We start from the raw sequence: 112,964 nt of genomic DNA, 5'->3' as shown, positions 1-112,964 counted from the left end.
CCGAGGTGCCGCGCAGCATGCGCGGGATCCACTGCTCGTAGATGCGCTGACCGGTCGGGTAGACGAAGGTGTTGGGCTGCCCGAGGACGTAGTACAGGTACTCGTCGTTGTAGTTGAGGACCTTGCGGCCGGCCCTCAGGTACTCCACGGGCTGCCGGGCGCCGTTCTCCTTGCCGGTCCAGTAGGCGACCTGCAGGTCGTCGGCGGGCTGCACGGAGGCACCCCGCAGGAAGCCGTCGTTCCACGCCCGCATGGTGCGCTCGTGGGCGCGGACGGTGTCGGCGCGGTCGTTCAGCCAGCCGGTGGTGAGGTCGGCGACGGTGCCCGAGGCCCCGTACGCCTCCCGGGCCGCGGCCGCCAGCTGCGGGTAGGAGGCCTCGGGGTCCGCGACGGTCAGCGCCTGGTACTCGTCGCCGCCGAGGTTCCAGTAGGAGCCGGGGAACAGGTCGGCGTACTCGTCGAGCAGGTCGTCGACGATCTTCGCCGAGGCGTCCTCGGAGATGTCGATGGCGCCCCTGGTGGCGACGCCCTGCGCGTTGCGCAGCTGCAGCTCGGGGTGGGCGGCGAGGACGGCGCCGAGGTGTCCGGGCGAGTCGATCTCCGGTACGACCTGGATGTGCCGGGCGGCGGCGAGCGCGACGATCTCCTTCACCTGGGCCTTGGTCAGGTGGTCCCGGGAGACGATCTCCGGGTGGGTGTCGGACTCGATCCGGAAGCCCTGGTCGTCGGAGAAGTGCAGACCGAGCTCGTTGAACTTCAGGTCGCCGAGTTCTCGTATCCGGTCCTCTATCCAGCCGGCGGTGAACGGCTTGCGCGCGATGTCCAGCATGAACCCGCGCTGCGGCTTGGCCGGCTGGTCCCGCACCACCCCCTCCGGGGCCGTACCGCCGCCGTGCACCTCCTGCTTGAGGGTCCGGGTGCCGTAGAAGACGCCGGCGTCCCCGGGCCCGCTGATCCGCACCGACCCGCCGCGCACGGTCATGGTGTACGACTCCGGGTCCCCGCTGCCGCCGAGGTCGAGCCGCAGGTCGCCCGGCCGGACATCCTCGTCCGCGCCCTTCTGCCCGGCGTACGACAGCCCCAGCTCGCCCGCGGTCAGCCGCCCCTCGTCGGCCAGCGCCGCGTCGCTCACCACGACCCGGCCGCCCCGGTGCGGGCGCCAGCCGGGGCCGCGGGCGGCGGTGTGGGAGCGGACGGCGGGGATGGTGCGGGGGGCCTGGGAGAGGGGGTAGCTGCGGGTCGGTGTGGGGGTGGCCGCCCCGGAGCGCGCCCCGGACGAGGCCGACCGGTCGCTTCCCGAGGGCTGCCGGGACGCTCCGGCGGTACTCCCGCCGTCGCCGCCCGAGGAGGCCCATACGCCGATGCCCGTGCCGAGCGCGACGGTCCCCGCGAAGGCAGCGGCGGCGACCACCGCCCGCCTCCGCGTGCCCTGCCGTGCCGACGGCCTGCGCCTGTGCTGGCTCACGGCTACAACTTACGACGCACCCGCCGCACAGCCGTCATCGACGCAATCTGAAACTCTCCCGTTCGGGTGAAATTCAGGCAACCAACGGACACACCGTGGACGTCCTCGATAACGTCGACGACACATCTCTCACAGCATCCCCTGCCACACCACATGTGACGCGAGGACCCACGCTGCCCGCCCACCGCCTGCCCCATCTCCCCACCCCGCTGGACGCCTTCAACGCCGCATCCGACGACGAGGCCGGCGCGCTGCTCCTGCACTGCCTGCACAGCCTGCGCTGGTCCCGTCGCATCTCCGACCACCGCCCCTACCCCGACGTGGAGTCCCTCCTGGCGGCGGCCGACGAAGCGGCGTACGACCTCTCCCCGGGCGACCTGTCGGAGGCACTGGCGGGCGAGTGCCTCCCGGAGCTGCCCGAGGACACGTACTCGGCCGCCCACACGGCCCTGACGGCGGCCCAAGCGGCCTACGAGGCCAAGTTCGGCCACGTCTTCGTCATCCACCTCGGCGACACGCCACCCGCCGAATCCCTGGATCGCGTCCTGGAGGGCATCCGGTCACGTTTGACAAACGATCCGGAGGAGGAGCGGGTGGTGACGGCGGAGGAGCTCCGGCGCCTTGCCGGGCAACGGCTCGCCGAGACACTCAGGGGCGCGGGGAACTGCGCGACCAGCCACAACGGCGCCGCACCCGGCAGATAACCGCACAGACCGCCCCGGGCCCCGTCGGCGCTCACCCATCCGCGTGCCACTTTGATCACACCGGTAGGCCCGGCGTAAGCCCAGCCGCAGCGCCTCGCTACGATGCTGGGGGCCGGTGGACCGTACCCGGCCGGGCCCGACCGACACCCACAAGCCGGCGCGGCCCCGATACCCCGCTCCCGGAGGGACTTCCGTGCCGGCTGGAACGCTGTACCGCGGCCGGGAAGGAATGTGGTCCTGGGTGGCTCACCGAGTCACCGGCGTCCTCATTTTCTTCTTCCTGTTCGTTCACGTGCTGGACACCGCTCTCGTCCGCGTCTCCCCCGAGGACTACGACAAGGTCGTAGCCACGTACAAGACGCCGATCGTCGCACTGCTGGAGTACGGCCTGGTGGCCGCCATCCTCTTCCACGCCCTCAACGGCCTGCGCGTGATCGCCGTCGACTTCTGGTCGAAGGGCCCGCGCTACCAGAAGCAGATGCTCTGGACGGTCGTCGGTGTCTGGGTCGTCCTGATGGCCGGGGCCATTTACCCCGTTCTCGGCCACGCCGCTCGTGTCCTGTTCGGGAGCTGACGCAGATGTCGACCACTGAAACCCCCGCCGGCGTCGGTCCCGTCGAGGGCGCGCCCCTCTTCAACGTGGACAACCCGGCCCCCCTCATCGAGGCCCCGCGCAAGCGCACCAAGAAGACCCCGCGCTCCACCCGCGGCAACTTCGAGATGGCCGCCTGGCTGTTCATGCGCCTGTCCGGCGTCGTGCTGGTCGTCCTGGTCCTCGGCCACCTGCTGATCCAGCTGGTGCTCGACGGCGGCGTGTCGAAGATCGGCTTCGCCTTCGTGGCCGGCCGCTGGGCGAGCCCCTTCTGGCAGGTCTGGGACCTGCTGATGCTGTGGCTCGCCATGCTGCACGGCGCGAACGGCCTGCGCACGATCATCAACGACTACGCGGAGCGCGCGAACACCCGGCTGTGGCTCAAGGGCCTGCTCTACACGGCCACGGTGTTCACCATCCTGCTGGGCTCGCTGGTGATCTTCACCTTCGACCCGAACATCCGCTAGGCACGGGGCTGCGAGAATCATGAAGATCCACAAGTACGACACCGTCATCGTCGGCGCCGGCGGCGCGGGCATGCGCGCGGCCATCGAGTCCACGAAGCGCAGCCGCACCGCGGTCCTGACCAAGCTCTACCCCACCCGCTCCCACACGGGCGCCGCGCAGGGCGGCATGGCCGCCGCGCTCGCCAACGTGGAGGAGGACAACTGGGAGTGGCACACCTTCGACACCGTCAAGGGCGGTGACTACCTGGTCGACCAGGACGCCGCCGAGATCCTGGCGAAGGAGGCCATCGACGCCGTCCTCGACCTGGAGAAGATGGGCCTGCCGTTCAACCGGACGCCCAACGGGACGATCGACCAGCGCCGCTTCGGCGGCCACAGCCGCAACCACGGCGAGGCGCCGGTCCGCCGGTCCTGCTACGCGGCCGACCGCACCGGCCACATGATCCTCCAGACGCTGTACCAGAACTGCGTGAAGGAGGGCGTGGAGTTCTTCAACGAGTTCTACGTCCTGGACCAGCTGATCACCGAGGTCGACGGCGTCAAGAGGTCGTCCGGCGTGGTGGCGTACGAGCTGGCCACCGGTGAGATCCACATCTTCCAGGCGAAGGCGGTCATCTACGCCTCCGGCGGCACCGGCAAGTTCTTCCGGGTGACGTCCAACGCGCACACGCTCACCGGTGACGGCCAGGCGGCCGTCTACCGCCGCGGCCTGCCGCTGGAGGACATGGAGTTCTTCCAGTTCCACCCGACCGGCATCTGGCGCATGGGCATCCTGCTGACGGAGGGCGCCCGCGGTGAGGGCGGCATCCTCCGCAACAAGGACGGCGAGCGCTTCATGGAGAAGTACGCGCCGGTCATGAAGGACCTCGCGTCCCGTGACGTCGTCTCGCGCTCCATCTACACGGAGATCCGCGAGGGCCGCGGCTGCGGTCCCGAGGGCGACCACGTCTACCTCGACCTCACCCACCTGCCGCCGGAGCAGCTGGACGCGAAGCTCCCGGACATCACCGAGTTCGCGCGCACCTACCTGGGCATCGAGCCGTACACGGACCCGATCCCGATCCAGCCCACCGCGCACTACGCCATGGGCGGCATCCCGACCAACGTCGAGGGTGAGGTCCTCTCGGACAACACCACCGTCGTCCCGGGCCTGTACGCGGCCGGCGAGGTCGCCTGTGTCTCCGTGCACGGCGCCAACCGCCTCGGCACCAACTCGCTCCTGGACATCAACGTGTTCGGCCGCCGGGCGGGCATCGCGGCCGCCGAGTACGCGCACGGCCACGAGTACGTGGAGCTCCCGGAGGACCCGGCCGGGTTCGTCGTCTCCCAGATCGAGCGGCTGCGCTCCTCGACGGGCAACGAGCGGGTCGCCACGCTCCGCAGGGAGCTGCAGGACACCATGGACGCCAACGTCATGGTGTTCCGCACCGAGCAGACGATCAAGACGGCGGTCGAGAAGATCGCGGAGCTGCGCGAGCGCTACAAGAACGTCTCGATCCAGGACAAGGGCAAGCGGTTCAACACGGACCTGCTCGAGGCCATCGAGCTCGGCAACCTGCTCGACCTCGCCGAGGTCATGGCGGTCTCCGCGCTGGCCCGCAAGGAGTCCCGCGGCGGTCACTACCGCGAGGACTACCCCAACCGCGACGACGTCAACTTCATGCGCCACACCATGGCGTACCGCGAGGTGGGCGACGACGGCGCCGAGTCCATCCGTCTCGATTACAAGCCGGTCGTCCAGACCCGCTACCAGCCGATGGAGCGTAAGTACTGATGGCAACCCCCGTTCTGGACAAGGCGGACGAGGCCGGCCGGCCCGAGCCCGGTTTCGCCGACTCCCCCTACATCACGGTCACCTTCCGGGTCCGCCGCTTCAACCCGGAGGTCTCCGCGGACGCGGTCTGGGAAGACTTCCAGCTGGAGATCGACCCGAAGGAGCGCGTCCTCGACGGCCTCCACAAGATCAAGTGGGACATCGACGGCACGCTGACCTTCCGCCGTTCCTGCGCGCACGGCATCTGCGGTTCGGACGCGATGCGGATCAACGGCAAGAACCGTCTTGCCTGCAAGACCCTCATCAAGGACATCAACCCCGAGAAGCCGATCACGGTCGAGCCCATCAAGGGCCTGACGGTCCTCAAGGACCTGGTCGTCGACATGGAGCCGTTCTTCCAGGCGTACCGGGACGTCATGCCCTTCCTCATCACGAAGGACACGAACGAGCCCACGCGCGAGCGTCTGCAGTCCGCCGAGGACCGCGAGCGCTTCGACGACACCACGAAGTGCATCCTCTGCGCCGCCTGCACGTCCTCGTGCCCGGTCTTCTGGAACGACGGCCAGTACTTCGGGCCGGCCGCCATCGTCAACGCGCACCGCTTCATCTTCGACTCGCGTGACGAGGCGGGCGAGCAGCGCCTGGAGATCCTCAACGACCGCGACGGCGTCTGGCGCTGCCGCACGACCTTCAACTGCACGGACGCCTGCCCGCGCGGCATCGAGGTCACCAAGGCGATCCAGGAGGTCAAGCGAGCGCTGATCACGCGCCGCTTCTGATCCCGGCTGGGCCACGGCACCGAAGGCCCCGCTCCCGCGAAGGGAGCGGGGCCTTCGGCGTACCCGGCCTCACCCCACGGCAGGTCTGCGCCACTCCCGGGCGCCCGCCGCGCGCATCAGGGACAGCGCCTCGTCCGGATCGCCGGAGACCAGGGGGTGGACGAGTTCGACGTAACGGACCTGACCGGCGAGGGACCTGCGGAGCCGGCGGAGGCTGCGGGCGTCGAAGGAGACCCGGCCGCGGCGGTCCACGACGCCCGCGGAGACGGCCAGCCCCTCGATGCCGACCTTGCACTCGGTCAGCGCGGTCCTGCGGCACACGTGAATCTCGACGTCGCCCTGCCACAGGCCGAGGACCGCCTTGTAGGTCACTCCCGAGCCGGCGTAGGTCACGACGGCGAGATGCCGGTCGCCTTCCCCGCCGCCCGGCCCGGCCAGGCCCAGCCGCTGCGCGACGTCGGCGAAAGCGGCCCGCGCCTCGCCGTGGAAGGCCTCTGCTCCCGGAGCCATCCCCGCCCCCTCGCTCGCCCGGCACCGACGACGGCTCAGCGTAGCGACGTGACGGCCCCCTCTCGGCCCATTGAGTGACCCGACGGTCAGCCCGCCCGGCAACCGTCATCTTCGCTCCTAATCTGATCGCATGTCAGATGACGAGTCGTACGAACTGCTCGGGTTCGACAACGTGGTGATGCCGGTCGGGAATCTCGCGGCCGCCGTCTCCTTCTACGAGCGGGCCGGGTTCACGGTGGGATTCCGGTTCGACGAGGGCGGGATCGCCCTGTTGAAGGTCGGGGGCGAGACGCCCGGGATCCTGCTGCGGGCCGAGGAGGGCCTCGGATACCGGCCGGCGGTGTGGGCGTCGCCGCGCGTGTGGCTGGAGGTGCCGGACGCACGGGGCGCGGCCCGGCGCCTCAAGGAGGCCGGGATCGCCGTGCTCGACGAGCCGTTCTCCGTGGCCACCGGCTGGACCGTCGAGGTCGCCGACCCCTGGGGGAACATCATCGGCCTCACGGACTACAGCAAGCGGCCGGAGCTGGCGCGGCGAGGGTGAAGCGGGTCACCCGGCAACCGAGTTGAACGTGTTCAAAACTAGGTCTACAGTCATCCCTGTCAGCGTTTTGAACGCGTTCAAGAAGGGGTGGGGCATGGACCGCACGGTCATCGCCTACGTCATCTACCTGCTCGTCAGCATCGGTCTGACCATCTGGGTGGCCCGCACGCTCAGCCGCAACGGGCGGATCTTCCTCTCCGACGTCCTGCACGGCAACGAGCAGCTCGCCGACGCCGTCAACCACCTCCTGGTCGTCGGCTTCTACCTCGTGAACCTCGGCTTCGTCGCGCTCTACCTGCACACCAGCGACACGATCGACGACACCCGGGGCATCTTCGAGGCACTGTCGTCCAAGCTCGGTGTGGTGCTGCTGGTGCTCGGCGTGATGCACCTCGGCAACGTGTACGTGCTCAACCGGATCAGGCGCCGCGGGGTCATGGAGAAGGAGCAGCTCCCGCCGGTCCCGCCGCAGGGCTGGACCGCACCGGCGGCGGGGGCGTGACCGCCGTGACCGGCACCGACGACCGGGGCGCCGTGCGCGCCCCGGTCCGCGGGCTCACCGTCCTCTACGACGCCGAGTGCACCCTCTGCACCCACCTGCGCGACTGGCTCGTGCGGCAGCCGCAGCTGGTGCCGCTGGAGCTGGTCCCGGCGGGCTCGGCCGAGGCCCGCACCCGCTTCCCGGACCTCGACCACGCGGCCACCTTCGACGAGGTCACGGTCGTCGGCGACGCGGGGCAGGTCTACCGGGACACCGCCGCCTGGATCGTCGTGCTCTGGGCACTGCGGGAGCAGCGGCCGCTCGCCCACCGGCTCAGCACGCCGGCCGGGGCCCGGCTGGCGCGGGGCGCGGTGCTCGCCGCCGCCAGGTGGCGGGGCGCGCAGTGGGGCGGGAAGGTCTACCGGCGCGCGGACGGGTGGACGTACGACCCGGGGCTCGGGTGGATCCACGACCCCGCGGGCTGTGACGGCGACGCCTGCGCCACTCGTTAGGCTCTGTCCGTGTCCGCGAAGAACGACGGTCCCGTCGAGGCCGCTGCCCAGAGCAAGTCCGAGCAGACCCGCGCGCTGATCCTGGAGACGGCGATGCGGCTGTTCCGGGAGCGGGGCTACGAGAAGACCACGATGCGGGCCATCGCCACGGAGGCCGGGGTCTCCGTCGGCAACGCGTACTACTACTTCGCCGGCAAGGAACACCTGATCCAGGGCTTCTACGACCAGCTCGCCGCCGAGCACCGGGTGGCGGTCCGCGAGGTCCTGGACAAGGAGACCGACCTGGAGAAGCGGCTCGCCGGCGTGCTCAAGGTGTGGCTGGACATCGCCAGGCCGTACCACGAGTTCGCGGTCCACTTCTTCAAGAACGCCGCCGACCCCGACAGCCCGCTCAGCCCCTTCTCCCCGGAGAGCGAGCACGCGCGCGTGGAGGCCATCGGCGTGCACCGCGAGGTGCTGGCCGGGGCGAAGGCGAAGGTCGCCCCGGAACTGCGGGACGTGCTGCCCGAGTTGATGTGGCTCTCCCAGATGGGCCTGGTCCTGTACTGGATCTTCGACCGGACCGAGGACAGCGAGCGCAGCTACCGGCTGGCCGAGCGGGGCGCCCGGCTGACCGCGCGAGGCGTGTCCCTCGCGCGGTTCCGGGTGCTGCGACCGCTGGTCCTGGAGGTCCACGAGCTGTTCACGGACTTCCTGCCCGGGATGACGCGGGTGCTGCCGGATCCCGGAGGCAGAAGCAGGGGCGGCGCGGCTAGTTGACCGCGTCCACCTCGTCCCCGGTCAGCTCCACGTCGTACACCACCGGCCCCTCCGCCACCGTCACGTGCCGGGCCTTCGAGCCGTACGACGCCGACGTGACCGCCAGCAGATAGGCCCCCGGCGCCGGGACCGACACGATGTAGGAGCCGTCCGCCAGGGAGGTCACGCGGTCCAGTTGGCGGCCACCCTTGGACATCACGGTGACCGAGGCCGCCTCCACCGGGTCGCCGCCCGGTGTGCGGACGAAGCCGTGGATCGCCGTGCCCGGGCCGGTGGGCTCGGCCGGATCCACAGCCGCCGCGGGCTCCTGGGGTTCCACCGCCAGGTGCGGGAGCCGCTTGTCGAGCCAGGCCGGCAGCCACCAGTTGGAGCGGCCCAGCAGGTGCATCGCCGCCGGGACCAGGGCCGTACGCAGGATGAAGGCGTCCAGGGCGACCGCGGCCGCCAGGCCGACGCCCGCCATCGCGGCGCCCGAGTCGCCGCTGAGGACGAAGGCGAGGAAGACGCAGACCATGATCAGGGCCGCGGAGTTGATGACACGGCTGGTCTCCGCGAGGCCGACCCGGACCGCCCGCGCGTTGTCCTTGGTGTGCACCCACTCCTCGTGCATCCGGCTCACCAGGAACACCTGGTAGTCCATGGAGAGGCCGAAGAGCAGGGAGAGCATGATGACCGGGAGGAACGCGTTGATCGGGCCCTCCTTGCCGAGGCCCAGCAGGTCCAGACCCCAGCCCCACTGGAAGACCGCCACCAGGACGCCGAAGGAGGCCGCCGCCGCGATCAGGTTCATCACGGCGGCCGTCAGCGGGACCACCAGGGAGCGGAAGGCGACCAGGAGCAGCAGGAAGCCCAGGGTGATGATGGTCCCGATGAAGAGGGGCAGCCGGTCGCCGGTGACGGAGGCGAAGTCCTTCGACACCGCCGTCACGCCGCCCACGTGCGCCTGTGCGCCCGCCTTCGGGATCACCTGGTCGCGCAGGGTGTCGATGAGGTCGTCGGTCTCCTTGGACTGCGGGGAGGTGGTCGGGACCACCTGGATGACCGTGACGCCCTGCGACGGGGGCAGTTCGGCCACCTGGGCGACGCCCGGGGTCGACTGCAGGCCCTGGACCAGCTTCGCGGTGTCGCCGCCGACGCTGACCACCTGGAGGGGGCCGTTGAAGCCGGGGCCGAAGCCCTCGGCGAGCAGGTCGTAGGCCTTCCTGGTGGTCGTGGACGCGTCGTCGTTGCCCTGGTCGGTGGCGCCGAGCCGGAGCGAGAGGACCGGGATGGCCAGGACCGCCATGACGACCACGGCGAGCACGGCGATGCGGCGCGGGCGCTTCTCGACGTTCGCCGACCAGCGGGCCGCGAGCCCGCTCGCCTTCTCCGGTTCCGGGCCCTCGGCGGCGAGCCGGCGGCGCTGGCGACGGCTGAGGACGCGCGGGCCGAGGAAGCCGAGCAGGGCGGGCAGCAGGGTGGTGGCCGCGAGGACGCTGAGCACGACCGTGAGGGACGTGCCGATGACCACGCCGTCCAGGAAGTGCAGCCGGGTGACCAGCATGCCGGCCAGCGCGATGCAGACCGTGCCGCCCGCGAACAGCACCGCCCGGCCCGAGGTGTTGAGGGCGGTGACCGCCGACTCCTCGGGGTCCATGCCGCGCAGGATGCCGCGCCGGTGCCGGGTGACGATGAACAGGGCGTAGTCGATGCCGACGCCGAGGCCGATCAGGGAGGCCAGCAGCGGCGCGATGTCGGGGATGTCGGTGGTGTGGCTGAGCAGCTGGGTGGAGAACAGGCCCATGCCGACGCCGAAGACGGCGATCGCGATGGGCAGGGTCATCGCGAAGAACGAGCCGAAGGCGAGGAACAGCACGACGGCCGCCGCGATGATGCCGACCATCTCCGACAGGCCCTGCGGCGGCTCCTGGACGCGCTGGATGGCCTGGCCGCCCAACTCGACCTGGAGGCCGGACCGTTCGGCGGCCTGCGCGGTGTCGAGGACCTTCTGCACCTGCTCCTTGGGGATTTCGTTCGCCCGCTTGGTGAAGGTCAGCTGGGCGTAGGCGATCGTGCCGTCCTTGCTGATCTGCGCCGACCCGCGGGCGCCCGCGTAGGGGCTGGTGACCGCGCCCACGCCGGGCAGCTTGGCGATCTTGTCGAGGGCCGGCTGGACGCGGTCCTTGACCGCCTGGTCCGTCACCGAGCCGCTGTCGGCCTTCCACACCACGGTGTCCGTGTCACCGGAGGTGTTCGGGAAGGCCTTCTGCATCAGGTCGTACGCGGTCTTGGAGTCCGTGTCGGGGAGGGAGAACACGTTCGCGTAGTTCGTGCCCGCCGTCGAGGCCGAGAAGCCCACGCCGACGAGTGCCCCCACCCACAGCAACAGGACCACCAGCCGGTGCCGATAGCACCACCGTGCCAATGCCGTCACGCTCAACAGCTCCTTGTCGTCGATCACTTCGGTCGGTTGGTCCCCCAGGTCCTGGGGAACAGGATCGGCAGCGGGGAGCGCGCCGGGACACGGGGCGCGCATGACTCTCAAGGAACTCCAAAGCTGCGCGCCCCCGGCCGTCGGCGGCGGCGCCGATACTGGGGGCATGACGGCTCCAGGCAGCACCGTGCTGATCGTGGAGGACGAGCCGAGCATCGCGGACGTCCTCGCCATCGCCCTGCGCTACCACCGGTTCGAGGTGATGACGGCCGGTACGGTCCGGGACGCCCTCGCGCTCGCCGAGCGCACCCGGCCGGACGCGGCCCTGCTCGACGTGATGCTGCCGGACGGCGACGGACGGGCCCTCGCCCGCGAACTGCGCGCCCGGCAGCCCGACCTGGCACTGGTGTTCCTCACCGCCCGGGACGCGCCCGCCGAGATAGTCGGGGCGCTCGGCTACGGCGACGACTACATCACCAAGCCGTTCAACATCGACGAGGTCGTCGCCAGGATCGGCGCCGTGCTGCGCCGCACCCGCCCGGCGGACGTCATCCAGCAGCGCCCGCCGCTGCGCTACGGCGACCTGGAGCTGGACGAGACGACGTACTCGGTGCACCGCGCGGGCCGCACGGTCGAGCTGACCCCGACCGAGTACGCGCTGCTGCGCTTCCTGGTGCGCAACGGCGGCCGGATCGTGCCGAAGGAGCAACTGCTCAGGCACGTCTGGCAGTACGAGCACATACCCTCCGAGTCGACCGTCGTCGAGACCTACATCAGCTACCTGCGGCGCAAGCTCGACGCGCTGGGAGCACCGGTGATCACCACCCGGCGGGGCGTCGGGTACGGCCTGACATGAGCCTGGGCAAGCGCCGGCACCGGCACGGACTGCACTCGCTGCGCGGCAAGCTCACCCTGGCCAACGTCGGGCTGCTCGCCGTCGGCATCGTGGTGGCGGCCGTCGCGAGCATCATGGGCATGCGGCTGTACCTGATCGACCAGGTGGACTCCGAGCTGCTCAAGATGCGTACGTCACTGGGGAGTTCGGGGCTGACCCTGCGGCAGGTCGACTCGCTGGGCGCGCTCGGCGTGATCCGCGACCGGATCGCCCCGGCCGAGTCCGACCCGACCCCGGACTCGATCTTCACGGTCATCGACGCCAGGGGTGACGCGACCTCCCTCTTCGCCATGAAGCCGACCGAGGCCCAGCGCTCCCTCGCCGCCGCCGTGCCCGACCCGCAGGCCCTCGCCGCCGCGCCCGACCCGCGCGACGTCGACGTGCACGGCGCCTCCTACCGGGTGACGGCGACCCGGCTCGCCGACGGCTCCTGCATCCTGCTGGCCACCTCGACCGAGCTGCTGCACAAGGGCATCGCCAAGGCACTCAAGCTCGACTTCGCGGTCGGCACGCTGCTGCTCGCGCTGCTGTGCTGCCTGACCATGTACAGCGTGCGGAGACGGCTGCTGCCGCTGGAGGACATGGTGGAGACGTCGTCGGCGATCGCCGAGGGCGACCTGACCCGGCGGGTGCCCTCCAGCCAGCATCCGACGGAGGAGGTCGAGCAGCTGCGGCTGGCCCTCAACGCCATGCTCCACCAGGTGGAGACGGCGTACCGGACCCGCGAGCGCAGCGCGGCCCAGCTGCGCCGGTTCGTCGCCGACGCCTCGCACGAGCTGCGCACACCGCTCGCCGCCATCCGCGGCTATCTCCAGCTGTACGACAAGGGGATGCTGCGCGAGCCCGGGGAGCGGCGGCGGGCCTGGGACCGGATGCACGGCGAAGTCGACCGCATGGGCCGCCTCGTGGACGAGCTGCTGCTGCTCGCCCGGCTCGACCAGCGGCCCGAGATCCGGTTCCGGAACGTCGACGTGAGCCGGCTGGTGCGGGACGCGGCGGAGGACCTGCGGGCGCAGCAGCCGGGGCGGCCGGTGGCCGTGGCGGCCGACGGGGCGGTGCTGGTGCGGGCGGACGAGTCGGGGCTGCGGCAGGTGCTGGGGAACCTGATGGCCAACGTGCGGGTCCACACGCCGGCGGAGGCGGCCGTGCGGCTGGGGGTGGAGCGGGCGGACGGGGTGGTCCGGGTGTGCGTGGCCGACGAGGGGCCGGGGCTCGGGGAGGAGGACGCGGGGCGGATCTTCGACCGGTTCTTCCGGGTGGGGAGTGCGGAGGGGAGCGGGCTGGGAATGGCGATCGTGCAGGGAGTGGTGGAGGCCCATGGGGGTGAGGTGCGGGTGCGGACCTCTCCGGGGGAGGGGCTGACGGTGACGGTGACGTTGCGTTGCGGCTGAGTTTCGGCTGCGGGTGAGGGGGGCTGGCCGCGCAGTTCCCCGCGCCCCTGAAAGAAAGGGGACGCGTCCCTTCTTCTAGGGGCGCGGGGAACTGCGCGAGCAACCACGACCGCGCCGCAGCCGCACATGACTGCTACGGGTCGACCGAGATCAGCGCCCACACGGTCCTGCCGTGGGCTCCCCTGCTCCACACCCCCCACGCCGCCGCGATCGTCTCGATCAGGCGCAGGCCCCGGCCCGCCTCGTCGTCCTCCCGGACGATCCGCAGGCGGGGCTCCGCACGCCCCTCGTCGGAGACCTCCAGCAGGCAGGAGCCGTCGGCCAGGGCGGTGACCGCCACCTCGAACTCCCGCTCCAGGAGGGGGCCGTGGCGGACGACGTCGGTGGCCAGTTCCGAGACGAGGAGCAGGGCGTCGTCGACCGCCGGGGTGTCCGGGGCGTGGCCCCACGCGGCCAGGTGGTCCCGGACCCGGTGCCGGGCCATGCCGACGGACGCCGGGTGCCGGGGGAGCCGGAAGGCGTTGCGTCTCAGCACGCCCGTCAGATCCAGTTCAGGCTCCACAGGCGGAACACGCCCGTGCTGTCCGTGAGGTACTGGGCCCCGCCCACGTCCTCGCTGCTGAGGACGTAGTCGGTGCGCTGCCACAGCGGGATCAGCGGGACGTCGTTCGCCACGTCCGTCTGGACGTTCCGGAAGTCCTGGTCGGCACGGCTGCGGTCGGCGTACCGCTGGCTGTCCTGGAGGAGGCCGTCGACGGCCTTGTTGCTGTAGCCGGTGCTCATCACGGAGTCGCTGCCGACCAGGGAGGCGCCGAAGGTGTCCGGGTCGGGATAGTCGGCGACCCAGCCGACCGCCCAGGCGTCCATCTTCCCCTCGGCCCACGACTTCTGGAAGTCGGTCCACTCGTAACCCTTGACGTCGACCTTGAACAGGCCGCCCGCCTCCAGCTGCTTCTTCAGCGCGGCGGCCTCCTCGGCTCCCGCGCCGTGGCCGATGCCGTAGCCGAAGGTGAACTCGACGGGCGTGCTGACGCCGGCCTCCGCCAGGAGCGCCTTCGCCTTGGCGACGCTCTGGGTCGGGTAGGTGTCGAAGAAGGACGTGGTGTGCCCGGTGAGGCCGCTCGGGATCAGCGAGTACAGCGGCTGCACCGTGCCGTAGTACACCGTCGAGGCCAGCTGCTCGCGGTCGATCAGCCAGGCGAGGGCCCGGCGGACCAGCACGTCGTGCAGGGGTGACTTCTTGCGCGTGTTCAGGTACAGGTTGCGGGTCTCGGAGCTGTCCGACTCCAGGACGCGCTGGTCGGGGTCGCTCGGCGAGAGCTTGGAGACCATGCTGGGCGGCAGCGTCCGGGTCGCCACGTCGACCTGCTTGGCCTTGTAGGCGCCGGCGAGCTTGGCCGAGTCGGCGTAGTAGTGCAGCTCGACGGGGCGGCCGGTGCCGCTCAGCACGCCCTTGTAGTTGCCGTTGGGCCGCAGGGTCGCCTGCTTGTCCTTCGTGTACGACGTCAGGGTGTACGGGCCGGTGCCGTCCACCGAGTTGTCGGTGCGCAGCTTGTCCGCCGGGTACGTGTCCTTGTCGACGATCGCGCCGGCGCCGGTGGCCAGCTTGAACGGGAACGTCGCGTCCGCGGACGACAGGTGGAAGGTGACGGTCTTGCCGGAGGCGGTCACCGAGCGGAGCGTCGAGAGCAGGGAGGCCGGGCCGACATCGGAGTTGATCTTCTTGACCCGGTCGAAGGAGTACTTCACGTCCTCGGCGGTCATCGTCCGGCCGCTCGGGAAGGTGATCCCGTCGCGCACCACGCAGCGGTACGTCTGGAGGCCGGAGTCCGTGAAGTCACAGCTCTGCGCCGCGTCCGGGACCGGCTGGACACCGCCGGGCTCGAAGGTGAGCAGCGTCTGGAAGACGTTGTTGAACAACGCCCAGGAACCGGCGTCGTAGGCGCCGGCCGGGTCGAGCGAGGTGACGGCGTCGGTCGTGCCGACGGTGATCGTCTTGTTCTTGTTCTCCTGCGACGGCAGCAGCTGCCAGCCGCCGATCCCCACGACCGCCAGAACGACGAGTGTCACGAGAATCCGCATGCGAACAGATCGCATGGTTGGTGCCCTCCCCAGGACCAGCACGGGTCCGTTCCAGGCCCTGCCCAGGCCCTCCACAGGTGTCACTCCCCTAAGTGACGCGGCTCACCTAATCACAGGAGTTTCGTGTGGGGGAAGAGCGATCTGACTAGATGAGGAAGAACTTACCGATGGCTTGTTTCCGCCGGATTTCACAGCTCTTCCACAGTGTGTGCGAGGCGGTCCCGGTCAGGCCTGCCGCGACGCGAGTTCGATGACCGTGATGTCGGAGGGGGCGCCCACCCGGGTGGGGGGACCCCAGGCGCCGGCGCCCCGGGAGACGTACAACTGGGTGTCGCCGTAACGGTCCAGGCCGGCGACGGTCGGGTTGGCCGCCGCGGCGACGAGGTTGCCGGGCCAGAGCTGGCCGCCGTGGGTGTGGCCGGAGAGCTGGAGGTCGACGTGATGACGGACGGCCTCGTGGATCTGGACGGGCTGGTGGGCGAGGAGCACACAGGCGCGGGCCGGGTCCCGGCCGGCCAGGGCACGGTCGAAGTCGGGGCCCTGGCCGGTGCTTTCGCCGGCGATGTCGTTCACCCCGGCGAGGTCGAAGTGGGCGAGTTCCGTACGGGCGTTCTCCAGGGGGCGCAGTCCGAGGGTGCGGACCTCCTCGACCCACTGCCGGGCGCCGGAGAAGTACTCGTGGTTGCCGGTGACGAAGTAGCTGCCGTGGCGTGCGGAGAGCTGGGCCAGGGGGGCGGCGGCGGGGCCGAGGTCCTGCACGCTGCCGTCGACGAGGTCGCCGACGACCGCGATCAGGTCGGGCCGGGTGGCGTTGACCGTGTCGACGACGCGCTGCGCGAAGCCGCGGCCGAGGACGGGGCCGAGGTGGATGTCGCTCACGACGGCGATGCGGTAGCCGTGGGCGGCGCGGGGGAGTTTGGCGAGGGGGACGGTGACGCGTTTCACGCGGGGGCCGCGGAGGACGCCGTAGGTTCCGTAGCCGACGGTGGCGGTGGCGGCGGTGGCTGCGGCGGCGCCGACCACTCGGGAGACGAAGAGGCGACGGGTGGGGGTGGGGGTGGTGAGGACGGGACTTTCGGTGCGGGTGAGTTGTTTCAGGGGTGGTTCAGTGGGTGGGGACAGCGGCGCGTCGTGGGGGCCGGGCGCGCAGTTCCCCGCGCCCCTGAAGGGGCGCTCAACGTCCCGGCGCTTCAGGAGACGGCTCAGCAGCGGTCTCAGCGCCTCCCCCGCCACCACCGCCAGCAGCAGGTACAGGGACAGGGCCATCCACAGGAAGCCGGGCCAGGCCAGCACCCGCTGGAGGACGAACGGCGCGTGGCCGACCTCCGCGAACAGGGCCGCGAACATCACCGCCGGGCCGACGGTGAAGAGGGCCGTGCCCAGCCGGCGCGGCCACCCCCACCCGGTCGTCGTGTCGCGTACCAGGCGGCGCCAGAGGTACCAGTACAGGGCCGTCACCACGGCCAGGGCGAGGAGCCCGAAGACGATGATCACCCTGCCGTGCCTCTTCCCTGGCCTGTTTTCTATGACGTACGGCGCAGTGCGCGCACTCCGCGCAACCCGATGACCCCGATGACCGTCCCCAATACGAAGGACACGACGGCCAGCGTCAGGTGGATCCAGAAGTACGCCGTGGGATGCCCGTCGTCGAAGGCGAGACCGCTGCCGTCCTTGACGAGGTTCTTGACGAAAGTGATCCAGATGAACCAGCTCCACACCCCGAAGGCGAGCAGGAACCAGGAGACCGGACGACTGAGCTTCATGGGTTCAGTATCTCCGGCCGCTGTCCGGTTCCGGTTCCGGGGTGGAGTCGGTGACGGGACTTCGCCCTCCGTGGCAGGTACGTTCTCGTCCGTGCCCGCTCCGAAGCCGAAGGCCAGCCGCGTGCTGCTGGTCGCCTCCGCCGCCCTGCTGTCCCTGTCGTCCACCGCGCCGGTCGCGCTCGCCGCGCCGACCCCGTCAACGACTACGACTCCGTCGGCGACTCCCCCGGCGGGCATGTCGACGGTGGGCGGCACCCGGCTCGGGCAGCCCGGTACCCAGGTGAACCTGGCCGCCGGGGTGTCGGTGCTGCCGAAGGACATCACGGGGCGGTCCTGGATCGTCTCCGACGCCGAGTCGGGCGAGGTGCTGGCCGCGCACAACGCGCACTGGCGGCTGCCCCCGGCGAGCACCCTGAAGATGCTGTTCGCGGACACCGTGCTGCCCCGGTTCCCGAAGTCGACCCCGCACAAGGTGGTGCCGGCCGACCTGGCGGGGATCGGTGCCGGTTCCAGCATGGTCGGGATAAAGGAGGGCCAGACCTACACGGTCCACGACCTCTGGCTGGGGGTGTTCCTGCGCTCCGGCAACGACGCCGTGCACGTGCTGTCCGCGATGAACGGCGGTGTCGAGCAGACCGTCCGGGACATGCAGGACCACGCGGACGAGCTGCAGGCGCTGGACACCCACGTGGTGAGTCCGGACGGGTACGACCAGCCGGGGCAGGTGTCGTCGGCGTACGACCTGTCGCTGTTCGCGCGTTCCGGGCTGCAGAAGAAGGACTTCCGGGAGTACTGCTCGACCGTGCGGGCCAGTTTCCCGGGCGACACGACGAAGAACGCGAAGGGCCAGTCGGTCCGCGGGTCCTTCGAGATCCAGAACACCAACCGGCTGCTGAGCGGTGACACCGACGTCCCGGTGTACCAGGGCATCGCGGGGGTGAAGAACGGCAACACCACCAACGCGGGCGCCACCTTCACCGGGGTCGCCGAGCGGAACGGCCGGGTGCTCCTGGTCACCGTGATGAACCCGGAGAAGAAGGAGCACAACGAGGTCTACAAGGAGACCGCCAAGCTGTTCGACTGGGGCTTCCAGGCGGCCGGCAAGGTGACTCCGGTGGGTGAGCTGGTACCGCCCAAGGGGGCCGTGACCTCCAGCGCCTCGCCGGGGGCGACCGCGGTCGGCAAGGACGGCGGCGCGAGCGCGAAGCCGGTGGCCGCCGCCTCCGCCAACGGCTCCGGCGGGGTCGGGGTGGCGCTGGGGATCGCGGGCGGCGCGGTGGTGCTGCTGGCGGGCGCCGCGTTCCTGGTCAACCGCCGTTGGCCGCTGCCGGATCTGGTGCGCCGGCGGACTCGTCCCTGAACTCGGCGGTGGTCTCCTCCGCCGTCCAGGCGGCGCAGTACAGGACTATCTTGGCCGTGAAGTTGATCCACAGCAGCAGGGCCACCGGGACGCCGAACGCGCCGTACATGCTCTTCCCGGCGATGCCCTGGATGTAGCCGCTGAGCAGCAGCTTGAGGAGTTCGAAGCCGACCGCGCCGATCAGGGCCGCGACCAGCAGGCGGCGGCGCGGTGGTTCGACGCCGGGCAGCAGGGTGAGGACGTAGAGCAGGAGCAGGAAGTCGGCCGTCACGGCGACGAGGAACGCGGCGATGCGCAGGAGCAGGCTGCCCCAGCTGTGTTCGGCGATGCCGAACTGCCGGCCCGTCCAGCCGACCGCCGCCGAGGCGATGGTGGAGACGGCGAGCGTGACGAGCACGGCGCCGCCGAAGCCGATCAGGATGACGCCGTCCTTGGCCTTGGCGAGGATCGGGTTCTCGTCCTTGTCGGGCAGCTGCCACACCGCGCGCAGGCAGTCCCGCATCTGGCCGACCCAGTTGATGCCGGTGAACAGCAGGACGGCGCCGGCGATGAGACCGACCGTGCCGGCGTTCTGGACGAGGGAGTTGATGTCCAGCTGGTCGGAGATGCCGGGCACCTGTGCGGCGATCTTCTTCTGCAGGTCCTGCTGCTGCGAGGCGCTCAGCGTGGCGGCGCCGATCGCGGCGCCCACGGTCAGCAGCGGGAAGAGCGAGACGAAGCTGATGAAGGTCATGGCGGCGGCCAGCCTGGACCACTTCACCCGGTCGAGCCGCTCGTACGACCGCCACGCGTGCGTCGTCATCAGCCAGCCCACGAGGGGGCCGACGACGGGGAGTTTTCTCAGCCAGTCCATGATCCGACTCTGCCCCCTCCGCGGAACACCAATGTGCGGGTACCCCAGAAGCGCAGGATCGTAGCCAGCGCCATGCCGACGACCGCGCCGGAGACGGTGTCGGCGCGCTGCGAGGTGAGGCCGAGTCCGTAGTGGCTGACGGCGAGGCAGAGCAACTGGACCAGGGCGCCCGCGAGGTTGACGGCGACGAAGACGGCGTAGGCGCGCGCCCCGGTCGCGCGGGCGTGCCGGTAGGTGCCGCGGGCGTTGCCGAGGTAGGCGACCGTGCAGCCCGCCACGAAGGACAGGGACTTGGCGGTGAGCGGGTCGAGGGCGGCCGGGCCGCGCAGCCAGCTGAAGAGGCCGAGGTCGGCGGCGTAGGCGAGCAGGCCGACGGTCGCGAAGCCGATCAGCTCGCGCGCGGGCGCGGTCACCAGTGGGCCACCGCGAGGCCGTACATGGCCAGCCAGGCCAGGCCGATCAGGGCGAGGGCGCGGTCGCGCAGGACGACGTCCTCGGGTTCGCCCGCGGTGCCGCGGTCGGCGAAGACGGCGTACCGCAGGATCGCCAGGATGAAGGCGACCATGGACAGCTGGCGCCAGGGCAGCAGGCCGGCGGCAGGCCCGTCGTGGCCTTCGAGGGCCCACAGGCAGTAGGCGAGGACGGCGACTCCGGCGGCCAGTTGCCAGACGAAGCGGAGGTATCCGGTGGTGTACTCGGTGAGCAGGGCACGCGTGGCGCCCGCTTTTCCGGCCATCTGCACGGCCTCGGAGTAGCGCTTGGCCGCCACCATGAAGAGCGCGCCGAAGCCGGTGGTGATCAGGAACCAGCGGGACAGCGGGATGCCGAGGGCGACCCCGCCGATCATCGCCCGCATCAGGAAGCCGGTGGTGACGACGGCGAGGTCGACGACCAGGACGTGCTTCAGGGCGACGCAGTACGCCAGTTGCATGCCCAGGTAGGCGGTCAGCAGGACGGGGACCAGGGGTGGGGTGAGCCGGGCCGCGAGCAGGGGTGCGAGGACGGCCAGGAGGCCGCCGGCGGTGTAGGCGACGGGCACCGGGACCTGGCCCGCGGCGACCGGGCGGCGGCACTTGACGGGGTGGGCGCGGTCGGCCTCGGCGTCCCGGGCGTCGTTGATCAGGTAGACGGCCGCGGCGCAGGCCGTGAAGAGGGCGAAGGTCAGGGCGAGGCGGCCGAGCGCGGGCACCGAGAAGAGGCGTCCGGCGGCGGCCGGGGCGGCGATGACGAGGGTGTTCTTGACCCACTGCTTGGGGCGGGTGGTCCGCAGCAGGCCCGTGAGGAGACCGCCGGGGGTGACGCGCGCGTGTGCTGGTACGTGGGCTCGGGCGGGGTGGGCGCGCTGTCCGTGGAGAGTCGTTTCAGCGGCCCCCTCCGCCCGGCCCTCCGCCGGTGCCGTTCCGGCGGTCTCCTGCGCGGCGGCGTGCGCGGTCTCAGCCACGGCCGCCTCCGCTCATCCAGCGTGCCCCAGCCCGGGCCGTGAGTGCCCCGAGGGCCGCGCCCGCCGCCACGTCGGTCGGGAAGTGCACGCCGACGACCAGCCGGGACAGGCACATGGCGGCCGCGAGCGGCGCGAGGGCGGGCACCCCGAGCGCGCCGAAGGCGACGGCGGCGGCCGCCGCGGAGGTGGCGTGCGAGCTGGGGAACGAGTGCCGGCCCGCGGTGCGCATCCGGGGCCGGACGTGCGCGGGGCGGGCCCTGCGTACGACCCGTTTGACGCCCATGCTGCCGAGGTGCGCGACCGCGACGAGCGCCGTGCCGCGCAGCCAGGCGCCGCGCCGCGCGCCGTCCACGGCGGCGCCGGCGAGGCCCGCCGCGAGCCAGAGCGCGCCGTGCTCACCGGCGAGGGAGAGACCGCGCGCGGCCGACGCGACGCGTGGATCGGCGCCGCAGGCGTGCAGTGCGGAGAGGATCCGGTGGTCCATGTCGTCCATTGGACTCACTGTTCACCCTCACCCCGCCAAAGCTACGACCATATTGAGCGACATTGGGATAATCACCCGTTTCGGGGAGTCAGGCGATCTCCCGTGGCCAATAGCGCTAATTGCCCATAACGGGCGTTACGGTCGCCGTATGCCTGGAGAGACCGTCCCCGTCACCGGCTGGGGCCGCACCGCCCCCACCGCCGCCCGCCTGATCCGTCCCCGGACCTACCAGGAGGCGGCGGACGCGATCCGGAACTGCGGGGCGCGCGGCGGTATCGCGCGGGGCCTCGGGCGGGCCTACGGCGACGCGGCGCAGAACGCCGGCGGTGCCGTGCTCGACATGACGGGCCTGGACCGCGTCCACGCCATCGACGCCGACGGCGGCACCGTGCTGTGCGACGCCGGGGTCTCGTTGCACCGCCTGATGGAGGTGCTGCTGCCGCTCGGCTGGTTCGTCCCGGTGACCCCGGGGACCCGCCAGGTGACGGTGGGCGGCGCGATCGGCGCCGACATCCACGGCAAGAACCACCATGTCTCGGGATCGTTCTCCCGTCACGTGCTGTCCTTCGAACTCCTCACCGCCGACGGCCAGGTCCGCACGGTGAGCCGCGGCACCCCGCTGTTCGACGCGACGGCCGGCGGCATGGGTCTGACCGGAGTGATCCTCACGGCGACCGTCCGCCTCCTCCCCGTCGAGACGTCGTACATGTCCGTCGACACCGAACGCGCCACCGACCTCGACGACCTGATGGCCCGCCTGACCGGGACCGACCACCGCTACCGCTACTCGGTCGCCTGGATCGACCTGCTCGCGCGCGGGGCGGCGACCGGGCGCGCGGTGCTCACCCGGGGCGATCACGCGCCCAGGGAGGCGCTCGCCGGGAACCGCCGCGCCGGGCGCGCCCCGTTGGCCTTCCACCCCCGCGAGCTGCCGCCCGCCCCGGCCTTCCTCCCCGACGGCCTCCTCGGCCGCACCACCGTCGGCGTCTTCAACGAGCTCTGGTACCGCAAGGCGCCCCGCGCCCGGGCCGGCCAGCTCCAGCGCATCTCCGCGTTCTTCCACCCCCTGGACGGCGTCCCGCACTGGAACCGCGTCTACGGCCGGGCCGGCTTCGTCCAGTACCAGTTCGCCGTCGGACACGGCCAGGAGGCCGCCCTGCACCGGATCGTGACCCGGATCTCCGAGCGCCGCTGCCCGTCCTTCCTGGCCGTCCTCAAACGCTTCGGCGAGGCCGACCCCGGCTGGCTCTCCTTCCCCGTGCCCGGCTGGACCCTCGCCCTCGACATCCCCGCCGGGCTGCCCGGTCTCGGCACCTTCCTCGACGAACTCGACGAGGAGGTCGCGGGCGCCGGCGGCCGCGTCTACCTCGCCAAGGACGCCCGGCTCCGTCCCGACCTGCTCGCCGCGATGTACCCGCGGCTCACCGACTTCCGCGCCCTGCGCGCGGAGCTGGACCCACGCGGAGTCTTCGTCTCCGACCTGTCCCGCCGTCTCGGACTCTAGTCCTCCTCCAGCCCAAGGAGTTGCCGTGAAGGACGCCTTCGGAATGCCCCAGTCCCTGCTCGTCCTCGGCGGTACGTCGGAGATCGCGCTGGCCACCGCGCGCCGGCTGATCGCCCGCCGCACCCGCACGGTCTGGCTGGCCGGCCGCCCCTCCCCCGGCCTCGAACAGGCCGCCGAGCAACTGCGCGCCCTCGGCCCCGACGTCCACACCGTCCCCTTCGACGCGCTCGACCCCGAGTCCCACGAGACGGCTCTCGGCAAGGTCTTCGCCAACGGCGACATCGACCTGGTCCTGCTCGCCTTCGGCATCCTCGGCGACCAGGCCACCGACGAGCGCGAACCGGTGAACGCCGTACGCGTCGCCCAGACCAACTACACGGGCGCCGTCTCGGCGGGCCTGGTCGCCGCACGGGCCCTGCAGACCCAGGGCCACGGCTCCCTGGTCGTCCTCTCCTCCGTCGCCGGCGAACGCGCCCGCCGCGCCAACTTCATCTACGGCTCCAGCAAGGCGGGCCTGGACGCCTTCACGCAGGGACTGGGCGACGCGCTGCACGGGACGGGCGTGCACGTGATGGTCGTACGGCCGGGATTCGTCCGCACGAGGATGACGCGCGGCCTGGCGGAAGCCCCGCTCGCCACCACCCCGGAGGCGGTGGCGACGGCGATCGAACTGGGCCTGCGCAGGCGCTCGGAGGTGGTGTGGGTACCGGGCGCGCTGCGCGTGGTGATGTCGGCACTGCGGCACATGCCACGGTCGGTCTTCCGCAGGTTGCCCATCTGATCCGGCCCGCTGGCTACCGACTGGCGATGGATCCCCGCTCCGTGTGCCCCACCTGAGGCGGCACGACAGCGCCCCCGAACACGTAGTCACGCAGCTTCCGCCACACCCCGTCCGCGCCCTGCTCGTACAGCGCGAACCCGGCACAGGGCCACTCGGCCTCGAAGTCCGCGAGCTCGGCGAACGCCCGGTCCATGGCCGCCTCGTCGATCCCGTGCGCAACCGTCACATGCGGGTGGTACGGGAACTGCAGCTCCCGGTCGAGCGGCCCGGACGCGTCCCGGATCCGCTGCTGCAGCCAGGCGCAGTCGTCTGCGCCCTGGACCACCCGGACGTACACCACGGGCGACAGCGGCCTGAACGTACCGGTCCCGCACAGCCGCATCGGGAACGGCCGGCCCATGGCGGCGACCTCGCCGAGATACGCCTCCACGGTCGGCAACTCGGCGGAGCCGATCTCCGTCGGCGGCAGCAGGGTCACGTGCGTGGGGATGCCGTGGGCCGCGGCGTCGCCGAAGCCCGCGCGCCGCTCCTGGAGCAGGCTGCCGTGAGGCTCCGGGACCGCGATCGACACGCCGATCGTTACGGTCCCCACGTCATCTCCCGTCGGTCGTGATGGGCGGACGCATGTCGGGTTCGTACCCGGGCGTCCGGCTATCGACTGTACGGCCACGGCCGCCTCCCGGGCAGCCGTGGCCGAAGTGATGTGCAGCGCTTCGCCCCGCTCAGTGCTTGGCGGGCAGGAAGCCGACCCTGTCGTAGGCCTGGGCCAGGGTCTCGGCCGCGACGGCCCGCGCCTTCTCGGCACCCTTGGCGAGGATCGAGTCGAGGGTCTCCGCGTCGTCCAGGTACTGCTGGGTGCGCTCCCGGAACGGGGTGACGAAGTCGACCATGATCTCGGCGAGGTCCGTCTTGAGCGCGCCGTACATCTTGCCCTCGTACTCCCGCTCCAGCTCGGCGATCGACTTGCCGGTGAGGGTGGAGTGGATGGTCAGGAGGTTGGAGACGCCCGGCTTGTTCTGCGCGTCGTAGCGGATCACGGTCTCCGTGTCGGTGACCGCGCTCTTGACCTTCTTCGCGGTCGCCTTCGGGTCGTCGAGCAGGTTGATGAGGCCCTTCGGCGTGGACGCCGACTTGCTCATCTTGATCGTCGGGTCCTGGAGGTCGTAGATCTTCGCCGTCTCCTTGAGGATGTACGGCTTCGGGATGGTGAAGGTCGCGCCGAACCGGCCGTTGAAGCGCTCGGCGAGGTCGCGGGTGAGCTCGACGTGCTGGCGCTGGTCCTCGCCGACCGGCACCTCGTTGGCCTGGTAGAGCAGGATGTCCGCGACCTGGAGGATGGGGTACGTGAACAGGCCGACGCTCGCGCGGTCGGCGCCCTGCTTGGCGGCCTTGTCCTTGAACTGGGTCATCCGGCCGGCCTCGCCGAAGCCGGTGAGGCAGTTCATGACCCAGGCGAGCTGGGCGTGCTCCGGGACGTGGCTCTGCACGAAGAGGGTGCAGCGGTCCGGGTCCAGGCCGGCCGCGAGCAGCTGGGCGGCGGCGAGCCGGGTGTTGGCGCGCAGGTCGGCGGGGTCCTGCGGGACCGTGATCGCGTGCAGGTCGACGACCATGTAGAAGGCGTCGTGGGTCTCCTGGAGGGCTACCCACTGGCGGACGGCGCCGAGGTAGTTGCCCAGGTGGAACGAGCCGGCGGTGGGCTGGATGCCGGAGAGCACGCGGGGTCGATCAGAGGCCATGCTCACCATTCTCTCAGAGGGCGAGGGTGGGAACGGCCCCTCGGGTGGGGGGTGGTTTCGGGGCGCGGGGGACTGCGGGTCGGTGGGGGCCGTTCGCGCAGTCCCCCGCGCCCCTTTCAGGGGCGCTGCCCCTGACCGGCGCTGATCAGCCCAGGTCGATCTCCGGGTACAGCGGGAAGCCGGCGACCAGGTCCGTCGCGCGCTGGGCGATCTCCGTGGAGACCTTCTCGTCGAGGACGTGGGAGGCCTTGCTCGGCACGCCGGACTTCGTCGTGCCCGGCTCGGTCGTGGTCAGGACGCGGTCGATCAGGCCCGCGACCTCGTCCATCTCCGCCGTGCCGAGGCCGCGGGTGGTGAGGGCCGGGGTGCCGATGCGGATGCCGGAGGTGTACCAGGCGCCGTTCGGGTCGGCGGGGATCGCGTTGCGGTTGGTGACGATGCCGGAGTCGAGGAGGGCGGACTCGGCCTGGCGGCCGGTGAGGCCGTACGACGTCTCGACGTCGATCAGGTTGAGGTGGTTGTCGGTGCCGCCGGTGACCAGGGTGGCGCCCCGGCGCATCAGGCCCTCGGCCAGCGCGCGCGAGTTGTCGACGATGCGCTGGGCGTAGTCCCGGAAGGCGGGCTGCCGCGCCTCGGCGAGGGCGACGGCCTTGGCGGCCATGACGTGCGGGAGCGGGCCGCCGAGGACCATCGGGCAGCCGCGGTCGACCTGGTCCTTGAGGGAGTCGTCGCACAGGACCATGCCGCCGCGCGGGCCGCGCAGCGACTTGTGGGTGGTGGTGGTGACGATCTGGGCGTGCGGGACCGGGTCGAAGTCACCGGTCAGGACCTTGCCGGCGACCAGACCGGCGAAGTGGGCCATGTCGACCATCAGCGTGGCGCCGACCTCGTCGGCGATCTCCCGCATGATCCGGAAGTTCACCAGGCGGGGGTACGCCGAGTAGCCGGCGACGATGATCAGCGGCTTGAAGTCGCGGGCCTGGGCGCGCAGCGCGTCGTAGTCGATCAGGCCGGTGGCCGGGTCGGTGCCGTAGGAGCGCTGGTCGAACATCTTTCCTGAGATGTTCGGGCGGAAGCCGTGCGTGAGGTGGCCGCCGGCGTCCAGGGACATGCCGAGCATCCGCTGGTTGCCGAAGGCCTGGCGCAGCTCGGCCCAGTCCGCCTCGGAGAGGTCGTTGACCTGGCGGGCGCCGGTCTTCTGGAGGAAGGGGACCTCGACGCGGTCGGCGAGGACGGCCCAGAAGGCGACCAGGTTGGCGTCGATGCCGGAGTGCGGCTGGACGTAGGCGTGCCGGGCGCCGAACAGCTCGCGGGCGTGCTCGGCGGCGAGCGCCTCGACGGTGTCGACGTTGCGGCAGCCGGCGTAGAAGCGGCGGCCGACCGTGCCCTCGGCGTACTTGTCGCTGAACCAGTTGCCCATCGCGAGCAGGGTCGCCGGGGAGGCGTAGTTCTCGGAGGCGATCAGCTTGAGCATCTCGCGCTGGTCGGCGACCTCCTGGCCGATGGCGTCGGCGACCCGCGGCTCGACGGCACGGATCACGTCGAGGGCGGCGCGGTAGGCGGTGGACTCGGTGGACAGGGGCGCGGACTTGTCTGACATTCGGGACCTCCGGACATGGCGTTCGGCATTCACGGTTCGGCCCAGGCGCACGGCACTCGGTCACGACGCAGGCCGCTCCCCGATGGTCGGTCCCATCCCAGCGCGCCAGTCACGGCCCGTGGATCACATTACCGGGCACGCCGGGCCCGGGGGCCGTGGCGTCCACCAGTCGGGCAGGGGCAGGAGGTAGGAAAGGGGGCAATCCCGCCGCGTCCCCTGGAGTCGCCGTGACCACTACGGAAGCCCTCGTCGCCGCCGCCGACGCGCACAGCGCGCACACCTACGACCCGCTTCCGGTGGTGATCGCGACGGCCGACGGCGCCTGGATGACGGACGTCGAGGGGCGCCGGTACCTGGACTTCCTGGCCGGCTACTCGGCGCTGAACTTCGGGCACGGCCACCCCCGCCTGGTCGCGGCGGCGAAGGCGCAGCTGGAGCGGGTGACGCTGACGTCGCGGGCGTTCCACCACGACCGGTTCGCAGCGTTCTGCACGGAGCTGGCCGAGCTGTGCGGGATGGAGATGGTGCTGCCGATGAACACCGGCGTGGAGGCCGTGGAGACGGCGGTGAAGACCGCCCGGAAGTGGGGGTACCGGGTCAAGGGCGTGCCGGCGGAGATGGCGAAGGTCGTGGTGGCGGGCGGGAACTTCCACGGCCGTACGACGACCGTGATCAGCTTCTCCACGGATCCGGAGGCACGGGCGGACTACGGGCCGTACACCCCGGGCTTCGAGATCGTGCCGTACGGCGACCTGACCGCGATGCGGGCGGCGGTGACCGAGAACACGGTCGCGGTGCTGCTGGAGCCGATCCAGGGCGAGTCGGGAGTGATCGTGCCGCCGGAGGGCTACCTGGCCGGGGTGCGGGAACTGACCCGCGAGCGGGACGTGCTGTTCGTCGCGGACGAGATCCAGTCCGGGCTGGGCCGGACCGGGCGGACGTTCGCGTGCGAGCACGAGGGGGTCGTACCGGACGTGTACGTCCTCGGGAAGGCGCTGGGCGGCGGGGTGCTGCCGGTGTCCGCGGTGGTGGCGAACGCCGAGGTGCTCGGGGTGTTCCGGCCCGGCGAGCACGGGTCCACCTTCGGCGGCAACCCGCTGGCCTGCGCGGTGGCTCTGGAGGTGATCGCGATGCTGCGGACCGGGGAGTTCCAGGAGCGGGCGGCCGAACTGGGGGACCTGCTGCACCGGCGGCTGGCGGAGATGACCGGGAGCGGACGGGTGACGGCGGTACGGGGGCGGGGGCTGTGGGCGGGGGTGGACGTGGATCCGGAGGCGGGCTCGGGGCGGGCGGTGGCGGAGCGGCTGATGGAGCGGGGGGTGCTGGTGAAGGAGACGCACGGGGTGACGGTGCGGGTGGCTCCGCCGCTGGTCGTGGCGGAGGAGGATCTGGAGTGGGGGATTGAGCAGTTGTGGGCGGTGCTGAGTGCGTAAGGGGGTGCCGCCGGAGGTCTGACGGCGGGTGCCGCGCCGTCGTGGCTTGTCGCGCAGTTCCTCCCCCGGCCGAAGGCCGGGGGAGCCCCCAGCGCCCCCTAGGCAGGCAGAATCACGTGCGGCAGGAAGCGGGCGTAGTCATCCGTCACCAGGCCCTGTGACTCGCGGATGCCCAGGCCCGCCGCCTCCTCCCCCACCACCCAGGCGCCCAGCAGCACGTGGTTGCCGTCGAAGTCGGGGAGCGGGGCCAGTTCCTGGTAGCAGCAGGGCTCGTCGCGGACGACGGGCTTCGCGCCCGGCGCGTGAACGCGCACGCCCGCGCCCTCGCGGCCCAGCAGCGGCTTGCTGACGTATCCGCGGGTGGCCGCCAGCTCCCTCGGTCCGTCGAGGTAGGCCGGGAGCAGGTTCGGGTGGCCCGGATACAGCTCCCAGAGGATCGCCAGCAGGGCCTTGTTGCTGAGCAGCATCTTCCAGGCGGGCTCGATCCACATCGTGGTGCCGGTGCCGCCGCCGTTGTCGAGGGTGTCGAGGACGTGGGCGGCGAAGGCGTCGGTGGTGAGCCACTCCCACGGATAGAGCTTGAAGCAGCTGCGGATGAACCGGAGCCGGTTGTCGACGAAGCGGCCGGAGAGGGTGTCCCAGCCGATCTCCTCCATGGGGATCCAGTCGGTGACGAGGCCCGCCTGGTCCGCCGTCTCCTTGAGGTACGCGACCGTCATCAGGTCCTCGCCGAGTTCGTCGGCGGACGAGTGGGCGAAGTGCAGCGGGGCGCCGGACGGGAGGAGGGGGGCCTGTTTCCGCCAGCCGGCGACCAGGCGTTCGTGGAGGCTGTTCCACTGGTCGGCGCCCGGGAAGCGGTCCTCCATCCAGAACCACTGCGCCGACGCGGCCTCCACCAGGGAGGTGGGCGTGTCGGCGTTGTACTCCAGGAGCTTCGCCGGACCGGTGCCGTCGTAGCGCAGGTCGAAGCGGCCGTAGAGGGAGGGGAGTTCGGCGCGGCGGTGCCAGGACTCGGTGACGGCCGCCGCGACGCGCGGGTCGGTGATGCCCAGGTCGGCGAAACGGTTCTCCTTGACCATGCGGTCCGCCGCCGCCAGGCACATGGCGTGCAGTTCCTCGACGGTCTCCTCCAGCGCCTCCACCTCGTCGAGGGTGAAGGCGTAGTAGGCGCTCTCGTCCCAGTACGGGCGCAGGGTGCCGTCGGGGTGGCGGGTGAGGGGGTAGATCAGACCCTGCTCCTCGACGGTCCGCTGCCAGCCGGGGCGGGGTTCGGTCGTACGGCGTTCCACGTGCGGTCAGCCGCCGGAGCTGCCGTGCTCGCCGCCGAAGCCGCCCCGCTTGACGCCGCGGCCGCCGCCGGAGGAGCCGCCCGAACCGCTGCGCGGCTTGGTGAAGGAGCCGCCGCTGACCCAGCCGCCCTGCTTCTTGCCGCCGTAGTAGTAGCCCGCGTCGACGGCGGACTTGGCCGAGGTGCAGTTCTTGTCGGAGACCACCTGGTAGCCCTTGGCCGCGGTGTAGCTGTCGCGGTCGACGCAGCGCTTGTCGGGATCGGCGGAGCAGGAGGTCAGGGCGGCGGCCAGCAGGCCCATGCCACCGAGGACGACCGTGCCCGAGCGCAGTTGCCGGCGCGCGTCCGCCATGTTCGTTCTCCCCCGTGCGATGCGATGTCCGGCGAAAGCTTAGACGAGCGGTTTCGAGCCACCACCGGACGGCTCTGAATTGTCATGCACAGGTAAGAAAAACATGTGAAGTCGCCGGGTCCCCGTCGGCGCGCCACGTCCTGCCGGTACCGTCCTGCTGCCCGTAGGTGAACGATCAACTTCGAATTCTACGCGCGCAGAACGACTCGTGACGCACCACCCGCACCGCCATCCCTCTCGCACCCCCCACCGATGGAGGAATGACAGATGCCCGGCTTCGCCGTACCGCGCCGCACACTCACCACGGCTCTGACCGTGCTCGGCCTGCTCACCGCCGGTGCCGCCGTCCAGGCCACCGGCGCCGCGACCCCAGCGCACGCGGCCACCACCTACAAGGTCCTGTTCGACGACGGCCACGCCGAGGAGGCCGGCAACGCGGACTGGATCATCTCCACCAGCAAGCCCGACCCGCTCGCCCAGGACTCCTCCCCGTCCTCGGACAAGGACTGGACCGGCGCGCTGTCGTCGTGGGGCATCGCCCTGCAGAAGACCGGCGACTACAGCCTGAAGACCGCGACGAGCGCCCTCACGTACGGGGGTTCGTCGACGACCGACCTGTCGAAGTTCGACGCGCTGGTGCTCCCCGAGCCCAACACCAAGTTCACCACCGCCGAGAAGACGGCGATCATGAACTTCGTGAAGGCCGGCGGCGGGCTGTTCATGATCTCCGACCACACCGGGGCCGACCGCAACAACGACGGCTACGACGCGGTCGAGATCCTCAACGACCTGATGACCAACAACAGCGTCGACTCGACCGACCCGTTCGGCTTCTCGATCGACTCGCTCAACATCAGCTCCGGCTACCCGAAGGCCGTCAGCGACAGCAGCAACGCGGTGCTGAACGGCTCCTTCGGCACGGTCACCAAGAGCCTGATCGCCAACGGGACGACGGCCACGCTCAAGCCCTCCGACAACTCCGCCGTCAAGGGCCTGGTGTACCGCAGCGGCTACTCGGGCAACACCGGTGCCTTCTTCGCCACCAGCACCTTCGGCAGCGGGCGGGTCGCGTTCTGGGGCGACAGCTCCCCGATCGACGACGGCACCGGCCAGTCCGGCAACACGCTGTACGACGGCTGGAACGACAGCGGCGCCACCAACGCGGCCCTCGCCCTCAACGCCACCGCCTGGCTGGCCGGCGCGAGCTGACGTCCGGAACGACGCCCGAGGAGCGGGTCCGGAATCGCCCCGGGCCCGCTCGTTCTTACCTTTCCTCCCGATCACCGCAGGCCCCCTCCCCTACAGTCCCTCTGTGCTCTTCGGAATGGTGTGTGCCCTGGCGGCCGCGATCTGCTTCGGTACGGCGACGGTCCTGCAGGCGATGGCCGCGCGGGCGGCCGGTGACGGCGCCGGCGGGGAGGCCGCGCTGCTGCTGCGGGCGGTGCGGCAGTGGCGGTACGTCGTCGGGCTGGGGCTCGACGGGCTCGGCTTCGTGTTCCAGATCCTGGCGCTGCGGGCGCTCCCCATCTACGCGGTGAGCGCGGCCCTGGCCTCGTCGCTCGCGGTGACCGCGGTGGTCGCGGCGCGGCTGCTGCGGGTGCGGCTGAGTGGGATGGAGTGGGCCGCGGTGGGGGTGGTGTGCGCGGGGCTCGCGATGCTGGGGCTGGCGTCGGGTCCGGAGGGCGACCGGGCCGGTTCCACGGCCTTGAAGTGGGTGATGCTCGGGACCGCGGTGGGGGTGCTGCTGCTCGGCCTGGCCGGCGGGCGGCTGACCGGGCGGGGGCGGGCGCTGGTCCTCGGCCTCGGGGCGGGGTTCGGGTTCGGCGTGGTGGAGGTGTCGGTGCGGCTGATCGACACGCTGCGGCCGGCCGGGTTGTTCACCAACCCCGCGACCTATGCGCTGCTGGTCGGGGGCGGCGGCGCCTTCATGCTGCTGACCTCGGCGCTGCAGCGCGGGTCGGTGACCACCGCGACGGCCGGCATGGTCATCGGGGAGACGATCGGCCCGGCGGCGGTCGGGGTGGTGTGGCTCGGGGACCGCACCCGGGAGGGGCTGACCTGGCTCGCGGTGCTCGGCTTCGCGGTGGCCGTGGCGGGGGCGCTGGCCCTGGCCCGGTTCGGGGAGGCGCCGGTCACGGCCGAGGAGGGGTGAGGCCGCCGTCCCCGGCCTTCCGCCCGCGCACGCCCGCCGTCAGTCCGGCACGGCGTCACGGGTGCGCTGGTAGTGGCGGCGCGCCTTCATCCGGTTGCCGCACACGGCCATCGAACACCAGCGGGCCTTGTTGGTCCTGCTGCGGTCGATGAGGAACAGCCGGCACTCCGGGTTGGCGCACGGCCGCAGCCGGGCCGGCAGCGTCTGCTGCACGCCGCTCCACGCCATGACCGCCTCCGCGGCCATCCGCCGTTCCGCGGGGGCGTCCAGCTGCCACGACACGCCCGTCGGCGAGAGGTGCGGGCGGGAGGTGACGCCGTCCAGGAGCGGGGCCAGTGAGGTGGCGGGCAGGTTGCCGCGCACCACCTCCTGGAGGGCGTCGCGAGCCGCCACGAGGCCGCGGAGCTCGGCCGCGGTCCCGCTGCCGCCGTGCGCCCGCTGCCAGGACCGCGCCGCCTCCGGGTCCGCCAGCAGGTCCTGGGCGACCCCGTTGACGACCGGCGTGCTGTTGAGGAGCTCCAGCAGCAGCGCCTCCTGCGGTTCCCGGTCGGCCACCGCCATCCCTCCTAACCGAATCGATGCACCAGACAGGTTACACGGACGACCGGAACGGGCGGATCGGCGGAAGCGGCTCGACCAAAGGACACCGGCGTCAACGGAGCCCCTTCAGGGGCGCGAGGAACTGCGCGACCGGCGCCCACCCACCCGCAGCCGAAATGTCGTTCTGCCGGGCCGGGAATCACGCTTCCACCTGGGGTTCGGGGGTATTCAGGCGGAGCCGGTCACAGCCGGGCCGGACAGTACCGTGCACAGGATGTCCAGGGCGCCCGACCAGGCGTGGTCGGGCGGGGTGCCGTAGCCGAGGACGAGGGCGTCGGGGGGTGCGACGGCCGCGTCGGGGTGGCGGTGGCGCGGGGTGAGGCTCTCGACGGCGAGGCCTCGGTCCGCGGCGGCCAGGATCACCCGGTCCCGAGTGCCGGGCGGCAGCCGCAGCACGGCGTGCAGGCCCGCCGCGATGCCGGTGACCCGGATCGCCGGGGCGCGCTCGGCGAGGGCCCTGACCAGGGCGTCGCGGCGGCGCCGGTAGCGGGAGCGGGCCGCGCGGACGTGCCGGTCGTAGGCGCCGGAGGTGATGAACTCGGCCAGGGTCAGCTGCTCCGGTGCACTGCAGGTGTCGACGCCGCCCTTGACCGCCGTCACCTCCCCGGCCACCGACGGGGGCAGCACCATCCAGGCCAGCCGCAGCCCGGGCGCCAGGGACTTGCTGGCGGTGCCCAGGTAGACCACCTCGTCGGGGGCGAGGCCCTGGAGGGCGCCGACGGGCCTGCGGTCGTAGCGGAACTCGCCGTCGTAGTCGTCCTCCAGGACCAGGCCGCCGGTGCGCCGCGCCCAGTCCACGACGGCCGCCCGCCGGTCGTGGTGCAGCGGCACGCCCATCGGGAACTGGTGGGAGGGGGTCAGCAGCACCGCGGCCGGGCCCTTGGCCAGCTCCGTGGTGTCCGTGCCGAGTCCGTCGAAGGGCAGCGGGACCTGGCGGAGTCCGGCCGCGGTGAGCAGCTGCCAGTGCTCGTCGAGGCCGTACGACTCCACGGCGACCGTGTCCGCCCCGCGGGCCCGCAGCATGCCGCCGAGCAGGCTCAGGCCGTGCGAGAACCCGGCGCAGATCACGATCCGTTCGGGGTCGGCGCGCACGCCCCGGGCACGGGCGAGGTAGGCGGCGAGCGCGGTGCGCAGTTCGGGGCGGCCGCGTGGGTCGCCGTAGCCGAAGGCCTCGTTGGGGGCGGCCGTGAGGGCGCGGCGGGCGGCCTTCAGCCACTCGGCGCGCGGGAAGGCGGAGACGTCGGGAAAGCCGGCGCGCAGGTCGTAGGCGGGCCGGTGGGCGGCCGTTCCCACGGGGGGCTCCGCCTGCCGGACCGGCGTCACGCCCGTCGCGACCCGGGTGCCGGAGCCCTGCCGGGCGGTGAGCCAGCCCTCGGCGACCAGGTCGGCGTAGGCGTCGGCGACGGTGTTGCGGGCGATGGCCAGGTCGGCGGCGAGGGTGCGGGAGGAGGGCAACCGGGTGCCGGGGAGCAGCCGGCCGCTGCGCACGGCCTCGCGCAGCGCGTCGGTCAGGCCCCGGCGCAGGCCCGGACCGGCGGCCGGCTCCAGGTGGAGGTCGATGCCCAGGGCGGCCCGCGTGGGCCGGGCGGCCGAAGCGGGCCGGGGCGGAGAAGTGGCCCATGTGTTCTCCATGGAAATGGACCATACCCCTGGGCTGCCTGGCACCTAGCGTCGTCACCATGAGCAATCAGGAGAACGCCGAGTACGCCCCCGAGCACACCCCCCGCCTCGCCTGGGCACAGCACGCGCCCGAGGTCTACAAGGCGATGGTCCGTCTGGACGGGGCGGCCCGTAAGGGTCTGGACGCCAGGCTGTTCGAGCTGGTGAAGATCCGCGCCTCGCAGCTCAACCACTGTGCGTACTGCCTCGACATGCACACCAAGGACGCGCTCGCGGCGGGCGAGAGCATCGCGCGCATCGTTCAGCTCAGCGCGTGGGAGGAGTCGAAGCACTTCTACACCGAGCAGGAGCTCGCCGCGATCGAGCTGACCGAGGCCGTCACGGTGCTGACCGACCGTTTCGTGCCCGACGAGGTCTACGAGCGGGCCGCCAAGCACTTCGACGAGGTGCAGCTGACGCAGCTGATCGCCTCGATCATCGTGATCAACTCCTGGAACCGGTTCGCCGTGACGACCCGCATGGTCCCCGGGCACTACACGCCGGGACAGCACGGGTGAGCAAGGCCGAGGGCCTCCGGCCGCTGCACCACGGGCGCCCGGCCGGTGACCCCCTGGTCCTGGCCGGCCCGTGGGACGCGGCGAGCGCCCGGGCCCTGGCGGCGGCCGGGTTCCCGGCGCCGGCGACGCCGAGTGCCGGGGTGGCGGCGAGTCTGGGGTACGCGGACGGCGGCTCCCCCCGCGGCGGAGATGTTCGCCCGCGTGGACGGCGACGGCCCCTCGCCCGCCGAACTCGGCGAACTCGGGGCCATCCGCGTCACGTTCGGACCGGGCCTGCTGCGGCCGGCCCTGCGGTCACTGGACGCGCTGCCGCGCTGAGCGCTCCGCGAAGTGCCGGCTGTCGACTGCGGCGCCGTCGTGACCGGTCGCGGCCACGCGGCGGCAGCCGCGGACTCCGCCGGACCGCTCAGACGTACGACGAACTGCCCGTCCCGGGGCGGAAGCGTCGGTAGAGCACCGCGCCGGCCGCCAGGGAGGCCAGGCTCACGGCGGCCGGTGCCCAGGGGCTGGCCGCGCCGGTGTGGGCGAGGGTGTCGGTCGTCCGCTGCTGCACGACGGTGGTCCGCCTCGGGTGCGTCTTGGCAGGGTGCTGCGGCTCGTGGTGCACCCGCGGCGTCGACGGGGTGGACGGTGCCGGCGCGTCGGGCTCGTCCGAGCCGTAGCCCGACTCGTTGCCGAAGACGGGGTTGAGGAGGCCCACCAGGTTCGCGCTGTTGCCGCTGATGTTCACGGGCACGTGGACCGGGATCTGGACGAGGTCGCCGGAGAGAACCCCCGGCGAGTCGTGGGCGGTTCCGTCGGCCTTGGTGTGGCCCGACGTGCTGGAGCCGGCCTTGCCCGGTGCCTTGTGCCCCTCGGTGGAGCACTTGTTGCCCATCGCGGGGTTGAGCAGCCCGACCACGTCCACGGTGTTCCCGCAGATGTTCACCGGGATGTCCACCGGCAACTGGATGGCGTTGCCGGACGCCACCCCGGGCGAGTTGCTCGCGGTGCCGTCCGCGGCGGAGTCGGCGTGCGCCGTCCCCGCTACTGCCATCGCGCCAGAGGCGACGGCCATGGCGATCACACTGTTCCGGGTAACCCTTTTCATGGGGTACCTGCCCTTCCAGACGCGTCGCGGGCGGTCACCCGGACTCGGCGAAATGTTGGGGGGATCACTGAAGAGAGAAGAAAAGTGAAAAGAGAGGTGGTCTGCCAGGTCAGAGCGCCTGGTTGTTGCAGCCCATGTCCGAGCCGAGGTGGCTCTGCTGCGCGCCCGGGTTACCCTCGCCGTTCAGCAGGTTGCCCGCCAGGCCGGTGAGGGCGCTGATGTTGCCGAGCACCTCGATGTTCATGTCGTGGGAGCGGCACTCGGTGCCCTGGGTGACGTCGATGTCGTGGCCGGGCTCACCGTGTGCGAAGGCGGTGCCGCCGCCGAGCGAGCAGACGCTGCCGAGGACGGCGGCGCCCACGAGGACCGCCTGGTGGAGCTTGCGCATGGGTTCTCCGTTGGTCGAGCGGACGGGGATCCGCTACGGGTCGATGAAAGGTGCGGAAGGTGGCGGGAGGGCGTCAGCCGAGGCGGGGAAGCCCCAGTTGGCCGACGGGGGGCGCCGCGACCTGGCCGAGTCCGACCGGTGCGAGCCCGGGCACGCCCGGCGCTCCGAGCACGGGGTTGATGAGCGGATTGACCTGCGGGTTCACCTGGGGGTTCACCTGCGGGGTGACGCGCGTCGGGCCCTCCGGGGCGTAGCCCTGGGGAACGGCCAGCTGCGGGGCGACCTGCGGCATGACCTGGGGCATGACCTGCGGTACGACCTGCGGCGGGGCGGCCTGCGGCTGGGGCTGGGCGTACTGCGGCGCCGGCGCGTACTGCTGCTGCGGGTAGGCGGGGGCGGCCTGCGGCTGGGCGTACTGCTGGGGCGGCGGGGCCTGCTGGTACTGCGGCGCCGGGGCGTACTGCTGCTGCGGGTAGGCGGGCGCGGCGGTGGCCTGGGCCGAGCCCTGCGACGAGGCCGAGGCGGCGGCGTAACCGGTCTGCTGCTGAGGGTACTGCTGGGGCGGCGGGGCCTGCTGGTACTGCGGGGGCGGCGCCTGCTGCTGGTACTGCGGCGGCGCGGCCTGCTGCTGCGGGTAGGCGGGCACGGTGGCCTGGGCCGAGCCCTGGGTCTGGCCGGCCGCGTAGGGGGCCTGCGGCGGAGCGGGTGCCGGGGGTGGGGCCTGGGGATACGGCTGGTCCGGAGCCGGGGCCGGAGCCGGACCGCCGTATCCGACGGGAGCGTCGGCATAACTGACGCCGGCGCCGATGGCGGACAGTCCGCCGGCCGCCGCCAGAACGAGCGCGGCCTTGTGAAGCTTGCGCATGAAACCCTCGGCCCTTCGATACCTGGAGATGAGAAAGTCCATTGCGTTCGGTGCGGTCGCGCGTGCGGACGGTGCGGTAATGACACTGCACTTTCAGCAGCGGTGCTCCCGAGCAGCACGCGAACTTCGCATCGGAGCCGGCGGCGATTCGCCTCGTTCTCTTCAGGTCCTCGACCGCTGCCCTCTCCCCACCGGAACGAGGAATGCCGGGCCAGAGTCACGGCAATTCGGCATCGCGTCACCCAATTGCCGTCACCAATACGGGCGTTGCCGCTCATATGCCTTTTGGCAAACGGGTGACGCGACATCACGCCCGTATCCGGGTGCGCATCCACGTCGTTCCCCACGGGGTGAGGGCGAAGGGGCATCCCAGCCGTCCGGTGCGGCGATGAAGCGATAACCGCGCTGCCTCATCAGTCATTTCATCAGTTTTCGTGCACAGATCAAATGAAGAGCCGAGGATTCCATGCGCAAGTTTCGGCAAGTCGCGCTCATCGTCGCAGCGGCCGGCGGTCTGACCGCTGTCGGCGCCGGCCCCAGCTCCGCCGCCCCCGTCACCTACGGGACCGGCCCGACTCCCCTGTCGCAGCCGGACGCACAGGCCGCCGCGGCCACCTCCGCCGCGGCGACCGCGCAGACGTACGGCACGCCGGCCCCGCAACAGGCCCCGCAGCGCGGCACCGAGGTCGCCCCGCAGCTCAACCCCCAGCTGAACCCGCAGATCAGCCCCCAGATCTCGCCGCAGGCCCCGCAACAGGTGCAGGGCGGAGCGGTGGAGCAGAACAACCTGTTCCGTCCGTACCAGGAGTGCAGCCCGCAGTCCCTGCTCGACGCGAACGTTCCCGTCGCCCTGCTCGCCGCCTCCCAGACCCGGGGCGTCGACTGCACCCAGGCCAACAGCCAGTCGAACGCCCTTGCCCGCGCCCAGTACCAGGGCTGACGGCCGTTCGACTCTTCGGGTGTTTCTGTCGCGTATCGCGGAGAACAGCGCGTCGTTGCCAGATTTGCCGTATTAGGTACTAATCTCCCGTAATTGTAAAAAGTCGATCTTCCACAGATCGCAACCCCCCACTCCACGGAGATGACATGCGCAAGCTTCGCAACGCTGCCGTCCTGGTCGCCGCTCTCAGCAGCATCGGCCTCGTCAGTGGCACGGCTTACGCCGGCGGCGAGGGCCACGGGCACGGCGACAAGTTCAACATCACCCAGAGCTCGCACTGCAAGTCGCACGACCTGAACCTCGACGTCCTCGGCGAGGTCGGTCTGCTCAACGGCCTGCTGGGCAGCGCCCTGAACGGTGAGGGCAACCCGGGCGCCCAGGCCACCAACCTCGGTTCGACGATGGGCTGCAACAACAGCGCCTTCTGAGGTCGGTAACAGCAGCAGTGAATGGTCCCGGCGCCCGGCGCCGGGACCATTCGTGTGTGTCGACGGGTCGGCAAAGCAGCGAAATACAGCGGCATTCGGCGCGTCGCGCGGTTATCTCGGGTATTTCGTATCAGCCTTTATGACACAGATCGCGATGTCTCGCAGATCGCATCCACCACACCTCGTTCATCGGAGATGACATGCACAAGCTCCGCACCGCCGCCGTTCTCGTCACCGCATTCGGGAGCTTCGGGCTCCTCGGCGCCGGCGCCGCTCACGCCGACCAGGGCTGGGGCAAGAAGGGCGACGAATTCAACATCCAGCAGAGCAGCAGCTGTAAGTCGCACGACCTGAACCTCGACATCCTCGGCGAGGTCGGCATCCTCAACGGCCTGGGCGGCAACCTGCTGAACGGCGAGGGCAACTCGGGTGCGCAGCAGTCGTCCCTGGGTTCGAGCATGGGCTGCAGCAACAGCGCGTTCGGCAAGTAGGACACAACAACAGTCCCCGGTTTCCCGGCCGCCGGCCGGGAAACCGGGGACTTTCGTTTTCCGCGGCCCTCAGAACTCGACGTGCGGCCGCTTGAAGCCCTTGGGCAACTCGGCCTTGTTGGAGCAGTCCACGACCTCCCCGACGCCGTGCGATCCCTCACCCACCAGCTGGTCGTCCGGGAACACCACGCGCGGACGGTCCGAGGTCGAGCAGTCCTGTGCCTGCTTGACGACATGCGTGCCGTTCTTGTCGATACGCGTCTCGTCCTTGTGAACGCAGACGGTGCCGCCCTGGGCGGTGGTCCTGCAGTCGCCCGGGGCCGGGTCCGCGTACGCGTGCCCGGCGCCGACACAGAGCGCGGCGAGACTTCCGACGAGCCCCGAGACGGCGGCGATCTTCCGTGCAGTGAACATGAGTTGTCTTCCTCTGCGATGGGCGACGCAAAGCAGCCCGGACGCATACCTCGACGGAGTCGGGGTGCGTCCGGGCTGCTTTCGCCATGGTTGTCACTCAGCACACCGGCGAGCGGACCCAAGCGGTGCCGACGCGGGATACCGAGTTCGTGCGGGGTGCGTTTTTACTCGCCACCCTGGTTCTGGTCGTAACCGCCCTGCTCGGGGCCGGAGTTCCCCTGCTCCTGCGGCTGCGCCTCGGGCTGAGCCTCGGGCTGCCCCTGCGGCTCGGCCTGCGGAGTGGCGTAGTAACCGCCACCGACGGCCAGGGCGTTGGCCGTCGAGTTGGCCACGGCGGTGATCTGCGGGGGCGCGTCCTCGCCACCGGCGGCGGAGCTGACCCCGGCACCGAGGAAGGAGAGCCCCGCAACCGTCGCCGCTACGAGTGCGACGCGCTGAAACTTACGCATGATTGACCCTTTCTGGTCCAGGCGGTAGCGCCCGGCTCGACTACTTAATGTGAGCATATACACACACTCCGTAGCTAACCGAGGATCCACACCCGCCGAGTTGCGCTTCAGCCCCGTCTGTCGTACAAGCGCTACCGGCCGCCGACCGGAAGGATCCGGCCCATGACACCGAACGGGCCGGCGGGCGAGTCCGGCTCGTCACCCTTCTCCACGGGCGCCACCCCGACGGTTCCGGGGGAACAGGTCACCTCGGGCCCGAGCCGCTCCGTCCCCTGCCCCAGGACCGCGGGCAACTGCACGGGCTGCACCGGCTTGCAGGTCTCCTGGTGCGGAATGGTCGCGCCCTCGGGAACCTCGCCCTTGATCCGCTGGGTGCAGGTGAGGTTGCCCATGAGATCGTCGATGCACTTGCCAGGACCCGCCGCGGCATACGCCGGGGCGAGGCCTGCACAGGCCACGGCGAGGCCGCCGAGGAGCCCCGAGACGGCCGCGATCTTCTTCCCGCTGATCTTCCCGCTGAACATGTGATGCGCTTCCTGTCGTGAGGACACCCGCCGAACTCAGCCGCCGAAAGCCTGGTTGTACTGGCCACAGGTGGTGTCGAGGGTGTCGGCGAGGCCGAGCACGCCGATCGGGACGTCGTTCTCGGACACCGTCTGCGGGCTGCACTCCTGGTAGGGGCGGTAGTGGTTGGACACCTGCGGCCCACTGTCGTAGGACTCGGCCACGGCGGGGGCGGCGGCGACGGCGGACAGGCCGCCGGCGGCCGCCACTGCTGCGATCACGACCTGCTGAAGCTTGCGCATGGAACCCTCGGTCCTTTGCTCGTACAGCTGCTCATACAGCGATGTGGTTGCCTAGCGTGATTGCATGAACACTAGCAGTAGTGGGACAAGGGGTTCCACAAGGGACATCCGCCCCCAGGGTGACATAGCACCACATAATCACCTTATGGGTGGGGGGAGTTGAGTCAGGAGAGCGCCAGCTCCGCGGGCCGCGGGCGATCGGTCGCGGGCACGGAGAGGATCAGGTCCCGCAGCCGCTCGAGGTACCGCCGCACGTTCTTGTAGGCGATGTCGGTGTCCGGGTAGCGGCAGGCGAACCACAGCCCTTCGTGCAGCCGGTTGACCCAGGCGCACACCTGGTCGCCGTACGAGACCCGGAGCAGCCCGTACGCCTTCTGCTCGGCCCAGTCGGCCGCGCCGGGGATGAGCCGGGCGTCCACGTACGAGATGATCGAGTACATGTCGGGCGAGGTCGGCCTGAAGTCCGCGCCTAGCAGCCGCAGTACGCGGGCGAGCGGGATCCGGGCCAGCGTCCGGTTGGCCCGCAGTTCGGCGCGAACCGTGTCGAGCGCGGTCTCCAGGTCCCGAGCCGCGGGCACCTCGATGGGTGCGCCGCCGACGTACCAGCCCACCGAGTCCGACCACGCGGACTTCAGCCGGGTGTGGAAGGGCACGACGGTGCGGTACACCGGCTGGCCGCCGAGTTCGTGGACGATCAGGCTGGTGGCGGCCAGGATGCCCACCAGGCTGCCGCCGTAGGGACGGCAGTACGCCTCGAACGCGGCCGCGGCGTCCGCGTCGACGAGCGGCTCGCACACCAGCTTCTGGGTGGGCAGCACCCCGCCGGGCTCGAGACCGAGGTCGACGGGGAACTCCGGGAGCCGGCCGCCGCACCGGGCGATGAACTCCCGCCAGCGCGCGACGATCGCGTGGGCGTCGTCGATGCCGTCCGCGTTCGCCCGCTCCTGCTCGCAGAAGTCGACGTAACTCCCCACGGACGGACCGGTGACGGGACTTCCCGCGAGGGCGGCCGCGTACAGCCCGTTGATCTCCTCGGGGAGCCGGTGGATCGAGTAGGCGTCGACGTTGGTGTGGTCGAAGGCCATGTACACGCTGGTGGAGTCCTCGCGTACGACCGCCGTGTAGATGAGGTTCGGCCAGCCGAGCGCGTCCGCCGCGGCGTCGAACCGATCCTGCAGGTACCGGGTGAGCGCTCCCGCGTCGGTGAACTCGCCGACCACCTCGCGGTGCAGGGACACGTCGCTCTCGGCGAGCGTGAACCGCTGCATGTCGTCGCCGGCCCACCGGAAGCCGCTGCGCAGCGTCTCGTGCCGCAGCGTCCAGCCGCGCAACGCCCCTTCCAGCGCGTCGAGATCGACTTCGCCCGGCAGGTCGAACGCCGCGCCGAGCCAGGTCGGCACGAACAGCCCGTCCTCGCGCACCGACCGGGCTGTTCTGATGTGCGACTCCTGGATGTACGCCGGCGGCCGCGGATCCGGCGGCAGTGCCGCCGCGGCCGCGATCGTCACCGGGCTGAATCTCCACTCGACGAGCCGTCCGGGCCGGATCTCACAGCGCTGGATGTCAGAAATTCGCACGGTGGCTCTCCTTCGCAGAAGACACCAGCTTCATCATCAACGGCAAGCCGTACGCGCGCGATGATCGCTGTGTCGCCGTGATTTCAGCGGGACGTGTGACGTATCGAACGGACAAGCGCACCACCTCACTCGTACCTGTAGATCCCACGCACGTCCTCCAGTTCGGCCGGAGTGACGTTCCAGGGCGGCAGTTGCTGGTGCCGGGCCACGACCCGGCCGTGCTGGGGGTCACCCGCGCCCGGGGGCTCGGCGGGAAGGTAGGTGTGGCCGGGGTGCCGTTGCTGCCAGCGGGTCCACAGCAGGTCGACGAAGGAGTGATGCAGCCAGAAGACCGGGTCGTTGACGGACGCGGCGCTGACCATCACCCCGCCGACCCAGTGGTGGACCCGGTTGTGGTTCCGCCAGGAGACGCTGCCCCGGCCGCTCCCCCAGCCCTCCAGCTTGTTGCGGTAGCCGCGGGTGACGGCCGAGTTCCAGGGCCAGCTGTCGTAGACCGGGTCGGCCAGCGCGGACTCGACGTCGCGGCCGGTCGGCAGTTGGATCGGGGCACGGGCGTGGCCGAGGTCGCGGGTGAGGTACTGCACGTCGGTCACGTTCTCGGTGATCTTCCAGTGGCCCGCCCGGTAGGCGAACGGGCCCGTCATCACCTGCCGGTCCGAGCGCCGCCCGTTGCCGCCGAGCAGATCGTCGGCCCATGGCAGGGAGTCCGGCGCCCGGTCCCGCGTCCAGTCCCAGTACGGCACCGTCACCGACGCGTCCACCCTGCGCAGCGCCCGCTCCAGTTCGAGCAGCAGCTTGCGGTGCCAGGGCAGGAAGGAGGGCGCCATGTGGGCGGTGCGCAAACGGTGTTCCCGGTCGGCGGAGTTGTGCGCGATGTGGATCCGCACGAACTCGTCGTACTCACCCCGGCGTTTGACCTCCAGCAGCGCGCCCACGAGACGGCGCCGCTCGGCTCGGGTCAGCCTGTTGACGTTCTTGCGCGTGTAGACCACGTACGCCTCCCTCGGGCATCGGCCGGAGGGGTAACCGCCGGACATACCTTCGGGTCACCGGTCTACGGCCGGACCGGTGACGCGGCGGCACGCCCGGCGGGCGGCTCAGGACAGCCAGCGCTTCCACACCTCGGGGTGGCCGTCCACCCACTTCTTCGCGGCCTCCTCGGGGCTCAGCTTCTGGTCGGCGATCAGCAGGGAGACCTGGTCCTGGTCCTCGGTCGTCCACCTGAACTTCTTCAGGAAGGCCGCCGCCCTGCCCCCCCTGTGCGCGAAGCCGGTGTTGAGGTACTTCTGCAGCGGGGTGTGCGGATACGCGCAGGCGACCTTGGCCGCGTCGGCGTCGCAGCCCTCCTTGTACGCCGGCAACCGCACCTCGGTCATCGGTACCTTCTTGAACAGCCACTGCGGCGCGTACCAGTAGGTGAGGAAGGGCCCCTTCTCCTTGGCGAACTGCTTGATCTGGGTGATCTGAGCGGCCTCGGACCCGGCGAAGACGACCTGGTAGTCCAGCTTCAGGTTGCTCACCAGCGCCTTGTCGTTGGTGACGTACGACGGTGAGCCGTCCAGGAGCTGGCCCTTGCCGCCGCTCTCCGCTGTGCGGAAGAGCGAGGCGTACTTGTTCAGGTTCTTCCAGTCCGTGATGTCCGGGTGCTGCTTGACGAGATAGGTCGGCACGAACCACCCGATGTGCCCGGTGACCCCGAGCTCCCCGCCCCGGCTGATGGTCTTCTTGTCGTCGACGTACCGCTTCTCCTGGTCCGGGTGCCCCCAGTCCTCCAGGATCGCGTCGACGCGGCCCTGGCTGAGCGCGTCCCAGGCCGGGACCTCGTCGACCTGCACGGTGTCGACGCGGTAGCCGAGCTTGTGCTCGAGGAGGTACTGGGCGACGGCCACATTCGACTGCGCGCCGACCCAGGACTGCACGGACAGGGTCACGGTCTTCGAGCCCTGCGCGCCCGCGAACGGCGAGGCCTGCTTGGTCATGTCGGCGGCACCGCACCCGGTGGCGAGCACGAGGACGGAGGCGGCGGCGACGAGTGTCGTACGGCGCATGGTCACGCTCCCTTCCCCGTACGGCGTTCCGTGGGCTGGGTGACCCGGTCGAGCATCAGCCCCAGGCAGACGATGGCGGCACCGGCGACCAGCCCGGTCGCCAGGTCGCCCTGGGCGAGGCCGAAGGCGACGTCGTACCCGAGGGCGCCACCGCCCACCAGGCCGCCGATGATGACGACGGCGAGGACGAGTACCACGCCCTGGTTGACGGCGAGCAGCAACGCGGGCCGCGCGAGCGGGAGTTGGACCTGCAGCAGCTGCTGGCGCCCGGTCGCGCCGAGCGACCGCGCGGACTCCAGGGCGGCCGGGTCCACCTGGCGCAGCCCCTGCGCGGTGATCCGTACGACGGCCGGCAGCGCGTAGACGACGGCGGCGGCGACGGCGGGCGCGCGGCCGACGCCGAACAGTGCGACGACCGGGATGAGGTACACGAACTGCGGCATGGTCTGGAAGACGTCCAGGACGGGCCGCAGGGCCCGCTCCACGCGGTCGCTGCGGGCGGCGGCGATGCCGGTGGCGAAGCCGAGGACCAGGGTCACGGCGACGGCCGCGAGGACCTGGGACAGGGTGTCCAGCGACGGCTCCCACACCCCCAGCACGCCGATCGCGGCCATCGCGAGGACGGCGGTCAGCGCGGTGCGCCAGGTGCCGATCAGCCAGGCCAGCGCGGCGACCACGAACAGCACCGCCCACCAGGGCAGCCACTGCAGCCCCGAGCGCACGGGGTCGAGGACCCAGGTGGTGAAGTGCCCCGCCCAGTCGGCGGTGCCGCCCACGACCGGGACGCCCGAGTACAGGTGGGCGGTCATCCAGTCGACGGCACGGTTCACCGGTTCGGCGAAGTTCAGGGTCCAGGCGGTGGGCCAGTCGAGGCGGCCGAGGAGCCGGGCGGCGAGCGCGACGGCGACGGTGGCGCCGAGGCCGTACAGGAGGCCGGCGGACGGCTTCCGGGTGTCGCCGCGCTCGCCCGCCGCCGCGGTGATGCGGTCCAGTACGACCGCGAGCAGCACGATCGGAATGCCGGCGGCGAGGGCCGCGCCGACGTCGACCGACGCGAGGGCCTGGTAGACGCGGTCCCCGAGACCGCCGGCGCCGATGACGGAGGCGATGACCGCCATCGACAGCGCCATCATGATCGTCTGGTTGAGGCCGAGGAGGAGTTCCTTGCGGGCCAGCGGGATGCGGGCGGTCAGCAGCCGCTGTGTGCGGGTGGCGCCGAGCGAGTCGACGGCTTCCAGTACCTCGGGGTCGGCGCCGCGCAGGCCGAGGGCGGTGAGCCGGGCCATGGGCGGGGCGGCGTAGACGACGGTGGCGAGGACGGCCGCGGGGACGCCGATGCCGAAGACCAGGACGACGGGGAGGAGGTAGGCGAAGGCGGGCAGCACCTGCATGGTGTCGAGGACCGGGCGCAGGGCGCGGTGCAGCCGGCCGGAGAGCCCGGCACCGAGGCCGAGCACGAGGCCCACGGCCACGGACGCGAGTACGGCCACGACCATCAGCGCGAGGGTCTGCATCGTCGGCACCCACATGCCGAGGGCACCGCAGGCGAGGAACGCTACGGCCGTACCCGCGGCGAGCCGCGTGCCCGCGACGCGGTGCGCGACGGCGGCGGCGACCACGGTGACGCCGGGCCAGCCCGCGGCGAGGAGGGTCAGGTAGACGGCGCGGACGGTCAGGACGACGGCGTCGCTGATGTAGCCGAAGAAGTAGAGGAAGAGGGGGTGCGTGTCCCGGTTGTCGACGACCCAGTTGCTGGCGGAGGTGAGGGGGGAGGAGAGGTCGACGGTGAGGTGGCCGGGCCAGGAGGCGGACGCCCAGCGGGCGTTGGCGAGGGGGACGAGGATCGCGGCGGCCACGGCCAGGACGAGGAGCTTGCGGGCGGCCAGGCCGGCAGGGAGCGACACCCGCCGAGGGCTGGGAACACTGATCGTCGCCATCAGACGTCCTCCGGGCTGGTGCGGGGGGCGGGGGGTGTCACTCGCCCACGCTCACGGGGTCCCACCGCGCCCACCGGCCCCACCGCCCCAGCGGCACGACTGCCCGCGGCTGAGTCGGTGTCGGCAGCCGGGGCACCTTCCAGCCCGGGCTCCGCATCCCCACCCAGGGGCGCGGGGAACCGCGCGACCGGCCCACCACCACCCGCGGCCGGAGAACCGCCCGCAGCCGCGGGACCCTCCAGCGGACGCTCCGCATCCCGACCCAGGGGCGCGGGGAACTGCGCGACCGGCCCACCACCACCCGCGGCCGAAGAACCGCCCGCAGCCGGCGCAGCATCGGCGCCTTCCCGCGCGGGCTCCGCATCCCCACCCAGGGGCGCGGGGAACTGCGCGACCGGCCCACCACCACCCGCGGCCGAGGTGCCACAGGCATCCCCCTTCGCCACGACCCCGAGCAGCGTGTCGGCGTCGACGACGCCCACGCAGCGGTCCCCCTCCACGACGCGCGCCGGGACACCGGCCTCCGCCACGACCTCGATCGCCTCGGCGACCGTCGCTTCAGGGGCGACCGCAGGGCCGTCGGCCGAGCCGGTCTCCCCCGGCGCACGCATCGCGGAGCGCACCGTCATCACCTGCTCGCGCGGCACGTCGCGGACGAACTCGCGGACGTAGTCGTCGGCCGGGGAGCCGACGATCTCCTCCGGGGTGCCCAGCTGGACCACCCTGCCGTCCCGCATCAGGGCGATGCGGTCGCCGAGTTTGAGCGCCTCGGACAGGTCGTGGGTGATGAAGACCATCGTGCGGCCCTCCTCGTGGTGCAGGCGGACCACCTCCTCCTGCATGTCCCGCCGGATCAGCGGATCGAGCGCGCTGAACGGCTCGTCGAACAGGAGGACCTCGGGGTCCACGGCCAACGCCCGTGCGAGGCCGACCCGTTGGCGCTGGCCGCCGGACAGCTGGCCGGGGCGGCGCTGCTCCATGCCCTCCAGGCCGACCTTGGCGACCACCTCGGTGGCCCGCGCACGCCGCTCGGACCTTGCGACGCCCTGGATCTCCAGGCCGTACGCCACGTTGTCGAGGACGGACCGGTGCGGGAGGAGCCCGAAGTGCTGGAAGACCATCGCGGCCCGGTGCCGGCGCAGTTCCCGCAGCCGGCCCTTGTCCATCGCGCGGACGTCCTCGCCGTCGATGGCGATGGCACCGGCCGTGGGCTCGATGAGCCGGGTCAGGCAGCGGACCAGGGTGGACTTGCCGGATCCCGACAGGCCCATCACCACGAAGACCTCGCCCTTGCGCACGTCGAAGGAGACGTCGCGGACGGCGGCGGTGCAGCCGGTGCGGGTGCGGAGTTCGGCCGGGGACAGGCCGGTCAGCTCGGGGTCCGCCGGGACGCGGTCGGCCTTGGGGCCGAACACCTTCCACAGGCCCTCGACGGAGAAGACAGGGGTCGTACCGTTCATCACGCACCGCCCTTCAGGAGGTCCACGGCCCGTTCGCCGACCATCAGCACCCCGATCATCGGGTTCACGGCCGGCATGGCCGGGAAGACGGAGGCGTCCGCGATGCGGATGCCGTCCAGGCCGCGGATCCGCAACTCGGGATCGACGACGGCCAGTTGATCGTCGACCGCACCCATCCTGCAGGTGCCCGCCGGGTGGTAGACGGTGTGCGCGACCTTGCGGGCGTACTCGCTGAGTTCCGCGTCGCCGAGGATCTCCGGGCCGGGGCACACCTCGCGCTTCAGCCAGCCCGCCAGCGGCTCGGTCCTCGCGATCTCGCGGGCGATGCGGATGCCGTCGACGAGGGTGCGGCCGTCGTAGTCGTCCTCGTCGGTGAAGTACCGGAAGTCGAGCGCGGGCTTCACGGACGGGTCGGCGCTGGTCAGGTAGAGGCGGCCGCGGCTGCGGGGTTTGGGGATGTTCGGGGTCATCGAGACGCCGTGCGCGGGGCGTTCGTAGCCCAGGCGCTCGGGGTTGTCGGTGAACGGGACCTGGTAGAAGTGGAACATCAGGTCCGGACCCGCCTGCTCGGGGTCGCGGCGGACGAACAGGCCCGCGTCGGAGTCCATCGCGGAGTTCTCCGGGATCGGTCCGTTCGTCTCCCAGACGATCACCGACTCGGGGTGGTCGAGAAGGTTCTCGCCGACGCCCGGGAGGTCGTGCGCGACCGGGATGCCGAGGGCTTCGAGGTCCGGCGCCGGGCCTATGCCCGAGTGGAGGAGGAGGCGCGGGGAGTCGACGGCGCCGGCGCACAGGACGACCTCGTTGCGGGCCCGTATGAGGAGTTCCTCGCCGTCCTTGGTGCGGACGTGGACGCCTTCGGCCCGGGTGCCGTCCAGTTCCAGGCGGTACGCCCAGGTCTCCAGGAGGACACGCAGGTTGGGGCGCTCGTCCAGTACCGGGTGGAGGTAGGCCACCGACGCACTCGACCGCTTGTTGGTCTCGGGGTGGTAGGCGAGGTCGAAGAAGCCGACGCCCTCGGTGAACGGCCGCCGGTTGAACCCCTCCACGCGCGGGACGCCCAGCGCCTCCTGGGCCGCGTCGACGAAGTCGCGGGCGATGGCGTTCCGGTCCTTCTCGTCGACCGGGACGATGTTGTTGAGGAGGCGGGCGTAGTAGGCCTCCATCGGTACCGCGCCCCAGCCCTTGGCCCCCGCCGCCTCCCACTCGTCCCAGTCGGAGGGCAGCGGTTTGAAGGAGATGAGGGTGTTGTGGCTGGAGCAGCCGCCCAGCACCCGGGCGCGGCTGTGCCGGATGTGGGAGTTGCCGCGCGGCTGCTCGGTGGTCGGGTAGTCGTAGTCCAGCTCGCCGCCGAGCAGGCCCATCCAGCGGCGCAGGGTGAGGACGTCGTCGCGGCCGACGTCGCTGGGGCCGCCCTCGATGACGGCGACGGTGACGTCCGGGTTCTCGGTGAGGCGGGAGGCTATGACGGAACCGGCGGTTCCGCCGCCGATGACGACGTAGTCGTAGACGTGGGGTGTGTGGGACATGGGGGGAGCTCCAAGAGGCTTCTTCGGTACGGCGGTCGGAAGAACTCAGCCGGCGAACCAGCGCACCGGCTTCGGCGCGAGGTTCTGGTACACGTGCTTGGTCTCGCGGTACTCGGCGAGGCCGGCGGGGCCCAGCTCGCGGCCGGTCCCGCTCTTTCCGAAGCCGCCCCACTCCGCCTGCGGCAGGTAGGGGTGGAAGTCGTTGATCCAGACGGTGCCGTGCCGCAGCCGCCCCGCGATCCGGCGGGCCTTCCCGGCGTCCGTGCTCCACACGGCGCCCGCGAGTCCGTACTCGGTGTCGTTGGCGAGGGCGACCGCCTCGTCCTCGGTGCGGAAGGTCTCGACGGTGAGGACCGGGCCGAAGACCTCCTCGCGCACGACCCGCATGCCGCGGTGGCACTGGTCGAGGACAGTGGGTTCGTAGAAGTAGCCGCCGGCGGGGCGGTCGGCGGACGGTTCGGGGCGCTTGCCGCCCGCGCGCAGCACCGCGCCCTCCGCCAGCGCCGACGCCACGTACTCCTCGGTCTTGGCGCGCTGCTGCGCGGAGACGAGCGGGCCGCACTCGACACCGTCCGCGGTGCCCCGGCCGAGCCTGATCCGGGCGGCACGGCGGGCGAGTTCGGCGACGAACCGCTCCCTGACCGGCTCCTCGACGATCAGCCGGGCGCCGGCCGAGCAGACCTGGCCGCTGTGGATGAACGCGGCGTTGAGGGCCTGGTCGACGGCGGTGTCGAAACCTTCCTGCGTGGCGCAGGCGTCGGCGAAGACGACGTTGGGGTTCTTGCCGCCCAGTTCGAGGGCGACCTTCTTGACGGTGGGCGCGGCCGCCTGTGCGACCTTGGTGCCGCTGACCAGGCCGCCGGTGAAGGAGACCAGGTCGACGTCGGGGTGCTCGGCGAGGCGGGCGCCGACGGTGTGGCCGGGGCCGGTGACGAGGTTGGCGACTCCAGCGGGCAGCCCGGCCTCGGCGAGCAGTCCGATCAGGGCGACCGTCGTCAGCGGGGTGAGCTCGCTGGGCTTGACCACGAAGGTGTTGCCGGCCGCGAGCGCCGGAGCGATCTTCCAGCTCGCCTGGAGGAGCGGGTAGTTCCAGGGCGTGATCAGCGCGCACACGCCGACCGGTTCGGACACGACGACGCTGTGGATGTCGGCCGAGCCCGCGTCGACCACGCGGCCCGCGCCCTCCGCGGCGACCAGGTCGGCGAAGTAGCGGAAGGCGTCGGCGACGCAGTCGATGTCGACGCGGCCCTCCTCGACCGTCTTGCCCGCGTCCCGGCTCTCCAGGAGACCGAGCTGTTCGCGGTCGCGTACGAGGAGGTCGGCGACCCGGCGGAGCAGGGCGGCGCGCTCCGCGACGGGGGTCCGGGGCCAGTCGCCGGTGTCGAAGGCGTGCCGGGCGGCGGCCACCGCCGTCTCGGCGTCCTTCTCGTCGCCCTCGGCGACCACGGCGAAGGGCAGGCCGTCCGCGGGGTCGATGATCTCGCGTGTCGCGCCGGAGACCGCTGCCAGCCAGTCGCCTCCGGCATGGATGGTCGCTCGTGCCGTGCTGTCCGCCATGATCGGTATTGCCTTCCGTTCCTGTTCGGTGCCCCTGTGTGACATCCGGGTCACACTCGGAGACCGCCGGCACCTTCCCTGGACCCCGGATTGCATGCGCAATCGTCGACCGAAAGTGTGCGGCGTCACTGAACAGTCGGACATACATGAACAAACCCCCCGGGGAGAGCGAAGGCTCCCGGGGGGCGGTTCGGGTTCAGGACGTGGTGCCCGCCGATGCGGTGGGCGTGGCGTGCCGGGGCCCGCTCTTGGTCGAGATCTGACCGACGAGCTCCCAGAAGCAGACCAGGGCGGTGACGGGCGGAATCCCGAAGATGACTAAGGACAGCAGGGCGTGGGAGGAGTGGCTGATGCACAGGGCCACGGCCACCACGGAGGCGGCCAGCACGACACACCAGGACCGGCGCGCGCTCCGGCGCTGCGCGGTGGCCCGCAGGACGGACAGCGCAGCCACGAACCACGGGCCGTAGACCGTCAGCGGCCAGTACTGCGCCAGCCCGCCGGGGAGCACCGAGGAGGCGATGCCGCGCAGCTGGGCGTAGGAGTAGCAGAGGGACCAGGCCAGCATGGACACCGCGCACAGCGAGACCGTCGCGATCAGGAACGTGATGTGCGTGACGCTCCGGCCGCCGTCGAGCAGGTGGGAGTCGTGGCGAACCCGGTGGCGGACCCGCCGACGGCTGCCCCGGCGCTGGCCCGGCACGTCCAGCAGGGTGGGAGCCGTGGCCACGGTCGGTGCGGACAGTATCTGCGCCAGCTCCTCGACCGGGTCCCAGTCGTTCGCCGCGACGTCCGGCTCCGGGACACCCCAGGCATGGTCGTAGAGACCGGGGTGGTCGTAGAAGCCGGGGTGGTCGTAGAGACCCGGCCCCGAGTCGTGCTGAATCCCGTCCATCGATTACCTCCGCACCCTGACTCAGAAGGCTCCGTACAGATCTGCCATGGTCCGCCGATATTCATTTTCCATCGTGTTGATTCTCTTCAGGAAATCATCGAGCAGGTCCGAGCATGAGGTGATATCCATACCACCGGGCCAGCGCAGCACGGTTGTCGGATGATCTTCGGCTGCGCACCAGTCCAATCGCGTCACGGTCACCTAACGACCGTCGCGCCGGGCGGGATTTGGAGCGTTCGGGGGAATTCAGTCACCCGGAAGAGAAGTTATATAATTCGCACCGCCCGCACATTCGAAGAAATTTTGAATGCGCGGGCGCTCACGTTCCGTGAGTACTGAATTTAAATGAACGGCTGCGGTCCGGCGCCGGCAGCGGCGCCGGAGGCCCCGGTCATCAGCTCTCGTACGCAGTTCCGCAGCCAGGCGTGCGCCGGGTCGGCGTCGTGGCGGGGGTGCCAGGCCAGGCCGATGGGGATCGGCGGCAGCGGCAGCGGGACCTCGAAGGTGGTGAGGCCGAGGGCGGTGGCCAGCGGGACGCCCCAGGAGGTGATCAGGCCGATCAGGTCGGAGTCGCGCAGCACGAAGAGGGAGGCCGGGAAGGTGCCGACGGTACCCACCACTCGGCGTTCCAGGCCGAGTTCGGCCAGCGCGGCGTCGACCGGGCCGTGCAGCTTGCCGCGCCGCGAGACGTTCAGGTGACCGGCCGCGGTCGCGTACCGCTCGGGGGTCAGCTCGCCGGCCAGCAGCGGGTGCCCGGACCGTACGACGCCGAGCATGCGGTCCTCGTGGAGCTGCTCCACCCGCACCTCGGGCGCGGTGGTGTCGATCACCCCGACCTCCAGGTCGGCCGTGCCCTGCCGCAGGTACGGCAGGTCCACGTGGGCCTCGGCGAGGAACCGGATGCGGATGCCGGGCGCCTCCGCGGCGGCCCTGGCGAAGAGGACGGCGGCGTGGGTGCCGGCGATCGTGTCGGAGCCGACGATCGTGAACGTCCGCGAGACGGTGCGCAGGTCGGCGTCCCGGCCCGGCGCGAACAGCGCCCGCGCCCGCTCCACCACCGCGCTCACCTCGGCGCGCACGGCCAGCGCGTGCGGGGTCGGCACCATCCGGCGCCCGGCGCGCACCAGTACGGGGTCGCCGAGCGCCCGGCGGATCCGGCCGAGGGTGCGGCTCATGGCCGGCTCGGACAGGTGCAGCCGCCGCGCGGCCCCCTGCACGCTCTCCTCCTCCAGGAGCACGTCCAGCGCGACCAGCAGGTTCAGGTCGAGGCCCGCGGGGGATGCGGCGGATTGCGTCATACGCAGTCGTCCCTTGCAAAGGTTGCACTGGAAAGCAGGTCAGTGCCGAGCCTACGGTGACGGGGCAGCCCACACCACACCCACCAGCTCCCCGGGAGGAGCCGTGCCCTCGCACGCCCTGAAACGCCCCGTCCTGCTCGTCATGTGCGCCTGCGTGCTGGTCGCGCAGAGCATGGTCGCCGCCATCAACCTGCTCATCCCCGAACTGGCCGCGTCGTCCCTGCACCCCTCGCACAGCGAGATCCTGTGGACCGTCGACGCCTACGTCATCGCCTTCGCCGGCCTGCTCATCCCGGCCGGCGCGCTCGGCGACCGGCACGGCCGCAAGGGCGCCCTGCTGGCGGGCCTCGCCCTGTTCGCGGCGGGCGCGGCCACCAGCGCGCTCGCGCCGGATCCCGCCGTACTGACAGCGGGCCGCGGCCTGTCCGGCGCCGGAGCCGCCCTGATCACCCCGGCCACCCTGTCGATCCTGGTCCACCTCTCCGCCCCCGAGCAGCGGGCCCGGGCCCTCGCCTCCTGGACCCTGGCCCTCGGCCTCGGCGGCGCGGCCGGCAACCTGGGCGGCGGCCTGGTCGGCCAGTTCCTGTCCTGGCGGGCCCTGTTCGCCGTCATGGTCCCGCTGGCCGCGCTGCTCGCCCTGGCCGTCGCCGTCATCACGCCGCGCACCGAACGCTCCGCGCACAGCGACCTCGACCCGCTCGGCACCGTGCTCCTCACGGCGGGCCTGGTGGCGGTGCTGTTCGGCATCATCGAGGGCACCACGTACGGCTGGACGTCGGCGCCCATCCTCGGCGCCTTCGCGGCCGGCGCCGTCCTGACCGCCCTGTTCACCGCCCACGCCCTGCGCTCTCCGCGACCCCTCTTCGACCCCCGGGTCTTCGCCTCCGCCCGGCTGCGCTCGGCGTCCCTCGGCACGGCGGCCGGCTTCTTCGGCCTCTTCTCCCTCTTCTTCGTCAACTCGCAGTACCTGCAGGACATCAAGGGCTACGGCGCGGCCGTGACCGGCGTCGCCATCATGCCGCTGACGATCGGCATGGCCCTGGTCCCGAGGCTCGCCGCCCGCTGGTCGGGCCGGCCGCGCGCGGTCGTCGGCGCCGGGCTCGCCCTGATCGGCCTGGGACTGCTCGGCACGTCCACCGTCGACGCGGCCACGCCGTACTGGGCGTACGCCTGCTGGCTGCTGGTCATCTCGGCCGGCACCGGGCTCTCGATGCCCGCCCTGACCCTCGGCGTGGTCGACTCGCTCCCGCCGCACCAGGCGGGCCTCGGCTCCGGGCTCGGCACCACGGCCCGGGAGACCGGCGCGGCCCTCGGGGTCGCGGTCACCGGCACGATCCTGGGCGGGCACGGTGACCTCGCCTCCGGAATGGGGCCGGCCCTGCGTACCGTCGCCCTGCTGGTGCTCGCGGCGACGGCGCTCGTGGTGGCCGGTCACGGCGGCCGCACCCCGACACGTACTATCGCGTCCGATCCGCAACGCGTACTGTCGCGTTCGACCGATGCCTGAGCAACTCCCGCCGCACCCCGGCCCGTTGAGGAGCCCCCCGATGCCCGCCCTGCTGAACCCCGTCCTCGACCTGCTGACCCTGCGCGGCACCGTCACCGAGGCCGAACAGCTCACCGCCCGGATGCGCCGGCTGCGCGTCGACGGCGACCGGCTCGCCGGCCTCGACGTCCGGCCCGGCCAGCAGGTCCGGGTCCTGGTCGCCGGCCTGACCCTGCGGACGTACTCGGTCTGGCACTACGACCCGTCCGGCGTCGTCGAGCTGTGCGTCCTCGACCACCCCGAGGGCGGGCCGGGCGCCCGGTGGGGCCGGACCGCCCAGAAGGGCGATCAGGTGCGGCTGCGCGGGCCCGAGGGCACCTTCACGCTGCGCCCCGACGCCGCCCACCACGTGTTCGTCGGCGACGAGACGGCCGCGGTCGCCTTCGGGGGGATGCTCGCGGCGCTGCCCGAGGAGACCCGGATCTCCGGCTGCGTCGAGACCGAGACGGCCGCCGACCGGCTGCCCCTCACCCACGCGGAGCGCCTCGACTGGGTGCTCAGGAGCGAGACCTCGCTGCCGGAGGCGGTACGGCGGCTCGCTCCCGAACCCGGCGGGGTGGCGTACGTCGCCGGGGAGGCCCGGACCGTGCAGGCGGTGCGGAAGGTGCTGGTCCAGGAGGCGGGGTGGGATCGGCGCGCGGTCCTCACCAAGCCGTTCTGGACACCGGGGAAGCGCGGGATGGAGTAACCGCTCACCGAACGCGGACGGGCCCCGCTCCGGAGGAATCCGGGGCGGGGCCCGCCGGGGCGCGGGAGGCTCAGATGAGGCCGAGGGCGCGGACCGCCTCGCGCTCCTCCGCCAGCTCCTGGACCGAGGCGTCGATGCGGGCCCGGGAGAAGTCGCTGATCTCCAGGCCCTGGACGATCTCGTACCTGCCGTCCTTGGTGGTGACCGGGAAGGAGGAGATCAGGCCCTCCGGGACGCCGTAGGAGCCGTCCGACGGGATGCCCATGGAGGTCCAGTCGCCGTCGGCGGTGCCGTTGACCCAGGTGTGGACGTGGTCGATCGCGGCGTTGGCCGCGGAGGCCGCGGAGGAGGCGCCGCGGGCCTCGATGATCGCCGCACCGCGCTTGGCGACGGTCGGGATGAACTCCTCGGCCAGCCACTTCTCGTCGTTCACGACCTCGGCGGCGTTCTTGCCGGCCACCGTGGCGTGGAAGATGTCGGGGTACTGGGTGGCGGAGTGGTTGCCCCAGATGGTCAGGCGCTTGATGTCGGCGACCGTCGAGCCCGTCTTCTTCGCGAGCTGGGTCAGCGCGCGGTTGTGGTCCAGGCGGGTCATCGCGGTGAAGCGCTCGGCCGGTACGTCCGGGGCGGCGGCCTGGGCGATCAGCGCGTTGGTGTTGGCCGGGTTGCCGACGACCAGGACCTTGATGTCGTCCGCGGCGTGGTCGTTGATGGCCTTGCCCTGCGGCTTGAAGATGCCGCCGTTGGCCTCCAGGAGGTCACCGCGCTCCATGCCCTTGGTGCGGGGGCGGGCGCCGACCAGGAGGGCGACGTTGGCGCCGTCGAAGGCGACGTTCGGGTCGTCGGAGATGTCGATGCCCTGGAGCAGCGGGAAGGCGCAGTCGTCGAGCTCCATGGCGGTGCCCTCGGCGGCCTTGAGCGCGGGGGTGATCTCCAGGAGGCGGAGCCGGACCGGCACGTCCGCGCCGAGCAGCTGGCCGGAGGCGATGCGGAAGAGCAGGGCGTAACCGATCTGGCCGGCCGCGCCGGTGACGGTGACGTTCACGGGAGTGCGGGTCATGGCGTTCTCCGTATGACAGCTGGCGGTGGGCGTCCTTGCCCTGGGTGCCCTGGGGTGCGGACGTACAAATGATCGATCTCTTGGTATCAAGAGATCCACCGGTCAGGCTATCGCGCATCAAGGATGCCGGAGGGCGAGGGGTCCGTGTGGCTCACCCCACAAAAGAGGCGGCCGCCTGTCCGGGAGAGGTGAGACAGCGCGGCCGCCACTCGGGGGTACCGGATTCCGGACTCCCGTGGGGGATACCTGTCGCGTGCCCAGGACGGAAGCCGGCATTCCTGTGTGCCGCCGATTTCTTCGTGGGCGAGCGCAGCCGCGAGGCCCGGGGGCCGCCGCCCCCGGGATCCCGCTTGTCGGCCTCCGGCCTCCTCCTCGAACGCCGGACGGGCTGTTGCGGTCACGTGCACCCCGTCCGCCCCGACGCCAGCGTCGCGCACGCCTTCGCCGCCGCCGCGTCCCGCACCGCCACCATCGGCGTGTACGCGATCGTGTCGCCGGTGGCCGTGATGTCGCCGCGTTCCGTGGTGGTGCCGGCCGTGACCCGGACCGAGTCGCCCTGGGCGGCCCCCGTGATGCGGCCCCAGGCGGCGCCGCAGGTCCGGCTGTAGCGGACCTCCAGCGTGGTCGCGCCGACGGTGACGGTCTTCGCGGTGGTCACGAGGTCGCCGCTGCACCCCATGGCCTCCGCGTCCTTGCCGGTGCAGCCGGTGCCCGCGCACTTCACCCCGGCCGGGAGGCCGCTGCTGGTGACGGTGGAGGGGGTGGCCGGGGCGCCGTTGCCCTGGTTCTTCCGCCCGCCGCCGTCGCCCCCGGTGAGGAAGAGGACCGCGGCGACGACAACGGCCACGCCGACGACCCCGGCGAGGAACATCGTCAGCCGCCGCCTGCCGCCGCCGGGCGGGGCCGCGGGCGTCGCCGGACCGAAGGAACCCCCCGCGCCCTCCCGGCGGTTCGCGTCGGGCGCCGTCGGCTGGGGCGGGATGGTGGGCGAGACGCCCGCCGGTCCGGCGATCCCCGGCATCGCCACCGCGCTGACCGCTCGGCGCGGCGCCGTGCCGCCTCCGGCATCGGAGGCGGAGGTGGCGGGCGGCGCCCCGAACTCCCCCAGCGCGGCCCGCGCCTGGGAGATCCGGATCGCCTCCATGGTCATGTCGTGGCGCATCTCCGAACGGCTCCAGGCCCGTTCGGCCAGCTCCCACATGGTCGTGAGATGGACGGGATCGGTCCCGGTGACCTCGGCGAGCGCGACGACCGCGCCCTTCGGTGCCAGCAGACGGCCGCCGAGATAGCGCTCCCAGGACGTCCTGGCGTAGCCGGTGCGGTCGGACAGCGCCGCGACGCTCAGGCCGCTGCGGTCCACGAGCCGCCGCAGCTGGGTCGCGAACTCCTTGACCTGCGGATCGAGTTCGTCCGGCAGGGCTTTCCAACGAGGCATTGCTTCCCCCCTCTTTCCCCGGTCCTCTTCCCCCCGGTTCGGTGCCGTGTCTTCCCCCGCGCTTCCCCTCGCGCGGTGCCCCCGCGCCGGTCCCCGTCTGGCCTACCCAGCGGGAGGCGGCGGCCCCGGAGAACAGTCCCCGGACAGGGGGCGCACAGGAGCACCGACCCGTCCGGCACGCACCGTCGCGCGCCTGCCGCCCTACGGCCCGACGGGCCCCCGGCTCGTCCCGATTGGACACGTTAGCCCGGTTGTGGGTCGGCTCCGTAACGTATCCGCGAACTTGTCAACACATCGACACACCGGTCATCCGGCTGTGACCTCGCAGGTCACAGGGGGCACACCTCACCCGAGAGCCACGGCGCCGACGACCGCCACGAGGAGCAGGACGAGCAGCAGCAGGACCGCGTACAGCAGCAGGCGGCCGTGCGGGCGGGGCGCCGGCTCCGGTTCCGGTTCCGGCCGGTCCCACCACGGGAGGGTCGGATCGTCCTCGTACCCCTCCGTCTCCGCGTCGCCCGGCGGACGGTCCGGGTCCGGTGCGGCCGCCGGGCGCGGCCAGGCCTCGACGGCGAGTTCCCACCGCACGGCGTGCCGTTCGGCGTCCGAGTCGGCGAGGCCCGCGACCCGGCACAGCGCGACGACGGCCTGCCGGGGCGGCGGCTGCACGGCGTTGAGATAGCGCTGCCAGGACGACTTGCTGTACGCGGTACGGGCACCCAGCGCGACCAGGCTGAGGCCGGTGTCGTCCTTGAGGAGCCGCAGCTGCTCCACGAAGTGCCGTACCTCCGGCGGGAGCCCCTCCGGCAGCGGCTGCCAGCCGCCCATCACGCACCTCCACGGCCTGCCTCGTCGCCGGTTGGTTGCCAGTTCAGAGCGGGTGACGACGGCGGACGGCCCGCCGGTTCCCGCGGGCAGTGGCAGTACGGGCGCCCCGTAGCGGAACTGTCACCTCTCTGCCACAGCCGGTGGACAGCCGTTGAACAGCCGCCGCGCGCTGGGAAGGCTGATTCCCGACGGCGGCCCGCCCTGCTCGGGGGAGAGGACGGGCCGCCTTGCGAGCGCCGGTTGGGGAAGCGCCCCAGAGGGGCGCTGGGGGTGCCCCCGGCCGAAGGCTGGGGGAGGAACTGCGCGACCAGCCCCCACGCACCCGCACCCGCACCCGCACCCGCACCCGACAAGAGTGCCTAGTTCTTCATCGTGAAGTGCAGCGTGTCCTTCAGATACGGGATCACCAGCCACGGCTTCGGCTGCGCCATCAACGCCAGCAGCACGATCGCCAGCCCCAGCACCCCGTACGTGGCGATGTCCGTGAACCGCGACCGGACCGCCAGCATCCCCACGCTCGGCAGTATCCACCGCATCACCGCCCCGCCCAGCAGCGCCGCCCCGATCAGCAGGGCGCCGACCCGGAACTGGTCGAGCGAGGTCAGCAGCAGCCCCAGCGCGACGGTCGCCAGCACCACCAGCATCGGCCACTGCCGGGCCGGCGCCGGCAGATCCCCCGACGCGGCCCTGCCGCCCCCCTCGGGGCGGGCGGTGTCCCGCGTGAACAGCGGGAAGCGGCGCGTGGCCCGCCGGGGCCGCCCCTGCGCGTCCGGAGCGCTGATCGCGTCGCGGACGGTCGGCTCGTCGTCGTGTGCCTGCTCAGCCGGCACTGCGTTCCGCCGCCTCGACCACGTTGACGAGCAGCTGCGCCCTGGTCATCGGCCCGACCCCGCCGGGGTTCGGCGAGAGCCACCCGGCGACCTCGGCGACCCCGGGGTGCACGTCCCCGACGATCTTGCCGTCGGCGTTGCGGGAGACACCGACGTCGAGGACGGCGGCGCCCGGCTTGACGTCCTCGGGGCGGATCAGGTGCGGGGAACCGGCGGCGGCGATGATGATGTCGGCGCGCTTCAGGTGCGACGCGAGGTCCCGGGTGCCGGTGTGGCACTGGGTCACCGTGGCGTTCTCGCTGCGCCGGGTGAGCAGCAGCGGCATCGGGCGGCCGATGGTCACACCGCGGCCGACGACCACGACCTCGGCGCCCTTGATCTCGACGCCGTACCGGCGCAGCAGCGTGAGCACGCCGTTGGGGGTGCAGGGCAGCGGCGCGGGCTCGCCGAGCACCAGCCGGCCGAGGTTCATGGGGTGCAGGCCGTCCGCGTCCTTGTGCGGGTCCATCAGCTCCAGGATGCGGTTCTCGTCGATGCCCTTGGGCAGCGGCAGCTGGACGATGTAGCCGGTGCAGGCGGGGTCGTCGTTGAGCTCGCGGACGACCGCCTCGATCTCCTCCTGGGTCGCGGTGGCCGGGAGTTCGCGCTGGATGGAGGCGATGCCGACCTGGGCGCAGTCGCGGTGCTTGCCGGCGACGTACTTCTGGCTGCCGGGGTCGTCCCCGACGAGGATCGTGCCGAGGCCGGGCGTGACGCCCTTCTCCTTCAGCGCCGCCACGCGGGCGGTCAGATCGGACTTGATCGCTGCTGCGGTGGCCTTGCCATCGAGAATCTGGGCGGTCATGGCTCCATCCTCGCGGATGCCGGTCTCCCGGTTCCAGTCGGGTGTGCGGTCATGATCAATGATGTTGCACTTGCACAACACATCGCTAATCGGACTGGACAACAACTCGCCCGTACTCAACGATGAGCGGCGCAGTATCGCGGTCCGGTGGGGGGCAAAACCGCTCAGTTCATGACGTACCTCCGTCCTTGTCCGCGTCGTCCCCGCAGGTCAAACGGAGGAACCCCGTCATGAGTTTCGGCGCGCCCAACAACCCCTACGGCCAGCCGCAGGACCCGCAGCAGGGCCAGCCCGGCTACGGCTACCCGCAGCAGCCCGGCTACCAGCAGGCCCCGCAGGGCGTCCCGCCGCAGCAGGGCTACGGCTACCCGCAGCAGCCGGGCTACCCCCAGCAGGGCGGTTACGGCTACCCGCAGCAGGGTTACGGCGCAACGCCGCCGTACGCGAACTGGGGCCAGCGCTTCGGCGGCACGATCGTCGACGGCCTGGTCTTCCTGGTGCCGTACATCCTGGTGCTCTTCAGCAGCAAGGCCGCGGTGCTGGGCATCATCGGCGCCCTGGCGATCATCGGCATCGCGATCTGGCAGCTGATCATGGAGGGCCGCACCGGCCAGACGATCGGCAAGAAGGCGCTGGGCATCCGCCTGGTCAAGGAGGCCACCGGCCAGCCGATCGGCGTCGGCATGGCGTTCGTGCGCCGTATCGCGCACTTCCTGGACAGCCTCGCCTGCTACCTGGGCTGGCTGTGGCCGGCGTGGGACGCCAAGCGCCAGACGTTCGCCGACAAGGTCTGCGGCACGATCGTGATCCGCAGCAACTGAGCGTTCACCGGCACCCCCAGGGCCGTGTCCCCCGCTGTGGGGGACACGGCCCTGGTGTTTACGCCCTGCACGCCGTGGCGGCTCAGTGGAAGAAGTGCCGCGTCCCGGTGAAGTACATCGTCACGCCCGCCTTCTTCGCGGCCTCCACGACGAGTTCGTCGCGGACCGAACCGCCCGGCTGCGCCACGGCCCTGACGCCGGCCGCGGTGAGGATCTCCAGGCCGTCCGGGAACGGGAAGAACGCGTCCGAGGCGGCGTAGGAGCCGCGCGCCCGCTCCTCGCCCGCCCGCTCGACGGCGAGCTTCGCGGAGTCGACGCGGTTGACCTGCCCCATGCCGACGCCGACCGAGGCGCCGTCCTTGGCGAGCAGGATGGCGTTGGACTTCACGGCCCGGCAGGCCTTCCAGGCGAAGGCGAGTTCCCGCAGCTCCTCGGGGCTCAGCGCCTCGCCGGTGGCCAGGGTCCAGTTGGCCGGGTCGTCGCCGTCGGCCTGCAGGCGGTCGGTGACCTGGAGCAGCACACCGCCGTCGATGGCCTTGACCTCGACGGGGTTGGCGGGGGCACCCGGCGCCTTCAGCACCCGGATGTTCTTCTTCTTCGCGAGGGCTTCGAGGGCCCCCTCCTCGTAGTCGGGCGCGACGATGACCTCGGTGAAGATCTCGGCGACCTGCTCGGCCATCTCCCGGCTCACCGGCCGGTTGACGGCGATGACCCCGCCGAACGCGGACAGCGGGTCACAGGCGTGCGCCTTGCGGTGCGCCTCGGCGACGTCCGAACCGACGGCGATGCCGCAGGGGTTGGCGTGCTTGATGATCGCGACGCACGGCTCGTCGTGGTCGTACGCGGCACGGCGCGCGGCGTCCGTGTCCGTGTAGTTGTTGTACGACATCTCCTTGCCGTGCAGCTGCTCGGCCTCGGCGAGACCGCCACCGGCGGCGTCGACGTAGAGGGCGGCGGGCTGGTGCGGGTTCTCGCCGTAGCGCAGGGTGTTCTCGCGCTCCCAGGTGGCGCCGAGGAAGTCGGGGAACTGCGAGTCGTCGACCGGCGCGTACTCCGAGGCGAACCAGGAGGCCACCGCCACGTCGTACGCGGCCGTGTGCTGGAAGGCCTCGGCGGCGAGCCGCTTGCGGGTGGCGAGGTCGAAGCCGCCCTCGGCGACGGCTTTGAGGACGTCGGCGTAGCGGGCGGGGCTGGTGACGATCGCGACCGAGGGGTGGTTCTTGGCGGCCGCGCGGACCATCGAAGGACCGCCGATGTCGATCTGCTCGACGCACTCGTCGGGGGTGGCGCCGGAGGCGACGGTCTCGCGGAACGGATAGAGGTTGCTGACCACGAGGTCGAACGGCTCGATGCCGAGCTCCTCGAGCTGGCGCCGGTGGTCCTCGAGGCGCAGGTCGGCGAGGATGCCGGCGTGCACCCTGGGGTGCAGGGTCTTGACCCGGCCGTCCAGGCACTCCGGGAAGCCGGTGAGCTCCTCGACCTTGGTGACGGGCACGCCGGCGGCGGCGATACGGGCGGCGGTCGAGCCGGTGGAGACGAGTGCGACACCGGCCTCGTGCAGCCCGCGGGCGAGCTCTTCGAGCCCGGTCTTGTCGTAGACGCTGACGAGCGCGCGACGGATGGCCCGCTTGCCGCTCTCGGCCGTGACAGTGCTCTCGGCGGTCACTGGATAACTACCTTTCGTCCCTCAATGCGATAGCCGTTGCGGGCGATCCGCCCCACGACCTCGACGAGCAGCCTTCGCTCGACGTCCTTGATGCGCTCGTGCAGCGCGCTCTCGTCGTCCTCGTCCCGGACCTCCACCACGCCCTGAGCGATGATCGGCCCGGTGTCGACGCCGTCGTCGACGAAGTGGACGGTGCAGCCGGTGACCCTGGCGCCGTACGCGAGCGCGTCCCGTACGCCGTGGGCCCCGGGGAAACTGGGCAGCAGGGCGGGGTGCGTGTTGACGGTCCGCCCCCCGAACCGCGCCAGGAACTCCTTCCCGACGATCTTCATGAAGCCGGCGGAGACCACCAGGTCGGGTTCGTGGGCGGCCACGGCCGCGGTCAGCGCCCGGTCCCACTCCTCCCGGGTCGCGAAGTCCTTCACCCTGGTCACGAACGTCGGGATCCCGGCCCGCTCGGCACGCGCGAGCCCCTCGACGCCGGCACGGTCGGCACCGACGGCGACGACCTCGGCACCGTAGGCCTCGGCGCCGTGCTCGGCGATCGCGTCGAGGAGCGCCTGGAGGTTGGTGCCGGATCCGGAGACCAGCACGACGAGGCGCTTGGCCACGGGCTTGGCGGCCACGGTGGGGCCCTTTCTCGGGGGAGCGTCGGTACGGCGGCCGGCCCCGCACCCGCTTTGTACATTCGTACGAGTGCTTCGCGCCCCGGGATACGGGGAAGTCTACGAAGCGGCCGACCGTCAGCAACGATACCGGCACACCGGGCGGCCCCCACGGGACGGGGGCGTGGCCGGAAGGTAGCGTCTGGGAGGTGGCGAGGCGGGAACGCGTCCGGGATACGACGCGTTCACGGGGTAGGCGGTCGTTCCGGCCGCCGTGCCGATCGCCCGCAGCCAGCCGCCGTATCCAGCCGTATCCGTATCCAGCCCATCCATCAGCTCTGTTCTGTTCATCTTGATCTAGGGGAAGACGCTCACTTGATGCCGGACCGCAGCCTGGGACTTCGCATGCTCCCCCCGCAGTCGGTACAGGGAGGGACAGGTTCCGTCGTGCTGCTGCGGGAGCGGCCGGCCTCGCCGCCGGACGCGTCCTCGGACCGGCCGAAGGGCGACCGGAAGGACGGCTCGACGGACGTCCCGAAGGACGACCGGAAGGACGGCCAGAAGGACGACAACCCCTTCGCCCCGCCGCCGGAGGGCACGCCGGACAGCCCGTGGCGGCCGCGCCGCCCGGCCGGTGACGACGACCGGGAAGCGCCGTGGGGCAGTCAGTGGAGCGACCGCCAGCCCGGCCGGCAGTCCGGCGGCTTCGGCCAGCGTCCCGACGGCGGCCCAGGCGGCGGCGGCCAGAACGGCCCCGGCGGTCCCGGCGGCCCCGGCATGCGCTGGGACCCGACCGACCCGGCCCAGCGGCGGGCGCGGTACGCCCTGCTGTGCGGCATGTGGGCCTTCCTCTTCGCGCTCTTCAGCTGGCCGTACGTGGCGCTGCTGCTCGGCGCCCTGGCCGTCTACTGGGGCATCAGCGCGCTCCGCGCCAAGCCCCGCGACCCGGACGAGGCGGCCACCGGCCGCCCCCAGACGACGGCCGCGATCAGCGGCCTGGTCACGGCGTCCCTGGCGCTGGCCCTGGTGGCGGCCAACTTCACGGCCCAGGTGGTCTACCGCGACTACTACACCTGTGTCTCGGACGCCCTCACCAACGAGGCCAAGCAGTCCTGCGACCACCTGCTGCCGCAGGAGCTGCGCGGGGTCCTGGGGAGCGGGAACAGCTGACGGTGCGGGGGTGACGGTACCGGGAGGGTCAGGGGCCGTCCGGGTCCTCGTCCACGTCCACGTCCACGTCCTCGTCCTCGTCCTCGTCCGTCGGCTCGGACAGCTTCCGCAGCGCCGTCCAGCGGGCCTTGCGCGCCGCCTCGTCCTCCCAGGGGCCGGGCGGCGGGTCGACGGGGAGCGGATCGCCGGGCAGGGCGTCGACGGGAAGCGGATCGTGCGGCTCGGCCGGCAGCGCCTCGTACCGCTCGGAGGCGTCGCCGTCCCCGTCGGCCTGGTCGGGCAGCAGTCCGGCCACGAAGACCGGGGCCGGGGTCGCGGCCGGTGCCGAGGCCGGGGTGGGGGCCGGGGTCCGGGCCGGGGCGGACGGCGTCCGACTCCCCTGTGTCCGCTCCTGCTCCGCGCCCTGCCCGTCGTCCCGCGGCTTCCGCCCCGCGAAACCCAGCCACGCGGCGAGTGAGCCGGCCCCCTCCCTCCGCCAGGCCCGCAGCGTCAGGGCGGTCGGCAGGCCCACCGCGAGGAGCCAGCCGCCGGTCGCCGCGCCCGTCTGCCACCAGACCGGGCCGAAGGAGGCGAGCGCGGCGACGCCCAGCGGGCCCCCCGCCAGCTCGGCCAGTACCGCGAGCAGCAGCGCGCCCAGCAGCGCCGCCAGTGCCGCCACCCCGGCCGTGCGCTCGGCCGACCAGCGCCGCTCGGTGGCCCGCGCCGCCACGAACCACGCCACCGTCACGCCGGCCACCACCGGCACCGCCCCGGCCACCCAGTGCGCCCAGGTCCCAGGACCGTGCTGCGGCACCGCCGCCAGCAGCGGGAAAGGCGGGAGCAACGATGCCGGATCCGAGGCCAGCGGGTTCACGTGATGCCCGGCACCGAGTGCGAAGCCGGGGCCCACGGCGTACGACGCGGACCACACCGCCGCGTTCGGGATCAGCGAGAGGCAGAGGAACAGCACCGCGCACCGGCCCGTCCAGCCCTCCGTCAGCTGCAGGAACGACGCCCGCGCGGTGTCCCCGTGCCCCACCAGCGACACCGCGAGCAGCAGCGTGCCGCCGCCGAGGAACACGGCCGTCGCGGCCAGGGACGCGCGCAGGGCCGTACCCCACCGCACCCGCGTGTCGCGCCCGAGCAGCCGCCGCCGTACCGCACCCGGCAGGAGTGGCACCAGGCGCAGCAGCGGTTCACGCGGCCGGCCGTACGCCGTCCACACCCCGGCGCCCGCCGCGCACGCCGCGAGCAGGGGCGGAGAGACCGCCACCCACGCCCACTGCGGCCGCAGCGCGCCGCCGGACGCGTACAGGGCGGCGCAGCCGCCGACGCCGAGGTAGCCGGCGACGACCCCGGCCCAGGCCGTACGGGCGCGGACCGGCGGCGGGGCGTCGGGGTCGTCGCCGTCCGGCGCGTCCACCGCGTACCGGGCCGCCCGCTGCAGGAGCAGCGCCGGCACCAGGAGCAGCAGCAACGGTGTCACCCCGACCGGCGCCGGCACTCCGGACAGCGTGTCGGTACGGACCAGTTCGACACCGTGGGCGAGCAGCCACAACGCGGCCGCGACGTGCAGCGCGCCGCCCGGTCCGCTGTCGGGGTAGGGCGAGCTGACCCACAGCGCGATCGCCAGCACGGCGAAGGACCCGAGTCCGAGTCCGGCCGCGAGCGCACCGGCCGCCAGGCTCGCGCCCAGTCCCGGGGAACGGTCCCGCACCCGGCTGAGCAGCGGCGGCGACGAGTGCCGGCGGGAGGGCAACGACGGTCGGCGGGCGGTCATCCGAATCACGACCGCCATGCTCCCAACGACACGCGCTTTCCCGTCGTAACCGGTGAACGGCCGAAGTGTCGCTCAATATATGTTTATGTGCTTTTTCGAAGGGAGGTGCGCCCGATGACGCAGAGCCCTGGCCATGCCCACGAGGCCGGACCGTCACCCGCTCTGACGCCCGCTCAGGCCTTCGACGCGCTCTACGCGTTCTGCGCCCCGGCCCTGGTACGGCAGGCCTACCTGCTCACCGGCCGTCGGGAGCTGGCGCAGGAGGCCGTCGAGCGGGCCTTCCAACTGGCCTGGCAGAACTGGCCCCAGGTGGCCCGCGACCGGGATCCGGCCGGCTGGGTGCGGGCGGTGGCGCACGAGTGTGCGCTCTCCCCCTGGCACCGGTTCCGGCTGCGCTACCGCCGCCCCGAGCCGCCGCCGGCCGACGCGGCCGACCGCGCGCTCCTGGAGGCGCTGCTGAAGCTGCCGCCGACGTACCGGCGCACGCTGCTGCTGTACGACGGCATCGGCCTCGACCTGCCGGAGACCGCGGCGGAGACGGAGGCGAGTACGCCGGCGGCGGCCGGCCGGCTGACCCGGGCGCGGCGGCTGGTCGCCGGCCAGGTGCCGGAACTCGCCGACCCCGCCGCACTGCACCGACGGCTGGCCGAACTGGCCTCGACGGAGCGGCTGCGGGCGGCCCAGCCGCCCGCCGTGCGGACGTACGCCGAACAGCGGACCCGTTTCTGGACCCGGTCCGCGCTCGCCTTCACGGCGACGATCATCGCGGCGACGACCCTCACGCTGCGGACGGCACCGACGCACTACGAGGCGCCGATCGGCCCGGCGCAGGCGATCAGCGGGGTGCCGCCGGAGGTGGGGATGGGGCCGTTGTCCGCCGGGGAGCGGGCGTTGCAGGCGAAGCTGCGGAAGTCTGCCGACAGCGGACCGGAGAGGGTGGTACCGCTGGCGAGGTGAGTGCGTCGGCGGCGGGCCGGAGAGGGGTGGTACCGCTGGCGAGGTGAGTGCGTCGGCGGCGGGCCGGTGGGGGTTGCTCGCGCAGTTCCTCCCCCAGCCTTCGGCCGGGGGTACCCCCAGCGCCCCTTACGGGGCTCACGCAGCGGCACCCCGCAGGCGCGGGCGAGCGAAAACGCCGGCAGGCCCGCCCCCATCCCGGGGAACGGGCCTACCGGCGTACGGTCACGCAGCTGTTCAGCCGGCGAGGATCTCGCGCGCCAGCTTCGCCGTCTCGGTCGGGGTCTTGCCGACCTTGACGCCCGCGGCCTCCAGGGCCTCCTTCTTCGCCTGGGCGGTGCCCGACGAACCGGAGACGATGGCGCCGGCGTGACCCATGGTCTTGCCCTCCGGCGCGGTGAAGCCCGCGACGTAGCCGACGACCGGCTTGGTCACGTTCTTCGCGATGAAGTCCGCGGCCCGCTCCTCGGCGTCGCCGCCGATCTCGCCGATCATCACGATCAGGTCGGTGTCGGGGTCGGCCTCGAACGCGGCGAGCGCGTCGATGTGCGTGGTGCCGATGATCGGGTCGCCACCGATGCCGACGGCGGTCGAGAAGCCGATGTCACGGAGCTCGTACATCATCTGGTACGTCAGCGTGCCGGACTTCGAGACCAGGCCGATACGGCCCGGCTTGGTGATGTCGCCCGGGATGATGCCGACGTTGGACTGGCCGACGGTGATGATGCCGGGGCAGTTCGGGCCGATGATCCGGGTCTTGTTGCCCTTCTTGCCGGCGTACGCCCAGAACGACGCCGAGTCGTGCACGGCGATGCCCTCGGTGATCACGACGGCCAGCGGGATCTCGGCGTCGATGGCCTCGACGACCGCGTCCTTGGTGAACTTCTCCGGCACGAAGATGACGGAGACGTTGGCGCCGGTCTTCTCGATGGCCTCGGCGACGGTCCCGAACACGGGTACCTCGGTGCCGTCGAAGTCCACGGTCTGCCCCGCCTTGCGCGGGTTCACGCCGCCCACGACGTTGGTGCCGTCGCCGAGCATGAGCTTGGTGTGCTTCATGCCGGTGGCGCCCGTCATGCCCTGGACGATGACCTTGCTGTCCTTGTTGAGCCAGATAGCCATGGTGTGTTGTGTCCTCGTCCTGAGTGCTTACTTGGCGGCGTGGGCCAGCTCGGCGGCCTTGTCGGCCGCGCCGTCCATGGTGTCGACGCGCTGCACCAACGGGTGGTTGGCGTCGGTGAGGATCTTGCGGCCCAGCTCGGCGTTGTTGCCGTCGAGGCGGACGACGAGCGGCTTGGAGACGTCCTCGCCGCGGTCCTCCAGGAGCTTCAGGGCCTGCACGATGCCGTTGGCGACCTCGTCGCAGGCGGTGATGCCGCCGAAGACGTTGACGAAGACCGACTTGACGTCGGGGTCGCCCAGGATGATCTCCAGGCCGTTCGCCATGACCTGGGCGGACGCGCCACCGCCGATGTCCAGGAAGTTGGCGGGCTTGACGCCACCGTGGTTCTCACCGGCGTACGCGACGACGTCCAGGGTGCTCATGACGAGACCCGCGCCGTTGCCGATGATGCCGACCTCGCCGTCGAGCTTGACGTAGTTGAGGTTCTTCTCCTTGGCGGCGGCCTCCAGCGGGTTGGCCGCGGCCTTGTCGTGGAGCTCCGCCCAGTCCGCGTGGCGGAACTCGGCGTTGTCGTCCAGCGACACCTTGCCGTCGAGGGCGATGACGTCACCGGAGGCGACCTTCGCGAGCGGGTTGACCTCGACGAGGAGGGCGTCCTCCTTGATGAAGGTGTCCCACAGCCGGACCAGGACGTCGGCCACCTTGTCGGCGACCTCGGCCGGGAACTTCGCCGCGGCGACGATCTCCTTGGCCTTGGCGAGGTCCACACCGTCGATCGCGTCGATCGGCGTCTTGGCGACGGCCTCGGGGCGGGTGGCCGCCACCTCCTCGATCTCCATGCCGCCCTCGACGGAGGCGATGGAGAGGAAGGTGCGGTTGGCACGGTCGAGGAGGAAGGAGACGTAGTACTCCTCGAGGATCTCCGGGGCCGTCTCGGCGATCATCACCTTGTGGACCGTGTGGCCCTTGATGTCCATGCCGAGGATGTCCGTCGCCCGGGCGACGGCCTCGTCCGCGGAGGCGGCCAGCTTGACGCCACCGGCCTTGCCGCGGCCACCGACCTTCACCTGCGCCTTGACGACGGACTTGCCGCCCAGCCGCTCGGTGATCGCGCGCGCCGCCTCAGGCGTGTCGATGACTTCACCGGCCAGCACCGGTACATCGTGCTTGGCGAAGAGGTCCCTCGCCTGGTACTCGAACAGGTCCACGCGCTTCCGTCCCTATCAGTGATCTCGCGGTTCGTTGGATGCGTGGGCGTGCCGCGAAGGGCAACGTGACGTCCGCATGGGTCACAAGGGGTGCGCACACGGTGTCCGAGCGCGCGGCATGTCCGTCTCGCAGATTATCGCCGCTCGCTGGGGGTCTCTAAATCGGGAGTCACACCTGAGCGGTGATACCTGTCACATGATGCCGGGTATCCGGGGTTCTGGTGGCACGGCGTGCCGTCCTGCGTGCGAAGGGCGAGGCCTCACCGGGCTGGGGTTGGCCCGGTGAGGCCTCAGGCCCCGAGGATTTCCGGTCCTCGGGCCGGGCGGCCGCACCCCGCCCCAGGGGGGAGGGCCGCCCCGAACCGTGGGATTCCGGCCGGACGGACCGACGGCGTTCGGCCGTCCGCACCGAGCCGCCCACGGAGTCGCGGGAAGCCGGTCGCGCAGGCCTACGCCCGGCGGCCGGCCTCCGGGGACATGAAGCTGCCCGCCGAGAGGTACTGGCCGGCGGCGGTGTCCGCGAGCATGGTCGCGGCGCGGTGCTGGAGGGCCTGGGCGTGAGCCCGGGCGGTGGCCTGCGCCCTGGCCGTGGCCGTCGCGGCGCGGGCCGCACGGGCGCCCTGGATGGCCTCGGCGCCACGGATCCGGGCCGCCCGGACCGGCACGGCGGACGGCTCCTCGGCGCCGGCCGCCGCGGGCCGGCCGAACGCCCCCGTCCAGCTTCCGCCGGCGGCTATGACCATGGAACGGCCGATGTACTCGTTCATGCGTGCGTCAGTCCTTCGGGGCTCCGGCGCGTCTTCCACGCGCGTACGGAGCCGGGAGAGCTTCCGGTGGGGCCGGAAGTGCGGCTGGGGACATCGCCGCCCGGAGCGCCGGCAGGGGGCCGAGGCGTGCTCACGGAGTCCGGAAAGGGGATCTCCGCGGGGGTCCGGGCGGGCGGGCAGACCTGTTCCGCCCCCGCGCGGCAGGTCTGTGGCGGGGAGGGTGGTCGCCGGTCCTAGCCGGGGAAGAGGGGGATGTCCCGGTGCCTGTCCCGGGTCCCGGCCGCGTCGGTACGCGCGGCGGCACCTGGCGCGAGCCCGAGCGGTGTCCGGTCGGCGAAGGTCACGGCCTGTGCGTCACCGTGCCGGGAGGGGGCGGCGTCCACCGCGGCCTTGCCCAGCACGCCGTCCGGGTCTCCGGCGGGCGCGGGGTGGGCGGGAGCGCCGGCGGCGCGGTCGGTGGCGCGGTCGGTGGCGCGGTCGGCGCGGCGCCCGTCGGTGTGCGGCGCCCTGCCGGACGTGAAGGTCTCGGCGGCCGTGTTCCGCGGGCCGTAGGACGCGGCAGTGGCCGGCGCCGCCGTCGCGGCTGCCGTACGGGGCTTCTCGTGTCCGGCGACGTGCGGGACCGGTGTCCGCGGCTGCGCCTGCGCGGGGCCGGGCGCCGGGGTCTCCGGTGCCGGGTCCGCCCCGGCCGGCGGGTCGGAGACGACGGGCAGCTCCGGCACCTGCACCACCGGCACGACCGGCAGCTCCGTCACCTGCCGCACCGTTTCGGTGAGCGTCTCGGTGAGCGTGTCGGTCAGGGCCGAGGCGACGGGAGAGGACACGGTCCTGGTCACGGTGTCGCTCACGGTGTCGGACACCGTGCCGGTCACGGACCGCACGGCTTCGCCGACGCCGTCCACCACCGGCACGGCCTTGACGACGGGCTTCCGCACCGCCGCCGGCTCCCGATGCGGCGTCACCGCGTCCTGCACCACGAGCTTCTGCGGCACCGCCGACGTCACGACCGACGTCAGCGCCGACTTCAACGGCAGTGCCGACCTCAACGGCGGTGCCGACCTCAACGGCGGTGCCGACGTCAGCGACGGTGACGACGACGGTGTCGGCGGCACCCCCTCGGCCGCCTGTGCCCGCTGCCCGCAGAGGAGACCGAGCGCGAGCAGTCCGCCGACCAGCAGCGCCAGTTGCAGCGCACGCCGCCCCGGCGCCGTACGCAACACGCGCACGGCGGCACCGGGCAGAACTGCTGGCGAGGTCAAGACGGGGAGGACCTCCCGTGCGGCGGAACGGAGCAGAAGGGGCCCAACGGCGTGAAGGCCGGTGAAAGACCAGTGGAGACTTCGATCCTCGCACGGGACTCCCGAGGTCGCGCAAGCCCCCCGTTACCGATGGGTAGTCATGTCCGTTTTGACGCCCGGTGCCGGACATCGCCGAGTCGACAAGTCACCCTTCGGGCCCGGCGTCACACGGTGTCCGGTACCGGGATCGGCCGCTTCTCGATCGCCGCCGCCATCACCTCGGGGAAGAGGTCGGGCGTGCACGCGAACGCCGGAGCCCCCAGCGCCGCGAGCGCCGCCGCGTGCTCCCGGTCGTACGCCGGCGCGCCCTCGTCCGACAGCGCGAGCAGCGCCACGAACTGCACCCCCGACGCCTTCATCGCCGCGACCCGCTTCAGCATCTCGTTCCGTATCCCGCCCTCGTAGAGATCGCTGATGAGGACGACGACGGTCTCCGCCGGCCGGGTGATCTGCGACTGGCAGTACGCCAGCGCCCGGTTGATGTCCGTCCCGCCGCCGAGCTGGGTGCCGAACAGGACGTCCACCGGATCGTCCAGCTGGTCCGTCAGGTCGACCACCGCGGTGTCGAAGACGACCAGCCGGGTGTCGATCGACCGCATGGACGCGAGGACCGCCCCGAACACCGAGGCGTACACCACCGAGGCCGCCATCGACCCGGACTGGTCGATGCAGAGCACCACCTCCTTCTTCACCGACTGCGACGCCCGCCCGTACCCGACCAGCCGCTCCGGTACCACCGTCCGGTACTCGGGCAGGTAGTTCTTGAGATTGGCCGCGATGGTGCGGTTCCAGTCGATGTCGTGGTGGCGCGGGCGGCTGACGCGGGCGCTGCGGTCGAGGGCGCCGGTGAGGGTGGCCCGGGTACGGGTGGCCAGCCGCTTCTCCAGGTCCTCGACGACTTTGCGCACGACCGCCCGCGCCGTCTCCTTGGTCGTTTCCGGCATCGCCTTGTTGAGCGAGAGCAGCGTGCCGACCAGGTGCACGTCCGCCTCCACCGCCTCCAGCATCTCCGGTTCGAGCAGCAGCGCGGCCAGCCCGAGCCGGTCGATGGCGTCACGCTGCATGACCTGCACGACGGACGACGGGAAGTAGGTCCTGATGTCCCCGAGCCAGCGCGCCACCGACGGCGCCGACGCCCCCAGCCCCGCCGAACGCTCGCGCCCCGACCGCGGTCTGTCCCCCTTCCCGTACAGCGCGGCCAGCGTCCCGTCCATCGCCGCGTCCCGCCCCGACAGCGCGCACCCGGTCCCGTCGGCGGCCTCGCCCCCGAGCACCAGCCGCCACCGCCGCAGCCGCTCCCGCGCGGGATCAGCGGTGCCGGTGCCGGGCCCGGTCCCGATGCCGGTGTTGGTCCCGGTCCCGGCCCCGGTGCCCGCGTCTGCCGCCGCCGTCGCGTCCGTGGTCATCTCCCCGCCCCCACAAGGTCGTTGTCCGAATCCTCCGCCTCTTCCCCCTCGCCGAGGCCGAGCAGCAGGCGCAGCACCGGCAGTACGGCGTCGGCGCGCCCGGTGTCCGGCTCGGTGCCGAACCCCGGTGTCCCGCCGGCCTGCTCCGTTCCGCCCCGGAGCCGCTCCCCCGGGCCACGGCGCACCAGTTCGCCGATCGTCCGGCGCACCCCCGGCTCGTACACCGAGAACGTCCGGCGCAGCAGCGGCAGCACGTCCGTGAACGCCTCCGCCGGCACCCCGGTCAGCCAGGCGTCCACCAGGCCGAGCAGCCGCTCGTCGTGCACCAGCAGCATCCCGCCCCCGCCGCTCCCGCCGACGAACCCCTCGATCCAGGCGGCCGCGTCCGCCGGCCGGGTTCCCGGCGAGAGCACCAGACCCATCAGGCGCGCCGCCTCCTGCGGCTCCAGCTCCCCCTCGTCGAGCAGGATCCGCACGGCCCGTCCGCGCAGCACCCCGGGCACGGTGTCCCGCCCGGAGAGCGTGCGCAGCACGGCCCGCCAGCGCAGGCGGAGGTCCGAGTGGCCGGGACCGGCCTGCCCCGCCGTCTCCCCGAGCAGGCCCACCGCCGTGTGCACCGCGTCCACATGTCCGCGCATCTCGTCGGCCGCGTCCCTGTCGAGGGCGGCGCAGGCCGGCGGGAGCCCGACGAAGACCCGCTCGGCGAGACCCGCGGCGACCTCGGCGAGCGCCCGGGTGTCGGTGCCCCGGACGTCGCCGTAGCGCAGGGAGCGGACCAGGGCGGGCAGGGCCTGGGCGAGCCGGCCCACGTCGGTGTCCAGCGCGGCCCGGTCGGCGAGCGCCCGCATCACCACCGGCAGCGCGTCCGGCAGCCCGGCGAGCAGGCAGTGCTCGGCGAGCCCGGTGACGTCGGCGAGGTCGCTCGCCCGCACCGCGTCGGCCTCGGCCCTGCCCGTCGCCGCGCCCTCGACGGTCGTCCCCCACACGCCCGCCTCGGCCACCCGCACCGACAGCTCCGGCTCCCAGCGCAGCCGCCAGGTCTCCCGGAACGTCCCGGTGCTCCCCCGGGACTGCGCGGGCTCCCCCCACCCGACGCCGAGCAGCCGCAGCCGGTGCAGCAGCCGGCTGCGCCCGGCGTCGGTCTCCTTGCGCAGGTCGAGCTCCAGCTCCCGCTCCAGCGCCTCCGGCTTCAGCCTGAGCCGGCGCTGCTCCCGCGCCAGGTCCCGCTGCAACGGCACCGCGGGCGCCGCCTCCGGCACCTCCCCCAGCACGTCCCCGACCACCAGCCGGTCGTGCACCAGCGCCAGCGGGACGTCCGAGCCCTCGCAGAGCACCGCCCGGACCGCGTCGGTCGTCTCGCCGAGGCCGGGCAGCGGGCGGCCGCGCATCACCGCGAGCGTCTCGGCCAGCCGTACCGCCTCGATGACGTGGGCCGAGGAGACGATCCGGTCCTCCTCGCGGAGCAGTCCCGCCACCCTGGTGAGCCATCGCTCCACCGGCCGGTCCGGGGCGCGGAACAGATGCCCGTACCAGCCCGGCGAGTCGATGCCCGCGCCGTAGCCGCTCGCCCGGGCCAGCCGGCGGTTCGTCCACGGCACCCAGGTCAGGTCCGCCTTGACCTTGGGCAGCCCCTTCAGCAGTTCCCTGTCGGCGGCGACGGTGCTCTTCGCGTGCAGCGCCGGCACGTGCCACGCCCCGCACACCACCGCGACCTGCTCCCCGAACTCGCGCTGTGCGGCGCGCAGCCGGAGCCGCATGTGGGCCTCCCGCACGGGATCCCGGTCGCGGCCGCCGGCCCCGTACGTCTCCCGCAGCGCCCCCATCGCCTCCGCCACCGCGGCGAACGGCGCGAACACGTCCCGCTCCCCGGCCCCGCCCCGGTGCTCGACGACGTCCTCCCACCAGCGCTCGGGGTCGTCGTAACCGGCGGCCTCGGCGAGCGCGGCGAGGGGGTCGACCCGGATCTGCTGCTGCCCGCCGCCGGATCCGCCGTCCGGTTCGCACGGGTCCTCCTGCCGCTCCCACGCCAGCGTGTGCGTGGCCGGCAGGTCGATGAAGCGGGCCGGGACCTCGTGCTCCAGGGCCCAGCGGAGCGCCACCCACTCGGGGCTGAAGTCGGCCAGCGGCCAGAACGCCGAGCGGCCGGGCTCGTCCACGGCGTGCGCGAGGAGCGCGACCGGTGGCCGCATCTCCGGGTCCGCGGCCAGCGGGATCAGCGCGTCGGCCTCGGGCGGCCCCTCGATCAGCACCACCCGCGGCCGGGCGGCGTCCAGCGCGGCCCGCACCGCCCGCGCGGAGCCGGGCCCGTGGTGCCGTACCCCCAGCAGCAGCGGCCCGGGGCCGGGCGAGCGCCGCCACGCCGTGTCGTCGCTCACGCGCTCACCTCGCGGCAGGCGCGGTAGAAGTCCTTCCAGCCGTCCCGCTCGCGGACGACCGTCTCCAGGTACTCCTGCCAGACGACCCGGTCGGCGGCCGGATCGCGGACCACGGCTCCGAGAATCCCCGCGGCGACGTCACCGGCCCGCAGCACGCCGTCCCCGAAGTGCGCCGCCAGGGCGAGGCCGCCGGTGACGACGGAGATCGCCTCGGCCGTGGAGAGCGTGCCGCTCGGCGACTTGATCCTGGTGCGGCCGTCGGCGGTCACGCCGTCGCGCAGCTCGCGGAAGACGGTGACGACGCGGCGGATCTCCTCGATGCCGTCGGGCACGGCCGGCAGGTCGAGGGAGCGGCCGAGCTGGTCGACGCGGCGCGCGACGATGTCGACCTCGGCGTCCGGGCTGTCCGGCAGGGGCAGCACCACGGTGTTGAAACGGCGGCGCAGGGCGCTGGAGAGCTCGTTGACCCCCCGGTCGCGGTCGTTGGCGGTGGCGATCAGGTTGAAGCCGCGGACCGCCTGCACCTCCTGGCCCAGCTCGGGGATGGGCAGGGTCTTCTCGGACAGGATCGTGATCAGCGTGTCCTGCACGTCGGCGGGGATCCGGGTGAGCTCCTCGACCCTCGCCGTCATGCCCTCCGCCATGGCCCGCATGACGGGGCTGGGCACGAGGGCGTCCCGGCTGGGGCCGTGGGCGAGCAGCTGCGCGTAGTTCCAGCCGTAGCGGATCGCCTCCTCCGGGGTGCCGGCCGTGCCCTGCACGAGGAGGGTCGAGTCGCCGCTGACGGCGGCGGCCAGGTGCTCGGAGACCCAGGTCTTGGCGGTGCCGGGCACGCCGAGCAGGAGCAGGGCGCGCTCGGTGGCGAGGGTGGTGACGGCGACCTCGACGATGCGGCGCGGGCCGACGTACTTCGGTGTGATCACCGTGCCGTCCGGCAGTGTGCCGCCGAGCAGGTAGGTGGCCACCGCCCACGGGGAGAGCTTCCAGCGGGCCGGGCGCGGACGGTCGTCCTGTGCGGCCAGTGCCGCGAGTTCGGCGGCGAAAGCGTGCTCGGCATGCGGTCGCAGCGCGCTCTCGACGGTCGTCGGGTCGGTCGGTTCCACGGACACAGTCATGGCTGAGGCCCCCTCCAGCTCGGCCGGTTCGGATCTGGTGTCCACCGTGCACCACGCCACTGACAATCGCTCTGACCTGCACAGACGTGCTCGTCGGGGCGATTGTCAGTGGCGGGATCTACCTTCGATGGCATGACTCAGCAGGGGGTGCGCTGGAGTGCGGACCAGGTGCTGGCCTTGGCGCCTGACGCCGCGTCACGCAAAGCGGGAAGCAGGCTCGGAGCCGCGGGGCCGTGGTCCGGGGCCGGGAGTTGCGAGGAGGGGACGGTATGGGGACTGTGCAAGGGCAGCGGCAGCAAGCCGTACCAGACGATCGTGGACATCGCCGACCCGGCGGGGCCCGCCTACAAGTGCAGCTGCCCGAGCCGGAAGTTCCCCTGCAAGCACGCCCTCGGCCTGCTCCTGCTCTGGGCGGGCGGGGACGACTCGGTGCCGGCGGCGCAGCAGCCGCCGGACTGGGCCGAGCAGTGGATCGCGGGCCGACGCAGGCGCGCGGAGGACAAGCGGGCGGCGGGTACCGGGAGTTCCCCGGCCGCCGCTGATCCCGAGGCGGCCCGGCGCCGGGCGGAGCAGCGAGCCGAGCGGGTCACGGCGGGCGCCACGGAGCTGGAGCAGCGGCTGTCCGACCTGCTGCGCGGCGGCCTGGCCGCGGCCGAGCAGGCGGGCTACGGGTTGTGGGAGGAGACGGCGGCCCGCATGGTCGACGCCCAGGCTCCCGGACTGGCGGCGCGGGTGCGGGAGCTGGGGGCGATACCGGGCTCCGGTCCGGGCTGGCCGGTGCGGCTGCTCGAGGAGTGCGCGCTGCTGCACCTCCTCGACCAGGGCTGGCTGCGCCGCGACCGGCTCCCGGCGGACCTCGCGGCCACGGTCCGCACCCGCGTCGGCCTGCCCGCCCCGGCGGACGGCTCGCCGGTGCGCGACCGCTGGCTGGTCCTCGCCCAGTACGACACGGCGGACGCGAAGCTGACGACCCGCCGGATCTGGCTGCACGGCGCCGACTCGGGCCGTACGGCGCTGCTCCTCTCCTACGGTGCCGCGGGCCGCGCCCCCGAACTGGCGCTGCCCGTGGGCCTCGCCCTGGATGCGGAGCTGTCCCCCTTTCCGGGCGCGGGGCAGCACCGGGCGGCGCTGGGCGAGCGGTTCGCCGCACCCGCACCCTCGTCGGCACGGCCGCCGGGCGTACCGACGGCACAGGCGGCGGCCCGGTACGGGGAGGCACTGCGCGACGACCCGTGGCTGGAATCGGTGCCGGTGACGCTCGGCCGGGTCGTGCCGCTCCCGGACGGCGACTCCTGGCAACTGGCCGACGCCGAGGGCGAGTCGGCGCTGCCCCTGACGCCCGCTGCCCGTTCCGGTCCGGGGCTGTGGCGGCTGGTCGCGCTCTCGGGCGGCGCCCCGGTCACGGTCTTCGGCGAGTGCGGCCACCGCGGCTTCACCCCGCTGACGGCCTGGCCGCAGGAGACCGGCGAGGCGGTACCGCTGTGCTGACCCGGCCGACACCCGCACCGACTCGCCGGACTCGCACAACTCTCGGAGCTCCCGCACCTCTCGGAGCGCCCGCGACCCTCGGAGTTCGCACGACCTTCGGAGTTCGCACGACCCTCGGAGTTCGCGCGACTCTGGCTCCCGCACCTCTCGGAGGTCGCACAACTCCGGGAGCTCTCGGAACTTCTGGATCTCGTGGAAGGGGAAGCCCGTGACCGCTTGGGAAGATCTCGTCACCACGGCGCTGCTGGGCACGGACCGGCGCCCGCCGACGACCGGCGGACCGCGCCGCGAGGCTCCCGTGGCCCTGCTGGACGAGGCGGCCGTGGCGACCGTACGACGGCGGGCCGGGCTGCGTCCGGCACCGGCCGCGCGCCGCCCCGAACCGGCCCCCGCGGACCCGCGCCCCGCGCTGCCGGCCGCCGCGGCACGCAGACTGGCGATGCTGCTGTCCGACCGTTCCGGCGCCGCGGCCGGCGGCCGCCGGGGCACCTCGCCCGATCTGATGGAACTGCTGCCGCAGTGGCTCGCGGCGGCCAACGCACGCGGGTTCGCCGCGCCCCCGCAGGCGCTGCCCGCGCTGCTGGACGCGGCCCGGGGCCGTACCGACCTGCGGCCCGCCGCGCTGGCCTTCGCGGGACCGCGCGCCCTGTGGCTGGCCCGGCTCAACCAGGACTGGCGGTTCGCCCTGCGCGCGGCCCCGGGCGGCGGCGCAGCCCTGCCCGGCCCCGAGGACAGCGACGGGATACGGCAGTTGTGGCAGGAGGGGCTGTTCGCCGAGCGGGTCGCCCTGCTGGCCGCGCTGCGGGCCCGCGCGCCCGAGACGGCGCGCGAGCTGCTGGCCGGGACCTGGGCGACGGAGCGGGCCGAGGACCGGCTGATGTTCCTCGACTCGCTGCGCACCGGACTGGCCGCCGGGGACGAGCCGTTCCTGGAGCAGGCGCTGTCGGACCGCAGCCGCAACGTGCGGACGACGGCGGCCGAGCTGCTGTCCGCGCTGCCCGGCTCGGCACTCGCCGGGCGGATGGCGGTGCGGGCCGGGGCGTGCGTGGCGGTCGACCACACCGGGGACGGTCCGGTGATCGCGGTGGAGGCACCGCCGGAGTGCGATCCCGGGATGGAGCGCGACGGGGTCGTGGCCAAACCGCCGGCCGGACGCGGTGAACGGTCCTGGTGGCTGGGGCAGTTGGTGGAGGCGGCCCCGCTCTCCGGCTGGCCGACCCGGCTCGGCGGCCGCTCGCCTCAGGAGATCGTGGCGCTCCCGGTGGCGGACGGCTGGCAGGGCGAGCTGCACGCGGCCTGGTGCCGGGCCGCCGTACGGCAGCGGGACGGCGAGTGGGCGAGAGCGCTGCTCGGGGTGCCGGGGGCACCGGAGGCGGGCGGTCCGGGTGCGGTGTCCCTGGCCGAGCGGGCCAAGCTGCTGGGCACGCTGGAGGGCGGGGAGCGCGCCGGCTGGGTGGCCGGCTTCATCGCGGCACACGGCCTGTCGGAGGCGTTCCAGCTGCTCGGCGTGTGCGCCGTGCCGTGGTCCGCGCCACTCGGAAGGTCCGTGGTGGACGCCCTCAACATCGCACGGGACGCGGGGAGTTATCCGTGGAGCTTCAGCGGGGTGATGGGCCTGGCCGAACGCTGCCTGGACCCTGCGGAAGCCGGCCGCCTGGACGCCCTCCTCGCGATACCGGACGAGCGCGAGGACGCCTCACCGGGAGCCGGCAGCTACTGGGCGGAGGCGTTCCAGCGCCTGGTGACGACACTGAGGCTACGGGCGGCCATGCTCACAGAGCTGGACGACCACGCCCCGTAGGGGCGCTGGGGGTACCCCCGGCCGAAGACTGGGGAAGGAACTGCGCGACCAGCCCCCCACGGCTCCGCAGCCAACACTCGCATTGGCGCCCCATAGGGGCGCGAGGAACTGCGCGACCAGCCCCCACCACCCCACAGCCGACACACGACCCGGACACCCCTCCGAAGTCGGCCTCCCGCGAACGCGGCCTACGCCTCGGTCGGCTGCCGCACGTTCTCCCGGACCCACTCCACGATCGACGCCGTCGTCGCGCCCGGCGTGAAGATGGCCGCGACGCCCTTCTCCTTGAGGGGCGCGATGTCGTCCTCGGGGATGATGCCGCCGCCGAAGACGAGGATGTCCTCGGCGTCACGCTCCTTGAGGAGGTCGATGACCGCGGCGAAGAGGGTGTTGTGGGCGCCGGAGAGGATGGAGAGACCGATGGCGTCGGCGTCCTCCTGGATCGCCGTGTCGACGATCTGCTCCGGCGTCTGGTGGAGACCGGTGTAGATGACCTCCATGCCCCCGTCACGCAGCGCCCGCGCGATGACCTTGGCCCCGCGGTCGTGGCCGTCGAGCCCCGGTTTGGCCACCACCACGCGGATCGGACCGGCTGCCACACCCATCACTGCCTCCATGACCACGAAACGAACACGCCGACATCCATTCGTACCGAGAAGTACCGCACATTCGGCGCGTTCCGCCACCCGCCTTAAGTGAACGAACGTTATCTCCAGCATCCCGCAACCGGCAGTTTCGCGGAGGTTACAGAGGGGGAAATCACACACAGCGGGACACGTCAGGGAGCCGCAGCGTGGTCCGCGGGGACGGCAGGAGCGCGCGGCGCGGTACGTCGCCGCAGCCTGCCACCCCCGCAGCCTCCGCCCCGGCATCCTCATGAGGGCACACGGGGGACGGAGCTGTCCTCGGCGTGCCGACAGGAGGTCGGCCGATGAAGGTCACCGAGGTACTACTGGAGCCCTTTCTCCCGTTCTGCCGCCGCTTCCTGCCCAGCAGACTCGCCGGCCTGTCACTGGCCTTCCTGAAGTCGACCGCCCTGGAGGCCGCGATCCTGGCCGGGCATCTGCTGCTCTATCCGACCGGCCTCACCCCGGAGCGCCGCCCGGCCGTCCCGCCCGCACCGTCCGCGGAGCCCGACGGCACGGCCCGGCTGCCGGTCCGGGCGGCCCCGCCGGTCGTGCTGCTGCACGGTTTCATCGACAACCGCTCGGTCTTCGTCCTGCTGCGCCGCACCCTCGCCCAGCACGGCGGCCAGCGCGTCGAGTCGCTCAACTACTCGCCGCTGACCTGCGACATCCGCACCGCCGCCGAGTTGCTCGGCCGCCATGTCGAGGAGATCTGCGAGCGCACCGGCAGCGGCCGGGTCGACATCGTCGGGCACAGCCTCGGCGGGCTGATCGCGCGCTACTACGTCCAGCGCCTCGGCGGTGACCTCCGCGTCCGCACGCTGGTGACGCTCGGCACCCCGCACTCCGGCACCCGGGTGGCGCCACTGGCGGACGCGCACCCGATCGTGCGGCAGATGCGCCCCGGCTCGGCGGTCATCGAGGAGCTGGCCCGGCCCGCGCCCGGCTGCCGTACCCGGTTCGTGAGCTTCTGGAGCGACCTCGACTCACTGATGGAGCCGGTGGAGACAGCGCGCGTCGACCACCCGGACCTCCTGGCGACGAACGTGCGGGTGACGGGCATCGGCCACCTCGCCCTGCCCGTCCATCCGGCGATCGCGACCGGTATACGACAGGCCCTCGACGAGACGCACCCGGAGGAGCGGATCGCGGGCGGTCTGACGGTGGCCTGAGGGCCCGCCGGAGCACCCGTCCGGGACCTGGCGGGGTCTCCGGAGGCCTCCGGAGTCCCCCACTCGCCTCGAACAATCATCGAACACAAAGCCAAACCCGCGCCCGTCGTCCCCCGAAACACGGCCGAATGCCCGTTTCCCGCAACAGCGAAACCTGTTGAAGATTGTCGCGCCCGCATACCGCCGGGTACAGTCGCCGCACTGCTCTGGCAGCCCCTGTTGTCGAGGCGAAAGAGAAGTTGGTGAACGACCGTCACCCGTCGGGGACCATGACCACCCCGGCCCCGGCTTCCGACGCCGACCCGTCGCACTACGCGTCGTACGGCACCCAGGAAGCCCAGTACGGCGACTTCACCACGTACGGCGACCACACCGCCACCGGCACCGCGTTCCACAGCGACCCGCTCTTCGGCAGCCTCCCCGGCCAGGGGCAGGCCACCGGGGCCTACGACACCACGCAGTGGCAGACCGCCGGCGGCCAGACGCTGAACTACGACCCGTACGCGGCCCAGCACCACGCCGCCTACGACTCAGGCGCCTACGACAGCACCGCGTGGACCGTCCCGGCACAGGGGACGGCCCCCGACACCAGCGGCCAGTGGGACGCGAACGCCTGGCTGCAGCCCGACCAGTCGGGCGTGGCCGGTGCGACCCAGCAGTGGGAGTGGGGCACCCAGGCCTTCGACACCGGCGGGTACGACGCCACGCAGTGGAACTCCGACGGCACCCCGGCGCACGTCCCCGAGCACGAGCCCGAGCCTGCGCAACAGCACGAGCCGTACGGGGACTTCGAGGAGCAGGCGGAACACGGGCAGTACGCGGAGTACGGCGGGCACGACGGGCACGACGGCTTCGCAGAGTCCACGGCGGACTCCCCGGACGACGCGGGGTTGGCCGCGACCGGTGAGCTGCCCGCAGTAACGCCACTGCTGGAGGACCAGGAAGAGGTCGCCCCGGCCACTCCCGCGGCGACTCGCGCCGGCTCCCGCGCCGGGGCGCGTTCCCGTCGCCGTACGCCTCCCAAGCGGTCCGCGCTGCTGACCGTCGCGGTGCCCTCGGTGTGCGTGATGGGGGTCGCCGGGATCGCGGCCGCCTCCGTCAACGGCCTGACCGGCGACGGCAAGGACACCACGGCCTCCGCCTCCGACGCGCAGTCGGTGAAACCGTCCGCCGCCAACAGCAGGCTGGACGCCCAGCTGAGGACGCTCTCCGCGGGTGCCGACGACTTCGCCGACCGGGCCAGCCGGACGCAGGAGCGCATCGACCTCAAGGCCCAGCAGGAGACCGAGAAGAAGAAGGCGGCGGCGGAGGCGGCCCGCAAGGAGCGGCTGCGCCCCAAGTACGTGCTTCCGGTCACGCAGAAAGGGCTCAGCGCCTATTTCGGCCAGGCCGGCGTCAACTGGATGTCCGTCCACACGGGAATCGACTTCCCCGTCTCCTACGGCACGACGGTGATGGCCGCGACCGACGGCGTCGTCTCCACCAAGTGGAACAGCGCCTACGGCAACATGATGATCGTGACGGCGAAGGACGGCACGGAGACGTGGTACTGCCACCTCTCGTCGTACCGCGTCGCCGCCGGTACGACGGTGAAGGCCGGCGACCCGATCGCGTACTCGGGGAACTCCGGCAACTCGACAGGACCGCACCTGCACTTCGAGGTGCGGCCGGCCGGCGGCGCCGCCATAGACCCGCTGCCGTGGCTGCGCAGCCACGGACTCGACCCGACCTGACCGGCCGATACCGCCGGGCCCCGCCGCGGCGGGGCCCACACCTTCCGGGCTAGAGCTTCTCCACCGGCGCGTACCGCAGCAGCAGCCGCTTCGGCTTGGCGTCGCCGAAGTCGATCGTCGCCTCCGTGTTGCCGCCCGTGCCCTTCACCGCGACGACCGTGCCGAGACCGAACTGGTCGTGGGTGACGCGGTCGCCGACCGCCAGCGAGACCACCGGCTTCTCCGAGGTCCGCCGGGTGGCGAAGCCGGACGCCCCCGACGCCGAGGAGCGCGAGCGGGTCGAGGAGAGCGAGGCCGCCACGCCCGCGGCTGGCCCGGTGGAGACCGGCGCCATCGCCCCGGTGCGCTTCCACTCCAGATACGCGCCCGGGATCTCCTCCAGGAAGCGCGAGGGCGGGTTGTACGACGGCTGGCCCCAGGCGCTGCGCATCGCCGACCGCGTGAGGTACAGCCGCTCCCGCGCGCGCGTGATGCCGACGTAGGCGAGCCGCCGTTCCTCCTCCAGCTCCTTGGTCTGGCCGAGGGCGCGCATGTGCGGGAAGACGCCGTCCTCCATGCCGGTCAGGAACACCACCGGGAACTCGAGGCCCTTGGCGGTGTGCAGGGTCATCAGGGTGATGACGCCGTCGCCGTTCTCGTCCTCGTCGGGGATCTGGTCGGAGTCGGCGACCAGGGCCACCCGCTCCAGGAAGTCGGCGAGGCCGCCGGACTGCTCGCCCTCGCCGGACTCCTGCTCGAACTCCAGGGCCACGGAGGCGAGTTCCTGGAGGTTCTCGATACGGGTCTCGTCCTGCGGGTCCGTGGAGTTCTGCAACTCGGCCAGGTATCCGGTGCGTTCGTAGATCGCCTCCAGCACCGTGGCGGGTCCGGCGCCGGACTCCACGACCGTACGGAGGTCCTCCATCAGCGTGTTGAACCGCTTGACCGCGTTCGTCGACCGCGCGGCCATGCCGTACGCCTCGTCGACCCGCTTGAGCGCCTGCGGGAAGCTGATCTTCTCGCGCTGCGCGAGGGCGTCGATCATCGCCTCCGCGCGGTCGCCGATGCCGCGCTTGGGGACGTTGAGGATGCGCCGGAGCGGGACGGAGTCCTCCGGGTTGGCCAGCACCCGCAGGTACGCCAGGACGTCCCGGACCTCCTTGCGCTCGTAGAAGCGGACGCCGCCGACCACCTTGTAGGGCAGGCCGACCCGGATGAAGATCTCCTCGAAGACACGGGACTGCGCGTTGGTGCGGTAGAAGACGGCGACATCGCCGGCCTTCGCCTCGCCCGCGTCCGTCAGACGGTCTATCTCCTCGGCGACGAACTGCGCCTCGTCGTGCTCGGTGTCGGCGACGTAGCCGGTGATCTGCGCGCCCGCGCCCGCGTTGGTCCACAGGTTCTTCGGGCGGCGGGACTCGTTGCGCTCGATGACCGCGTTGGCGGCGGAGAGGATCGTCTGCGTGGAGCGGTAGTTCTGCTCCAGGAGGATCGTCGTCGCGTTCGGGTAGTCCTCCTCGAACTGGAGGATGTTGCGGATCGTGGCGCCCCGGAAGGCGTAGATCGACTGGTCGGCGTCACCGACGACGCAGAGCTCGGCGGGCGGCAGGTCGTGCTCGCCGGGCGGGGTGTCCTCCTCGTGTGCGCCGGTGCCGACCAGCTCGCGCACGAGGGCGTACTGGGCGTGGTTGGTGTCCTGGTACTCGTCGACCAGGACGTGCCGGAAGCGGCGGCGGTAGTGCTCGGCGACGTCCGGGAAGGCGCGCAGCAGGTTGACCGTCGTCATGATCAGGTCGTCGAAGTCGAGGGCGTTCGCCTCGCGCAGCCGCGACTGGTACAGGGCGTAGGCCTGGGCGAGGGTCTTCTCGAAGCCGTCGCTCGCCCGGGCGGCGAAGTCCTCCTCGTCGACCAGCTCGTTCTTGAGGTTGCTGACCTGGGCGCTGAACGACTTCGGCGGGAAGCGCTTGGGGTCGAGGTCCAGGTCGCGGCAGACCAGGGCCATCAGGCGCTTGGAGTCGGCGGCGTCGTAGATCGAGAAGGAGGAGGTGAAGCCGAGCTTCTTGCTCTCCCGGCGCAGGATCCGCACGCAGGCGCTGTGGAAGGTCATCACCCACATGGCGTTCGCGCGCGGGCCGACGAGGTGCTCGACGCGCTCCTTCATCTCGCCCGCGGCCTTGTTGGTGAAGGTGATCGCGAGGATCTGACCCGGGTGCACCTGGCGCGCGCCGAGCAGGTGTGCGATGCGGTGGGTGAGCACGCGCGTCTTGCCGGAACCGGCGCCGGCCACGATGAGCAGCGGGGAGCCTGCGTGCACGACGGCGGCCCGCTGGTTGTCGTTCAGCCCCTCCAGGAGCGCGGCCGGGTCCAGGGCCGGGCGGGCGGCGCCGTCGCGGTAGTAGGCGTCCCGGTCCGGGGGCACGTCGAACTTCCCGCCGAACAGATCGTCCGGAACCGACTCCGGAGCGTGCTCGTCCTCGGGCGGCGGCGGGGGTTCCTCGTCGTGGCCGCGGGGGGCCTGGAGGCTCGCCAGGAAGCTGTCGTCAAAGAGGCTGCTCATCGCTCTCCGAGTCTAGGGCGCGCCACCGACAACCGGCCGCCACCCCGAAAACTCGCCCCCGTGACCGAACGGATCCCCTCCGTCACAGCAGGTGGACGCGCGTCCCGCAGCCGCCGACGCCCACCCCGGACCTTTGGATCCCTCCCGCCCGGAACCTTTGGATCCGCCCGGGCAAGTCACCCATAACCCCCCAGATCGCCCCGCCTGAGCAGAGCACAACGCCCAGGTCACGAAAATGTATCGGGCATATCGCACATCAAACTTCACAGAGACCACACGAGTTGGCTAGCGTGCCGGGCAGGCCGTACGACCCCCACCGGCGAACGTCGCCGGGCCGCACGGCCTCCGCCGAGTCCGGGGCGCCACCGCGCATCCGGAGCCGGGGACCCACACCGATCCCGGGGTGAATCGGTCCCGCCTCCCCTCCGGGGACGGACCGTAGGGCAACCCTTCCGACCCACCCGCCCGAACCCGACAGCTAACTCGGTAGGCGGAACACCGGAAGGAGTCGCCCCCGTTGGCGTCGCACCGCAAGTCCCGGCCGTCAGGAGCGCGCGCGGCAGGCATACGCACCCCCGCGCTGGCCACCGCAACCCTCACCTCCATGGCCCTGTTCTCCCAGTCGGCCGAGGCCGCGCCCGCCGAGGACGGCAAGCCGAGCCTGGAGGAGGTCGAGAAGAAGGTCGACGCCCTCTACCGGCAGGCGGAGTCGGCGACCGAGAAGTACAACGCGGCCAAGGAGCGCACCGGCAGACAGCGCAAGCAGGTCGACACCCTGCTCGACGACGTCGCCAGACGCACCGAACGGCTCAACAAGGCGCGTGAGGAACTGGGTTCGTTCGCCGCGGCCCAGTACCGGACCGGCGCGAGCGTTCCCGACACCGCGACCTTCCTGCTCGCGGACAGCCCCCAGGGCTACTTCGACCAGGACCAGCTGATGAGCCGCCTGACCTCGCGCCAGAAGGGCGCGGTCGACGACTACGTCACCCAGCAGGCCGCGACCATGAAGAAGCGGCAGGAGGCCACCCGGAGCCTCGAGGCGCTCACCGGGACGCAGGACGACCTCAAGGCCGCCAAGACCACCGTGCAGACGAAGCTGGCCTCCGCGCGGGAGCTGCTGTCGCAGCTGACGGCCGCGGAGAAGGCCCGGCTGGCGGTGATCGAGAAGCGGCAGCAGGAGGAGGCGGCCCGCAAGGCGGCGGAGCTGGCGAAGCAGCAGGCCGCCGCTGCCGGCCGGGAGGCCTCGTCGTCCGCGGCGTCCTCGGCGTCGGGCGGCTCCGCTTCCGGCTCCGGTTCGGACTCCGGCCCGGACTCCGCCTATGCCACGAAGGCCGCCAAGGCGATCGCCTTCGCCCGCGCACAGATCGGCAAGCCGTACGTCTGGGGTGCCACCGGACCCGGCTCCTACGACTGCTCCGGGCTCTCCCAGGCCGCCTGGAAGGCCGCGGGCGTCTCCCTGCCGCGCACCACCTACGACCAGGTGAACGCCGGCACCACCGTCTCCCTCGCCGACGCCCTCCCCGGCGATCTGGTCTTCTTCTACGACGACGTCAGCCACGTCGGCATCTACATCGGCAACGGCATGATGATCCACGCCCCGAAGCCCGGCGCCTACGTCCGCGAGGAGTCGATCTACTACGGCGGCGAGTCGATCATCCACAGCGTGGTGCGCCCGGCCTGACCCCGCGGGGCGCCCGCCACCTCCCGGGCGCCCCCACCCGCTTCCCTCCGCCGGCCCGCACGCGCCACGGCGCCCGCCCGCCGCCACGCATCCCCGGTCTCCCGCCGACGCCCCTCGGCGCTCCTGTCCGCCGCGACCGCACGGTCCGCGCGGCCGGGCGCGGTTTTCGGTCGGCACGCGCACGTGCCCCGCCGGTACCGCGGCCGGCTCTCCCCAGCATCAGGGACATGTCCGGCATGTCTCCCCTCCGGCCGCCCGTACCGCTCTCAGGAAGGCACGGTGAGGGTGCCGGGGATCAGGTCCGCGGCACGGCGCCGGAGGCTCAGGTCCACAGGACGGCGATGAAGATGTTCACCGTCGTGAGCAGGCCGACCAGGCCGAAGGCGCCCTTCTCGACCTTCTCGTCGTCCCGTTTCACGTAGACGAGCCCGAGGATCACGATCAGCAGGGCGAGCTTCACGCCGATCTTGATCGTGTTGACGTGGTGGTCGTCGGCCTCGTTGAGGCCGACCAGGATCACGCCGGTCGCGAGCATGGTGAACGCGCCGTGCAGCATCCCGGGGACGAACCGGGCCGCGCCCTGGCCCATCGCCTTCATCTGGGTGAGGAAGCCGCCGAGGAGCGCGGCGATGCCGATGATGTGCAGGCCGACGAAGAGATGGATGAGTACGTCCATGGCCCCGGAGCCTAATCAGGGCCGTACGGGGCACCGGCCACCGGCCCCTCCCCGGCGCTCATCACCCCGCATATATGCACGCCATAGCACCCCGCCTCCCCCATCGACCCCGGAACCGCCGCTTCGGTCATCCCGCCCCGAGAAGCCGACGACTCCGCACCCGAATCCCGTTCACATACCGTCGGGTAACGATCCGGTCACGCCAATTCCGCGCATCGCGTTACCAGGGCGACACACCCGGGCCTACCGTCCTCCCCCAGGTGACCGACTCCCCACCGCCGCCCGGGCCAGGGGCGGCAGTCGGGCACCACCGCCGAGAAGATCCGGCGGCGGCCCGTCCCCTGTGCGGGCCGCCGCCGGACGCGCAATCCGCACTCCCCCGCGGCCGTACGGACGCTCCCCCTGGCGTGCCTGCGGACGAGACGGCGGTCGTACGAAAGGACGGGACAGTCCAGGTGGCAGCGCACCGCAAGCCCCGACAGCGCTCGCTCGGCGGCAACACGGCCCGCACGGCCGTCACCCTCGCCCTGGCGGGCGCGGCCACCGCGGCGGCCTTCGAGGGGACCGGAAACGCCGAGCCGCAGCTGACACCTTCCCAGGTGAAGGCCAAGGTGGACCGGCTGTACCAGGAGGCCGAGGAGGCCACCCAGAAGTACGACGGGGCGAAGGACAAGGCCGACACGGCCCAGCGGCGGCTGCGGTCGCTGCAGGACGAGACCGCCCGCGCGCAGCAGAAGCTCAACTCCGCCCGGGACGCGCTCGGTCTCGTGGCGGCCGCGCAGTACCGCGACGGCGGCATCGATCCGGCCTGGCAGCTGGCGCTGTCCAGCGATCCCGACCAGTACCTGGACGACGCGGCCATCGCCGAGCGGGCCGGTGACCGGCAGGCCGGTGCGGTGACACGGGTACGGCAACAGCTGCGGGGCATCGAGCAGTTGCGGGGCGCGGCACATGTCGAGCTGGCGGCACTGCGGTCCCGGCTGGCCGAGCTGAAGCGGGAGAAGACCGCCGTCAACGGCAAACTGGACGAGGCGCGACAGCTGCTGGACCGGCTGTCACCGCAGCAGCGGTCGGCGGTCACGGCGGACGACGGCACCGGACGCGCCTCACGCTCCGCGGCGGACGCCCGCACCCCGCTGACCGCCGGCAGCGTCGCCGCCACCGACTCGCGCGCCGCGGCCGCCGTCGCCTACGCCTACGCGAAGCTCGGCAGCCCCTACGTCTGGGGCGCGACCGGCCCCGACGCCTTCGACTGCTCAGGACTCGCCCAGGCCGCCTACCGCTCCGCCGGAGTCTCCATCCCCCGCACCACCTACGCCCAGATCAACGCCGGCCGACGCGTCTCCCGCTCCGAACTCCAGCCGGGCGACCTGGTGTTCTTCTACTCGGGCATCAGCCACGTCGGCATCTACATCGGCAACGGCCAGATGATCCACGCGCCCAACCCCTCGGCGCCGGTACGGATCGCCCCGATCGACGAGATGCCGTTCGCGGGCGCGACACGGGTCGTCTGAGCGGCCGGGCACGGGCCTCAGACCAGGCGGCGCGCCGTCGCCCAGCGGGTCAGCTCGTGCCGGTTCGACAGCTGCAGCTTCCGCAGCACCGCCGACACATGGGACTCGACCGTCTTGACGGAGATGAACAGCTGCTTGGCGATCTCCTTGTACGCGTAGCCGCGGGCGATGAGGCGCAGGACCTCGCGCTCGCGCTGGGTGAGACGGTCGAGGTCCTCGTCGACCGGCGGGGCGTCGGTGGAGGCGAAGGCGTCCAGGACGAACCCGGCGAGCCGCGGCGAGAAGACGGCGTCGCCCTCCTGGACCCGGAAGATCGAGTCGACCAGGTCGGTGCCGGTGATCGTCTTGGTGACGTAGCCCCGGGCGCCGCCCCGGATCACGCCGATCACGTCCTCGGCCGCGTCCGACACGGACAGCGCGAGGAAACGCACCGGCCGCTCGGCGTCCGCCATCAACGGGGCGCACCGGCGCAGCACTTCGACCCCGCCGCCACCCGGCAGGTGCACGTCCAGGAGGACCACCTCGGGCCGGGTCGCGGTGATCACCGAGACCGCCTGGTCGACGTCGGCCGCCTCGCCGACCACCTCGACGCCGGTCTGCTCGGTCTGGCCGATCTCGGCCTGGACGCCCGTCCGGAACATCCGGTGGTCGTCGACGAGGACCACACGCACCCGACGCCCGGGCTGACCCGCGCCTTCCGCCGGGCCGTTCGCCTCGGTCGCGTCGCTCATGACGTCTTCTCCGCCCTCTCCATCTCCAGCTCGACCTCCGTACCGCCGCCCGGCACGGACCGCAGCCGTGCGGTGCCGCCGTGGCGTTCCATGCGGCCGATGACCGATTCTCTGACACCCATGCGGTCGGCGGGTATCGAGTCGAGGTCGAAGCCGGGACCGCGGTCGCGGACGGACACGAAGACCGTCCTTCCCTCGACTTCGGCGTAGACCTGGACGGCGCCGCCCTCGCCACCGTACTTGGCCGCGTTGACCATCGCCTCGCGCGCGGCCTGCATCTGCGCGCCCGTCCGCTCGTCGAGCGGGCAGTCCCCGACCACGACGACCTCGATGGGGACGCCGTGCTTGTCCTCCACCTCCGCCGCGTTGCGCCGGACGGCGTCCGCGAGGGTGGCGGGTTCGTCGGCCTCGTCCTTGCCGGTGCCCTCGGGCTTGTAGAGCCAGGTGCGCAGGTCGCGCTCCTGGGCCCGGGCGAGACGGCGCACCTCGCCCGCGTTCTCCGCGTTGCGCTGGATCAGGGTGAGGGTGTGCAGCACGGAGTCGTGGACATGGGCGGCGACCTCGGCACGCTCCTGGGCGCGGATGCGCATGAGCCGCTCCTCGGAGAGGTCCTGGGTCATCCGGACCAGGTACGGACCGGCGAGCAGCGTGATGCCGACGAGCACGGCGAGGGCCGCCTGGAGCACCGCGCCGATGTGCGCGGCGGAGCCCTGCATGACGAATACGCCCGAGACGCCCGCGGTGACCAGCAGGACACCGACGCCCGCGCGGAGCAGGCTGAGCGTGCGGCGCCGGCTGCCGACCTCGACCCAGCGGGCCCGGCGTGCGTTGTCGGCCTGGCGCCAGACCAGGGCGACACCGGCCGCGACCAGGACGGCGGGAAGAAGATAGGCCTTGGCGCCGCTGGTCAGGTTGACGCTGCCCACGAACACCACGGACACGACGACCATGAGGAGCAGGGCGACGATCTGGCCCTTGTCGGGCTTGCGGGCGACGAGTCTGCGGCGGCCGTCCGCCGAGGTCTCGGTGGCGACCAGGGACGGTGGCTTCTGCCCGCCGACCCCGCCGACGCCGAGCGGCACGAAGAACCAGAACGCGGCGTACAGCAGCGCGCCGAGCCCGTTGGCCATGAACAGGCCGACGAAGACGAGCCGTACCCAGACGACGGGCAGGCCGAGATGCCCGGCGAGGCCCCGCGCCACTCCGCCGAGCCAGCGGCCGTCGCTGCTGCGGTAGAGCTTGCGCGGCGGCCGCGGGTCGTCGAGTGGCACTGCTGCGGCTTCCGGCATGCCATCGATGTTCACACGCCCGTGGTGGCGGAGCATCAGGGTCGACCCCCGAGACTCCCCTGATCTTCGGATTCCCCCGCGGGGAGTCCTCGCCTCCGGCCGCTCGAACGCTTCCCGGTCCGGCCTCGGGGCAGATCTCAGGGTTCGGCCAGGGTCATCCCGACTGCCGCTGCGGCCGCACGGCCGTCACCATTGACTCATGACTGATCACGAGCACGCCGCGACGGGTCCGGGACCCGGCCCCGGCCCGCGGCCCGCAGCGGGCACCGGGCCGTCGGATGCCGCGCCCGCCGCGACGGATACGGCCGCGACGGGAGGCGACGCGACCCGTACCGGCGCGGAAGCCGCCGACGCGGCCTCCGCCCGGTTCCGGCGCGACCGGCGGCACAAGATGATCGCGGGCGTGTGCGCGGGGCTCGGACGCCACACCGACCTGGACCCGGTGATCTTCCGCATCACCCTGGCCGTGCTGGCCGCGACCGGCGGCATCGGTCTCCTCTTCTACGGCTTCGCCTGGCTTTTCGTGCCGTACGAGGACGACGACGAGAACGAGGTCCGCAAGCTGCTGACCGGCCGGGTCGACGGGCAGGCCCTGGCGGCCGTGCTGTTCGCGCTGGTCGGCTGCGGAGTGTTGCTGACGATGATCAGGAACGGCCAGGTGCTGGCGTTCGCGGTCGTCCTCTCCCTGCTGCTGGCCGGCGCCGGATACTGGTCGCGGCGGCGCGGCGCCCCCGATCCCGACCCGCTGTCCGCGCAGGCCGTCGCCGACGCCCCGCCGGAGGCCCAGGCACCGCCGATCCCGATCTCCTACCCCTCGTGGTGGCGGGACCCGATCGTCAAGGACGGCACGCATGTCGGGGGCACCGGCTACCTGTGGGGCCCGGCCGACGTTCCCGGCCCGCAGGTGCCTGGGCTCGACTTCCGGCTGAGCACGCCATGGGTCCACGGCCAGGACGTCCGGACCCGGCCGAGCCCGCCTCCCAAGCCGCGCGGGCCGCGCTGGATCGGCGGCTGGATCTTCCTGTTCGCGCTGGTCGCGGGCGGCCTGGGCACGGGGCTGACGTGGGACACGCACCCCCTGGGCACCAGTCTCCAGGCCGGTCTGGCCTGCGCGCTGATCGTGTTCGGGCTGGGGACGGCGCTCAGCTCGTTCCTGGGACGCACGGGGGCCGGCTCGCTGTTCCTGGCCCTGCTCACGGCGGCCCTGCTGGCGGCCGCGACGGCCCTGCCGTCGAACATCAGCACCCACTGGACACGGGCGTCCTGGACACCCGCCACCACGGCGGAGGTGTCACCGGCGTACGACCTCGGGACGGGCGTGGCCACGCTGGACCTGACGCACATACGCGTCGCCCGGGGGCGGACGGTGTCGACCTCCGCCGAGGTGGGCGCGGGCCAGTTGAAGATCGTCGTACCGGCGGACGTGACGGTGCGGATGAGCATCGACGTGGGAGTGGGCGACATCCGGTTGCCCGGTGAGGACAAGAAGGACGTGGACGTGGAGCCGGGCAGGCACAAGGACGTGACACTGCCGCCGGCGAGCGGCGCGAAGAACGCGGGGACGCTCGACCTGGATCTCCAGGTCGGTGCGGGACAGGTGGAGGTGACCCGTGCTGCGGCATGAGTTCCAGCCCGGACGGCTGATCGTCGGTGTCTTCCTGACGGCGGCGGGGGTCGCCTACGCCGGTGACGCGGGCGGCTGGTGGGACACCGAGTGGTTCGCGGTCATCCCCGTGACGGTGGCCGGCCTCTTCCTCGCAGGGGTGGCCGCGGCGCTGACCCGGGCGATACGCAGGCGCCGCGGCACACCGGAGAGCTAGGGGCCGGAGCCGGTCAGAGACCCAGCGAAGCCCGTGCCGAGCGGTGCCGGCGTCGGGCGCGGAGCATCGCGTCCAGGGAGAGGTAGGGGGCGCCGGCCAGCACCAGGGGCAGCCAGGCCATCAGGTAGGCGAGGTCGTTGCCGTAGTAGTACGGGGAGTTGGCCCAGCTGATGGTCAGCCAGAGGCTGAGCGAGATCAGTGCGCCGCCGAGCGCGGCCAGCCGGGCCAGCAGGCCGAAGAGCGTGCCGAGGCCGACGGCGAGTTCACCGATGGCGATCGCGGTGCCGAAGCCGACGGGGTTCTTCAGGGCCAGGTCGATCAGGGCCGGGATCGCGGCGGAGTCGCGGACTGAGCGCATGGTGTCGCCGATGGACCCGGAGCCGCCGGATTTGAGGAAGGCGCTGTCGGTCAGTTTGTCCAGGCCGGCGTAGATGAAGGTGACGCCCAGGAAGATCCGCAGGGGAAGGAGGGCGTAGCGGGTGGCGGTGTCCCGCAGGCCGCGGTCGCCGTCGAGATAGGGAGTGTGCGTGTCCGAACGAATGCTGTGAGTCATCGCCAGTAGCCGCCTCTCGCCGCAGTACCCGGGCCCCTCAACAGACCATACGTACGACAATGACGGCCCGCTCAATCCTCTCCCGGACGTTTTTCCGAATTTCGGCCGGACCGACCCACCCGTGAGGGTGGAGAAAGGCGGGCAGGAAGGGCCGGGTGGTGGGCTCGGCGGATTCCGCTCCGGCCTCGGCCGCCCGGTCGGCTCAGTCCGTCACCTCGACCACGCACCGGTTGGTCGCGACTCCGGCCGCCGTCACCACCTGGACCTCGACGGAGCCGGGCTCCACGTCGGCCGGGACGGGGACGGTGAGGACGTGGTCGGTGGGATTGCTGAAGCCGCCGGTGACGGGGACCAGAGGGACGTGGACGTTGACGGCGCCGATGCGGACCACCATGCGGGAGAGGCGGTCGGCGGTCTGGGCACCGGGCGGGACGAAGCCGGTGCCGCGGATCTCGATGTCGTCGCCGGTGCGGATCGGGGCGTCCAGGTCGCCGGCCTCGCGGGCACGGACGACGGAGAGGATCACCGGGCGGCCGCCCTCGGCGTACTTGCCGGCCAGGTAGGTCGCGGCGGAGATCAGGACCACCGTCGCGAGGCCCCAGGGCAGGTCGGGGAGCTGGTCGGGGCGGCGGGCCAGCCGTACGGCGGCGAAGAGCAGGGCGACGGCGCTGATGACGACGTACTGGATGTCGGCGAAGGTGCCGCGGCCGGAGTCGTCGGTGAGCAGGTCGGCGGCGCGGGGACGGTGGGCGCGCACCTTCTGCAGGCGCTGGCCGGCGATGCGCAGGCCGACCACCCGGCGCACCAGGACGGCGATGCCGCAGACCACGGCGAGGACGGTGACCGCCCCGGCGCCGCGGGCGAGGTCGAGGCCGGCGATGAGGGCGTCACGCTCGGCGGGAGAGGAGGCGGCGGCCAGGCGGCCGGCCAGGACGAGGACGGCGTAGGCGACGAAGAGGACCCAGGAGGCGGCGACGGTGCGGGAGGTGGACATGCGGTTGTCCTCGCCGATGACGGGGGCGAGCACCCCGCCGCGCGAGCGGTGGAACCAGGAGGCGGCGGTGAGGGCGAGGGCCACGAGCAGGGCGGCGAGCAGTCCGGCGGTGCGGGCGCTGGTCCAGCCCGTGCCGATGGCGGTGAGGGCCTGGGCGAGGAGCATGATCACGACGGCGACCCAGACGGTGCACGCGGTGCGCAGCCACAGGCGGGCGAGCCAGGCCTGGCCCTCGGCGCGGCCGCGTTCGGCGACCACCCCGGCGGACTGGGCGAGTTCCTCGGAGACCCACTGGCGGGAGGCGGAGGCCGAGTGGGCCACCGCCGCGGGCAGCCCCTGCCCGGCCGCGAACTCCTCCCGCTTGACGAGGAATTCGGCGACCGCCCGCCGGTGTCCCTCGCGTGCCCCGTGCGGGCAGTCCCCGCACGCGCAGCCGCCACCGTGGGCACCCGAACCGGCGCCCTGCCTCGCCTCCTGCACCGCCACGCCCGACGCCCGCCTTCCCCACGCCCGGGGCACGACGCGCAGGGCCCTCCCCGGGGCCGGACGACGTCATGCAACTCCCTTGTGTCGAGAGCGAATTGTGCCCTACGCCACGCTGTTCGCGGTCAATGGGCCGGTCACGACGAGTGAAGATACGGCAGACGTGTTGACCCGGCTGCGAGAATTCCCCCATGGCCGAGATCATCCAGCGGGACGGGACCTGGGCCTTCGACGGCGGCACGGTCCGGATCACGCCGGGACGTCACCGGTCCGTGCCGCTGTTCCGGCAGACCTACGGGGAGATCGCCGTCCCCCTGGAGGCGGTGGCGGGGGTGGCGTACGAGCCGGAGCGCAGACGGGGGCTGCTGAGGATGCGGCTGCGCGAGGGTGCGGACCCGTTGCTGCAGGCGACGGGCGGGCGGTTGCCGGAGGCAGCGGATCCGTATCGGCTGGCGGTGGACGGGGACCGGTCGGGGGTGGCCGAGTACGTCGTGGCGGAGATCCGGCGGTCACTGCTGCTGGACCAGGTCCCGAAGGAGCCGGCGCGGACCTATCTGCTGCCGGGGCCGCCGGTGCCGGTGTCGGTGCGGTCCTCGGACGGCACGGTGTCGTTCGACGGTACGCAGGTGCGCATCGACTGGGCCGACACCTCCGACCGGGTCAAGCGGGCCACCGGGCCCCGGATCATCGGCGTCGGCGATCTGGTGCGGGTGGAGTGGCTGCCCAACTCCGGTTACGAGGACGGCTTCCTGCGGTTCGTGACCCGGGAGACGGTGTTCTCGAAGCTGCCGGCCGAGCGCGACCCGTACGCCCTGGACCTGTGGGGCAGTGTCCGCCGCGACCTGCTGACGGCGCTGGTGGCGGCGGCCGTCACGGCCCGGCTGCCGCACCCGTCGACCCGGCCGGGCGCGGAGTGCGCCGACCGGGACCGCCCCCCGGCGACCGTGCCACGCCAGCCGGCCGACCACCACGACGTCCTGCTGCGCAGGCTCCGGGAGCTGGGCGAGCTGCACCGGGCCGGAGTGCTCACGGACGACGAGTTCGCGACGACGAAGGCGGCCGTGCTGCGGGGCTTCTGAGTTGGCGGTCCCACAGCGCCCCGCAAGGGGCGCGGGGAACTGCGCGACCAGCCAAGACGGCGCCGCAGACGGCAGACGGCAGACGGCAGACGGCAGATCGCGGCACTTCCGGCGGTGCCCAGCGGAGCGCCTAACTGAGCAGGTCCGGTTCGCTGCGGCTGATGTCCTGCCACAGGGGCTGGTAGTTGATCCAGGCCACCAGGTCGCCGCCGAGCTGCTCCCTGGTGGCGACGGCGAGCTTGTGGTCGATGAGCAGTGGCCGGCCGGCCGCCTTGGCGGTCAGCTGGACCTGGGCGGACTTCTCCATCGACAGGAACCACCAGGCCGCCGCGTCCACCGAGTCGCCGACGGTCAGCAACCCGTGGTTGCGCAGCACCAGCGCCTTGCGGGAGCCGAGGGCGGCGGCGATCCGGCGGCCCTCCTCGGCGTCGACGGCGACGCCGGTGTAGGCGTCGTAGAGGGCGTGGTCCTCGTAGAAGGCGCAGCTCTCCTGGCTGATCGGGTCGAGCAGGTCGCCGAGCGCGGACAGGGCGCGGCCGTGCACGGAGTGGCAGTGGGCGACGGCGACGACGTCCGGTCGGGCCGCGTGCACCTGGGCGTGGACGGTGAAGGCGGCCTGGTTGACGTGGTAGCGGCCCTCGATCACCTGGCCGTCCTCGTTCGCCAGGACCAGGTCGCCGACGGTGACGTGCTTGAACGGCATGCCGAAGGGGTTGACCCAGAAGCAGTTCGAGTACTCGGGGTCGCGGGCGGTGATGTGCCCGGAGACGCCGTCCTCCAGCCCGGCCCGGCCGAAGATCCGCAGCGCTCCGGCGAGCCGCTCCTTGCGATGCCGGCGCTCGTCGTCGAGCGAGTCGTACATCGGCGGCATCGCGAACTGGAGCTGGTCGGTGGGGAGCGGAAGGGGCGGGGTCGGCCCGTGCATAGGTCCTCCAGCACTGGGTTTGCGTTACGGCCGGAAGTTACCGCCGGTCAGCGCAGGAAAACAGAGCTGTTCTGTAAAGATGACGCGCGCGAACAGATCGCGACAGAAGATGTCGGGAATCGACAGCCGCGTGACCCCTGCGGACATGACGAAGAGGTGGCACGGCCGGAGCCGCACCACCTCTTCACCAGGCCTACTCCCACTCGATGGTGCCCGGCGGCTTGGAGGTGACGTCGAGGACGACCCGGTTGACGTCACGGACCTCGTTGGTGATCCGGGTGGAGATCTTCGCGAGGACCTCGTACGGCAGGCGGGACCAGTCGGCCGTCATGGCGTCCTCGGAGGAGACCGGGCGCAGCACGATCGGGTGGCCGTAGGTGCGGCCGTCGCCCTGGACGCCGACGCTGCGGACGTCCGCGAGCAGGACCACCGGGCACTGCCAGATGTCCCGGTCGAGGCCGGCCGCGGTCAGCTCCTCACGGGCGATCGCGTCCGCCTCGCGGAGCAGGTCCAGGCGCTCCTTGGTGACATCGCCGACGATCCGGATGCCGAGACCCGGGCCCGGGAAGGGCTGGCGCTGGACGATCTCCTCCGGCAGGCCGAGCTCCTGGCCGACCATGCGGACCTCGTCCTTGAAGAGCTTGCGGAGCGGCTCGACGAGCTTGAACTCCAGGTCCTCGGGGAGGCCGCCGACGTTGTGGTGCGACTTGATGTTCGCGGTGCCGGTGCCGCCGCCGGACTCCACGACGTCCGGGTAGAGGGTGCCCTGGACCAGGAACTCCACGGCCGGACCGGCGTCGGCGATGATCTCGGCCTGGGCCTGCTCGAAGACCCGGATGAACTCGCGGCCGATGATCTTCCGCTTCTGCTCCGGGTCGGAGACGCCGGCGAGGGCGTCGAGGAAGCGGGCCTGAGCGTCGACGACCTTCAGCTGGACGCCGGTCGCGGCGACGAAGTCCTTCTCGACCTGCTCGGTCTCGCCCTTGCGCATCAGGCCGTGGTCGACGTACACGCAGGTCAGCTGGGAGCCGATGGCCTTCTGGACGAGGGCCGCGGCCACCGCCGAGTCGACGCCGCCGGACAGGCCGCAGATGGCGCGCTTGTCGCCGACCAGCTCGCGGATCGCGGCGACCTGCTCGTCGATCACGTTGCCGGTGGTCCAGGTGGGCTTGAGGCCCGCGCCGCGGTAGAGGAAGTGCTCCAGGACCTGCTGGCCGTGCGTGGAGTGCATGACCTCGGGGTGGTACTGGACGCCGTAGAGCTTCTTCTCGTCGTTCTCGAAGGCGGCGACCGGGACGACGTCCGTGGACGCGCTGACGGTGAAGCCCTCGGGGGCGGCGGAGCAGGCGTCGCCGTGCGACATCCACACGTGCTGCTCGGCGGGCGTGCCCTCGAACAGGGTGGAGGCCGTCTTGGAGACGTGCAGGTCGGTGCGGCCGTACTCGCGGGCGCCGGTGTTGTCGACGGTGCCGCCGAGGACCTGCGCCATCAGCTGGAAGCCGTAGCACATGCCGAACACCGGGACGCCGGCCTCGAAGAGCTCGCGGTCCAGGCGGGGGGCGCCCTCCTCGTACACGGACGAGGGGCCGCCGGAGAGGATGATCGCCGCCGGGTTCCTGGCGAGCATCTCGGCGACCGGCATGGTGCTGGGCACGATCTCGCTGTAGACCCGGGCCTCGCGGACGCGGCGGGCGATGAGCTGGGCGTACTGCGCGCCGAAGTCGACGACCAGGACGGTGTCGGGAGCGGCGGCAGCGGGAGTCGCTGATGACACGGGGTGCCTTCCGGCGGTCGGGCGGGGGTCTGTGGTTACCGATTCTAACGGGGTGGGCGCGGGGCACCTCGCCGTAGTGCTGTGGCATACTCGCCCCATGCTCACGCAGACGACCTTCCTCTTTACCTATGGCAACCGGCCCACCGGCTGCCATGGTCGTGCTGCTTGAGCAACTGACAAGCGACTTCCCCAGGCGCCCCGGGCCGACAAGGTCCGGGGCGCCTGCTGTTTCTCCGGATCCGGTCGCTCCGGGGCACCGCTCGCATCCCTTCCGGCAAGGAAAGACGAGGAGCCCCCCATGAGCCCCATGACCCCCACGACGACCCCCACGACCCCCATGCCCCCGATGAACGCGATCGACGCGACCGGTGCCCGTACCCACGAGGCCGCCGAGGTGATCACCGGTGCGCGGGAGCGCATCGACGCGCTCGACGACCGGATCATCGGTCTGATCCAGGAACGGATGGCCGTCTCCGCCGTCGTCCAGGAGGCGCGGATCACCTCCGGCGGCCGCCGGGTGAACCTCTCCCGGGAGATGGAGATCCTCGGCCACTACAGCTCGGCCCTCGGCCGGCCCGGCACCGCCCTGGCCATGACGCTCCTGGAACTGTGCCGGGGTCGCATCTGAGTCGGGCGGACCTGAGTTCGGGACTCTTCTCACCCGTACGGCGCGTGACCGGCCCGCGAACCGCTTCGTTGGTGGGGTGTCCGTGTCAGCCAGGGGCGGGCCCGAAAGAACCACGCGTGGCTTCGCTGGAGCGATGAGGCGTACGGAACGTGCTGTGCGCCGTGGGACCTCGTTCCAGTCAAGTGACCGGACGGCAGGGGACAGCAGCCCGGTCACCCAAGAGACGGCCGGCTCCGGGGACGCCCGGGGCCGACCGGCGGAAAATTGCAAAAATGCACAAGGTCTGGGTCAAACGGTTGCGGAGGCCGCGTACATCCAGCACGATGCGTAGAAGGCCCGCAAAGCCTTCGGAGTTCCCAAGTCCCAGTTCAGGCAACGGAATTGCCGTGTACCGACCGTCCGCCAAAGGTCGAGACCTGCCGTACACCCCGAGCGCGCCGGGGCGCCGACCCGGGGCACGGACGGTGGTACAGGGCACAGAGACCAGCGGCGCAACCCCCCGGCGCCGCTCCCAGGCACCGACGCTGCCCTGACGTCGGTGCTGACGAAAGAAGGGCCCCGCGGCTCCGTTCCGCGGGGCCCTTCGCCTGTCTGCGGGCTAGGTCCGGCTCACGGTGCCGCAGGCCTCCTCCTTGCCGATGTCGCGGCTGCGGTCGTACGGGTCGACGGACGGGCCGGTCGGGGCGGCGCTGCCGGTCGGGGCCTGGGACGGGAACTGCGGGTGCAGATAGCCGTCGTCGGTGCCGCAGGCCGTGTTGCCGGCGTCCTCGTCGTAGCGGAGGAGGGTCAGGCGGCCGGGGGTGACCCGGTAGCGCGTGGGGTCGGAGAGTTCGGTGTCGATGACGCGGCGCACGATCGTGCGGGTGACCTCGGTGGAGCCGTCGGTGGTGGCGGCGGCGCGGACGACCGGGTAGACGAAGGTGTAGTCGGCGTGCACGGCCACGCCCTGGTACTTGCCCTTGGCGAAGGTGATCCGGCCGCGCACCTTGACGATCTTCCCGGCCGGCTTCACGTCCTTCGGGTCGAAGCGGCTGAAGAGGAACAGCGGATCGTGGATCTTGCTGGGGCTGCGCAGCGAGCTCTTGAGGTTGTCGAGCACGCCGGGCTGCTTGGGGTCGAGCACCGAGAGGGCCGCAGCAGGGGTGCCGCCGGCCATGACGTCGGGGTTCAGGTTGGCGTCGACCAGCAGCTTCCGGGTCTGCTGGAGGGCGAGTTCGACGCGGTCCTTCGGGATCGCGCCGAGCGCGGTGGCCTTCGGCAGCACGATGCCGGCCGCGCCGTCGGCCCAGCGCAGCGCCGGGGAACCGGCGAACGGGTGGGCGAGTGTGGGGGTGTCGGGGGCGACCGCGGAGGGCGGGGCGGTCGGGGTGGCGGTCTCGGCGGGCAGCTGCGTGGTGGCGCTGTCCGTGCCGGCGGGCGAACCGAAGGGGTCGCCCGGAATCAGGGACGGCCGCATCGCCACGACGGCCACGGCGATCGCCAGCGGAACGCCGATGACCGCCCAGGTCCTGCGGCGCCGGGCGGCCCGCCCGTTCATCTCCTGCCAGGCCGGCCCGGTCCGCCAGCCCTCGGGCTGCCCCTGCTGCCCCTTGAGCCGCTCGGACACCTCACGGGTCCGGGCGGACGGCTCCTTGGGGGCGGACTTGCGGATGTCCCGTTCGGTGTCCTGGAGGAACTGCTCCCACACCTCGTCGGATATGGAGGAGGACGACGGCTCGTCCCCCGACGATTCTTCGGACCGTCTGTCAGACATGACACTCTCTCGCTCGGCCGTTCGACGGGGCGAGAATAGCCTTGGAAACCGCCGCGTCCATGTCCTCCAGTAGTCCGACAGGCAAGTGACCCACCTCACATAAGGGTTCTGTGAATGTGGAGGCAACCATTCACACGACTCACCGGTCACATCTGCGGAACCAGCGGTGACATCCGTCCGCCGCAGCTGACGCACGGGGGTCCCCATGGAACTTCTGCAATTCCGCCGGATCATGGCAACGGCGGCGGCAGCGGCTGTCATCGCGCCGGTCGCCCTGCTGTCCGCGCCGGCCGCGTTCGCGGAGGAGTCGCCGTCGACGCCCGCGTCGGAGAGCGCGCCGGGCGCGACCCCCGGCGACACGTCGTCCGCCTCCCCGTCGGACTCCGGCTCGGCCTCGCCGAGCGACACCGCCTCGGCGTCCGGGTCCGCGTCGCCCTCCGGCTCCCCCAGCGGCAGCGCGAGCGCGTCGGCACCGGCGTCCTCCTCCGCCCGGCCGTCCCAGTCGGCGGAGCCCAGCGAGGACCCGACCGACCCGGACGTGCCCTACTGCGAGGACCTCGACCAGGACTTCAGCGACGCCAAGGTGTCCGCCGACATCAAGGGCCTGCCCGGCAAGATCGTCGCGGGCGACGGCTTCCACGGCTTCAAGCTGGTCGTGACCAACGACTCCGGAGCGGACGTCGAGGGCGTCGCCTTCTACGCCGAGATCGAGAACTACGAGCTCGACGAGTCCAAGTACCTGAGCCCGTACGTCGACCTGGAGTTCAAGAACCCCGACACCGGCTCCTGGGACCGGATCGGCGACGACGACTGGGCCGGCGACTACTTCTTCTACGTGCCGAAGCTGAAGGCGGGCGCGAGCAAGTCGGTCGACCTGCGCGTCTCCGTCGACGCCAAGGCACCCGCCGGTGACGCCTACTCCTTCGGCTCCGGCGCCTACCTCGACAAGGTCGAGGGCCAGGACTGCATCGCCGAGGGCTGGGCCCAGTACGACTTCACGGTCCTCAAGGCCGGCTCGTCCAACCCGGATCCGGGTACGGCCACGCCGGGCGACGACGGCGGCAAGGACTCCGTGAAGAAGCCCCAGGGCGACGTCTCCGACCTGCCGACCGGCAACCTCGCCGAGACCGGCTCCAGTTCGGCGCTGCCGGTCATCGGCCTGGTAGGCGGAGTCGCCGTCGTGGTCGGCGCCGGCGCGGTGGTCCTGGTACGGCGGCGCAGGACCGGCGCGGACTCATAGGCAAGGTCGCGCGGACCGTCGTACGGCGGCGGCCGCGCACCGATCGAAGAGGGACCTGAGCTCGGAGGGGGGCACAGGTCCCTCTTCGGTGTCCGGCCACTTCTTCCTCCGACCGCTTCTCCCTGCGGCTACTCCTTCTGCGGTACGGCCGGGATGCCGAGGAACGGCAGCCGCAGCGCGCCGAAGGCCTCGGCCGGGACCGCCGGGCGCTGCGGCTCCACCGCCTGCAGGCGCTGGTACGGCTCGCCCTGCCGGGGCCGCGGGTCCGTCTCGCCCTTGTTGGGCCAGTAGGACATCGCCCGCTCGGCCTGCGCGGTGATGGTGAGGGACGGGTTCACGCCCAGGTTGGCCGAGACGGCGGCGCCGTCCACGACCGAGATGCCCGGGTGGCCGTAGAGCCGGTGGTACGGGTCGATGACCCCGGTCTCGCGCGAGTCGCCGATGGGGCAGCCGCCGAGGAAGTGGGCGGTGAGCGGGGTGCCCATCAGCTCGCCGACGTTGCTGCCGGCGAAGCCGTTGATCTCCTCGGCGAGCACGGTCGCCGCCTCCGACGCGGCCCTGATCTGCTTGGGGTTGGGGGCGCCGTGGCCCTGCCGGGCGGTGAGCAGGCCCTTGCCCACGCCGTCCGGTTTCAGGTACGTCGTCAGGGAGTTGTCCAGCGACTGCATGACCAGGCCGATGATGGTCCGCTCCGACCAGCGCCGGTTGGAGAGCGAGCGCAGCACGAGGAGGGGGTGGCGGGCCGCGTTCGCCAGCCAGCCGAGGACGCGGGAGGAGCCCTCCGCGTACGGCACCTGGAGGATCGACAGGCCGCCCATCGCGTTGGAGCCCTTGCCGTAGCGGACCGGCTCGATGTGCGTGTTCTCGTCCGGGTGGATGGACGAGGTGATCGCGACGCCCTTGGTGAAGTCGGCCTTCGGGGTGCCGTGTGCCCTGCGGTAGCGCCGGTCGTCCGTCTGGGCGCCGACCAGGGCCTCGGAGTTGGTGCGGGTGAGGTCGCCGAGGCGGTCGGAGAGGTACGGCAGCTGCCCGCCGGCCTTCATGCGGTGCAGGAGGGTCTGGGTGCCGTAGGTGCCGGCGGCGATGACGACCCGGCGGGCCTTGAAGGTCCGGCCCTGCGCCTTCCGGTCGTCGGTGGGGAGGGTGGCGATCGCGTAGCCGCCCTGGGAGTCGTCGGTGACGGAGACGACGGTGGTCATGGGGTGGACGACCGCGCCGGCCCGTTCGGCGAGGTGGAGGTAGTTCTCGTTGAGGGTGTTCTTCGCCCCGTGCCGGCAGCCGGTCATGCACTCGCCGCACTCGGTGCAGGCGTTGCGGGCGGGGCCCGCGCCGCCGAAGTAGGGGTCGGCGACCTGGTCGCCGGGTGCCGCCTTCGCCTCGCCGTCGGCGTCCTTGCCGTCGCCGAAGAAGACGCCGACCGGGGCGAGGTGGAAGGTGTCGCCGACGCCCATCTTCTGCGCCGCCGCCTTCAGGTGCACGTCGGACGGGGTCATCGTCGGGTTGAGCCGTACGCCGAGCATGCGCTGGGCCTGGTCGTAGTACGGCTTCAGCTCCTCCTGCCAGTCCGTGATGTCCCGCCACTGGGGGTCGTCGAAGAAGGGCTTGGGCGGGACGTAGAGGGTGTTGGCGTAGTTCAGCGAGCCGCCGCCGACGCCCGCGCCGGCCAGGACCATGACGTTGCCGAGGAGGTGGATGCGCTGGATGCCGTAGCAGCCGAGCTGCGGGGCCCAGAGGTAGTTCTTGATGTCCCAGGAGTTCTTGGGGAGGGTTTCGCGGGTGAAACGACGGCCGGCTTCCAGGACGCCGACGCGGTAGCCCTTCTCGGTGAGGCGGAGGGCGGTGACGGAACCGCCGAAGCCGGAGCCGACGACGATGACGTCGTAGTCGTAGGTGTCCTGGGGCACGGGTGCTCCTCGTTGAGTATCGCGTGCGGGCCGTCTGTGGTTGATCACGCAGTTCCCCGCGCCCCCAAAGGGGCGCGTCAACGCAGCCTCAGTGCCTTCATCACCCGGAGACTGGTGGACATGAAGGCGGCGTACTTCTCGTCGTCCATGCCCAGTGAAGGGGCCATGGGGAGAAGCCTCTGCTGCGCGACCGTCTGCGCCTCCGTGTACTTGAGGATGCCCTCCGAGCCGTGCCGGCGGCCGAGGCCCGAGTCCTTCATGCCGCCCATCGGGGACTGGACGCTGCCGTAGGCGGGGGCGTAGCCCTCGTTGACGTTGACGGTTCCCGTGCGCAGTCGCGCCGCGACCGCACGGCCCCGGCTGCCGTTCTTCGTCCAGACGGACGAATTGAGGCCGTACGGCGTGCCGTTGGCGTGCTCGACGGCCTCGTCCTCCGTCTTGAAGCGGTAGATGGAGACGACCGGGCCGAAGGTCTCCTCGGTGCAGACGGCCATCGCGTCCTCGACGCCGTCGAGGATGGTGGGCTCGTAGAAGTAGGGGCCGATGTCCGGGCGGGCGGTGCCGCCGGCGACGACGGTCGCGCCCTTCTCGACGGCCTCGTCGACGTGCCGGGTGACGGTCTCCAGCTGCCGTTCCCCGACCAGGGACCCCATATCGGCGCCGTAGGCGAGGGACCGGCCGAGCCGCATGGCCTTCGTACGGGCGGCGAAGCGCTCCACGAAGGCGTCGGCGATCGACTCGTGGACGTACAGCCGCTCGATGGAGATGCACAGCTGGCCGGCCGAGGAGAAGCACGCGCGGACCGCGCCGGCGGCCGCCTTCTCGATGTCGGCGTCGTCGAGGACGAGCATGGCGTTCTTGCCGCCGAGTTCGAGGGAGACGCCGACCAGGCGGGCCGCCGCGCCCTGCGCGACCTCGCGCCCGGTTCGGGTGGAGCCGGTGAAGGAGACGTAGTCGGCGTGCCGGACGACCTCGGGGCCGACGACCGGGCCCTCGCCGAGGACGACCTGGAAGACGTCGGCGGGCAGGCCTGCCTCGATGAGGAGGTCACGGGCCCACAGGGCGGTCAGGCAGGTCTCGGTGTCCGGCTTCATGACGACCGCGTTGCCCGCGGCGAAGGCGGGCAGCGCGTCGCCGACGGAGAGTTCGAGGGGGTAGTTCCAGGGGGCGATCTGGCCCACCACGCCCCGTGGGTGGCGGAGCTCGGTCACCTTGGTGAGGGTGGGCATGGCGCCCGCGTGCCGCTTGGGGCGGAGGTAGGCGGGGGCCTTGCGGCCGTAGTGCCGGGCGGCGACGGCGACGGCCTGCACCTCCTCGTGGGCGTGCAGGCGGGCCTTGCCGGTCTCCAGCTGGATGAGGTCGAGGACCTCGGCCTGGCGGGCGAGGACCAGGTCGTGGAAGCGGAGCAGCACCGCGGCGCGCTGCCGTACCGGCACCTTCGCCCACACGGCCTGCGCGGCACGGGCCGCGTCGAAGGCCTTGGCCACGTCCTCGGGGGTGGACTCGGGCAGGTCGGCCAGCTTCTCGCCGGTGAAGGGCGTGTGGTTGGCCGTACGTCCGGAGCCGACGACACCCTTGGTCAGCTGGGCGACCAGCTCGGGCGTGACCACGTCGGCGGCGGTTCGGGCCCCTGCGGGCGCGGGGGCGAGCGGGTTCGTGCCGGTGGGGGCCGGTGCGTGGGCCGGGGCCTGCGAGTCCGTCATGAGCCGCAGGGTATTCGGGCGCGGGCCCTTTGGGTACCCGTGGGTAACCCGGTTTCACGGAGTGCACACACCACGCCAGTGATCACTGGCAGGGAATGCGCTGATCAGCGGCCTCGGCGCCCTCGGGTGCGGACGATCAGCCGCGCTCCGGTTTTTTGGCGAGGAGGAGGCCGAGGGCGGTGAGGGGGGTGAGGCGGCGAGGTTCGGGGGCCGCCGGGGCCGGTGGGACGGGTGGGTGGACCGGTGGCGGTGCGGCGGGCTCGGTCACCCACGCCGGAAGGTTGACTCCGGCGATCCCGGCGAGCACCTCGGCGGCGCCGGTGGCCGTCGGCCGGGCCTCGGGCTCTGCGGCGAGGAGCTTGTCGAGCAGCGGTCCGAGGGGCCCCTGCGCACTCCCCACGGCCGCCCGGAGCAACGCACCCAGGGACCACAGATCGGAGGCGGGCCCGGCGACGCCCCGCCCCGCACCGCACTCGGGGGCGTCGAAGGGGCCGCACCCCTGTCCCCCGCCGATACCGAAGTCGGTGACGACGACGCGTTCGCCGCCCGCTTCGAGCAGGACGTTGGACGGCTTGAGGTCGCGGTGCACGATGCCCACACAATGGGCGGCGTGCAGCGCCCCGAGGACGCCGAGCCCGATCCGGGCGGCCTCGGCGGCCGGCAGCGGCCCCCGGGCGGCGAGGGCGGCGTGCAGCGAGTCCCCTTGCACCAACTCCATGACGACCCAGGGAAGTTCGTCATCGAGCAGTACGTCGTGAATGCCGACGGCGGCCGGGTGGTCGACGCGGGCGGCGGCCCGGGCCTCATGCAGCAACCGGTGCGCGGCGCGCTGCCGTTCCTCGTCGTCCGGCTCTCCGGCCAGGTGCGGCTCCTTGACGGCGACGTCCCGCCCGTCCTGCTCGTCCCGGGCCCGCCACACGGTCCCGGCCGGCCCGGACCCGATGCGCCCGGCGAGCCGGTAACGCCCACCGATCAGCCGTCCCTCGACCGGCAGTTCGCCGTCTTCGCTCATGGCACATGAGTACCGTGCGCACCATGCCGTTGTCGAAGCGACGCGGTCAGGGGGCCATGCGGTGCGGGCCCCCCTCCCACGGAAGGGGGCCCGCATCTGTCCGTTCGAGCGGGGAGTCTCACCGGTTCCGTCACCGACGGGACTCTCCAGCCAAGGCGCGATTGACCTTTATGGGCTCACTCGTAACGAAAGACGATCTTCCCTCCGTCAGGAACATCACGGATCTTTGCCGCGAGTTCCGCACGCCATCTGAGGCTCTCGACCGTGTCCACAAGCATCAGGTTGTCACAACTGAAATCGCCCCCCAAAATGAAGGGCTTCTTCGGAACCAGCCTCTTCCCGACAGGAAGCCTCCCGTGGAGGGTTTGCCATTCCTCCGCCAAGGGATATCCAGTCAGCACCTCCGGCTCCTCGAGAATGGCAGCACACCATCCCTCGATATCGGACGCGACCTTCTCGATTTCGCCAGACTCCGGATCCAGTTGGTGGACACCGGAATCAGAGTAGAGGAACTGGCCGCCGAAAACGTCTTCAGCGAAGGCCGTGTACTCCTTTCCCAATGCGGGATAGCACGCTCTCCACAGATCATCCGAGTTCCAGTCCGACTGGGAGATCTCCACATCGGTGGAAACCGTTGGGAACACATGCAGGGCGCCGAGAAACGCATAGAAACCGTTGCGGCGCCGAAGCAGCACACCCACAGGTCCACTGAACTCCCCCGTCTCGTCCGCCAGAGCCGAAGACGATATCTCCAGCAGACGGTCAACGGAGGATTTCTGCGCTCCTCGAGCATCTTCAGTTGGCATAGACTACGACTTTCGTTCCGTCCGGGTACTGCTCAAACGCCTTACCCATGGTCGATCCGGCTCCTCGGTTGTCGCTGGGACCGATATGACGAACACTGGCGCCCGTACCGCCTTCTTCGAACATGGCCGGCGGGTACTCGTCGCGGTCCTTGCCCCTCTGGGTCTTGATTCCGCGCAACGAGTCCTTGCGGTTCTGCTTGGCTCCCGCACGGTTGATCGTCAGCAGTTCAGGCTTGCCATTCGCCTGGGCGTCGGCAACATGTTGTGCGGTTTCCGGGTACCTCGTCGAATCGATCCCGTGAGACGGCAGGATACACACGTCCACCGAATCGTTGTGAACGAGAACCGGAGCGGACCCCGCCAGCACGTAGTAGGTGTGCAGTTCACTGACGGTGAGGTTGTTGACCGCAGCGGTCAGGACAGTCCAGCGCTTCACCGCAGTGATCTGGACGCGGGTTCCCGAGCCGGTGGTCAGCCACTGGCCCGAGTGGAGGTCAGTGGCGTAAACCCATTCGTTCAACTCCGGCACCCAGAACGGGTGCTGGTCGGTGGCCGTGACCGATGCCGTCCTCGTGCCCCGCTTACCGTCAACGTCGACGGTGACCTTGACGAGATGTTTGAGGCCTACGCCCTCGATCTCGGCGGTGACCTTCTCCGGCTTGGACTTGCCGGTGTCTGGATCGGTGGACAATACCTCGTCGCCGATCTTCACGTCCTTGATGGCCTTGGTAGTGCCGTCCGCCATCAACACCTTGGTGCCAGGGGTGAAGCTGTTCTTCTTGGAGCAGGAAGCGGCCATGCCGGCCAGCCGGTCCGCTTCCTTCCTGCTCTTGCGCCAGTCCTTGAAGGACTTCAGGAGGTCCTTGCCGAGCCCGTAGATCCGCTTGCCGAGGGCCGCGGCCTTGTCCCAGCGGAACAGGTACTTCTTGGCGAGCTTGGCCAGGGGGCCGCCGCCGAGGAAGGAGCCGACCACGTTGAGGGCCGTGTTGCCGCAGGCGCCCAGGTTGCCGGTGGTGAAGCAGTCGAGGGCGTCGGTGATGCCCAGTTCGTCCATCGCGATCTTGCCGAGTTCCTTGGCGACCGCGATCGCGCGCTGCTTGGCCGAGTCCTCCTTCGCTCTGGCGTCGTCCGCCTTGGCCTGGGCCGGGGTGTAGGTCGTACCGCTGCCGGTACTGCCCGAGCCACCGTTGTCCCGGGTGTCGACCGCGCCGCGGTGGGTGGAGGGGCCGGGGCCGCACTCGTTCCAGCCGCCGACGCAGTCCGCGAGGCGCAGGCCGGACGCGTCGCTGTGGGAGACCGGGCTGTTGTTGGCGTACGCGTAGCCGTTGATCTGCTGCGGATCGGTGTAGTCGACCACAGGGTCCGCCGAGATGAAGCGGCCGGTGTCGGAGTCGTACTCGCGGGCGCCGAGTGTGGTCAGGCCCGTGGACTTCTGGACGGTGCCGCCGACGAATCCCTTGTCGTTCACCCAGCCCGTGGACGAGGACGTGGAGTCGTCGCGGAGGTTGCCGAACGCGTCCATGCGGCGCCGGGTCGTCGAACCCGTCTTCGCGTCGACCGCCAGCTCGGCCGTGCCCTGGTCGTCGGAGGCGAGGAAGTGGACGCCGTCCGCCTCCCGCATCGCGACGGTGGTGCCGGCGAAGGTGTAGTAGCGGGTCGCCGTCACCTTCGACGTCGACTTGTCGTAGTGGAGTTCGGTGCCGGGCAGGTAGAACGTCTTCTCCGTCGGCGTGTCCCGGAGGATGCGGGAGCCCGACGCGTCGTACTTGTACGTCGTCACCGCGTTGTCGGCGTTCGTGACCGTCGTCAGCTCGCCCTGCTTGTCCCAGGCCAGCGACTGGGTGTCGCCGTCCAGGACCCGGGTCTTCGTGTTGCCCGACGCGTCGTAGGTGTAGGAGTTCTGGGAGGTGACCGCGGGAGTGGTGCTGGTCGCGCCCGTCTTCTCCGTCACCGACGAGACCGTGTGCGCGCCGGAGGCGGCGCCGTTCGGGCCGGAGCCCGTCTCGCCGTACTTGTACGTGCGGCTCGACGTCGCCGCGCCGTTCAGGCCGTGGCGCACCTCGCTCGTGCGGTTGCCGATCGTGTCGTAGCCGTAGTCGGTCCAGTAGGGGGAGACCCCGCCCACCGTCGTCGACGACGCTCCCGGCGCGCAGGACGCGTCGGTCGAGCCCGTGCCCTTCGCGCCGTTCGACGCCACCGACGACGTCCACGCGGACGACACGCGGCCCAGGCCGTCGTACGAGAAGCACTGGACGTCGCTCGTGCCGCCGGTCGGGGTGTCGGCGATGGAGAGGATGTCGCCGGCCTTGTCGTAGGTGTAGTCGGCGTCGTAGGCGACGCTCGACGCGCCCTGGACGTCCACCCGCGAGTTGGTCAGGCGGTCGGTGCCTGCCTCGTAGTTGTTGGTGATCCACGTCTTCTTCGCCGTCGACTCACCCGTGTACAGCTCCAGCTGTTCCAGGTTCGACGTCGGCGAGTACGACGCGTCCGTGACGTAGCTCAGACCACCCAGGGAGGTGGTGAGGCCGGTCGGGCGCTGCAGGCCGTCGTAGACGTACCCCACCGCCTCGGCGGACAGGTCGCCCGTCGCCGGCAGGCCCTGGCTCTGCAGCGTGCCGTCGTCGTTGTACTGGGCCGTGAACTCGTACGTCCCGCCCAGCTGCGGCTCGGCCGTCTTGGAGAGGTAGTACTTGGTCGAGACGGGTGCGTAGTCGTTGTCGGGGTCGAGGGTCGGGTAGGTCACCGACGAGTAGACCGCGCCGTCCTTGTAGGTGTAGACGCCGTACAGCTCGCCCTTGTAGACCGTGTCGTACTTGGTGACGGAGAGCTTGGTGCCGGTCGTGGCCTCGCCCTGCCAGGTGGAGACGGCCCGGCCCAGTTCGTCGTAGACGGTCGACGTCTTGTCGCCGTTCACCGTCACCGACGTCTGGCGGTCCAGCGCGTCGTACGTGTACGAGGACGAGCCCGTGTCGGGGTCGACCGCCGTCTTCCTGCGGCCCAGCTGGTCGTAGGTGTACGTCCAGTCGTTGCCCTTGTCGTCGGTGACGCCGGTCAGCCGGCCCGCGTCGTCGTACCCGTACGACGTGGTGACCGCGTCGCCGTCCACCGGGTACTGGATCTGGGTCGTCGTGTTGTCCCGGGCGTCCTTGACCACCGTCGTCCTGACCCCGCCCTGCGGCGGAGTGGTCGTGACGCGGTCGCCGCCGTAGGCGTACGTGGTGCGGTAGTCCTCGGTGCCGTTGACCTTGAAGATCGAGGCCGTGGTGCGGCCGGCGCCGTCGTACTGCGTGACGGTCGTCGCGTCCAGGTCGGCGTCGACCGGGTCGAAGAGCGTCGAGGACGGCGAACCCGAGGCGAAGTAGGTGTCGTTGACCTTCACCACGCGGCCCGAACCGTCGTAGAGCGTGTCGGCGACCATGCGGCCGCCGTCGCCCTCGGTCTGGTCCTGGCGGGGCCGGAGCCAGCCGTCGTACAGCGACCACTCGCTGCCGTACGACGTGCCGTCGTTCTCGATCTTCTGGGTGTGGACGGCGGCCGGACCGGCGGCGCCGCGGATCAGGTACTCGTACTTGATGGACGGGGTGAAGTTCTTCGCCTTGGGGCGGTCCTGCAGCCAGACCTGGACCAGGCGGCCGAGGCCGTCGTAGGCGAGGTCGGTGCGCAGGCCGTTGGTGTCGGTCTTGGCGGTCGGCTGACCCCACGCGGGGGCGTACTCCGTGGTCGTCGACCAGCCGTCGATGTTGGTGACCGTCGACTTGGTCGCCAGGCCGTAGGTGTCCGTGTAGACCGTGGAGGACGTGTACTGCGTCGACGACGCCGCCGTCTCGGCGTCCTTGACCACCAGCGGGCGGCCGTAGGCGTCGTACGTCGTCACGGCGGTCGTCTGGTAGGTGGCCGTCGTGCCGTCGTGGGCCGACAGGCGCTTGGTCATGGTGGGGTCGCCCTTGGTGGGGGCGGCGCCCAGCGTCGTCGAACCGTCGTAGTAGGTGAGGTCGTCGGAGATGACGTCCTTGGAGCGGTCCGGGGTGGAGGCGCAGTCGACGCCGACCTTCTCGACCCGCGAGACCGTCGTGTAGATGTGCGCGCTCGCGCTGTCCGCGTACTCGGTGCGGGTGCACTGGTTGTCGGCGACGCCGACCTCGCCGTCGTCGTCGACCGTCTTCTCACGGCCGGTCGCGTCGTCGTAGGTCGTGGTCGACCTGGTGTGCCGCCAGCCGCCCACCGCGAGCGCGGTGTAGGTGTCGGTCGAACCGTTCGCCACGTAACGGGCCTTGTAGGTGGCCCAGTCCCGGGTCTCCGTCGCGGTCACCGCGGTCCACGGCACCGTCACCGACTTCTCGGTGATGTCGTCGCCGTTGTAGGTGAGTGTCTCCAGCTCCTGGCCGGCCTTCCAGTCGGAGTCGTCGTAGGAGACGCCGTTGGAGTCGGTGACGGTCGCGGAGCGGGTGGTGCCGTTCTTGTCGACGTCGCCGTCGAGACCGCGG

The 112,964-nt window shown here is 71.9% G+C and carries 101 protein-coding genes, 3 pseudogenes and 2 riboswitches (2 of these 106 running past the window's edge); of the genes and pseudogenes, 39 read left to right on the top strand and 65 right to left on the bottom strand.

Annotated elements, in window-relative coordinates; translation table 11 throughout:
* On the bottom strand, positions 1–1,465 hold the 5' portion of the coding sequence (locus ACFY0K_RS29810) for a family 20 glycosylhydrolase (protein WP_390642392.1). Its footprint begins 203 nt before the window's first position; the window shows 1,465 of its 1,668 coding nt (coding positions 1–1,465); the start codon lies at positions 1,463–1,465; the stop codon falls past the left edge of the window.
* Positions 1,466–1,620: 155 nt separating this feature from the next.
* Here ACFY0K_RS29810 and ACFY0K_RS29805 point away from each other — a divergent pair, with 155 nt between their 5' ends.
* From ACFY0K_RS29805 to ACFY0K_RS29785, 5 genes are all read left to right on the top strand, one after another.
* Complete coding sequence (locus ACFY0K_RS29805) at positions 1,621–2,169, top strand: 2-oxo-4-hydroxy-4-carboxy-5-ureidoimidazoline decarboxylase (protein ID WP_390642391.1); 549 nt, start codon at positions 1,621–1,623, stop codon at positions 2,167–2,169.
* Between the two features lie 193 nt (positions 2,170–2,362).
* Complete coding sequence (sdhC, locus tag ACFY0K_RS29800; protein WP_043406142.1) at positions 2,363–2,743, top strand: succinate dehydrogenase, cytochrome b556 subunit; 381 nt, start codon at positions 2,363–2,365, stop codon at positions 2,741–2,743.
* A gap of 5 nt (positions 2,744–2,748) precedes the next feature.
* Positions 2,749–3,228: a succinate dehydrogenase hydrophobic membrane anchor subunit gene (locus tag ACFY0K_RS29795; protein WP_352354818.1), complete on the top strand. Its 480-nt coding sequence runs from the start codon at positions 2,749–2,751 to the stop codon at positions 3,226–3,228.
* A 19-nt stretch (positions 3,229–3,247) separates the two neighbouring features.
* On the top strand, positions 3,248–5,002 hold the full coding sequence (gene sdhA / locus ACFY0K_RS29790) for a succinate dehydrogenase flavoprotein subunit (RefSeq protein ID WP_351957733.1): 1,755 nt from the start codon (positions 3,248–3,250) through the stop codon (positions 5,000–5,002).
* Positions 5,002–5,781 (top strand): succinate dehydrogenase iron-sulfur subunit, encoded by a 780-nt coding sequence (locus ACFY0K_RS29785; RefSeq protein WP_351957732.1) that lies wholly within the window; start codon positions 5,002–5,004, stop codon positions 5,779–5,781. Before sdhA ends, ACFY0K_RS29785 begins: the two co-directional genes overlap by 1 nt.
* A 69-nt stretch (positions 5,782–5,850) precedes the next feature.
* Here ACFY0K_RS29785 and ACFY0K_RS29780 read toward each other — a convergent pair whose 3' ends face one another.
* Positions 5,851–6,291 (bottom strand): hypothetical protein, encoded by a 441-nt coding sequence (locus ACFY0K_RS29780; protein WP_382718851.1) that lies wholly within the window; start codon positions 6,289–6,291, stop codon positions 5,851–5,853.
* A 130-nt stretch (positions 6,292–6,421) separates the two neighbouring features.
* On the opposite strand from ACFY0K_RS29780, the gene ACFY0K_RS29775 reads away from it, so the two are divergent.
* The 4 genes from ACFY0K_RS29775 to ACFY0K_RS29760 all read left to right on the top strand — a co-directional run bounded on the left by ACFY0K_RS29775 (position 6,422) and on the right by ACFY0K_RS29760 (position 8,584).
* The gene (locus ACFY0K_RS29775) at positions 6,422–6,832 is read left to right on the top strand and encodes a VOC family protein (protein WP_390642390.1); all 411 of its coding nucleotides are present in this window, start codon (positions 6,422–6,424) and stop codon (positions 6,830–6,832) included.
* A 94-nt stretch (positions 6,833–6,926) separates the two neighbouring features.
* Positions 6,927–7,334, top strand: a complete 408-nt coding sequence (locus ACFY0K_RS29770) for a hypothetical protein (protein WP_351957729.1) — start codon at positions 6,927–6,929, stop codon at positions 7,332–7,334.
* Positions 7,331–7,825, top strand: a complete 495-nt coding sequence (locus tag ACFY0K_RS29765) for a thiol-disulfide oxidoreductase DCC family protein (protein ID WP_390642389.1) — start codon at positions 7,331–7,333, stop codon at positions 7,823–7,825. Before ACFY0K_RS29770 ends, ACFY0K_RS29765 begins: the two co-directional genes overlap by 4 nt.
* 9 nt (positions 7,826–7,834) lie before the next feature.
* Positions 7,835–8,584, top strand: a complete 750-nt coding sequence (locus tag ACFY0K_RS29760) for a TetR family transcriptional regulator (protein WP_390642388.1) — start codon at positions 7,835–7,837, stop codon at positions 8,582–8,584.
* On the opposite strand, the gene ACFY0K_RS29755 is transcribed toward ACFY0K_RS29760, so the two are convergent.
* Entirely contained in the window at positions 8,577–10,988 is a 2,412-nt protein-coding gene (locus ACFY0K_RS29755) for an MMPL family transporter (RefSeq protein WP_390642421.1), read from the bottom strand. The genes ACFY0K_RS29760 and ACFY0K_RS29755 overlap by 8 nt on opposite strands.
* A gap of 175 nt (positions 10,989–11,163) precedes the next feature.
* On the opposite strand from ACFY0K_RS29755, the gene ACFY0K_RS29750 reads away from it, so the two are divergent.
* Positions 11,164–11,853: a response regulator transcription factor gene (locus ACFY0K_RS29750; protein ID WP_351485385.1), complete on the top strand. Its 690-nt coding sequence runs from the start codon at positions 11,164–11,166 to the stop codon at positions 11,851–11,853.
* Positions 11,850–13,283 (top strand): ATP-binding protein, encoded by a 1,434-nt coding sequence (locus ACFY0K_RS29745; protein ID WP_390642387.1) that lies wholly within the window; start codon positions 11,850–11,852, stop codon positions 13,281–13,283. The genes ACFY0K_RS29750 and ACFY0K_RS29745 overlap by 4 nt, the downstream gene beginning before the upstream one ends.
* Positions 13,284–13,416: 133 nt before the next feature.
* Here the strand turns inward: ACFY0K_RS29745 and ACFY0K_RS29740 are convergent, their stop codons facing one another.
* The 4 genes from ACFY0K_RS29740 to ACFY0K_RS29725 form a co-directional block, all read right to left on the bottom strand.
* Positions 13,417–13,818 carry an ATP-binding protein gene (locus ACFY0K_RS29740; RefSeq protein WP_390642386.1) on the bottom strand — a complete coding sequence of 134 codons (402 nt, stop codon included), beginning with the start codon at positions 13,816–13,818 and terminating at the stop codon, positions 13,417–13,419.
* Between the two features lie 5 nt (positions 13,819–13,823).
* A complete protein-coding gene (locus ACFY0K_RS29735) occupies positions 13,824–15,380 on the bottom strand; it encodes an ABC transporter substrate-binding protein (RefSeq protein WP_390642385.1) in 1,557 nt (518 codons plus the stop codon).
* Between the two features lie 210 nt (positions 15,381–15,590).
* The gene (locus tag ACFY0K_RS29730) at positions 15,591–16,859 is read right to left on the bottom strand and encodes a metallophosphoesterase (protein WP_390642384.1); all 1,269 of its coding nucleotides are present in this window, start codon (positions 16,857–16,859) and stop codon (positions 15,591–15,593) included.
* Between the two features lie 29 nt (positions 16,860–16,888).
* On the bottom strand, positions 16,889–17,128 hold the full coding sequence (locus ACFY0K_RS29725; protein WP_294011328.1) for an SCO4848 family membrane protein: 240 nt from the start codon (positions 17,126–17,128) through the stop codon (positions 16,889–16,891).
* A gap of 91 nt (positions 17,129–17,219) precedes the next feature.
* Here ACFY0K_RS29725 and ACFY0K_RS29720 point away from each other — a divergent pair, with 91 nt between their 5' ends.
* Positions 17,220–18,488: a D-alanyl-D-alanine carboxypeptidase family protein gene (locus ACFY0K_RS29720; protein ID WP_390642383.1), complete on the top strand. Its 1,269-nt coding sequence runs from the start codon at positions 17,220–17,222 to the stop codon at positions 18,486–18,488.
* On the opposite strand, the gene ACFY0K_RS29715 is transcribed toward ACFY0K_RS29720, so the two are convergent.
* From ACFY0K_RS29715 to ACFY0K_RS29700, 4 genes are read right to left on the bottom strand one after another with little or no spacing between them, the layout of a single operon-like run.
* Positions 18,436–19,341, bottom strand: coding sequence for a YihY/virulence factor BrkB family protein (locus ACFY0K_RS29715; protein ID WP_390642382.1), 906 nt, complete (start codon positions 19,339–19,341; stop codon positions 18,436–18,438). The two genes, ACFY0K_RS29720 and ACFY0K_RS29715, sit on opposite strands and share 53 nt — an antisense overlap.
* Positions 19,329–19,754 (bottom strand): GtrA family protein, encoded by a 426-nt coding sequence (locus ACFY0K_RS29710; protein WP_382718874.1) that lies wholly within the window; start codon positions 19,752–19,754, stop codon positions 19,329–19,331. Before ACFY0K_RS29710 ends, ACFY0K_RS29715 begins: the two co-directional genes overlap by 13 nt.
* A complete protein-coding gene (locus ACFY0K_RS29705) occupies positions 19,751–20,782 on the bottom strand; it encodes a decaprenyl-phosphate phosphoribosyltransferase (protein WP_390642381.1) in 1,032 nt (343 codons plus the stop codon). Before ACFY0K_RS29705 ends, ACFY0K_RS29710 begins: the two co-directional genes overlap by 4 nt.
* The gene (locus ACFY0K_RS29700; protein ID WP_390642380.1) at positions 20,775–21,275 is read right to left on the bottom strand and encodes a phosphatase PAP2 family protein; all 501 of its coding nucleotides are present in this window, start codon (positions 21,273–21,275) and stop codon (positions 20,775–20,777) included. Before ACFY0K_RS29700 ends, ACFY0K_RS29705 begins: the two co-directional genes overlap by 8 nt.
* A gap of 139 nt (positions 21,276–21,414) precedes the next feature.
* On the opposite strand from ACFY0K_RS29700, the gene ACFY0K_RS29695 reads away from it, so the two are divergent.
* Positions 21,415–22,770, top strand: coding sequence for an FAD-binding protein (locus ACFY0K_RS29695; protein ID WP_390642379.1), 1,356 nt, complete (start codon positions 21,415–21,417; stop codon positions 22,768–22,770).
* A 25-nt stretch (positions 22,771–22,795) separates the two neighbouring features.
* The gene (locus tag ACFY0K_RS29690) at positions 22,796–23,551 is read left to right on the top strand and encodes a decaprenylphospho-beta-D-erythro-pentofuranosid-2-ulose 2-reductase (protein WP_390642378.1); all 756 of its coding nucleotides are present in this window, start codon (positions 22,796–22,798) and stop codon (positions 23,549–23,551) included.
* A gap of 13 nt (positions 23,552–23,564) precedes the next feature.
* Here the strand turns inward: ACFY0K_RS29690 and ACFY0K_RS29685 are convergent, their stop codons facing one another.
* From ACFY0K_RS29685 to ACFY0K_RS29675, 3 genes are all read right to left on the bottom strand, one after another.
* Positions 23,565–24,143: a 2'-5' RNA ligase family protein gene (locus ACFY0K_RS29685; RefSeq protein ID WP_390642377.1), complete on the bottom strand. Its 579-nt coding sequence runs from the start codon at positions 24,141–24,143 to the stop codon at positions 23,565–23,567.
* Positions 24,144–24,273: 130 nt separating this feature from the next.
* On the bottom strand, positions 24,274–25,287 hold the full coding sequence (gene trpS, locus ACFY0K_RS29680; RefSeq protein ID WP_390642376.1) for a tryptophan--tRNA ligase: 1,014 nt from the start codon (positions 25,285–25,287) through the stop codon (positions 24,274–24,276).
* A gap of 145 nt (positions 25,288–25,432) precedes the next feature.
* Positions 25,433–26,887 (bottom strand): glycine hydroxymethyltransferase, encoded by a 1,455-nt coding sequence (locus ACFY0K_RS29675; protein WP_390642375.1) that lies wholly within the window; start codon positions 26,885–26,887, stop codon positions 25,433–25,435.
* A 32-nt stretch (positions 26,888–26,919) separates the two neighbouring features.
* A riboswitch (ZMP/ZTP riboswitch) is annotated at positions 26,920–27,010 on the bottom strand.
* Positions 27,011–27,114: 104 nt separating this feature from the next.
* Here ACFY0K_RS29675 and rocD point away from each other — a divergent pair.
* Positions 27,115–28,320: an ornithine--oxo-acid transaminase gene (gene rocD / locus ACFY0K_RS29670; protein WP_390642374.1), complete on the top strand. Its 1,206-nt coding sequence runs from the start codon at positions 27,115–27,117 to the stop codon at positions 28,318–28,320.
* A 98-nt stretch (positions 28,321–28,418) separates the two neighbouring features.
* Here the strand turns inward: rocD and ACFY0K_RS29665 are convergent, their stop codons facing one another.
* Positions 28,419–29,609, bottom strand: coding sequence for a glutathionylspermidine synthase family protein (locus tag ACFY0K_RS29665; RefSeq protein ID WP_390642373.1), 1,191 nt, complete (start codon positions 29,607–29,609; stop codon positions 28,419–28,421).
* A gap of 6 nt (positions 29,610–29,615) precedes the next feature.
* On the bottom strand, positions 29,616–29,960 hold the full coding sequence (locus tag ACFY0K_RS29660; RefSeq protein WP_390642372.1) for a hypothetical protein: 345 nt from the start codon (positions 29,958–29,960) through the stop codon (positions 29,616–29,618).
* A gap of 267 nt (positions 29,961–30,227) precedes the next feature.
* Between ACFY0K_RS29660 and ACFY0K_RS29655 the strand changes: the two are divergent.
* Positions 30,228–31,166, top strand: a pseudogene (locus ACFY0K_RS29655) (hydrolase); the annotation flags it as partial.
* Positions 31,167–31,284: 118 nt separating this feature from the next.
* Positions 31,285–32,112, top strand: a complete 828-nt coding sequence (locus tag ACFY0K_RS29650) for a DMT family transporter (RefSeq protein WP_390642420.1) — start codon at positions 31,285–31,287, stop codon at positions 32,110–32,112.
* Between the two features lie 39 nt (positions 32,113–32,151).
* Here the strand turns inward: ACFY0K_RS29650 and ACFY0K_RS29645 are convergent, their stop codons facing one another.
* A complete protein-coding gene (locus tag ACFY0K_RS29645; protein ID WP_390642371.1) occupies positions 32,152–32,673 on the bottom strand; it encodes a CGNR zinc finger domain-containing protein in 522 nt (173 codons plus the stop codon).
* A 207-nt stretch (positions 32,674–32,880) separates the two neighbouring features.
* On the bottom strand, positions 32,881–34,344 hold the full coding sequence (locus tag ACFY0K_RS29640; RefSeq protein ID WP_390642370.1) for a PLP-dependent aminotransferase family protein: 1,464 nt from the start codon (positions 34,342–34,344) through the stop codon (positions 32,881–32,883).
* Between the two features lie 47 nt (positions 34,345–34,391).
* Here ACFY0K_RS29640 and ACFY0K_RS29635 point away from each other — a divergent pair, with 47 nt between their 5' ends.
* The 3 genes and pseudogenes from ACFY0K_RS29635 to ACFY0K_RS29625 all read left to right on the top strand — a co-directional run bounded on the left by ACFY0K_RS29635 (position 34,392) and on the right by ACFY0K_RS29625 (position 35,207).
* Entirely contained in the window at positions 34,392–34,889 is a 498-nt protein-coding gene (locus ACFY0K_RS29635; protein ID WP_390642369.1) for a carboxymuconolactone decarboxylase family protein, read from the top strand.
* Positions 34,886–35,093, top strand: a pseudogene (locus tag ACFY0K_RS29630) (isocitrate lyase/phosphoenolpyruvate mutase family protein); the annotation flags it as partial. The gene ACFY0K_RS29635 and the pseudogene ACFY0K_RS29630, both read left to right, overlap by 4 nt.
* Positions 35,079–35,207, top strand: coding sequence for a hypothetical protein (locus ACFY0K_RS29625; RefSeq protein WP_390642423.1), 129 nt, complete (start codon positions 35,079–35,081; stop codon positions 35,205–35,207). The pseudogene ACFY0K_RS29630 and the gene ACFY0K_RS29625, both read left to right, overlap by 15 nt.
* Before the next feature lie 88 nt (positions 35,208–35,295).
* Here the strand turns inward: ACFY0K_RS29625 and ACFY0K_RS29620 are convergent, their stop codons facing one another.
* The 3 genes from ACFY0K_RS29620 to ACFY0K_RS29610 all read right to left on the bottom strand — a co-directional run bounded on the left by ACFY0K_RS29620 (position 35,296) and on the right by ACFY0K_RS29610 (position 37,232).
* The gene (locus ACFY0K_RS29620) at positions 35,296–35,946 is read right to left on the bottom strand and encodes a chaplin (RefSeq protein ID WP_390642368.1); all 651 of its coding nucleotides are present in this window, start codon (positions 35,944–35,946) and stop codon (positions 35,296–35,298) included.
* Positions 35,947–36,088: 142 nt separating this feature from the next.
* A complete protein-coding gene (locus tag ACFY0K_RS29615; RefSeq protein WP_390642367.1) occupies positions 36,089–36,367 on the bottom strand; it encodes a hypothetical protein in 279 nt (92 codons plus the stop codon).
* A 73-nt stretch (positions 36,368–36,440) separates the two neighbouring features.
* A complete protein-coding gene (locus ACFY0K_RS29610; protein ID WP_390642366.1) occupies positions 36,441–37,232 on the bottom strand; it encodes a hypothetical protein in 792 nt (263 codons plus the stop codon).
* Between the two features lie 466 nt (positions 37,233–37,698).
* On the opposite strand from ACFY0K_RS29610, the gene ACFY0K_RS29605 reads away from it, so the two are divergent.
* From ACFY0K_RS29605 to ACFY0K_RS29595, 3 genes are all read left to right on the top strand, one after another.
* A complete protein-coding gene (locus ACFY0K_RS29605) occupies positions 37,699–38,172 on the top strand; it encodes a hypothetical protein (RefSeq protein ID WP_351957705.1) in 474 nt (157 codons plus the stop codon).
* Between the two features lie 146 nt (positions 38,173–38,318).
* Positions 38,319–38,600 carry a hypothetical protein gene (locus ACFY0K_RS29600; RefSeq protein WP_294007180.1) on the top strand — a complete coding sequence of 94 codons (282 nt, stop codon included), beginning with the start codon at positions 38,319–38,321 and terminating at the stop codon, positions 38,598–38,600.
* Positions 38,601–38,800: 200 nt separating this feature from the next.
* Positions 38,801–39,091: a hypothetical protein gene (locus ACFY0K_RS29595; RefSeq protein ID WP_093499533.1), complete on the top strand. Its 291-nt coding sequence runs from the start codon at positions 38,801–38,803 to the stop codon at positions 39,089–39,091.
* Positions 39,092–39,160: 69 nt separating this feature from the next.
* Here ACFY0K_RS29595 and ACFY0K_RS29590 read toward each other — a convergent pair whose 3' ends face one another.
* The 14 genes and pseudogenes from ACFY0K_RS29590 to ACFY0K_RS29525 all read right to left on the bottom strand — a co-directional run bounded on the left by ACFY0K_RS29590 (position 39,161) and on the right by ACFY0K_RS29525 (position 53,061).
* Positions 39,161–39,505, bottom strand: coding sequence for a hypothetical protein (locus ACFY0K_RS29590; RefSeq protein WP_390642365.1), 345 nt, complete (start codon positions 39,503–39,505; stop codon positions 39,161–39,163).
* Positions 39,506–39,669: 164 nt separating this feature from the next.
* Positions 39,670–39,954, bottom strand: a complete 285-nt coding sequence (locus tag ACFY0K_RS29585) for a hypothetical protein (protein WP_382718906.1) — start codon at positions 39,952–39,954, stop codon at positions 39,670–39,672.
* Positions 39,955–40,085: 131 nt separating this feature from the next.
* On the bottom strand, positions 40,086–40,478 hold the full coding sequence (locus tag ACFY0K_RS29580; protein WP_390642364.1) for a hypothetical protein: 393 nt from the start codon (positions 40,476–40,478) through the stop codon (positions 40,086–40,088).
* A gap of 36 nt (positions 40,479–40,514) precedes the next feature.
* Entirely contained in the window at positions 40,515–40,760 is a 246-nt protein-coding gene (locus tag ACFY0K_RS29575; protein ID WP_093499536.1) for a hypothetical protein, read from the bottom strand.
* Positions 40,761–40,924: 164 nt separating this feature from the next.
* A complete protein-coding gene (locus tag ACFY0K_RS29570; protein WP_390642363.1) occupies positions 40,925–42,337 on the bottom strand; it encodes a condensation domain-containing protein in 1,413 nt (470 codons plus the stop codon).
* Between the two features lie 125 nt (positions 42,338–42,462).
* On the bottom strand, positions 42,463–43,329 hold the full coding sequence (locus ACFY0K_RS29565) for a tyrosinase family protein (protein WP_390642362.1): 867 nt from the start codon (positions 43,327–43,329) through the stop codon (positions 42,463–42,465).
* A 105-nt stretch (positions 43,330–43,434) separates the two neighbouring features.
* A complete protein-coding gene (locus ACFY0K_RS29560) occupies positions 43,435–44,385 on the bottom strand; it encodes an ABC transporter substrate-binding protein (RefSeq protein ID WP_390642361.1) in 951 nt (316 codons plus the stop codon).
* A 2-nt stretch (positions 44,386–44,387) separates the two neighbouring features.
* Entirely contained in the window at positions 44,388–46,322 is a 1,935-nt protein-coding gene (locus ACFY0K_RS29555; RefSeq protein ID WP_390642360.1) for an ABC transporter permease, read from the bottom strand.
* Positions 46,323–46,762: 440 nt separating this feature from the next.
* Positions 46,763–47,782, bottom strand: a pseudogene (locus ACFY0K_RS29550) (glycine betaine/L-proline ABC transporter ATP-binding protein); the annotation flags it as partial.
* Complete coding sequence (locus ACFY0K_RS29545; protein ID WP_390642359.1) at positions 47,782–49,311, bottom strand: GMC family oxidoreductase; 1,530 nt, start codon at positions 49,309–49,311, stop codon at positions 47,782–47,784. The gene ACFY0K_RS29545 and the pseudogene ACFY0K_RS29550, both read right to left, overlap by 1 nt.
* Before the next feature lie 45 nt (positions 49,312–49,356).
* Positions 49,357–50,868, bottom strand: a complete 1,512-nt coding sequence (locus ACFY0K_RS29540; protein WP_390642358.1) for an aldehyde dehydrogenase family protein — start codon at positions 50,866–50,868, stop codon at positions 49,357–49,359.
* A gap of 196 nt (positions 50,869–51,064) precedes the next feature.
* Entirely contained in the window at positions 51,065–51,763 is a 699-nt protein-coding gene (locus ACFY0K_RS29535) for a DUF2637 domain-containing protein (protein WP_351957693.1), read from the bottom strand.
* Positions 51,764–51,784: 21 nt separating this feature from the next.
* The gene (locus ACFY0K_RS29530; RefSeq protein ID WP_143063672.1) at positions 51,785–51,964 is read right to left on the bottom strand and encodes a hypothetical protein; all 180 of its coding nucleotides are present in this window, start codon (positions 51,962–51,964) and stop codon (positions 51,785–51,787) included.
* Between the two features lie 140 nt (positions 51,965–52,104).
* A complete protein-coding gene (locus ACFY0K_RS29525; protein WP_390642357.1) occupies positions 52,105–53,061 on the bottom strand; it encodes a LysR family transcriptional regulator in 957 nt (318 codons plus the stop codon).
* A 103-nt stretch (positions 53,062–53,164) separates the two neighbouring features.
* On the opposite strand from ACFY0K_RS29525, the gene ACFY0K_RS29520 reads away from it, so the two are divergent.
* Positions 53,165–54,568: an MFS transporter gene (locus ACFY0K_RS29520; protein ID WP_390642356.1), complete on the top strand. Its 1,404-nt coding sequence runs from the start codon at positions 53,165–53,167 to the stop codon at positions 54,566–54,568.
* A gap of 40 nt (positions 54,569–54,608) precedes the next feature.
* Positions 54,609–55,295 (top strand): siderophore-interacting protein, encoded by a 687-nt coding sequence (locus ACFY0K_RS29515; RefSeq protein ID WP_390642355.1) that lies wholly within the window; start codon positions 54,609–54,611, stop codon positions 55,293–55,295.
* A gap of 70 nt (positions 55,296–55,365) precedes the next feature.
* On the opposite strand, the gene ACFY0K_RS29510 is transcribed toward ACFY0K_RS29515, so the two are convergent.
* From ACFY0K_RS29510 to ACFY0K_RS29490, 5 genes are all read right to left on the bottom strand, one after another.
* On the bottom strand, positions 55,366–56,355 hold the full coding sequence (locus ACFY0K_RS29510) for a malate dehydrogenase (protein WP_352361793.1): 990 nt from the start codon (positions 56,353–56,355) through the stop codon (positions 55,366–55,368).
* 397 nt (positions 56,356–56,752) lie between these two features.
* A complete protein-coding gene (locus tag ACFY0K_RS29505) occupies positions 56,753–57,790 on the bottom strand; it encodes a DUF2690 domain-containing protein (protein WP_390642354.1) in 1,038 nt (345 codons plus the stop codon).
* A gap of 345 nt (positions 57,791–58,135) precedes the next feature.
* Positions 58,136–58,618, bottom strand: a complete 483-nt coding sequence (locus tag ACFY0K_RS29500; RefSeq protein ID WP_390642353.1) for a helix-turn-helix domain-containing protein — start codon at positions 58,616–58,618, stop codon at positions 58,136–58,138.
* 359 nt (positions 58,619–58,977) lie between these two features.
* Entirely contained in the window at positions 58,978–59,448 is a 471-nt protein-coding gene (locus ACFY0K_RS29495) for a DUF3017 domain-containing protein (protein WP_351957688.1), read from the bottom strand.
* Entirely contained in the window at positions 59,438–60,292 is an 855-nt protein-coding gene (locus ACFY0K_RS29490; protein ID WP_390642352.1) for a bifunctional methylenetetrahydrofolate dehydrogenase/methenyltetrahydrofolate cyclohydrolase, read from the bottom strand. The genes ACFY0K_RS29495 and ACFY0K_RS29490 overlap by 11 nt, the downstream gene beginning before the upstream one ends.
* Positions 60,293–60,522: 230 nt before the next feature.
* Between ACFY0K_RS29490 and ACFY0K_RS29485 the strand changes: the two genes are divergently transcribed.
* Complete coding sequence (locus tag ACFY0K_RS29485) at positions 60,523–61,113, top strand: RDD family protein (RefSeq protein WP_382718933.1); 591 nt, start codon at positions 60,523–60,525, stop codon at positions 61,111–61,113.
* Between the two features lie 82 nt (positions 61,114–61,195).
* On the opposite strand, the gene purH is transcribed toward ACFY0K_RS29485, so the two are convergent.
* Both purH and purN read right to left on the bottom strand, forming a co-directional pair.
* Entirely contained in the window at positions 61,196–62,779 is a 1,584-nt protein-coding gene (purH, locus tag ACFY0K_RS29480) for a bifunctional phosphoribosylaminoimidazolecarboxamide formyltransferase/IMP cyclohydrolase (protein ID WP_351957685.1), read from the bottom strand.
* Entirely contained in the window at positions 62,776–63,405 is a 630-nt protein-coding gene (gene purN, locus ACFY0K_RS29475; protein WP_390642351.1) for a phosphoribosylglycinamide formyltransferase, read from the bottom strand. Before purN ends, purH begins: the two co-directional genes overlap by 4 nt.
* A 357-nt stretch (positions 63,406–63,762) precedes the next feature.
* Here purN and ACFY0K_RS29470 point away from each other — a divergent pair, with 357 nt between their 5' ends.
* Entirely contained in the window at positions 63,763–64,554 is a 792-nt protein-coding gene (locus ACFY0K_RS29470; protein ID WP_390642350.1) for a hypothetical protein, read from the top strand.
* Between the two features lie 28 nt (positions 64,555–64,582).
* Here the strand turns inward: ACFY0K_RS29470 and ACFY0K_RS29465 are convergent, their stop codons facing one another.
* On the bottom strand, positions 64,583–66,331 hold the full coding sequence (locus ACFY0K_RS29465; protein ID WP_390642349.1) for a DUF6350 family protein: 1,749 nt from the start codon (positions 66,329–66,331) through the stop codon (positions 64,583–64,585).
* Between the two features lie 96 nt (positions 66,332–66,427).
* Here ACFY0K_RS29465 and ACFY0K_RS29460 point away from each other — a divergent pair, with 96 nt between their 5' ends.
* Positions 66,428–67,270, top strand: coding sequence for an RNA polymerase sigma factor (locus ACFY0K_RS29460; protein ID WP_390642348.1), 843 nt, complete (start codon positions 66,428–66,430; stop codon positions 67,268–67,270).
* Positions 67,271–67,504: 234 nt separating this feature from the next.
* On the opposite strand, the gene sucD is transcribed toward ACFY0K_RS29460, so the two are convergent.
* The 7 genes from sucD to ACFY0K_RS29425 form a co-directional block, all read right to left on the bottom strand.
* Positions 67,505–68,389 carry a succinate--CoA ligase subunit alpha gene (sucD, locus tag ACFY0K_RS29455; protein ID WP_093499555.1) on the bottom strand — a complete coding sequence of 295 codons (885 nt, stop codon included), beginning with the start codon at positions 68,387–68,389 and terminating at the stop codon, positions 67,505–67,507.
* 27 nt (positions 68,390–68,416) lie between these two features.
* Positions 68,417–69,598: an ADP-forming succinate--CoA ligase subunit beta gene (sucC, locus tag ACFY0K_RS29450; RefSeq protein WP_093499556.1), complete on the bottom strand. Its 1,182-nt coding sequence runs from the start codon at positions 69,596–69,598 to the stop codon at positions 68,417–68,419.
* Between the two features lie 449 nt (positions 69,599–70,047).
* Entirely contained in the window at positions 70,048–70,365 is a 318-nt protein-coding gene (locus ACFY0K_RS29445) for a hypothetical protein (RefSeq protein ID WP_390642347.1), read from the bottom strand.
* A 233-nt stretch (positions 70,366–70,598) separates the two neighbouring features.
* Positions 70,599–71,624: a hypothetical protein gene (locus ACFY0K_RS29440; protein WP_390642346.1), complete on the bottom strand. Its 1,026-nt coding sequence runs from the start codon at positions 71,622–71,624 to the stop codon at positions 70,599–70,601.
* Between the two features lie 203 nt (positions 71,625–71,827).
* Complete coding sequence (locus ACFY0K_RS29435; protein ID WP_390642345.1) at positions 71,828–73,069, bottom strand: VWA domain-containing protein; 1,242 nt, start codon at positions 73,067–73,069, stop codon at positions 71,828–71,830.
* Positions 73,066–75,444, bottom strand: coding sequence for a DUF5682 family protein (locus ACFY0K_RS29430; protein ID WP_390642344.1), 2,379 nt, complete (start codon positions 75,442–75,444; stop codon positions 73,066–73,068). The genes ACFY0K_RS29435 and ACFY0K_RS29430 overlap by 4 nt, the downstream gene beginning before the upstream one ends.
* Entirely contained in the window at positions 75,441–76,559 is a 1,119-nt protein-coding gene (locus ACFY0K_RS29425; protein WP_390642343.1) for an AAA family ATPase, read from the bottom strand. Before ACFY0K_RS29425 ends, ACFY0K_RS29430 begins: the two co-directional genes overlap by 4 nt.
* A 132-nt stretch (positions 76,560–76,691) precedes the next feature.
* On the opposite strand from ACFY0K_RS29425, the gene ACFY0K_RS29420 reads away from it, so the two are divergent.
* Both ACFY0K_RS29420 and ACFY0K_RS29415 read left to right on the top strand, forming a co-directional pair.
* Positions 76,692–78,047, top strand: a complete 1,356-nt coding sequence (locus tag ACFY0K_RS29420) for an SWIM zinc finger family protein (RefSeq protein ID WP_390642342.1) — start codon at positions 76,692–76,694, stop codon at positions 78,045–78,047.
* 208 nt (positions 78,048–78,255) lie between these two features.
* Positions 78,256–79,848 carry a DUF5691 domain-containing protein gene (locus ACFY0K_RS29415; RefSeq protein ID WP_390642341.1) on the top strand — a complete coding sequence of 531 codons (1,593 nt, stop codon included), beginning with the start codon at positions 78,256–78,258 and terminating at the stop codon, positions 79,846–79,848.
* A gap of 188 nt (positions 79,849–80,036) precedes the next feature.
* Here ACFY0K_RS29415 and ACFY0K_RS29410 read toward each other — a convergent pair whose 3' ends face one another.
* Positions 80,037–80,453, bottom strand: coding sequence for a cobalamin B12-binding domain-containing protein (locus ACFY0K_RS29410; protein WP_093499563.1), 417 nt, complete (start codon positions 80,451–80,453; stop codon positions 80,037–80,039).
* A 326-nt stretch (positions 80,454–80,779) separates the two neighbouring features.
* On the opposite strand from ACFY0K_RS29410, the gene ACFY0K_RS29405 reads away from it, so the two are divergent.
* Positions 80,780–81,646: an esterase/lipase family protein gene (locus tag ACFY0K_RS29405; protein WP_390642340.1), complete on the top strand. Its 867-nt coding sequence runs from the start codon at positions 80,780–80,782 to the stop codon at positions 81,644–81,646.
* A 242-nt stretch (positions 81,647–81,888) separates the two neighbouring features.
* The gene (locus tag ACFY0K_RS29400) at positions 81,889–83,379 is read left to right on the top strand and encodes a M23 family metallopeptidase (protein ID WP_390642339.1); all 1,491 of its coding nucleotides are present in this window, start codon (positions 81,889–81,891) and stop codon (positions 83,377–83,379) included.
* Between the two features lie 49 nt (positions 83,380–83,428).
* Here the strand turns inward: ACFY0K_RS29400 and pcrA are convergent, their stop codons facing one another.
* Entirely contained in the window at positions 83,429–85,915 is a 2,487-nt protein-coding gene (gene pcrA, locus ACFY0K_RS29395) for a DNA helicase PcrA (protein ID WP_390642338.1), read from the bottom strand.
* Positions 85,916–86,251: 336 nt separating this feature from the next.
* Positions 86,252–86,425: riboswitch (cyclic di-AMP (ydaO/yuaA leader) on the top strand.
* Positions 86,426–86,432: 7 nt separating this feature from the next.
* On the opposite strand from pcrA, the gene ACFY0K_RS29390 reads away from it, so the two are divergent.
* Positions 86,433–87,596, top strand: coding sequence for an NlpC/P60 family protein (locus ACFY0K_RS29390; RefSeq protein WP_390642337.1), 1,164 nt, complete (start codon positions 86,433–86,435; stop codon positions 87,594–87,596).
* A gap of 322 nt (positions 87,597–87,918) precedes the next feature.
* On the opposite strand, the gene ACFY0K_RS29385 is transcribed toward ACFY0K_RS29390, so the two are convergent.
* Positions 87,919–88,272, bottom strand: coding sequence for a hypothetical protein (locus ACFY0K_RS29385; RefSeq protein WP_390642336.1), 354 nt, complete (start codon positions 88,270–88,272; stop codon positions 87,919–87,921).
* Between the two features lie 455 nt (positions 88,273–88,727).
* Here ACFY0K_RS29385 and ACFY0K_RS29380 point away from each other — a divergent pair, with 455 nt between their 5' ends.
* Entirely contained in the window at positions 88,728–89,786 is a 1,059-nt protein-coding gene (locus ACFY0K_RS29380; RefSeq protein ID WP_390642335.1) for an NlpC/P60 family protein, read from the top strand.
* A gap of 17 nt (positions 89,787–89,803) precedes the next feature.
* Here the strand turns inward: ACFY0K_RS29380 and ACFY0K_RS29375 are convergent, their stop codons facing one another.
* Both ACFY0K_RS29375 and ACFY0K_RS29370 read right to left on the bottom strand, forming a co-directional pair.
* The gene (locus tag ACFY0K_RS29375; protein ID WP_390642334.1) at positions 89,804–90,517 is read right to left on the bottom strand and encodes a LuxR C-terminal-related transcriptional regulator; all 714 of its coding nucleotides are present in this window, start codon (positions 90,515–90,517) and stop codon (positions 89,804–89,806) included.
* Positions 90,514–91,806 carry a PspC domain-containing protein gene (locus ACFY0K_RS29370; protein WP_390642333.1) on the bottom strand — a complete coding sequence of 431 codons (1,293 nt, stop codon included), beginning with the start codon at positions 91,804–91,806 and terminating at the stop codon, positions 90,514–90,516. The genes ACFY0K_RS29375 and ACFY0K_RS29370 overlap by 4 nt, the downstream gene beginning before the upstream one ends.
* A gap of 199 nt (positions 91,807–92,005) precedes the next feature.
* On the opposite strand from ACFY0K_RS29370, the gene ACFY0K_RS29365 reads away from it, so the two are divergent.
* Together ACFY0K_RS29365 and ACFY0K_RS29360 are read left to right on the top strand one after the other, a co-directional pair.
* Positions 92,006–93,430 carry a PspC domain-containing protein gene (locus tag ACFY0K_RS29365; RefSeq protein ID WP_390642332.1) on the top strand — a complete coding sequence of 475 codons (1,425 nt, stop codon included), beginning with the start codon at positions 92,006–92,008 and terminating at the stop codon, positions 93,428–93,430.
* Positions 93,417–93,626: a hypothetical protein gene (locus ACFY0K_RS29360; RefSeq protein WP_390642331.1), complete on the top strand. Its 210-nt coding sequence runs from the start codon at positions 93,417–93,419 to the stop codon at positions 93,624–93,626. Before ACFY0K_RS29365 ends, ACFY0K_RS29360 begins: the two co-directional genes overlap by 14 nt.
* 13 nt (positions 93,627–93,639) lie before the next feature.
* Here the strand turns inward: ACFY0K_RS29360 and ACFY0K_RS29355 are convergent, their stop codons facing one another.
* On the bottom strand, positions 93,640–94,179 hold the full coding sequence (locus tag ACFY0K_RS29355; protein ID WP_352361736.1) for a DoxX family protein: 540 nt from the start codon (positions 94,177–94,179) through the stop codon (positions 93,640–93,642).
* 202 nt (positions 94,180–94,381) lie between these two features.
* Positions 94,382–95,659, bottom strand: a complete 1,278-nt coding sequence (locus ACFY0K_RS29350) for a hypothetical protein (RefSeq protein ID WP_390642330.1) — start codon at positions 95,657–95,659, stop codon at positions 94,382–94,384.
* 188 nt (positions 95,660–95,847) lie between these two features.
* Here ACFY0K_RS29350 and ACFY0K_RS29345 point away from each other — a divergent pair, with 188 nt between their 5' ends.
* Entirely contained in the window at positions 95,848–96,735 is an 888-nt protein-coding gene (locus ACFY0K_RS29345; protein WP_390642329.1) for a DUF4429 domain-containing protein, read from the top strand.
* Positions 96,736–96,865: 130 nt separating this feature from the next.
* Here ACFY0K_RS29345 and ACFY0K_RS29340 read toward each other — a convergent pair whose 3' ends face one another.
* Positions 96,866–97,660: a class II aldolase/adducin family protein gene (locus tag ACFY0K_RS29340; RefSeq protein ID WP_093499577.1), complete on the bottom strand. Its 795-nt coding sequence runs from the start codon at positions 97,658–97,660 to the stop codon at positions 96,866–96,868.
* A gap of 193 nt (positions 97,661–97,853) precedes the next feature.
* Complete coding sequence (gene guaA, locus ACFY0K_RS29335; protein ID WP_390642328.1) at positions 97,854–99,434, bottom strand: glutamine-hydrolyzing GMP synthase; 1,581 nt, start codon at positions 99,432–99,434, stop codon at positions 97,854–97,856.
* Positions 99,435–99,780: 346 nt separating this feature from the next.
* On the opposite strand from guaA, the gene ACFY0K_RS29330 reads away from it, so the two are divergent.
* Positions 99,781–100,062, top strand: coding sequence for a chorismate mutase (locus ACFY0K_RS29330; protein WP_390642419.1), 282 nt, complete (start codon positions 99,781–99,783; stop codon positions 100,060–100,062).
* A gap of 598 nt (positions 100,063–100,660) precedes the next feature.
* Here ACFY0K_RS29330 and ACFY0K_RS29325 read toward each other — a convergent pair.
* Positions 100,661–101,815 (bottom strand): hypothetical protein, encoded by a 1,155-nt coding sequence (locus ACFY0K_RS29325; RefSeq protein ID WP_390642327.1) that lies wholly within the window; start codon positions 101,813–101,815, stop codon positions 100,661–100,663.
* Between the two features lie 205 nt (positions 101,816–102,020).
* Between ACFY0K_RS29325 and ACFY0K_RS29320 the strand changes: the two genes are divergently transcribed.
* A complete protein-coding gene (locus ACFY0K_RS29320) occupies positions 102,021–103,055 on the top strand; it encodes an LAETG motif-containing sortase-dependent surface protein (protein ID WP_390642326.1) in 1,035 nt (344 codons plus the stop codon).
* Between the two features lie 128 nt (positions 103,056–103,183).
* On the opposite strand, the gene ACFY0K_RS29315 is transcribed toward ACFY0K_RS29320, so the two are convergent.
* The 5 genes from ACFY0K_RS29315 to ACFY0K_RS29295 form a co-directional block, all read right to left on the bottom strand.
* Positions 103,184–104,959 (bottom strand): GMC family oxidoreductase N-terminal domain-containing protein, encoded by a 1,776-nt coding sequence (locus ACFY0K_RS29315; protein ID WP_390642325.1) that lies wholly within the window; start codon positions 104,957–104,959, stop codon positions 103,184–103,186.
* A gap of 77 nt (positions 104,960–105,036) precedes the next feature.
* Positions 105,037–106,662: a succinic semialdehyde dehydrogenase gene (locus ACFY0K_RS29310; protein WP_390642324.1), complete on the bottom strand. Its 1,626-nt coding sequence runs from the start codon at positions 106,660–106,662 to the stop codon at positions 105,037–105,039.
* A 136-nt stretch (positions 106,663–106,798) separates the two neighbouring features.
* On the bottom strand, positions 106,799–107,674 hold the full coding sequence (locus ACFY0K_RS29305; RefSeq protein ID WP_390642323.1) for a serine/threonine-protein kinase: 876 nt from the start codon (positions 107,672–107,674) through the stop codon (positions 106,799–106,801).
* Between the two features lie 176 nt (positions 107,675–107,850).
* Positions 107,851–108,480, bottom strand: coding sequence for a hypothetical protein (locus ACFY0K_RS29300; RefSeq protein WP_390642322.1), 630 nt, complete (start codon positions 108,478–108,480; stop codon positions 107,851–107,853).
* Positions 108,470–112,964 carry the 3' portion of an RHS repeat-associated core domain-containing protein gene (locus tag ACFY0K_RS29295; protein ID WP_390642321.1) on the bottom strand. It continues 2,330 nt past the right edge of the window, so the window shows 4,495 of its 6,825 coding nt (coding positions 2,331–6,825); its start codon lies beyond the right edge, outside the window; its stop codon occupies positions 108,470–108,472. The genes ACFY0K_RS29300 and ACFY0K_RS29295 overlap by 11 nt, the downstream gene beginning before the upstream one ends.

The sequence above is a fragment of the Streptomyces sp. NPDC001507 genome (assembly GCF_042894765.1).
Classification (GTDB): domain Bacteria; phylum Actinomycetota; class Actinomycetes; order Streptomycetales; family Streptomycetaceae; genus Streptomyces.
The sequence above is the reverse complement of the archived record's forward strand: the minus strand, read 5'-3'. Positions and strand labels throughout refer to the sequence as shown.

Coding starts and splice junctions, on each gene's coding strand:
- ACFY0K_RS29795 (WP_352354818.1), top strand. CDS start 2,749: ATGTCGACCACTGAAACCCCCGCCGGCGTCGGTCCCGTCGAGGGCGCG.
- sdhA (WP_351957733.1), top strand. CDS start 3,248: ATGAAGATCCACAAGTACGACACCGTCATCGTCGGCGCCGGCGGCGCG.
- ACFY0K_RS29785 (WP_351957732.1), top strand. CDS start 5,002: ATGGCAACCCCCGTTCTGGACAAGGCGGACGAGGCCGGCCGGCCCGAG.
- ACFY0K_RS29780 (WP_382718851.1), bottom strand. CDS start 6,291: ATGGCTCCGGGAGCAGAGGCCTTCCACGGCGAGGCGCGGGCCGCTTTC.
- ACFY0K_RS29775 (WP_390642390.1), top strand. CDS start 6,422: ATGTCAGATGACGAGTCGTACGAACTGCTCGGGTTCGACAACGTGGTG.
- ACFY0K_RS29770 (WP_351957729.1), top strand. CDS start 6,927: ATGGACCGCACGGTCATCGCCTACGTCATCTACCTGCTCGTCAGCATC.
- ACFY0K_RS29750 (WP_351485385.1), top strand. CDS start 11,164: ATGACGGCTCCAGGCAGCACCGTGCTGATCGTGGAGGACGAGCCGAGC.
- ACFY0K_RS29745 (WP_390642387.1), top strand. CDS start 11,850: ATGAGCCTGGGCAAGCGCCGGCACCGGCACGGACTGCACTCGCTGCGC.
- ACFY0K_RS29735 (WP_390642385.1), bottom strand. CDS start 15,380: ATGCGATCTGTTCGCATGCGGATTCTCGTGACACTCGTCGTTCTGGCG.
- ACFY0K_RS29725 (WP_294011328.1), bottom strand. CDS start 17,128: ATGAAGCTCAGTCGTCCGGTCTCCTGGTTCCTGCTCGCCTTCGGGGTG.
- ACFY0K_RS29715 (WP_390642382.1), bottom strand. CDS start 19,341: ATGGACTGGCTGAGAAAACTCCCCGTCGTCGGCCCCCTCGTGGGCTGG.
- ACFY0K_RS29700 (WP_390642380.1), bottom strand. CDS start 21,275: ATGGACGACATGGACCACCGGATCCTCTCCGCACTGCACGCCTGCGGC.
- ACFY0K_RS29695 (WP_390642379.1), top strand. CDS start 21,415: ATGCCTGGAGAGACCGTCCCCGTCACCGGCTGGGGCCGCACCGCCCCC.
- trpS (WP_390642376.1), bottom strand. CDS start 25,287: ATGGCCTCTGATCGACCCCGCGTGCTCTCCGGCATCCAGCCCACCGCC.
- ACFY0K_RS29675 (WP_390642375.1), bottom strand. CDS start 26,887: ATGTCAGACAAGTCCGCGCCCCTGTCCACCGAGTCCACCGCCTACCGC.
- ACFY0K_RS29660 (WP_390642372.1), bottom strand. CDS start 29,960: ATGGCGGACGCGCGCCGGCAACTGCGCTCGGGCACGGTCGTCCTCGGT.
- ACFY0K_RS29650 (WP_390642420.1), top strand. CDS start 31,285: ATGGTGTGTGCCCTGGCGGCCGCGATCTGCTTCGGTACGGCGACGGTC.
- ACFY0K_RS29645 (WP_390642371.1), bottom strand. CDS start 32,673: ATGGCGGTGGCCGACCGGGAACCGCAGGAGGCGCTGCTGCTGGAGCTC.
- ACFY0K_RS29640 (WP_390642370.1), bottom strand. CDS start 34,344: ATGGAGAACACATGGGCCACTTCTCCGCCCCGGCCCGCTTCGGCCGCC.
- ACFY0K_RS29635 (WP_390642369.1), top strand. CDS start 34,392: ATGAGCAATCAGGAGAACGCCGAGTACGCCCCCGAGCACACCCCCCGC.
- ACFY0K_RS29625 (WP_390642423.1), top strand. CDS start 35,079: ATGTTCGCCCGCGTGGACGGCGACGGCCCCTCGCCCGCCGAACTCGGC.
- ACFY0K_RS29620 (WP_390642368.1), bottom strand. CDS start 35,946: ATGGCCGTCGCCTCTGGCGCGATGGCAGTAGCGGGGACGGCGCACGCC.
- ACFY0K_RS29615 (WP_390642367.1), bottom strand. CDS start 36,367: ATGCGCAAGCTCCACCAGGCGGTCCTCGTGGGCGCCGCCGTCCTCGGC.
- ACFY0K_RS29610 (WP_390642366.1), bottom strand. CDS start 37,232: ATGCGCAAGCTTCACAAGGCCGCGCTCGTTCTGGCGGCGGCCGGCGGA.
- ACFY0K_RS29605 (WP_351957705.1), top strand. CDS start 37,699: ATGCGCAAGTTTCGGCAAGTCGCGCTCATCGTCGCAGCGGCCGGCGGT.
- ACFY0K_RS29600 (WP_294007180.1), top strand. CDS start 38,319: ATGCGCAAGCTTCGCAACGCTGCCGTCCTGGTCGCCGCTCTCAGCAGC.
- ACFY0K_RS29595 (WP_093499533.1), top strand. CDS start 38,801: ATGCACAAGCTCCGCACCGCCGCCGTTCTCGTCACCGCATTCGGGAGC.
- ACFY0K_RS29590 (WP_390642365.1), bottom strand. CDS start 39,505: ATGTTCACTGCACGGAAGATCGCCGCCGTCTCGGGGCTCGTCGGAAGT.
- ACFY0K_RS29585 (WP_382718906.1), bottom strand. CDS start 39,954: ATGCGTAAGTTTCAGCGCGTCGCACTCGTAGCGGCGACGGTTGCGGGG.
- ACFY0K_RS29580 (WP_390642364.1), bottom strand. CDS start 40,478: ATGTTCAGCGGGAAGATCAGCGGGAAGAAGATCGCGGCCGTCTCGGGG.
- ACFY0K_RS29575 (WP_093499536.1), bottom strand. CDS start 40,760: ATGCGCAAGCTTCAGCAGGTCGTGATCGCAGCAGTGGCGGCCGCCGGC.
- ACFY0K_RS29560 (WP_390642361.1), bottom strand. CDS start 44,385: ATGCGCCGTACGACACTCGTCGCCGCCGCCTCCGTCCTCGTGCTCGCC.
- ACFY0K_RS29555 (WP_390642360.1), bottom strand. CDS start 46,322: ATGGCGACGATCAGTGTTCCCAGCCCTCGGCGGGTGTCGCTCCCTGCC.
- ACFY0K_RS29545 (WP_390642359.1), bottom strand. CDS start 49,311: ATGTCCCACACACCCCACGTCTACGACTACGTCGTCATCGGCGGCGGA.
- ACFY0K_RS29540 (WP_390642358.1), bottom strand. CDS start 50,868: ATGGCGGACAGCACGGCACGAGCGACCATCCATGCCGGAGGCGACTGG.
- ACFY0K_RS29535 (WP_351957693.1), bottom strand. CDS start 51,763: ATGGACGGGATTCAGCACGACTCGGGGCCGGGTCTCTACGACCACCCC.
- ACFY0K_RS29525 (WP_390642357.1), bottom strand. CDS start 53,061: ATGACGCAATCCGCCGCATCCCCCGCGGGCCTCGACCTGAACCTGCTG.
- ACFY0K_RS29515 (WP_390642355.1), top strand. CDS start 54,609: ATGCCCGCCCTGCTGAACCCCGTCCTCGACCTGCTGACCCTGCGCGGC.
- ACFY0K_RS29510 (WP_352361793.1), bottom strand. CDS start 56,355: ATGACCCGCACTCCCGTGAACGTCACCGTCACCGGCGCGGCCGGCCAG.
- ACFY0K_RS29505 (WP_390642354.1), bottom strand. CDS start 57,790: ATGCCTCGTTGGAAAGCCCTGCCGGACGAACTCGATCCGCAGGTCAAG.
- ACFY0K_RS29500 (WP_390642353.1), bottom strand. CDS start 58,618: ATGGGCGGCTGGCAGCCGCTGCCGGAGGGGCTCCCGCCGGAGGTACGG.
- ACFY0K_RS29490 (WP_390642352.1), bottom strand. CDS start 60,292: ATGACCGCCCAGATTCTCGATGGCAAGGCCACCGCAGCAGCGATCAAG.
- ACFY0K_RS29485 (WP_382718933.1), top strand. CDS start 60,523: ATGAGTTTCGGCGCGCCCAACAACCCCTACGGCCAGCCGCAGGACCCG.
- ACFY0K_RS29470 (WP_390642350.1), top strand. CDS start 63,763: ATGCCGGACCGCAGCCTGGGACTTCGCATGCTCCCCCCGCAGTCGGTA.
- ACFY0K_RS29465 (WP_390642349.1), bottom strand. CDS start 66,331: ATGGCGGTCGTGATTCGGATGACCGCCCGCCGACCGTCGTTGCCCTCC.
- ACFY0K_RS29460 (WP_390642348.1), top strand. CDS start 66,428: ATGACGCAGAGCCCTGGCCATGCCCACGAGGCCGGACCGTCACCCGCT.
- sucD (WP_093499555.1), bottom strand. CDS start 68,389: ATGGCTATCTGGCTCAACAAGGACAGCAAGGTCATCGTCCAGGGCATG.
- ACFY0K_RS29445 (WP_390642347.1), bottom strand. CDS start 70,365: ATGAACGAGTACATCGGCCGTTCCATGGTCATAGCCGCCGGCGGAAGC.
- ACFY0K_RS29435 (WP_390642345.1), bottom strand. CDS start 73,069: ATGACCACGGACGCGACGGCGGCGGCAGACGCGGGCACCGGGGCCGGG.
- ACFY0K_RS29425 (WP_390642343.1), bottom strand. CDS start 76,559: ATGACTGTGTCCGTGGAACCGACCGACCCGACGACCGTCGAGAGCGCG.
- ACFY0K_RS29420 (WP_390642342.1), top strand. CDS start 76,692: ATGACTCAGCAGGGGGTGCGCTGGAGTGCGGACCAGGTGCTGGCCTTG.
- ACFY0K_RS29410 (WP_093499563.1), bottom strand. CDS start 80,453: ATGGGTGTGGCAGCCGGTCCGATCCGCGTGGTGGTGGCCAAACCGGGG.
- ACFY0K_RS29405 (WP_390642340.1), top strand. CDS start 80,780: ATGAAGGTCACCGAGGTACTACTGGAGCCCTTTCTCCCGTTCTGCCGC.
- pcrA (WP_390642338.1), bottom strand. CDS start 85,915: ATGAGCAGCCTCTTTGACGACAGCTTCCTGGCGAGCCTCCAGGCCCCC.
- ACFY0K_RS29385 (WP_390642336.1), bottom strand. CDS start 88,272: ATGGACGTACTCATCCATCTCTTCGTCGGCCTGCACATCATCGGCATC.
- ACFY0K_RS29375 (WP_390642334.1), bottom strand. CDS start 90,517: ATGAGCGACGCGACCGAGGCGAACGGCCCGGCGGAAGGCGCGGGTCAG.
- ACFY0K_RS29370 (WP_390642333.1), bottom strand. CDS start 91,806: ATGCCGGAAGCCGCAGCAGTGCCACTCGACGACCCGCGGCCGCCGCGC.
- ACFY0K_RS29365 (WP_390642332.1), top strand. CDS start 92,006: ATGACTGATCACGAGCACGCCGCGACGGGTCCGGGACCCGGCCCCGGC.
- ACFY0K_RS29355 (WP_352361736.1), bottom strand. CDS start 94,179: ATGACTCACAGCATTCGTTCGGACACGCACACTCCCTATCTCGACGGC.
- ACFY0K_RS29345 (WP_390642329.1), top strand. CDS start 95,848: ATGGCCGAGATCATCCAGCGGGACGGGACCTGGGCCTTCGACGGCGGC.
- ACFY0K_RS29340 (WP_093499577.1), bottom strand. CDS start 97,660: ATGCACGGGCCGACCCCGCCCCTTCCGCTCCCCACCGACCAGCTCCAG.
- ACFY0K_RS29330 (WP_390642419.1), top strand. CDS start 99,781: ATGAACGCGATCGACGCGACCGGTGCCCGTACCCACGAGGCCGCCGAG.
- ACFY0K_RS29325 (WP_390642327.1), bottom strand. CDS start 101,815: ATGTCTGACAGACGGTCCGAAGAATCGTCGGGGGACGAGCCGTCGTCC.
- ACFY0K_RS29320 (WP_390642326.1), top strand. CDS start 102,021: ATGGAACTTCTGCAATTCCGCCGGATCATGGCAACGGCGGCGGCAGCG.
- ACFY0K_RS29310 (WP_390642324.1), bottom strand. CDS start 106,662: ATGACGGACTCGCAGGCCCCGGCCCACGCACCGGCCCCCACCGGCACG.
- ACFY0K_RS29305 (WP_390642323.1), bottom strand. CDS start 107,674: ATGAGCGAAGACGGCGAACTGCCGGTCGAGGGACGGCTGATCGGTGGG.
- ACFY0K_RS29300 (WP_390642322.1), bottom strand. CDS start 108,480: ATGCCAACTGAAGATGCTCGAGGAGCGCAGAAATCCTCCGTTGACCGT.